Source organism: Pseudomonas sp. B2M1-30 (genome assembly GCF_025447575.1).
Taxonomy (GTDB): Bacteria; Pseudomonadota; Gammaproteobacteria; order Pseudomonadales; family Pseudomonadaceae; genus Aquipseudomonas; species Aquipseudomonas botevensis.
This window is the reverse complement of record NZ_JAOEJT010000010.1, coordinates 1-111,019: the sequence shown is the minus strand read 5'-3', so window position 1 is coordinate 111,019 and position 111,019 is coordinate 1. Positions and strand designations below refer to the sequence as shown.

Below are 111,019 nucleotides of genomic sequence, written 5' to 3'. Positions count from 1 at the left end.
GCATAGCTGATCTGGGTGTCGGACAGCGGACGCTGCAGCCAGTCGGAACGGGTCTCGCCCTTGGGCAGCTCGATGCCCAGCACTTCCTGCACCAGCCGCGAATAGCCCATGGAAAAACCGAGGTTCAGGTAAGCGGCGGCCAGTTGCGTGTCGAACAGCGGCGCCGGCAGGCTGCCGGTCAGGCGCAACAGGACTTCGAGGTCTTCGCTGCACGCGTGCAGGACTTTGAGCACCGCCGGGTTCTCCAGCAACGCGGCCAGCGGTTGCCAGGCGTCGATGGTCAGCGGATCAATCAGGTAGGCGCGTTTGCCGTCGCCAACCTGCAACAGGCCGGCAATCGGATAAAAGGTGTCGACCCGCATGAATTCGGTGTCGAGGGCAACGAAGGGCAACTGCTGCCACTCGGCGCAAAACCGCGCGAGGCTATCGTTGTCGCGAATCCAGTGAATATCGATGGCCACACGGCTCTCCCTTGAAGAATGGCGCGCAGTATATATCGCCGCCGGCGCTTTCCGCGCCTCTACAGGGCAGGAGCTTTGATGAAATCTCCTGCGTGAGAGCAAGAATAGTCTGACAGAACGTGTCCGCAGGCTCAGTCCTTGGCCAACACCCCGTCGATCACCGCACCACGACAACCGGCGAACATGTCCAGATCCTGGTGATACGCCGAACTATGTACCTCCAGCAGGCCGAGCATGGAGTGGAACAGGTTGTCCTGGCTCAGCGGCTTGTCGCGGCTCATTTGCAGGCAATGGGTGTCGACCGAGTAGGCCTTCTGATAGCTGTCGGAAAACCACGCCAGCATCGCCACATGCTTCTGCTGCTCCGGCGCCAGCATGTACGGCGTGCCGTGCAGGAACAGGTTGTACTCACCCAGCGACTCGCCGTGATCGGACAGGTAGAGCATGGCGGTGTCGACCTTGTGCTGATTGGCGCGCAACACGTCGATCAGGCTCGCCAGCACATGGTCGGTGTACACCAGCGTGTTGTCGTACCCGTTGACGATGCTTTCGCGGCTGCAATTGTTCAGCGCGTTGCTTTCACACACCGGGGTGAAATGCTCGTACGCCTTGGGATACCGCTTGAAGTATTCCGGGCCGTGGCTGCCCATCTGGTGCAGAACCAGCACGGTGTCCTTGTCCAGGTTGTCGATGAAACTCTGCAGCCCTTGCAGGAGAATTTCGTCGCGGCATTCGCTGTTGGCGCACAGCGCCGGGTCCTTCAGATTGCTGACATCCTGCAAGGTGACCCGGTCGCAGGTGCCCTTGCAGCCAGACTGGTTGTCGCGCCAGATCACGTCGATACCGGCGCGTTTGAGCACATCCAGCAAACCTTCTTCATGTTTTGCCTTGCTGGCGTCGTAATCCTTGCGGCCCATGTTGGAGAACATGCACGGCACCGAAACAGCGGTTTCAGTGCCGCAGGAATGCACATCGGTGAACGCGATCAGGCCTGCTTCCTTGTCCAGCTCGGGCGTGGTATCGCGGTTATAACCGAGAATGCCGAAGTTCTCGGCCCGGGCACTTTCGCCGACCACCAGCACCGTCAGGGATTTGCGCGGGTGATTTTGCAGTTCCGGGTTGCGCCGGGCATCTTCAGCGATCTTGATGAACGGCTGCCGCGCGGACACCACTTGCTCACGCAGGTAACCGGCCGATGCGCCAATGTAGTTGCTCGGCACCAGCATCAGGCGCAGCTCATGGTGATTGCGAAACAGCGAAGACAAGCCCTGATAGTTGATCAGTGCCACACCACCAATGACCGCCACCGACGCCACACTTACCAGCACTTTGCTGAACAGCTCCCGATGCCAGCGCCGATAATTGATAGGCAACTTCCACAATAACCAGGACGGCAGGACACCGAGAAACAATAAATAAGCGAATAACTTCAACGACAGCAGGTCACGAACTTCCGTGGCATTGGTTTCCGCAAAGTTGCGAAACATGCCCGCATCAATCAATACACCGTACTGGCTCATGAAATAAGCCACGCCAGCGCTGATTAAAAATATCAAGGTCAATAGCGGTTTCATTACCGGACGGAAGGCCAGCAATGTCAGCACCACGTTGAATGCAGCGAAGATCATCACGCCGAAAGCCGCCCGCATTACCAGGCCCTTGCCGTCCGTCGCAGTGATCTCGAACAGGTGTTGCCAGAGTACGGCATTGAATCCGAGCAAAAGAAAGGCACTGGCCAACAACGTCACCCATTCCGGGCGCACGGCTTTTAACTTCAACATAGTGTGGGGTTATTTCCTGAAAAGAAACGCTGCCGTCAATTGTGAAAATTTCATTGACTAAAGCGACACAAACTTTAGGCAGGCAACCATCAATATTTTGTGAAAAAGAAGCCAACGATTAGTTGGCTCGCGGTATTAACCCGAATCGGATGGAGTATTTGAGAATGGTTCTGGATTGATTCAATTGATTTACCCCTTACTTGTGGGGCCGGCAGGTTTGACTGACTCGCTTGACCCACCACCTTCGCGAGCGAGCCCGTTCCCACAGAGGGGAACTGCATCAGCCATTCCTGGCGGCCTGCACAGGAGCAGCAGAGTGTTATCGAGTTTTTAAATACTGCCCGGGACTTTCTGGTTTGCCGGCCCCGCCCCCGCACGCGCCTAATCGACAGCCTCTCGCACACAGGTCTGAAGATGGAAATCGCTCGCGCCACGTCCCGCCCCGCTGCCTGGTTGATGCTCGGCATTGTTCTGGTCGCCCTCAACCTGCGCCCGTCGATGGCGGCGGTCGGTCCGCTGCTCTCGGCGATTCGCGGCGATATCCCGCTGAGTTTCAGCCTCGCGTCGCTGCTGACCATGCTGCCGGTGATGGCCATGGGGCTGGCGATGTTTTTCGGCATCGGCATCAGCCAGCGCCTGGGCGAGCAGCGCACGGTGCTGTTGTCGTTGCTGATTATCGGGGTGGCGACGATGTCCCGACTGTTTCTCGACACGGCGGCGGAGTTGATCGCCAGTGCGATTCTCGCCGGGATCGGCATCGCATTGATTCAGGCCCTGATGCCGGCGCTGATCAAGTCGCGCTTCCCCGACAACGTTGCGTTGTGCATGGGCCTGTACGTCACGTCGATCATGGGTGGCGCGGCACTTGCTGCCGCGTTCGCACCGCAAGTGTTGCGGCATACCGGCAGTTGGCGTGTCGGCCTGGCGATCTGGGCGACCCTGGCGTTGCTGGCCCTGCTGTTTTGGTGGACGCAGCGCACAAACCCGCCAGTCGCTGCCAGCGCGCCGGTCAGAAAAGAATCCTTCCTGCGCAATTCCCGCGCCTGGCTGCTCGCCATCTTCTTCGGCCTGGGCACCGCGTCCTACACCTGCGTGCTCGCCTGGCTGGCGCCGTACTACGTGGAAAAGGGCTGGAGCGAACAAAACGCCGGACTGCTGTTGGGTTTTCTGACGGCCATGGAGGTGATTTCCGGCCTGGTGGTGCCAGCCATCGCCAATCGCAGCCGCGACCGACGTCGGGTGTTGATGGTTCTGCTGGGGCTGATCGTCGCCGGTTTCTGCGGGCTGACCCTCAGCCCGCAGTCTCTGAGCCTGCTCTGGCCGTGCCTGCTCGGTTTGGGGATCGGCGGGTTGTTCCCGATGAGCCTGATCGTGTCCCTCGATCACCTCGACCATCCGCAACGCGCCGGTGGCCTGACCGCGTTCGTGCAAGGCATCGGTTATTTGATCGCAGGGCTCTCGCCGCTGCTGGCCGGGGTAATCCGTGATCGGCTGGGCAGTTTCGAATGGGCCTGGTGGTCGCTGACCGGGGTGATGCTGGTGATGCTGCTAATCGCGCTGCGCTTCAATCCCCGGGATTACCCGAGCCACATTCGCTGAAAGGCGTTTCTGCCCGCTCTGGCTAAAGGCTTCTGGCCATCTTTCAGCGGATTGGTTTGCAGCGTCGTGTTGCTAAAACTTTCTGTCCCACAACTGAACGTGAAACGTCCTACAGGGGTTTCTCCTGGCACCATCGTTCCGTTACGATCATGCGCACACGTTTGCGCGGATTCAGCGCAAGGAGCCAAGCGAGACAGAACGGATGCTGAACAGTAACTTGCTTCGAAAGCTCGACATGCAGGACCTCATGGTGTTTGTCGCCGTGTATGAGCAAAGCAGCGTCACCGACGTGTCGGAGGCGCTGTTCGTCAGCCAGTCCACCGTCAGTTACTGCCTGAAAAAGCTGCGCACCAGCTTCGAGGACGACTTGTTCGTCAACACCCGCACCGGCATGCGCCCGACCTACAAGGCCAGCAGCATGTACGACCATGTGCGGAAAATCCTCGAAAGCATCAACCTGTGTCACGCCGGCGCGCCGACCTTTGACCCGACCGCCCAAGCAGTCACCTTCAACATTTGCGCCCCGGAATACTTCGAACAACTGATCCTGCCGCGACTGCTCAAGCGCTTCGACTTCGATGACCTGCCGGTGATGGTCAACATGCACAAGTTCGAAACCGACGTGCCCGCCGAGGAACTGCGCGATGGCAGTCTCGATCTGGTGATCTGTTTCGGCCCGCACTTCCACCGCAGCCATGCCGACCTGAAATCACGGATGCTGCTGGAAGATGATCTGGTCTGCGTCTTCGACAAACGCGCCACGCCGCTGGAGCCGCGCCTGAGCCTGCAAGCCTTCACCGAGCGCCGGCATGTGTTTCCGACGCCGTGGACGTCCACCACCAACATGGTCGATGGCTGGCTCGCGCGACAGGCACAGAAGCGTCAGATCGTCGCCCGCTCCAACAGCTACAGCGCGGCATTGAAGATGATCACCGGCACCGACTTCATCCTCACCCTGCCCCGGCGGATCCAGCGGCTGCTGACCAACGAGGCGGTGTTCAATCACTGTGAGGCGCCGAATGGCTTGCCGGGGTTCAGCCTCGACATGCAGTGGAGCCAGAGCGTCGAACAGGACAGCGCCAACGTCTGGCTGCGCGAGCAGATCGTCAAGACCTGCGAGGAATTGCAGGCCGCCTGAGTCCTACACGCCGATGGCAGTCTTGCTGTAGGACTCACGGTCGATGTCGAGCAGTTCCACGCACAACTGCACTTCGACCCCGGCCGGCCATTCGCACAGTTCCTGCAACACGGCCAGCAGGCTTTGCGACAGTTGCTTCTTGATCTCCGGCGAACGTCCGCTGAGCAGCGCGAGCTTCACATGCACGAAACCGCGCTCGCCGATGCCGGTGCCGACCTTGAAGGTTTCCACCTTGACTGCCCGGCTCTTGATATCGAACTCCGCCGCGAACTGACCGGACCCCACCAAAGTGTTATTGAGCCGGATCAACGCCACGTCGGCGTTCAACTGCGGCAGGTTGGCGGTGTATTCCATGTGCAGGTGTGGCATGTCGGTGCTCCATCGGATCGGCGAAAAGGGCGTAGGTATATCACAGCCTCTAAATGGCGTGCTGCAGCGGCCGCTCGCTCATGAACGCTTCCAGCCGCGAACGCAGCCAGCGCTCGGCCGGGTCGCTGTCGACGTGGCTGAGCCAGACCATCGACAGGTCCAGGGTCGGGGTCTTGAACGGGAACGGCTCCTTGAACAACAGCCCGGAGGCGGCCATGGCTTCGGCGGTGTAGTCCGGCAGGCTGGCAATCAGATCGGTGCCGGCCAGCAGCGCCGGCAACGAGCTGTACTGCGGCACCGACAATACCACCTGACGAGTGCGGCCAATGTCCGCCAGCCATTCATCGGCGTAACCGCTGACGTTGGCCGTGTGGGAAACCAGCACATGGGGACGTGCGCAATATTCATCGAGGGTCAGCGGCGTGTCAGAGGCATCGGCGCGCAGGATGCTCGGCAGGATATGCCGCAACAACTTGCGCTTGGCGTTGGCCGGTAGGCCACGGGTCTGGCTGATACCGACAGTGATCTCGCCGGACGCCAGCAGATCGGGAATCCGCCAATAATCGACATGCTGCACCACGAACACCACGCTTGGCGCTTCCTGACGCAGCGCGCGCAACAGCGGTGGCAGCAGCCCAAATTCGACGTCATCGGACAGACCGATGCGGAAAGTCATGGTACTGACGGCGGGGTCGAAATCGCGGGTCAGGCTCAGCGCCACCGACAGCGAATCCAGCGCCGGTTTCAGATGGCGAAAAATATCTTCGGCGCGGGCCGTCGGCTCCATGCGGTGACCGACGCGGATGAACAACGGATCGTTGAGCATCGTGCGCAAGCGGTTGAGCGCCGAACTGATGGTCGGCTGGCCGAGAAACAGTTTCTCGGCAGCCCGCGTCACGTTGCGTTCGAGCATCAATGTCTCGAACACCACCATCAGGTTGATATCGGCCTTGCGAAGTTCGTTGCGGTTCATCCATTGCCCCCCTGTCCCCAGATGTCAGGCAGTGTAGAAAGGCCTTGGGGGCGGCGTCCATCGCGACGATGGTCAATACACCGTCAAGGTCTTCAGGCCCAGGCCCATGAGACGCGCATCATCGTTGATGCCCAGCGCCTGAGGGCTGATGGCGTCCGGCAATTGCAACTCGATATTCAGCCGGTCATCGTCCTTGAGCCGCTGACGGATCGCGGGGCTGATCGGTAGCTCCAGCCGGTTGCCCTGAAGTTGCGTCAGTTGCGTGGACAGCACCGGCTCGCCGTTCAGGCTGGCGATCACCCGTTGCGCTGCGTGCTGCGGCTGGATGAATGCCAGGGCGTCGATCACCAGCCCTCGCGCCTGAGGGGGCACCCGCAATGCGATCTGCGCCTGCCGACCGTTGGACCAGGTGCCCCAGCTTTCCGGCGTCGCCCAGCCGTGGGTCAACTGGCGGCTGCTGTAATTGAACGTCAGCACCTGCCCCGGATGCGTGAGTGGAATCAGCGATATGCTACGCCCCTCATCCTGCATCGGCAGACACGCTGCGCAGCGCTTCCAGCCTGGCGCCAATACCGCCAGGCCGTCCACCCGCGTCAGCAGATCGGCGTCGCTGTTGATGGTCTTGGCGGCATCGGCCAGAGCGTCGTCATCGAGGATGTACAGCGAATCGCTGCCGTAGTGACCCGAGTCGAGCATCTGTCGCGCGCTCTGCTGTGCCCGCGCCAGCGCCGAGACGCTCATGCGTCCCAGGTAAACCGCATCGGTGTGCAGGCCGTGGGTTGCTGCGAACCCGGCAATCATCTGCCAGCGCTCGGCCTGATTCTGCGGCATCAGGCTGCGCACATTCGGGTAATGCGCGGCGGCGCTGGTCCAGAACGGGTCGCCCATCGGGCTGTTCCAGGTCGAGGAGGATGCGGTCATTTTCCCCTCGCGCAGACCCATCCAACCGTCGCGGGTGTCGACGATCTGGATCAGCAGCGCCAGCGCCAGCAACGAGATGGCGACGCGCGGTCGATACCCCCGCACCACGAGAAAAATCAGCGTGAGGATCAACCCGTAAAACACCGGCCAGAACATCCGCCCCGAGGCCCGAAAGATACTCGCCAGGCCGATGATTTTTTCCGGCAGCGGATAGTGAATCGTCCACCCGCCGATGCCGATCTGGTTCGACAGCGCGAACAGCCACAACCCGAGCAACGCCAGCACCAACCAGCGGCGAGCGCGCATTTGCTCCTTCAACGGTTGCCGGTTTCCAAGCCACGCGAGCAACGCCGGCGGCACGAGCAAAAGCACGCCCAGGCCCAGATAGTTGAAGCCTTCATAGTCCCCGCTGGCCTGCGGCAGATTTGGCAGGAGCAACGACCAGCCCGCCGGATCGACCGGCGCCAACAGATTCATCCGGTACAAGCCGAAACCGCCGGACGCCGCGCCGTCGGCAATGCTGAAATACCCGGCCTGCCAGCAACACAGGCTCACCAGCGCGAACAGCGCCACGCCTTCGGTCAGGCTGTGGCGCAGGGTCAGACGTCGGCTGAATGCCTGACCGAGAAGATCCGCCACCCAGATCAGCGCCACCATCGCCAGCAGATAGGCATGAATCAACGCCGTCGCCGCCAACAACGTCCCCCAGGCCAGATAGCGACGCTGCAAATTCGGCAGCAACGCCAGGTACAGCGCCGCCAGAATCAGGAAATGCCCCGCCAGCGAAGGGTGCCAGCCCATGCGCAGAAACAGTGGTGGCGAGAACACCAGCAGCCCGGTTCCCAGCAGGCGAATCCAGGGATTGGCCGTGATCAGCCCCAGCAGTTTCCAGCCAAACCAGGCTTGCAGGACAAAACACCCCAGCAACCACAGGCCGAAGTATTGGAAAGTCGGTGGCAACCACGCACTGAAGGGTTTGAACAGCAACGCCAACAGCGGATTGGAGTCAGAAAAAATGATCGCGCTGCCCAGCTCCAGTCCATAGGACGGGTTGAGCCCGAGGGGAAATGTCCATGGCGAGTGCCGGAAAAATGCCCAGCCCAGGTAGTGCGTCGCCGTATCGCCCTGCTCCAGCCAGGCGATGTTTTGCGGATTCAGCGCTTGCGGCCCGATGACCCAGAAAAACGTCAGCACACCGAACAGCAAAGGCAACAGACCCAACGCCGGATGCCTGGATGAATCTGTCATCGATACGTCCAGAAGTTGTGCAACACAAAGGTGAAGGCCGGGATCGTCAGCGCCACCGCAACGATCCCCGCCAGATAATGCAAACCGGCCAGTTGCGCCGCCCACGCGACCAACATCGCCAGTACAAAACCACCGGCCGACACCAACAGGAAACGCCGCAGGGTCTTGCCGTGCAATCGGGCAGAAAAACTCCAGGTCGTGTTGATCACATAAGACACCACCGTCGCCACGACGAACGCCACACCATTGGCCAACGGCGGATGAGGGCTGACGAAGTTGATGAATAGCACCGCCACCAGCGCATGCAGCGCGGTGACGAACACACCGGTCACGGCAAAGCGCAAACCACGCTGGATCAACGCCGCCCTTTCGGTTGCGGTCACGGTTTGCGCGCCAGCACGAACACGCTCAGCCCCGCCAGGCGATTGCCGGCCATCCATGGCAGCTCAAGCCTGCACAGGGTTTTGAGCAGCGCATTGACCCACGGGTGATGGCGCTTGAGTTGCGAGCGCGGCGGCGCCCCTTTCGCAGCACTGGGCAGCAGGCGCAGCGCCGCCGCAATCGGGAACACCGCGCCAAAGAAATACGCGCCCCGCTGCACCGTCAATCCGGCATCGCCGGCCAGGGTTTCGAACTGCGCCAGCGTGTAGCGGCGTTTGTGTTCGAGAAAGTCATCATGACCGCTCCACATGAACTGGAACGCCGGTACGGTCATCAGGAAACGGCTGCCGGACGGCACTTTGTCGACGTAGGACTTGAGCAGGCCGAGGTCGTCGTCGACGTGTTCCAGCACGTCCATCAGCAACACCAGATCGGCGTCCAGCGCATCGACCGAACGGCGGTAATGCACCGGTTTGCCGGCCGTGCTGGCGCTGGAGTCGGCCGGGTAGCTGATGTCCACGCACCAGGCTTCGCGCGCGGCACTGTGAGTCAGCAAATGGTGGGAGAAAAATCCGGAGCCGGCGCCCACGTCGAGAATGCGTTTGATCGATGCGTCGCCCAGCATCCGTGTGGTCGCCGCCGCTTTCGAGCAGTAGTACCAATGCTCCGCGATGCTGTCGCCGAGGATGTCGGTTTCCTTGAGATCCATGGTCAATCCTTGGGATCGTAAATACGCCGCACCAGGAAAACCGGTCGGCGTTTCGCTTCGATATACGTGCGGCCCAGGTATTCGCCGAGGACACCGATGCCGATCAACTGCAAACCGCCAAGGAAGGTCACTGCGACCATCAGCGAGGCATATCCGGGCAGATCGATACCGTAGATCAGCGTGCGCACCACGATGAACATGGCGAACGCAAAGGACACCAACGACACCAGCGCCCCCAGATACGTCCAGACCCGCAACGGTTCGGTGCTGAAACTGGTAATGCCTTCGAGGGCAAAATTCCACAGCCGCCAGCCGTTGAACTTGCTCTTGCCCGTCACCCGTTCGGGACGTTCGTATTCAACATGAGTGGTGCGGAAACCGACCCAGGCGAACAAGCCTTTCATAAAGCGTCGGGACTCGGGCAGCGTCAGCAAGGCATCCACCACACAACGATCCATCAGGCGAAAATCGCCGACGTCCTCGGGCAATGGCTGTTCGGCGATTCTGTTGTGCAAGCGATAGAACCAGTGGGCCGACGTCTGTTTGGCCCAGGTATCGCTGCGGCGGCTGATCCGGTGACCGAGGACCACTTCAAAGCCCTCACGCCAGCGTTCGATCATCTGCAGGATGACTTCCGGCGGGTCCTGCAGGTCGACATCGATCGGCACCACGATCTGGCCGCTGGCCGTGTGCAGTCCGGCGGACAGCGCCGCTTCCTTGCCGAAATTGCGGCTCAGATCGACGATGCGCAGGCGCGAATCGCTCTGTTGACGCTGCAACAGGCGCTCCAGCGTGGCGTCGGTGCTGCCGTCATTGACGAACACCAGTTCCAGGTCGATCAGCGCTTTGCGCTCGAAAACCTGCTGGATGCGCAGGAGGAAACCGTCAAGGCTGTCCTCTTCGTTGAATACGGGAACCACCAGCGACAACGTCACCTGCCCCGCGTTTGGCGTGCCGTGCGGATGAGTCAAGGGACTGCTCTTTTTTTATAGTGATAGTCGGTCGCCGAAACCGCTTCGACGCCATGAGCCGCCCCGTATTAAGCAGCACCCCCGAGTGTCATGCAAGGTCGAGACGAGGGCGTTCCGGCCAATCCGGAGGCCGTTCCGTGTGCTCTGGGCCGCGCTTCGCAGAAACATTCGCCAACGATTGGAAACAAATCCTCGATAGCCAAATGACGAGGCTCCGCTAGGCTTGCGACGGTGCGTCACACAGGTTGTCGCCATATCCCAATCGCATGGAGCGAACAGAATGTATTTCGAGATTTACAGGCAATCCAAAGGCACCCTGAGCACCGGCAAAGGCCAATGGCGCTGGAGGCTGAGGGCGGGCAATCACGAGACGATCGCCAGTGGCGAGTCGTATGTGAACAAGGCGGATTGCCTGCATGTGATCGAACTGATCAAGGGCGTGCAGGGGGAAACGCCGGTCAGGGAGATCTAGAAAACACGCCAGGCGCCGGGCTGCCCGCCGATTCGGGCAGCTGCGGCCAACCTGATTCAGAACCTTTCGGGGATGTTCTTGAACGGATAATCCGTTTCCTTGTAACCGCCCGGTTTCTGCCGCTTGGGCAATGTCACCTTTTCCCGTGGCACTTCCTTGTAGGGAATGCGGCTGAGCAGGTCGGAGATGATATTGAGGCGCGCACGTTTCTTGTCGTTCGAATTGGCCACCAGCCAAGGTGCGTAATCGGTGTCGGTCGCCTCGATCATCTCGTCCCGCGCCCTGGAGTAGTCATACCAGCGGCTGTAGGACTTGAGGTCCATGGGCGACAGTTTCCAGATCTTGCGGCCGTCGGCGATACGTTCTTGCAGTCGCCGGGTCTGCTCCTCGGCGCTGACGTTGAGCCAGTACTTGAGCAGGATCACCCCCGAGCCGACCACCGCTCGTTCCACCAGCGGTACGGTCTTGAGGAACTTGTCGACCTGTTTGTCCGTGCAAAACCCCATCACCCGCTCGACCCCGGCGCGGTTGTACCAGCTGCGATCGAAGATCACCACTTCACCGGCCGCCGGCAAGTAAGGCAGATAGCGCTGAATGTACATCTGGCTCTTTTCGCGATCGGTCGGCGCCGGCAGCGCCACCACGCGAAACACCCGTGGACTGACCCGATCAGTCAGGGCCTTGATTGTCCCGCCCTTCCCCGCCCCGTCCCGGCCTTCGAAGATGATGCAGATCTTGATCCCTTCGGCCTTTACCCATTCCTGCATTTTCACCAACTCGACATGCAGTCTGCGCAATTCGCTCAGGTAGTCCTTGTTCGACAGCTTCGTCTGCTCGGGAGGTGTGTCGCGGGTAGCGTCTTTCTTCTTGCCTTTTGCCATGACCGGACCTCTAGGGTTGAAGTGGCTGCCAGGGCCTCCTGGCATCGCATGACCTGGAACAGGAAAGTTTAGTCATTTATCGCAAAACGCAAGTGAACAAGCGGCGTTCGGTGGGCAACGTGCTTATTGCGAAAAAGCCTGTGCAGGATTTTGACGGAACGCCAATAGCGAACCATTCTCCATCAGCGGCATTCATTGCCGACGGCTCATGCCTCGCTCGTTTCAGCCTGCCAATCGACGTAGGGAAGCGGTCATGCACATTTCGTTCTTGTACGCCGTGTCAGTCGTGTTCGCTTTGAGCGCAGCGCCGGGATTGCTGCGAGCGGCGGATCCCCCGTCGAATGCTTCCGACTCCGCCCCCGCCACGGCGCCTGCCAAAGACGCGGTGTTTACCCAGGAACAGCTGGATCAGATGCTGGCGCCGATTGCGCTGTATCCGGATCCACTGCTGGCGCAGGTTCTGATGGCGGCAACGTATCCGGGAGAAGTGGCAGAAGCCGTGACCTGGTCCAAGGCCAACCCGAAGGCCAAGGGCGATGACGCGGTCAAGCAAGTGGCGACTCAGCCATGGGACCCCAGCGTGCAAGCGTTGGTGGCATTTCCGCAGGTGCTGGCAACGCTGGGACAGGACCCAGTCTGGGTGCAACGCCTGGGTGATGCGTTTCTGGCACAGCCCGACGACCTCATGGACGGCGTGCAGCGTTTGCGGCATCAGGCCCAGGCAGCGGGCAATCTGCAGAGCAATCAATATCAGAATGTGACGGTACAGAACGTTGCGGCACCGGCACCGGCACCTGCACCGACCGCTGCTCCGGCATCCGCGCCCGCCGCCAGCAGCTCCACCATCATCATTCAACCGGCCGACCCGCAGGTGGTGTACGTCCCGACCTACAACCCGACCACCACCTACGGCACCTGGCCGTACCCGGCATCGCCGCCGGTTTACTACCCGCCACCGCCCGCGTATTACCCAGGCCAGGCATTGATGGCCGGGCTGGCATTCGGCACCGGCGTGGCGATTGTCGCGTCGTTATGGGGTGACTGTGACTGGGGTAATAACGACATCGACATCGATGTGAACCGCTACAACAACATCAACGGCAACAACCGGATCACCAATAACCAGAACAAATGGCAACACAACGCCGTTCACCGCGACGGCGTCCCTTATCGGGACAATCGCAGCCGCAGCCAATACGGCCGCCAACTGGACGGCGCCGCTCAGCGGGAAGCCTATCGCGGGGACACTGCGCAGCGCGCCCAGGCTCGGGAAAAGGCGCGTAACTCCATGGACAGGGCTGGTATCGAGCGCCCGGCCACCAGCAATCTGGAAGCACGTGATCGGGCACGGGCAGCGCAATCCGCCAATGCGGGAAACCGTATGCAAGGAGGTACGGATCGGCCTCGGACGGCCGATCGGGCTCAAGACAATACGCGGGATGTCCGGCAGCCCGGCGCCAGTCAGCGTGAAAGTCGCACGCCTCAGGCACGTCAGACTGCACAAAACCGCCCGGCCGCCAGTGCAGGCAGCGCTCGCAACAACGCCTTCGCCGGCGCCCGCTCACCATCGCAGACCCGGCAACAGGCCGACCGTGGCCGGGCCAGCCAGATTTCCGCGCAACGCCCCAACACCTCCCGCGCCGCCGGCCATCAGATCAACCGGCCATCCGCACCGATGCGTCAGAGAGGAGGTGGCCGCCGATGAACACTCAATCTTTTATCAAGGGCTGCCTGGCGTTCGCCCTCGGCCTCGCATGGTCGAGCCTCGCTGCCGCCCAACAGGCCTTTCCAACCCCGGAAAAAGCTGTCGACGCCTTCGTCGAAGCCCTCGGCACCGAACACGCCGACCAGAAACGCCTGACCGAACTGCTCGGCGAGGAATGGCACAGCTTCATTCCCCGCGAAGGCGTGCAGCGCAGCGACGTCGATGCGTTTCTGGCTCAATACCACGCGCAGCACACCCTGGAAAAAACCGGCGACAGCAAAGCCGTGCTGTCCGTCGGGCCCGACCACTGGACGCTGCCCATCCCGCTGATCAAGGCCGGAAACGGCTGGCGCTTCGATATGAACGCCGCAAAGGCCGAAATCCGCGCCCGCCGCATCGGCCACAACGAACTGGCCGCCGTGCAATCGGCGCTGGCTTACCACGACGCCCAGATGGACTACGCCTCGGAAGACCGCGACGGCGACGGCGCCCTCGAATACGCACAGAAAATCATCAGCACACCCGGCAAACACGACGGCCTCTACTGGCCAGACGACGACAGCGGCCAGATCAGCCCCCTCGGCCCGGTCTTCGGCCAGGCCATCAACGACGAAGACTGGCACGGCTACCACTTCCGCATCCTCGAAGCCCAAGGCCCCTCGGCACCGGGCGGCGCTTACAGCTACCTGATTGGTGACAAGATGAGTCGCGGCTTCGCCCTGATCGCCTGGCCGGCGAAGTACGACGACACCGGCGTGATGAGCTTCATGATCAGCCATGAGGGCCAAGTGTTTCAGAAGGATCTGGGGCCGGGCGGGGAGAAAGTGGCGAAGGCGATGAAACGGTTTGATCCAGATGATAGTTGGGAGGTGGTGAGTTTGGAGAAGAAATAGCAGGTGTATCGAACTGCACAGGATCAGAAACGGAAAAGCCCCGTAGCTTCTCATCTACGGGGCTTTCTTTTTATTCGTCCGAGACGGGTGCAGGTTTCCAGATAGTCTGTGAGGGCTTCTTCGAATGCCTTACGGAGTTCGTTGACCGACTCGCCATGAAAACCGACGACATCCTTTATTCCCGCGAGATGACCAACAAATAGGCCGTCCTCGTCGCGGTACTCAATACGGGCGGCGTAGCCGTTGTAGTTCATCATGTTCATTGGGTATTTCCTGACTGTTGTCGAGCCTGAGACTCACATCGACAAGAATATTCAGGTGACTCAAAACAAGCTTGTAGGCAGAATCCGCGAGTTGCGTGCGAATGGGCTGTAGCTGTGCATACCGGCCAATGACTGCCTTGTTAGCTTTTTTTTCGACAGGATATTCTCAGGACGTCGCTGCGAACTCAGCGACCGGGCTTGGAAACCCGTAGAGTCATGCAACAGCCACCTCGCAAATGCTGGCGTTTTTTTCGCCCGCGATTTGTCTTATGGCGGTTGTGCGTGGGACGCCTTAGGGCGTGCCGGTCTCCTTGACTCCCGGTTTCCAACCTGCGTACAGCTACCACCCATTCGCTTGGAAACGAACGTCGCAGCTCCTCACAGTCAAGGAGTTGCACATGCACGATGCACCCGAAGAAAAAACCATCGGCTTCACCCCCTTCATCTACTGCTCCGACCAGCCGCTGTTCCACGTCAGCGCGGGCGTACCTGTCAGCCAGGCACTGGCTCAGGCTTCCGATCTGTTGGCGCTCGCCAAGGCACTTGCCGAAGATGCAGCGTTCATCAGAAATACCGACCGATACGTCTGGGCGGCGCATTTCCTGACGGCGATGGGGAAGGCGGTTATTGATGATGTGATGAAGGCGGTTTCACCGAGGCCCAACAGAATGCCGGACACAACGACATAAGCGGTCGCCCTCTACGCGCAGCGCAAACGAAAAAGCCCCGTAGCTTCTCAGCTACGGGGCTTTTCAAATAATGGCGGAGAGATAGGGATTCGAACCCTAGGTACCGGTGAAGGTACAACGGATTTCGAATCCGTCCCATTCGGCCACTCTGGCATCTCTCCAACGGCGCGCATCATAACAACACTTTCGCTGGTTGCGAACCCCCCAAGCGAAATTTTTTCCGTGCTATCAGATGCTTGCGTCGATTACAGCGGTACGCCCAGACGGTTGGCGACTTCTTCGTAGGCTTCGATGACGTCACCGAGGCCCTGGCGGAAGCGGTCCTTGTCCATCTTCTTCTTGGTGTCCTTGTCCCACAGACGGCAGCCGTCCGGGCTGAACTCGTCGCCCAGGACGATGGAGCCGTCGCTGAACACGCCGAATTCAAGCTTGAAGTCCACCAGCAGCAGGCCGGCGTCATCGAACAGTTTGCTCAGGACTTCGTTGACCTTGAGCGACAGTTCTTTCATGCGCGCCAGTTGCTCGGCGGTGCCCCAGCCGAATGCCACGACGTGGGATTCGTTGATGAACGGGTCGCCCTTGGCGTCGTCCTTCAGGAACAGTTCGAAGGTGTACGGGTTGAGCTTCATGCCCTCCTCGACGCCCAGGCGCTTGACCAGGCTGCCGGCAGCGTAGTTACGCACGACGCACTCGACCGGAATCATGTCGAGTTTTTTCACCAGCACTTCGTTGTCGGCCAGCAGCTTGTCGAATTGGGTCGGAATGCCGGCCGCTTCGAGTTTCTGCATGATGAAGGCGTTGAACTTGTTGTTCACCATGCCTTTGCGGTCGAGCTGCTCGATGCGCTTGCCGTCGAACGCCGACGTGTCGTTGCGAAACAGCAGGATCAGACGGTCGGCGTCGTCGGTCTTGTAAACCGATTTGGCTTTGCCGCGGTAGAGTTCTTCACGTTTTTCCATGATGGGCTCCGCTTGCTAAGTAGATGGGCTAGGCGATGTGGCGCCAGTCGAGCCCTGAATCTTGATCGGCCAGTTGCAGCCAGTCCGGGTCGCACCCGAGGGTGTCGACAAAACATTGCCGGGCCAGCTGCGGCAGGTTGTTCTTGCTGCTCAGATGGGCCAGGACCAGATGTTGCAGCCCCTGCCAGCCCAACTCGGCCACCAGGAATGCCGCCTGATGGTTGTTCAAATGCCCCAGCTCGCCGCCCACCCGCTGCTTGAGAAAGTACGGATAATGACCGCGCGCCAGCATGTCCCGGCAATGGTTGGACTCGATCATCAATGCATCGAGATCCCGATAACCTTCCAGCACCCGCTCGCAGTAGGAGCCCAGGTCGGTCAGCAGGCCGAAGCGCCGCTGCTCGCGATCACTGAACACGTACTGGGTCGGCTCCTGTGCATCGTGGGCCACGGCAATGACCTCGATGTCCAGTGCGCCGATTCGCAGTTGCTCGCCACCGGCCAGAAAACCTGTGGGTTCAATCGGTTTGCGCATCCCGCGCAGCGTGCCGCGACTGAGGTAGACCGGCAGATTGTAGCGCCGAGACAGCAAACCCACGCCATGCACGTGGTCGGCATGTTCGTGGGTCACAAGTATCGCGCTCAGTTGCGCCGGGTTCACACCCAGGCGCAACAGGCGTTTTTCGGTTTCCCGCAGGGAAAAACCACAATCCACCAGCACATACGTATCAGCACTGGCGATCAGCGTGCCGTTCCCTTGGCTACCGCTGTCGAGAACGGCAAAACGCATGGGATCAGCCCAGGTTGTCCTGAATCACGCTCAACACTTTGCGGGCCACTTCGGCCGGCGCGACGGTGTTGATGTTTTTCTCGACGGTAACCTGAACGTTCTCGCCCACCTTGCTCAGGCGAACCTGATAACGCTCGGCACGGGCTTCAACTTCTTCCTTGCTCGGCGCGCTGCCGAACAGGCTGCTGAAGAAACCTGGCTTCTCGTCTTTCTTCTCGGCCTTTTCGGACAAGTTGATGTAGTACAGGCCCAGGCTGCGGTTGATGTCTTCAACGCGCCACTCGCCTTGCTCCAGTGCGCGACCGACGCTCGACCAGGCACGATCCAGATCGGAACCGACGTTCAACACCGGGTTGCCGCTGCCGTCTTCGCTCAGGCTGACACGACTTGGCGCATCGAAGTCACGCGAAGCCAGCATCGACACCGAACCGCCCTTCTCGGCGTTACGGCTCATGCTCGCGAGCATGTCGTCGACCAGTGTCGCGTCCAGGCCGGTATTGACCGAACGGTTGGTGAAGGCCACATCGGCGGTGCTGCCGGCAGGACGCTCGGCGCTGACCACGTAGACTTCACTGGTGTTGCGCTGCACGCCTGGCTCGATGCGCACGCGCACGCGGGTTTCGCTGTCGCTGCTGACGCCGGCAGCGCTCAGGCGCTTGGCGACGGCGGCGGACAATTCGTCCGAACGCTGCCAGGTGGTGGTGAACTCGCCGGTTTGCGGACGCTGTTCATCCAGACGGAAACCGTTGTCCTGGAAGAACTGCAAAGCCACTGGCCAGACTTCGGCCGGCGGATGCTGGGCCATGACCCAACGCGAATCACCGCTCTTCTGCAGCGAGTAGTCGCTGGCATCGGCGATGGCCGACAACGGTTGCGGACGCGGAACCACGTACTCGCCGGTAGCGGTATCGTCGGCTACGTTGCGCGGGATCGGCAGCAGCGGATCCAGACGCTTGGAGGTGCTGACATCCGGCGGCAGTTGCATCGGTGCGGTCTGTTTCGCTTCCAGATAATCGCTGCCACGATCACGGAAATAGCCTTCCGGACCCCAGATCCATCCGCAGCCACTGGTGCTGGAGATAATCAAGGCAAGTGCGGAAAGTCCGGCCATTCGCTTCATGCGTTGTACTTCCTCAATTAAACCAGGACGCTGCACTGGCGCAGGGCCGAGCGCAGCGTTTCATGACAAGGAGCGCTCAGCCAGGTCAGCGGCAGGCGGATGCCTTGGTGCATCAGGCCCATTTCAACCAAAGCCCACTTCACCGGAATCGGGTTGGCTTCGATGAACAGGTCCTTGTGCAGCGGCATCAGTTTTTCGTTGATGGCCCGTGCGGTTTCGGCGTCGCCCTTGAGCGCGGCCTCGCACAGGTCGGCCATTTCGCGCGGAGCGACGTTGGCGGTGACGGAGATGTTGCCTTTGCCGCCCAGCAGGATCAGCTCGACTGCGGTCGGATCATCGCCGGACAGCACGATGAAGTCCTTGCTCACGCCGTCGATGATCGCCTTGGCGCGTTTCAGGTCGCCGGTGGCTTCCTTGATGCCGATGATGTTCGGCACGGTGGACAGGCGAATCACGGTCTCGGCCTGCATGTCGCAGGACGTGCGGCCAGGAACGTTGTAGAGAATCTGCGGGATGTCGACCGCTTCGGCGATGTGCTTGAAGTGCTGGTACAGGCCTTCCTGGGTCGGCTTGTTGTAGTACGGGACCACCAGCAGGCAGGCATCGGCGCCGGCTTCCTTGGCATTGCGGGTCAGCTCGACGGCTTCGCGGGTCGAGTTGGCGCCGGTGCCGGCGATGACCGGAATGCGGCCATTGACCTGTTTGACCACGGCTTTGATGACGGCAATGTGTTCTTCTACATCAAGCGTGGCCGACTCGCCGGTAGTACCGACCGCGACAATGGCATGGGTGCCGTTCTTGAGATGGAAGTCCACGAGTTTGCTGAGGCTGTCCCAGTCAAGACGCCCTTGTGCATCCATGGGTGTGACCAGTGCCACCATACTGCCCGCAATCATGAAACCGCTCCTGCCGGAAAAAGAGAGCGGTAATGGTACTGGCGCCAAGATGCTTGCACAAGCGAAGTACTGCGCCGTCGGCATTCCCCTTGGCGCCGCTTTTCGCTACCCTTCAGACTTTGATCGGTATCGATCAGCTTGTACGCCGGGTTCCAGCCTCCCCTTTCGGCCTTCCAGGCCCCGCTCCAGCGTTGCTTTCGCGCGCTCCCGCTATCATTGGAGCAGTTGCGAGCCGCGAGCCGGGGTTTTCTGAACGGGCACGCTCAGGCGCCTCCCGATGGCCAACGCTCGTCAACCTACCGACCGCTCATCGCTTTAGGAATGCTGCATGTCCACCCCCACAGTTCGCGAACAATTCCTTGTCATCAGTGCCCTCGGCGCCAACCCCATGGAGCTGACCAACGTCCTGTGCCGCGCCAGCCATGAAAACCGCTGCGCCGTGGTCACCTCTCGCCTGACCCGTCACGGCGAATGCAGCGCGCTGGTACTCGAAGTCTCCGGCAGCTGGGACGCCCTGGCGCGCCTCGAAGGCAGCCTGCCGACCCTGGCCAAACGTCACGCGTTCACGGTCAACGTGGTGCGCAGCGCCGCCCTGGAGAATCGCCCGCACGCGTTGCCGTACGTGGCTTACGTCAGCGCCGCGTACCGTCCGGACATCATCAATGAACTGTGCCAGTTCTTCATGGATCACAGCGTCGAGCTGGAAAACCTGACCTGCGACACCTATCAGGCACCGCAGACCGGCGGCACCATGCTCAACGCCACGTTTACCGTGACTCTGCCGGCCGGCACCCAGATCAGCTGGCTGCGCGATCAGTTCCTGGACTTCGCCGATGCAATGAACCTGGATGCCCTGATCGAACCGTGGCGCCCACAGAACCCAATGTAAGGAAGCCTTCATGGCCGTAGCTATCGATCAACCGGTTGCCGACTTCCAAGCACCTGCCACCAGCGGGCAGACCGTCAGCCTTTCCGCCCTCAAGGGCCAGCAAGTGGTGATCTACTTCTACCCGAAGGACAGCACCCCCGGCTGCACCACCGAAGGCCAGGGCTTTCGTGACCAGTACGCGGCGTTCAAGGCTGCCAACACGGAAATCTTCGGCATCTCCCGCGACAGCCTGAAGTCCCATGAGAACTTCAAGTGCAAGCAGGAGTTTCCGTTCGAGCTGATCAGCGACAAGGACGAAGCCGTCTGCCAGCTGTTCGACGTGATCAAGCTGAAAAAACTCTACGGCAAGGAATACCTGGGCGTGGATCGCAGCACGTTCCTGATCGACAAGAACGGCGTACTGCGCCAGGAATGGCGTGGCGTAAAAGTGCCGGGCCATGTGGACGCGGTTCTGGCGGCGGCTCAGGCGCTGAACAAGGCCTGACGCTATCGGCGCCCTTGCGGGGCGCCGCCTTCCCTCAAAGCAGCGGCGCCACCACCGGTTCCTTGCGCGGCCAGGCATCCAGTACAGCCTTGAACAGCGTCGCCAGGGGTATCGCAAAGAACACGCCCCAGAATCCCCACAACCCGCCAAACAACAGCACCGCGCAGATAATTGCCACCGGGTGCAGGTTGACCGCTTCGGAAAACAGCAACGGCACCAGCACGTTGCCGTCCAGGGTCTGGATGATCCCGTAGACCGCCATCAAGTAGATGAACTGATCGCTCCAGCCCCACTGGAACAGGGCAATCAGCGTCACCGGCACCGTCACCACAACCGCCCCGACGTACGGCACGACCACCGAAACCCCGACCAGCAACGCCAGCAAGGCCGCGTAGTTCAGCCCGAGGGCGACGAAGGCGATGTAGGTCACACCGCCGCAAATCACGATCTCGATGACTTTGCCGCGAATGTAGTTGGCGATCTGCCGGTTCATTTCCTCGGCGACCCGGGTAATCAGCGCCCGCTCACGCGGCAAATAGCCGCGCACCCACTCACCGATCATCACCCGATCCTTGAGGAAGAAGAACACCAGGATCGGCACCAGGACCAGATAGATCATGATGTTCACCAGCAGCGGCAGGCTCGATAACGAGAAGGTCAGCGCCCACTGGCCGAACTTGCCGATCTCGCCACGCGCCGCTTCGATGGCTTGCAGCACCTGCTCATCGGACACCAGATGTGGGTAGCGCTCCGGCAACAGCAACAGCAGCGATTGCCACTTGGCGAGCATGCCCGGCAACTCGTTGAACAGCGTGATCAACTGATGCCAGAGCAGCGGCAACACCACCACGATAAACAGCATCAGTACGCCCATGAACAGCGCGAACACCAGACCGACCGCCGCACCGCCGGGCATCCGCCAACGCTCGAGCGTCACCACCAGCCCCTGCATCAGGTAGGCCAGCACCATGCCCGCCAGTACCGGCGCGAGCATGCCGCCGAGCGTCAGCACGGCGGTGAACGCGAGGAACAACAGGACCGCCAGCACCACGGCTTCTTCGTCGGAGAAGTAGCGCTGAAACCAGTCGCGTAACACTTTGAACATTAATAATCCTTAGGGCTTTTCACGCAGTCGGGTTCAGGCTTTTTTCAACCAGTAACGGTAGACGCCCGCCTCGTCTTCCTCACGCAGCAGCGTATGACCGGCCAATCGGGCAAAGGTGCGGAAGTCCCGCTGCGACCCGGCATCAGTGGCGATCACCTTGAGCACGGCGCCGCTGGGCAGCTTGTTGAGCTCCATCTTGGCCTTGAGCAACGGCAACGGGCAATTCAAGCCACTGGCGTCCAGTTCACAGTCGTGGGCTACAGCGTCAGTCATTGCATCACTCCGGGGCAGGTGGTCGGGCTGCCTAGAATATCTGGTCGCAAGCCCGGTGTCCGGCTACAGTAAGGTCTTTGTCGACTAAGGCTTTGTGCATGACTTTTTTGCGCCCTACCCTGCTGACGCTCGCTTGCCTGCTCGCCTCACCGGGCTTCGCCGACGACCTGCCGTCACTCGGTGACGCCAGCTCTGCCATCGTCTCCCCGCAGCAGGAATACCAGCTGGGCCGCGCCTGGCTGGCCATGCTGCGCAGCCAGGTCTCGCAACTCAACGACCCGCAACTCAAGGACTACGTCGAGTCCAGTGTCTACAAGCTGGTGGAAACCAGCCAGGTCACCGACCGGCGTCTTGAGTTCATCCTGATCAACAGCCCGCAACTCAACGCCTTCGCCGCACCGGGCGGGATTGTCGGGGTCAACGGCGGACTGTTCCTCAACGCACAGACCGAAGGCGAGTACGCCTCGGTACTCGCTCACGAATTGGCGCACTTGTCGCAGCGACATTTCGCACGTGGAGTCGAGGCTTCGCAGCGGATGCAGGTGCCGATGATGGCGGCGCTGCTGGCCGGGATCGTCATCGCGGCAGCCGGTGGCGGCGATGCCGGGATCGCGACCATCGCCGGCACCCAGGCGGCGGCAATCCAGTCGCAACGAACCTTCTCGCGCCAGAACGAACAGGAAGCCGACCGCATCGGCATTCTCAACCTGGAAAAGGCCGGATACGACCCGCGCTCGATGCCGACCATGTTCGAACGCTTGATGCGTCAATATCGCTTCGACGCCAAACCGCCGGAATTCCTGTTGACTCACCCGGTCACCGAATCGCGGATCGCCGACACCCGCAACCGCGCCGAACAAGCGCCACCGGGCGGTATCGAAGACAGCATGCGCTATCAACTGATTCGCGCGCGGGTGCAATTGACCTATGAAGAAACCCCGGGTCTGGGCGCCAAGCGCTTCCGTGCGCAACTCGACGAAAACCCGAAAAACGATGTGGCCCGCTACGGCCTGGCGATCGCCCAGATCAAGGGTGGCCAGTTGAACGAAGCACGGGAGAACCTCAAGCCACTGCTGGCGAAGTCGCCGAACGAGATCATCTACAACCTCGCTCAGGTCGATCTGGACATCACCAACAATCGCCTGGCGGACGCCCAATCGCGGGTCGACCGGATGCTCACGCAGTATCCGGGAAATTATCCGCTGAACCAGGTACGGGTCGACCTGCTGCTGAAGCAGAACCGCACGGCGGACGCCGAAAAGGCGCTGGATGCCCTGCTCAAGTCGCGCCCGGACGACCCGGACGTGTGGTATCAGGTGGCGGAAACCCGTGGCCTGTCCGGCAACATCATCGGCCTACATCAGGCGCGAGCGGAATACTTTGCGCTGGTTGGTGATTACAAACAGGCCATCCAGCAACTGGACTTTGCCAAGCGCAAGGCCAGCGGCAACTTCCCGCTGTCGTCACGTATCGATGCCCGTCAGCGCGAGTTGATGGAGCAGGAGCGGATGATCAAGGACATGATGGGCTGAGCCAGAGCCAGAGCAAAAAGCTCCAGGCATAAAAAAACCGCCTCTTTCGAGGCGGTTTTCATTTACTCGACCGACAACCGGATCATTCAGCCAGTTTGAAGGTGATGAAGCTCGCACGGCCCTGGCGCAGAACACGCATCGACACCGAGCGGTTCTTCGGCAGTGCCTTGGCGATTTCCGCGAACTCTTTGGAAGAGCCGATCGCCTGGTTGTTCAGGTGAGTGATGATGTCACCCGGTTGCAGACCGATCAGGGCAGCCGGACCGTCCTGGACTTCCTTGATCACCACACCGCCCTTGAGGTCGTAGGTTTTCTTCTGCTCGGCGCTCAGCTCGCCGACCGAAACACCCAGACGATTGCTGCTGGTTTCGGCGCTGGACTTCGGCAGGGCATCCAGCTCTTTGTCCTCGTCCGGAATCGCGCCAACCGTCAGCTCGATGTTTTTGCGCTTGCCTTCACGAATGACTTCGAGATTGGCTTTGGCACCCGCCTTCAGCGCGCCGACCAGATGTGGCAGATCAGCGGACATGACGATCGGCTGGCCGTTCATGCTCAGAATCACGTCGCCCACTTGCAGGCCGCCCTTGGCCGCCGGACCGTCATCCTGAATCTGCGCCACCAGCGCACCGGCCGGTTTCTCCAGACCGAACGACTCGGCCAGATCCTTGTTCACTTCCTGAATGACAACGCCCAACCAGCCGCGGCTGACCTTGCCACCGCTTTTCAGCTGGTTGGAAACATCCATGGCCACATCGATCGGAATCGCGAACGACACGCCCATGAAGCCACCGGAGCGGGTGTAGATCTGCGAGTTGATGCCGACCACTTCACCGTTCAGGTTGAACAGCGGGCCACCGGAGTTGCCCGGGTTGATCGGCACGTCGGTCTGGATGAACGGCACATAGTTTTCGTTCGGCAGGCTGCGGCCGACGGCACTGACGATGCCTTGGGTGACCGTGTGGTCAAAGCCGAACGGCGAACCGATCGCCACGACCCATTGGCCGGCTTTCAGATCCTGGGATTTGCCCAGTTTCAGCACCGGCAGGTCCTTGCCTTCAATTTTCAGCAGAGCCACGTCGGAACGCGGATCGGTGCCGACCAGTTTGGCCTTCATTTCACTGCGATCAGCCAGACGAACGAGAATTTCGTCGGCATCGGCAATCACATGGTTGTTGGTCAGGATGTAGCCATCCGCCGAAATGATGAAGCCCGAACCCAGCGATTGCGCTTCACGCTGGCGATCGCCACGCGGAGAACGCGACTGCGGCGGCATGCCACGTTCGAAGAACTCGCGCAGCATCGGCGGCAAGCCTTCCAGATCCGGCATCTGCTGGTTCACTTTGCGGTCCGGCAGTTTCTGCGTGGTACTGATGTTCACCACCGCAGGCGAAGCCTGTTCGACCAGTTGGGTGAAATCGGGCAGTTCAGCCGCTTGAACGGCCGGCACCGCCTGACCGAGCACCAGCACGGTGGCGATAATGGAGAGATAAGACTTCAAGCTTGGTATCGACATACAGCTCCCGTTACGACGAGCAGGGTTAAGCGATATGGAGCAAGGAACACCGGAAACCGAAGGCCGGCATTTTTGTTCCGGGAACGACAAACAAGGCCAGAGCCGAGAGGCTCTGACCTATAAAAAATTTCCGGGTGATTTGCAAATGAAAATGCTCAGCAAACATTTCTACGTCTCGACGACGATTGGGACACAGCTGGAATCAGCTCACTGCTTGCTGGTTGCAGCACCATCATTGCGGATCGACAAGGCAATGCGTTCAGCGGTGCCGATCGGGATTTCACCGACCACTGTCACCATCATCTCGCCCTCTGGCGTTGTCAGGCGGCGGGATACGGCGACGGTAGGGCCGAGCTGTGTGCGCGTGTCGGTGACGGTCGCGCCGTTCAACGGCTCGAGAAATACGGAGAAGCGCGCAAGGCCATCGTCATACAGCAGGCTGTTGACCTGCGTCTTGGTTTCCGGATCCTTGTGCGACGAGCTGCTGGTCAGTTCGAACCCCGGCGGCAGCCAGTCCGAACGCCAGACCTGAGCGGTTTTCACGGCGGAAGCCTTGTCGCTGTCGAGGTTGACAGGCTTGCAGTCGGAATTGGCTTGCAGGTCTTTGTCGGACGGAACTTCGTCGGTTTCCAGACGAGTGAACTGGAAGCGCTCCAGCAGTTGCCCCTTGTCGTTCAACAACAGCGACTTCAGCGGCAGACCGGTTTGCTTGTCCAGGTGCAGTTCAAAACCGTAGCGATGTTGATCCCGGGGCGTCAGCGATACGATCACCGCTTCGCGCCCGGCCACGCGCGACTTGCCGACGACGGCAAGGTCATACCAGTTTTTCAGCTTTTGCGGATCGAGAGGACGAGCGGCAGAGTTGGGAGAATCCCCCAGCCCGGCAATCAGGGTGCCGCTGACGCATTGGGTATGCCCGTCAACGCGCACGACTTCCTGAGCCGAACCGTCAAGCTGGAGCAATCGCTCGCGAACCTGACCATTCTGGACACGATGCCAGATGTTATGGGTGGAAAAGCTGCCGTTACGCTCGTAGACGAAAGTACCGTTAAAGCTCTGCTGCTGTTCAGCCTGGCCCAGGCGGGTCAACCAGTCCTGGGCGTCATCGGCGTGGGCTGGAACAATGAACCAGCCGCTCAGCAGAAGCGAAAGTAAAGGTATGGAGCGCATGATCCTCCTTAACGGTTTTCCAAGCTTGCTGCACGCGCATAAGGCAAGGCGCTTTCAGTTCCTTTCAGCGCGGCCTGCTGAGCGTGCTGGCGCAGGTAGCCTGGCAGACGCTGATCGTGCCAGCCTGGCTGACCTTGCAATACGCCGTTGGCCATTGGGCCAGTAGCTTCCGAACCTTCACTATAGCCTGCCAGAACAGCCGGACCTTTGACCTGAGGAGTGGCCAGTGTTGGCTGATTGGATTGCTGGGCAAGTTCGACGCCGGCAATTTCATCCTGATTATAGAGACGAACACCCGCCAGAACCGCCAGGGTCACCGAAGCGGCCACGGCCAGACGACCGAGGTTACGCCATGGGCCACGGGACACTTTGACCGGAGTCGTTTCGTCTTCCAGCGCAGCAGACACTGCCGCAGCGAGATCCAGACGCGGAAGCAGCAGGTCCTTGTGCATGGCTGCCCGCGCGATCTGGTAACGAGCCCAGGTTTCACGGGTTTCAACATCGTCCAGTGCATTGAGCACTCGACGCAATTCCAGTTCGTCCGCTTCGTTATCCATCACTGCGGACAGCGATTCCTGCAGGGCTTCACGACTCATGGCGTTCCTCTCTTGGCTATCGCCGCTGTCTTTAGTTTTCCTGCAACAGCGGTTGCAGGGCTTTATCGATGGCCTCCCGGGCGCGGAAAATCCGGGAGCGCACGGTACCAACCGGACATTGCATGACACTCGCAATGTCTTCGTAACTCAGACCATCGAATTCACGTAAAGTTAAAGCGGTACGCAAATCCTCTGGCAGTTGCTGGATGGTTCGATGGACGGTGCCTTCGATCTCATCCCGCAGCAATGCGCGTTCAGGGGATTCGAGATCCTTGAGGCCATGATCGCCGTCGTAGAACTCTGCATCTTCGGAACTTACATCGCTATCCGGCGGCCGACGGCCGCGTGAAACCAGATAGTTTTTCGCCGTGTTGATGGCGATACGGTAAAGCCACGTATAAAACGCGCTGTCTCCGCGAAAATTACCTAGCGCTCGATACGCCTTGATAAAGGCCTCTTGCGCGACGTCCTGGGCTTCATGGGTGTCGTGCACGAAACGCACGATCAACCCGAGAATTTTGTGCTGATATTTCAGCACCAGCAGATCGAAAGCTCGCTTGTCACCGCGCTGAACGCGTTCGACCAGCTGCTGATCCTCTTCCTGGGTTAGCATGAACACTCCTCGATAAACTCGGAGGAAGCTTGCATGACCAATCGACCAGACTTGCAAACATAGACTCGGCCTTTTCGCAAAAGTTCTCCCCCTCCAAGCAAGTTTCCTGCGGGCTCTGATTTGGCACGCACGAAAAACGCAGCGCGATGTGAACCGGCTGCGCGAATAATCTTGTCATCGGCTCGCCGGCGTAACCCCAATCGCAGGTTCCGCGTTGAAGCCGACACTGTCCCGTGTTTCAGGCAACTGTCTATTGATCTTGAGCCTTTGGCAAAAGTTCCAAATATTTATAGCTGCACAAGTCCGACATTGGGCGACCGTGGACGGAAAAAGCCTGTTTCATCTTCGATACAGTCGCTTTTTCCAAAAACCTGGAAAAAATCCTTCCGACGAAGCGTGGGGCTTTTTCGGTCACCGTAGTTTCACAATGCCATATCTGCCCGGCTATTGTGCCGCCCCACCCCTCTATATACTAGTGGGCTGCGTGACTGCCTCGACGCAACAATCCAGCTGTCCTGCGCTACCCCCGACCCGGGTCGCTTTGAGCGGAATCCTGAAATGAGCCAACAGTTTCAACACGATGTTCTGGTGATTGGCAGCGGCGCTGCCGGTTTGAGTCTCGCGCTGACCCTGCCGGGCCACTTGCGCATTGCGGTCTTGAGCAAGGGCGATCTGGCCAACGGTTCCACTTATTGGGCTCAGGGCGGCGTCGCGGCCGTGCTGGACGATACCGATACCATCGAGTCCCACGTCGATGACACCCTCAACGCCGGCGGTGGCTTGTGCCATGCGGATGCCGTGCGGTTCACGGTCGAACACAGCCGCGAAGCCATCCAGTGGCTGATTGACCAGGGCGTGCCCTTCACCCGCGACGAGCATTCCGGCAATGAGGACGGCGGTTTCGAATTCCATCTGACCCGCGAGGGCGGGCACAGTCATCGGCGCATCATTCACGCCGCCGATGCCACCGGCGCAGCCATTTTCACAACCCTGCTGGCCCAGGCCAAACAGCGTTCGAACATCGAACTGCTGGAGCAGCGGGTCGCCGTCGACCTGATCACCGAACGCCGTCTGGGGCTGGACGGCGACCGCTGTCTCGGCGCCTATGTCCTCAATCGGAAAACCGGTGAAGTCGACACCTACGGCGCGCGCTTCGTGATTCTGGCCTCAGGCGGCGCCGCCAAGGTCTACCTCTATACCAGCAACCCCGACGGCGCCTGCGGTGACGGCATCGCCATGGCCTGGCGGTCGGGTTGCCGGGTGGCGAATCTGGAATTCAACCAGTTCCACCCTACTTGCCTCTATCACCCACAAGCCAAGAGTTTCCTGGTTACCGAGGCGCTGCGCGGCGAAGGCGCGCATCTGAAGCTGCCGAATGGCGAACGCTTCATGCCGCGCTTCGACTCCCGCGCCGAACTGGCCCCGAGGGACATTGTCGCCCGGGCCATCGACCATGAAATGAAGCGCCTGGGTGTCGATTGCGTCTATCTCGACATCAGCCACAAGCCCGAAGCCTTTATCAAGAGCCACTTCCCGACTGTCTATGAGCGCTGCCTCGGCTTCGGCATCGACATCACCAAACAGCCAATCCCGGTCGTACCGGCCGCGCACTACACCTGCGGCGGCGTGATGGTCGATCAGCACGGCCGCACCGACGTACCTGGCCTGTACGCCATCGGCGAAACCAGCTTCACCGGCCTGCACGGCGCTAACCGCATGGCCAGCAACTCGCTGCTGGAATGCTTCGTCTATGCCCGTTCGGCGGCGGCGGACATTCTCGGGCAGTTGTCCGACGTGGCAGTCCCCAGCGCCCTGCCCGCCTGGGATGCGAGCCAGGTGACCGACTCGGACGAAGACGTGATCATCGCCCACAACTGGGATGAACTGCGGCGTTTCATGTGGGACTACGTCGGCATCGTGCGCACCAACAAGCGCCTGCAACGAGCGCAGCACCGTGTCCGGTTGTTGCTGGACGAAATCGACGAGTTCTACAGCAACTATAAAGTCAGCCGCGACCTGATCGAGTTGCGCAACCTGGCCCAGGTTGCCGAACTGATGATTCGCTCGGCCATGGAACGCAAGGAAAGCCGGGGCCTGCATTACACGCTCGACTATCCCGGACTGCTGCCCGAAGCGCTCGACACTATTCTGGTGCCGCCCACCTACGCCGGCTGAACTTGAGGCGTACCCGCAGGCGTCGGTGCAGATCCGCCGCCTGCGCATCGCGCGGTACGCAGATCGACCTCACCCGCCGCTCGCCGCGCAAACGAAAACGCAGCACCACGATCAAGGGCAGCGCCAGGCTGTCCGGCCGCAGTTGCACCGCCTGCCAGCCGTCGGCCTGATTCCACAGTTGCCAGCCGTCCCCCTCACGACGCAAACCGCGAAATGCCTTGGGATGACTCAGCAGAATCTGCCGGGGCAGTGTCCAGGCGGCATGCAGCAGGCAGGCGAACGCCCCGAGCAGACTGGCCCAGAACGGAAGGGAAAGCAGGCTTAACGAACCCAGCGCGAACGCCTGGGCCAACAGATACGCCGCCAGCAGTTGCCGTGAGGCCTGCCAGCGGCATTCGAACGTGTTACTTGGGCTGGACACGATCCAGAATCATCCGGACCATGCGCTGCAGCTCGGGATCCTCGGACTCGCTGCGCTCCATGAACCAGCCGAACATGTCCTGATCCTCGCACTCCAGCAGACGGACGTACAACGCACGATCCACCTCGTTCAGGTTCGCGTAGACCTCTTTCACGAACGGCACCAGCAGCACGTCCAGCTCGAGCATGCCGCGACGGCTGTGCCAAAAGAGGCGATTCAGTTCAACTTGTTCGACCATGGAGCGCTCCTCAAATAGGCCGCAAGTATACAGACCCGAGGCGGGTCGAACAGTCGGCTTTGGTCGGGCGCCACCGATCCTTTATCAACTACCCATTTCAACACTGCCCCCTTATGATGTGCCCCAGTCTTTTTTACCCTGCGATGACCCATGGCCGATTCTGTTTTTTTCTGCACCCTGTCTCATGAAGGCGTTCTCGCGGTTCGCGGCGCGGATGCCGGAAAATTCCTGCAAGGCCAGTTGACCTGCAATATCAATTACTTGAGCGATACCCGCGCCAGCCTGGGTGCCCGTTGCACGCAGAAAGGCCGGATGCAGTCGAGCTTCCGCATCCTGCTCGAAGGTGACGGCGTGTTGCTGGCCATGGCCGGTGAACTGCTGGAGCCGCAACTGGCCGACCTGAAAAAGTATGCCGTTTTCTCCAAATCCAAACTGACGGACGAGAGTGCCGCGTGGGTGCGTTTCGGTGTGGATCATGGCGATGCCGCCCTGGCCGGCCTGGGCCTGGATCTGCCGGCCGAGACCGACAGCGTGGCACGCCATGACGGGCTGATCGCCATTCGTGTCTCGCCGCAGCGCGCCGAACTCTGGGCGCCCGCCGACCAGGCTGAAAGCCTCAAGACCCGACTGTCCGCGCAGTTGGCGGAAGCGGAACTGAACCAGTGGCTGCTCGGCCAGATCCGCGCCGGCATCGGTCAGGTCATGCCCGCCACCCGCGAGCTGTTCATCCCGCAGATGCTCAATCTGCAAGCCGTGGGCGGCGTGAGTTTCAAGAAAGGCTGCTACACCGGCCAGGAAATCGTCGCGCGCATGCAATACCTCGGCAAACTCAAGCGTCGCCTGTATCGCGTGCAACTGGACGCGAGCGAGCTGCCGGAACCCGGCACCCAATTGTTCGCCCCGAGCCACAACAGTTCCATCGGTGAAGTGGTGCTGGCCGCCCGCGCCGGGCAAAAAATTGAACTGCTGGCGGTGTTGCAGGCCGAAGCTGCCGAAGAAGGCGTTTTGCATCTGGGCGCCCTCGAAGGTCCGGCGCTGCATTTGCTCGACCTGCCTTACGAACTGGATCGCGACCGCGAAATCCAGCGCTGATCGCAGTATTTGTTGCAACACCCTAGAGAAACGACATGAGTGAGCTGGCGGATAAGGTCCAACAGGATTTGGTTGAGGCCATCGATAACGATGACCTGGTTCTGCCAACGTTACCGGAAGTGGCCCTGGACATTCGCAAGGCCGCCGAAGACCCGGAAATCAGCGTCAGCGACCTGAGCAAAGTGATCGGTCGGGACACGGCGCTCTCGGCGCGCCTGATCAAAGTGGTCAACAGCCCGCTGCTGCGCGCCACTCAGGAAGTCACTGACCTGCACACGGCCATCACCCGGCTGGGCGTCAATTACAGCAGCAACCTGGCCATCGGCCTGGTGATGGAGCAGATTTTCCACGCCCGCTCCGACGTGGTCGAACAGAAGATGCGTGAAGTCTGGCGCAAGAGTCTGGAGATCGCCGGGGTCAGTTATGCGCTGTGCCGTCGCTACACCCAGCTCAAACCCGATCAGGCGGCGCTGGGCGGACTGGTGCATCAGATCGGCGTGCTGCCGATCCTGACCTATGCCGAAGATCACTACGAACTGCTGTCCGACCCGGTCAGCCTCAACCATGTGATCGACCGCATCCATCCGCTGCTGGGCGACAAACTGCTGCGGGTCTGGGAGTTTCCGGAACGGCTGGTGCAATTGCCGGGGCTGTACCAGGACTTCAAGCGCGACTCGTCGGCAATCGACTACGTGGATCTGGTGCAAGTGGCGAGTCTGTATTGCCACAAGGACACCAGCCATCCGTTTTCACGCATCGACCCGTTCAGCGTTCCGGCCTTCCGCAAACTCGGGATCGACCCGGAAAACAAGGTCCTGTGCGCCGATCTGGAAGAGTCGCGGACGATGTTTTACTGATCCGCCCCTCGCAGGCTTGCCCGCGAGGGGTCAGCATCGACAACACTATCCGGCAATAAAGCTCACCCGCACCTTCAACCCCGCCTGTTCGCCGTCGTGCAGCGTGATCTGCGCCAGATGCGCGCGGCAGATTTCCCCGACAATCGCCAGTCCCAGGCCTGACCCCGCCACCTGCTGATTACGCCGGTAAAACCGCTCGAACACCCGATCCCGCTCCTCCAGCGGGATTCCCGGTCCGTCGTCTTCGACCTCCAGCACCGCTGGCGCGGCCACCCGCAGAATCACGTTGCCCCCCGGCGGTGTGTGCGCCAGGGCGTTGTCCACCAGATTGCTCAGCAATTCGTTGAGCAGTGTCGGCTCGCCACGCATCCACACCGGCTCGTCCGCCTCCAGCGCCAGCGCCACTCCGCGTGCGTGGGCCAGCGGGGCCATGGCCATGCCCAGTTCCCGGGCCAACTGACTCAGATCGAGCAACTGCGCCCCGCCCTCGGCAATCGCCCGGGCGCCGTTTTCGACCCGAGCCAGGGACAGCAACTGATTGGCGAGGTGGGTCAGGCGATCGGTGCTTTGCGCGGAAGACTCCAGGGTCTCGCGCCAGGTTGGCGGTTCGCTCGAACGCAAACCCAATTCCAGACGCGCCTTGAGTGCCGCCAGCGGCGTGCGCAGTTCATGGGCGGCGTCGGCGATAAATTGCGCCTGACGCTCGAACTGCCCGCGCAGGCGTTCGGTGAAATGGTTGAGCGCGCGCACCAGCGGCCACAATTCGTGCTGCACTTCCACCAGCGGCAACGGCCGCAAGTCGTCGGGCTGACGTTCCTCCACCGCCGTACGCAAGCGCTCGATCGGGCGCAACGCGGCACTGACCGCAAACCACACCAGCAACAACGCACCAATCGCCAGCATGCCCAGACGCAACAGCGTATCGGCCGCCAGGCTGCGGGCCATGCTGACCCGCGCCTCATCGGTTTCGGCGACGCGGATTTCCGCCATGCCGTTCATGTTCGGTTCGGTGACCGCTTTGAGCAGGCTGACCACCCGCACGTTCTGGCCCTTGTACGTGGCGTTGTAGAAGCGCGCCAACGCCGGATAGCTGTCGGTGCGTGGCGTACCGGGTGGCGGGCCAGGGAGGTTTTCGTAGCCGGAAATCAGCTTCTGGTGGATGTCGTTGACCTGGTAATAAATGCGTCCGGCGCTGTCGTAGGCAAAGGTGTCGAGGGCGACGTAAGGGACATCGGCACTCAGCGTGCCGTCACGCTGCGAGAGCCCGGCGGCGATGGTTCGCGCCGAGGCCAGCAATGTGCGGTCGTATGCGGTGTCGGCGGCTTCGCGACCGTTCCAGTAGGCACTCAAGCCGCTGGCGAGCATCAACACCACCAGCAGCAAGGCGAGGTTCCACAGCAACCGCCAGCGCAGGCTGCTGGGCTTATGCATCGCGGCTTTCCAGCAGATAACCGAGGCCCCGGAACGTCACGATCGCCACCGGCTGGCCGTCGAGTTTCTTGCGCAGACGATGGACGTAGATCTCGATCGCATCCGGGCTGGCCTCTTCGTCGAGGCCGAACACCTGGGAAGCCAGTTGCTCCTTGCTCATCACTCGCCCCGGTCGCGCAATCAGTGCTTCGAGCACGGCCTGTTCGCGAGAGGTCAGCGTGAGCAGCTCTTCGCCGAGGGTGAAGCGTCGGGTATCGAGGTCGTAGGCCAGCACGCCGCAACGCTGCTGGCGCTCGCCGCCGAGCACGCTGCGGCGCAACAGGGCTTTGACCCGGGCTTCGAGTTCAGTCAGTTCGAACGGTTTGGCCAGGTAGTCGTCGGCGCCAAGATTGAGGCCATGCACCCGATCCTTCACGTCGCTGCGCGCGGTCAGCATCAGCACCGGCAGGTTTTTGCCCCGGGCACGCAGGCGCGCCAGCACTTCGAAACCGTCCATGCGCGGCAGGCCGACATCGAGGATCGCCGCGGCGTACTCCTCACTGCCCAGCGCCAGGTCGGCGGCCACGCCGTCGTGCAACACATCCACGGTCAGACCGCTGCTCTTGAGCGCCTGGGCGACGCTTTCGGCCAGTTGCAAATGGTCTTCGACGAGCAGAACACGCATGGATCGTTACCTCATTCAGGGATGGCCGACGCCACTCTTTGCGGCGGAGTTTACAGCCGCAACCGCCGCTGTGAAGCCCCGAAAACCGTGAAAGTCAGCTGAAAGGTTAGCGAAAGGTTAGCCCGTTAGAGTCGGCCCACGGACAGTTCCGACTGCCGTCGCTGCTGCCACACAGCGATCCGAAAAACGCCTCGAAGCGTTTTCGACCAATAAGAACAATAAACGGAGTACCCCGCATGCCGTCTTTGCAGACCAAGGCTCTCACGCCTGCCCGTCCTTCCCGTTTCAGCCACACCGCCCTCGCCAGCGCCGCCGCCCTTGCCGGTTTTTCACCGCTGAGCTACGCCGACTTCATCGAAGACAGCTCCGCCACGTTCGAAACCCGCAACATGTATTTCAACCGCGACTTCCGCGATGGCACCAGTGCCCAGCAGTCCAAGCGCGATGAATGGGCGCAGGGCTTCATGCTCAATCTGCAGTCGGGTTACACCGATGGCACCGTGGGGTTCGGTGTCGATGCGTTGGGGATGATGGGGGTCAAGCTCGACTCGAGCCCGGATCGCACCGGCACCGGCCTGCTGCCGACCCACGATGACGGGCGCGCGGCGGACGAATACTCCAAACTCGGCCTGACCGGCAAAGTAAAGATTTCCGCCACCGAGCTGAAGATCGGCAGCCTGATTCCCGAGCTGCCCATCCTGAAACCGAACGACGGACGCATCCTGCCGCAGACCTTCGAAGGCGGCCTGCTGACCTCCAAGGAGATCAAGAACCTGACCTTCACCGGTGGCCGCCTGGAGAAAGCCAAGGATCGCGACAGCACCGATTTCGAGGACATTGCCCTCAACAACAAGAACAGCCGTTTCGCCGGCACCGCCGCCGGCAAGCACTTCGACTTCGGCGGCGTGGACTACAAGTTCACCGACAAAATCACCGGCAGCTACCACTTCGCCCAACTCGATGAAGTCTACAACCAGCATTTTTTCGGCCTGGTCGCCTCGCGGCCGATGGGTCCCGGCACGTTCGCCAGCGACCTGCGCTTCGCGGTCAGTGACGATCAGGGCGCGGCCCGTGGCGGCAAAATCGACAACCGCTCGCTCAACGGTCTGGTCAGCTATGCCCTGAGCGGCCACAAGTTCAGCGCCGGCTATCAACACATGTCCGGCGACAGCGCATTCCCGTATGTCGATGGCAGCGACCCGTACCTGGTCAACTTCGTGCAGATCAACGACTTCGCCGGCGCCGAAGAACGCTCCTGGCAGGCACGCTACGACTTCGACTTCGCCAAACTCGGCATTCCCGGCCTGAGCTTCATGACCCGTTACCTGAGCGGCGACAACATCAAGCTCAAGAACGGCGACGAAGGCAAAGAGTGGGAGCGCAACACCGAGATCAAATATGTAGTACAAAGCGGCGCCCTCAAGGATGTCGCCGTGCGCCTGCGTAATGCCACTTACCGTTCCAACTACTCCGCTCGCGATGCCGATGAAGTGCGTCTGCTGGTGAGCTATAGCGTTGCCCTTTGGTAATTCAGTACGTCCATAACAACAACTCCCAAGGAGACTTAGATGAACTTATCACTGCGTAAAGTTGCTCTAGCCGCTGGCGTCATGCTGTTCGCCGGCCAACTGATGGCCGAACCGAAACGTCCGGAATGCATCGCACCGGCCTCCCCCGGCGGCGGTTTCGACCTGACCTGCAAACTGGCGCAAAGCGCGCTGGTCAACGAAAAACTGCTGACCAAACCGATGCGCGTCACCTACATGCCCGGCGGTGTCGGCGCGGTGGCGTACAACGCGGTGGTCGCGCAACGTCCGGCGGACGCCGGCACGCTGGTGGCGTGGTCGAGCGGTTCGCTGCTGAACCTGGCACAGGGCAAGTTCGGCCGCTTCGATGAAACCAACGTGCGCTGGCTGGCGGCGGTCGGCACCAGTTACGGCGCCATCGCGGTGAAAAGCGATTCGCCCTACAAGAACCTCGATGATCTGGTACAGGCGCTGAAGAAAGATCCAAGCTCCGTGGTGATCGGTTCCGGCGGCACCGTCGGCAGCCAGGACTGGATGCAGACCGCGCTGATCGCCAAGGCCGCCGGGATCAACCCGCGCGACCTGCGTTACGTCGCCCTCGAAGGCGGCGGCGAAATCGCCACGGCGCTGCTCGGTGGTCACATCCAGGTCGGCTCCACTGACATCTCCGACTCCATGCCGCACATCCAGAGCGGCGACATGCGCCTGCTGGCGGTGTTCGCCGACAAGCGTCTCGACGAGCCGGAAATGAAAGACATCCCGACCGCCAAAGAGCAAGGCTATGACATCGTCTGGCCGGTGGTGCGCGGCTTCTACCTGGGGCCAAAAGTCAGCGATGAAGACTACGCCTGGTGGAAAGACTCCTTCGACAAACTGCTGGCTTCCGACGAGTTCGCCAAGCTGCGCGATCAGCGCGAACTGTTCCCGTTCGCCATGACCGGCCAGGAGCTGGACACCTACGTGAAGAAGCAAGTCGCGGATTACAAAGTGCTGGCCAAAGAGTTCGGCCTGATTCAGTGATCCTCTCTGTCTAGCGGCCGCTGCCCCCGTTTGCGGGGCGGCGGCACAGGAGTTTCCCATGCTCTTACAACGCATTTTCGCCTCGGTGCTGTTGCTGGCCTGCGCCGGCCTGGCCCTGATGGCATGGCCGTACCAAGCGGCTTTTTCCTACGAACCGGTCGGCCCGCGCGCCTTTCCGCTGCTGATGCTCGGCCTGATGAGCGCGGCGCTGCTGTACATGGTGTTCCGCCCGGCGCCGATCAAACACAGCGAAGACGAACCGCCGCTGGATCGCGAAACCCTGACCAAGATCAGCATCTGCGTGGTGCTGCTGTTGGTGTTCGCCGGCCTGTTCGAACCCCTGGGTTTCATTCTCAGCAGCATGCTGATCGGCATTCCGATGGCGCGCCTGTACGGCGGTCGCTGGTTGCCTAGCGTGGTGGTCACAACCTTGATGGCCATCGGTCTGTACTTGCTGTTCGACCGCTTGATGGACGTGCCACTGCCGCTCGGCCTGCTCGACGTTCTGGAGAACTGATATGGATACTCTCGGATATTTGGGTCAGGGCTTCGGCGTCGCGCTGAGCCCGTACAACCTGGTCACGGCCCTGACCGGCACCCTGATCGGCACCGTGGTCGGCCTGCTGCCGGGCCTTGGCCCGATCAACGGCGTGGCGCTGCTGATCCCGATTGCTTTCGCCCTCGGCCTGCCGCCGGAATCGGCGCTGATCCTGTTGGCGGCGGTGTACCTGGGTTGTGAATACGGCGGGCGGATCAGTTCGATCCTGCTGAACATTCCCGGCGAAGCCTCTACCGTGATGACCACCCTGGACGGCTACCCGATGGCCCGTCAGGGTCTGGCCGGTGTGGCATTGTCGCTGTCGGCGTGGAGTTCGTTCATCGGCGCCTTCATCGCGACCTGCGGCATGGTGCTGTTTGCCCCGCTGCTGGCGAAATGGGCGATCGCCTTCGGGCCGGCGGAATACTTCGTGCTGATGGTGTTCGCGATTGTCTGTCTCGGCGGCATGGCCGGCGACCGGCCGCTGAAGACCTTTATCGCGGCGCTGATCGGTCTGTTCCTGTCCAGTGTCGGCATCGACGCCAACAGCGGTGTGTACCGTTTCACCGGGGACAACATTCACCTCACCGACGGCATTCAATTCGTGGTGCTGGTGCTGGGCCTGTTCTCGATCAGCGAAATCCTTCTGCTGCTGGAGAAAACCCATCGCGGCCAGGAAGCGGTGAAAGCCACCGGGCGGATGATGTTCAACTTCAAGGAAGCGGCGTCGGTGTTCGTGGTGAACATCCGTTGCGGCCTGCTCGGCTTCATCATGGGCGTACTGCCGGGTGCCGGCGCGACCCTCGCGAGCGCCGTGGCCTACATGACCGAAAAACGCATCGCCGGTGCCGGCGGCAAGTTCGGCCAGGGCGACAAGCGCGGTCTCGCCGCACCGGAAACCGCCATCGGCGCTTCGGCCTGCGGCGCGCTGGTGCCGATGCTGACCCTCGGCGTTCCGGGTTCGGGCACCACGGCGGTGATGATCGGCGCCCTGTCGCTGTACAACATCACCCCTGGCCCGCTGCTGTTCCAGCAACAACCGGACATTGTCTGGGGGCTGATCGCGTCGCTGTTCATCGCCAACATCATGCTGGTGATCCTGAACATCCCGATGATCCGCATCTTCACCCGCATCCTCGCCGTGCCGAACTGGGCACTGGTGCCGGTGATCGCGATCATCACCGGGATCGGCGTCTACGCGGTGCACGCCACCACGTTCGACCTGTTCCTGATGGTCGGCATCGGCATCTTCGGCTACATCCTGCGCAAGCTCGATTTCCCACTGTCGCCGGTGCTGCTGGGCTTCATCCTCGGCGGTCTGATGGAGCAGAACCTGCGTCGTGCGCTGTCGATTTCCAACGGTGCGCTGGACATCCTCTGGTCGAGCCCGATCACCTTTGGTGTCTGGGTCCTGACCGCGCTGATGCTGGCCTTCCCGCTGTTGCGCATCTGGCGTCGCCGCTCCGCCGCCCGCCAAGCCATCGCCGATGTCTGATCGGCCCTTCAAAACCTGGTGGGGAACCCCGCTGGTCGGTCTGCTTGGCGGTTACCTCGCCAGCCAGATCGGCTGGCCACTGCCGTGGATGGTCGGCTCGTTGCTGGCGATCATCCTGGTGCGCTGCCTGACCCCGTGGCAACTAACGGAAATCCCTGGCGGGCGCAAGTGCGGCCAGTGGATCGTCGGGATCGGCATCGGCCTGCACTTCACTCCGCTGGTGATGGAGCAGGTGTTGAGTCACTTCGGCCTGATCTTCTTCGGAGCACTGGTCACCAGCCTGTCGGCGGTGGTCGGCGTGTGGCTGATGCGCCGCACCGGCGAGGATCGCGCCACCGCGTTTTTCTCCAGCATGCCCGGCGGCTCGGGCGAGATGGTCAACCTCGGCGCGCGCAATGGCGCGATGCTCAGCCACGTCGCGGCGGGCCAGAGCCTGCGGGTGTTGGTGGTGGTGTTGTGCGTACCGGCGGCGTTCAAGTACCTGCTGGGTGACGGCACGCCGATTTCCCATGCCGGCAGCGTCGATTGGCGCTGGCTGGCAATTCTGTTTCCGGCGGGCGCCCTGCTCGCCTGGATCTGGCAGCGTCTGCGCCAGCCCAACCCTTGGCTGTTCGGGCCGCTGTTGGTCAGCGCGACGGTGAGCATTGCCTGGGATCTGCACATCGGCCTGCCCAATGGCGGCAGTCAGATTGGCCAATGGTTGATCGGCAGCGGCCTGGGCTGTCACTTCAACCGCCAGTTCTTCCGCCGCGCCCCGTCGTTCATGGGCCGGACGCTGATCGGCACGGCGCTGACCATGTTGATCGCCACCCTGGCGGCACTGGGCCTGAGTGCGCTGACCCACCTGGATCTGCGCTCGCTGACTCTGGGCATGATGCCCGGCGGGATCGCCGAAATGAGCCTGACGGCGGAAACCCTGCAACTGTCGGTGCCGCTGGTGACGGCGATGCAGGTGATGCGGCTGTTGTTCGTGCTGTTTCTGGCAGAGCCGTTGTTCAAGTACTGGAATCGCAATCCCGAGCAAGGCTGAGAGACCGACTGGCCTTCTTCATGAACAAGCCCGCTCCCACATTGGGATGTATTTCCCTGTGGAAGCGGGCTTGTTCGCGAAGAGGTCTTTCAGGCCAGCGTCAGATCGGCGGCAACTGCCACTGAATCGGCGCTTCGCCATTCTGCTCGAGAAACTTGTTGGTGCGGCTGAAATGCCCGCAACCCAAAAACCCGCGATAAGCCGACAGCGGCGACGGATGCACCGACGTCAGCACCAGATGTTTGGTCGCGTCGATCAGCTTCTGCTTGCTCTGCGCATGGGAGCCCCAGAGCATGAACACCAGATGCGGCTGACGCTGGCTGACCACTTCAATGATCCGGTCGGTAAAGAACTGCCAGCCCTTGTCCTTGTGGGCATTGGCGTTGGCACGCTCGACGGTCATGGTGGTGTTGAGCATCAACACGCCCTGGTCGGCCCAGCTCTGCAAATAACCGTGGTTGGGGATGTCGATGTTCAGGTCGCGTTTCAACTCTTTATAGATGTTGACCAGCGACGGCGGCGCCGGCACGCCCGGTTGCACCGAAAAGCACAGGCCATGGGCCTGGCCCGGGCCGTGGTACGGGTCCTGGCCGAGGATGACCACTTTCACCTTGTCCAGTGGCGTCGAATTCAGCGCGTTGAAAATCAGCGGACCCGGCGGATAGATTTCCTTGCCGGCCGCCCGCTCCTGCTGCAGAAAAGTGCGCAACTCTGCCATGTAGGGCTGGTCGAACTCAGCACGCAGTGCCTCCTTCCAGCTCGGTTCGAGTTTGATACGGTCGTCAGTAGTCATGGTCATATCCGGCAAAAACAATGGGGCGAACCCTAGGAAAGCCGACCACGCTTGTCAATTGATCTGACACAGATCCGGCACTTTCCCACACAGCGATCATACTGATCGTTCAAATTCCCGATCGAGGTCACGATGAATCTGCACTTCGAAGAACTCACCGGCACCGACGGCGCCCGCATCGGCATCGCCAGCCTGGATGCCGAAAAGTCCCTGAACGCCCTGTCCCTGCCGATGATCCACGCCCTGAGCGACAAACTGAGCGCCTGGGCCAGGGACGCGCAAATCGTCTGCGTCCTGCTGCGCGGCAACGGCGCCAAAGCCTTCTGCGCCGGCGGCGAGGTGCGCAGCCTGGTGGAAGCCTGCCGCGCTCATCCGGGGGAAGTACCGCCGCTGGCCGCACAGTTTTTCAACGCGGAATACCGCTTGGATTACAGCCTGCACACCTACCCGAAACCCTTGATCTGCTGGGGCCATGGTTATGTGCTGGGCGGTGGCATGGGCCTGTTGCAAGGGGCGAATATACGTATCGTCACGCCGAGCAGCCGACTGGCGATGCCGGAAATCAGCATCGGCCTGTACCCGGATGTCGGCGCCAGTTGGTTTCTGTCCCGGTTACCGGGCAAGCTCGGCTTGTTTCTCGGCTTGACCGGCGCGCAGATGAACGGTCGTGATGCGATCGACCTGGACCTGGCCGACCGTTTCCTGCTCGACGAGCAACAGCAGGAGTTGATCGACGGCCTGCTGCAATTGAACTGGCAGGAACAGACCGCGATGCAACTCAACAGTCTGTTGAAGGCTCTGCAGCAAGAAGCCGTGGCGCAGATGCCGGACGCGCAGTGGTTGCCAAGGCGTCAGCAGATCGACGAATGGCTGGATGTCAGCAACGTGACCTGCGCCTGGAAAGCCATCAGCCTGCAACGCGACAGCAACGACCTGCTGATTGCCCGCGCCGCGAAGACAATGAGCGAAGGCTGTCCGCTGACGGCGCACCTGGTCTGGGAACAGATCATCCGTGCCCGTCACCTGTCCCTGGCCGAAGTCTTCCAGATGGAATACACCCTGAGCCTCAATTGCTGCCGTCATCCGGAGTTCAGCGAAGGGGTGCGGGCACGGTTGCTCGACAAGGATCAGAAGCCGCACTGGCATTGGCCGGACATCGCTCGCGTACCGGAAGCGGTGGTCGAGGCGCACTTTCACAAGGTCTGGGAGGGGCGGCATCCGTTGGCGGATTTGTCGCCCTACTGACCCACCGCTCCACATTTTGCAGGCACAAAAAAAGCGGCGCTCAATGCGCCGCTTTTTTGCGGGTGGTTACCAGCGGTTGCCACGACCGTTGTGGTCGCCCCTGCCGCTGTGTCGGTCGTAGTCGCCGCGACCGCGATGATCGTCCCAGCCACCCCGGCGGTGGCCGTCCCAGCGTCCGCGATCATTGCCGTGCCAGCGACGGCTTTCGTAGTAGCGTGGGGCCGGTTGGTAGTAACGGGGCGCCGAGTAATAACGTGGCGCGGGTTGGTAATAGCGCGGCGCTGGCTGGTAGTAACGCGGTGCCGAGTAGTAGGTGCCGCCGCTGTAATAAGTGCCGCCACCGCCGTAGTACGCCGGCGCGGGTGATGTGTAGACCTCTGAACTGTAATAGCTGTCTGCGTAGGAATACGGAGCACAGCCGCCAAGGGTAAAAAGCATCACAGTGAACAGTACGATTCGGCGATACATGGCGGCCTCCTGGACCGCGGGTGGGCCACACCAGCGACGCTGGCAGGCGTCAGTCATTTATTCGGTGACTGACGAATTATCTGACAGCGTTTTCAGAATCTGGTGCGTTCCTGTAACAAGTTGAAACAAGTGATTAATGAAACCTTGTTCATCCGCCGACGCCCTATTCAGCCGCTGATTAATGGTGCCCACCGTGGTATCCGCCGCCGTGATAACCGCGGCCGTACCCGCCGCGATATCCGTGTCCGCCGTAATAGTAATAACGGGCGCCGCCGTAGTAGCGCGGGCCGTAGTAGCCACCGTAGTAATAAGGCGAGTAATAGCCGGGATAGTAGTAAGGAGTGGAGTAGGTATCGTACGGCCCGGCGTAGTAATAACAGCCGGAAAGCCCCAGACCGAATACCGCAGCGAAAAGCGTTTGACGCAACAGTTTTGGAATACGCATGGCGGCCTCCTGAAAGACCAGCGGCCGCTACAGGACAGCGCAGCCGACACCTCTTTTGACTGATGCAACCCGATCAAGTGCCTGCTCCCGTCAGGCTTCGGATCGGCGGTGCCAGTGCGCTGCCACAGCCCTGGTGGAAGCGGGCTTGCCCGCCAAGAGGCCATATCAGACGAAACATCCATCAAAGTTGAACCACCGTCATCGCGAAGCAGTTATTTCTCGTCGCTCCCACTAGAATGCTTGCCATCGGGCCACCGCCAACGGAACTGCCAATGCCGCTCAGATCTGCGCTGTACTCCCAACGTTCATTGGTGTTGACCCTGATCGCCCTGCTCGGCGCCGGTTTCCTCGCCACGTCGTTGCTCAGTTACTACGCCTCGCGAGCGTCAATCCGCGACAGCATCGTCAACACCGAACTGCCGCTGACGTCCGATACGGTGTACTCGGAAATCCAGAAAGACCTCGTCAGACCGATCCTGATTTCCTCGATGATGTCCCGCGACACCTTCATGCGCGACTGGGTGGTCAACGGCGAACAGGACACCCAGCAGATGACCCGTTACCTCGACGAGGTCATGACCCATTACGGCGCCTACACAGCGTTCTTCGTCTCCAACGCCACCCTCACCTATTACCATGCCAAGGGCGTACTCAAGCGGGTGAAAATCGACGAGCCGCGCGATGCCTGGTACTTCCGCGTGCGTGACATGCAGGCCCCCTACGAGATCAACGTCGACCCGGATCTTGCCAACAAAGACAACATGACCTTCTTCATCAACTACAAGGTCTACGACTACCACAACCGGTTCATCGGCGCGGCCGGCGTGGGCCTGACGGTGGATGCGGTGATCAAGCTGATCGACAAGTATCAACAGCGCTATCAACGCAGCGTTTATTTCGTCGACACCTTCGGCCGACTGGTGCTGACCGGCGCCGAGGGCGGGCCGGAAGGGGCGCGGGTCGGCAAAAGCCTCAACGACCTCGACAGCATGAAAAGCCTGGTCAGCCAGTTGCCCAAACCCCATAGCGGCAGCTACGAATATTCCGCCCACGGCCAGGGACATTTCCTCAACGTCCGGTTCATTCCTGAGCTGAACTGGTATCTGTTCGTCGACAAGCGCGAGGACGGCGCCCTGAGTGAAATCCGTCAGTCGCTGTATCTCAACCTGCTGATTTGCCTGCTGGTGACGCTGATTGTCCTGGCCCTGCTCAACCGGGTGATCAAGCGCTTCCAGGAGAAGATCCAGGCTCAGGCGACCCTCGACAGCCTGACCGAACTGCCCAACCGTCGCGGCTTTGACCTGCTCGCCGTGCAAGCCCTGCATGAAGCGCAGCGCGAGCCGAAACCGCTGACCGCCCTGCTGCTGGATCTGGATCACTTCAAGGCGCTGAACGATACCTATGGGCACATGGCCGGCGATCAGGTGCTGATCGGGTTCGCCCGGGATCTGCAAAGCTGCCTGCGCCATTCCGACATCGTTTGCCGCTGGGGCGGTGAGGAATTCATCGTTTTGCTGAAGGACACTGACGGCGACACCGGTCAGAAAATTGCCGAGAAGATCCGGCAACACGTCGAACAACAGGACTATGCCTACAACGGTCACACCCTGAATCTGACTGTCAGTATCGGCGCCACCACCCTGCAACGGGACGACACCTTGCACAGCCTGCTGTCCCGGGCCGATCATGCGATGTACCGGGCCAAGCAAACCGGCCGCAACCGCACCTGCGTGGAAATGCCTCACTCGACCTATGCCTGACATGACCCGACCTGACCTCTGCCCGGCCTGTGGTGCCCGCAACGACTGCACCCTGGCCGATCCGCGCACCGCCGATCACGCGTGCTGGTGCTATGGCGTCAGCATCGATCCGGCGGTACTCGAAGCGTTGCCGCCAACACTGCGCGACCAATCCTGCCTGTGCCCGCGCTGCGCTCAGGTCGAGGCGCAACTGCAAGCGGCCAAACGGCCGATCCCGTAAGATGCGCGCCCCTTTGTCTGCCGATTCCTGAACATGCGCGTCGACCGTTTCCTCAGCAACTTGCCCCGCTACAACCGTCAGCAGGTTCGTCTGTTGCTGGTGGAAAAACGCGTGCGCATTGACGGAAAAGTCGTCAGCGATCCCCACAGCGAAGTGCTGGAATTCAGCCGCGTCGAAGTCGACGACGAAGTGCTGCAAAGCGGCAAACCCGCGCGCTACTTCATGCTGCACAAGCCCCAGGGCTGCGTCAGCGCCACCCGCGACCCGCAACATCGAACCGTGCTCGACCTGATCGACGAACCGGACAAGGACGACCTGCACATTGCCGGACGCCTGGACTTCAACACCACCGGGCTGATGCTGATCACCAACGACGGCAGTTGGTCGCGACGTCTGACCCAGCCGCAGACCAAATTGCCGAAGGTCTACTACGTCGAAACCGAGCAGGACATCGGCCCGGAATATGCGATCAAGTTCGCCGAGGGGATCTACTTCGCCTTCGAGAGCCTGACCACCCAACCGGCGCTGCTTGAAGTGCTTGGCCCGAAGGCGGCACGGCTGAGCATCGTCGAAGGTCGCTACCACCAGGTGAAGCGCATGTTCGGTTACTTCAACAACAAGGTGCTGCGCCTGCACCGTGAATCCATGGGCGAATTGCGGCTCGATGACGCGCTAAAACCGGGCGAGTATCGCGCTTTGCGCACCGAAGAGATTCATTTGTTCTAAGCCGGCGACCGCTCAGCAGAAGTTGTCGAACAATTTACCAACGGCACTTGCGCGATCCTGATCCCCCTGCTTGAATCAGGACGTCGGCCGAATTGTGACCGACGAGTCACAACATACTTCTAAGAAACTTTTTGTCGGTAGAGAGCCCCAAGGCTCCGCCTCAGCCGACAGATTGCCCGCCAATAACAATACCCGTCGACCAGCCGTTTCCGGATCGACATGGGCCTGCAAATTCCAGGCGTATGCCTACCTGTCACAAAGCTCGTGCAATCTGTTTGCGCGCCTACCCGCTTGCCAGGAGTCTTATGACATGAGGCCAGAAATCGCTGTGCTGGATATACAAGGTCAGTATCGGGTTTACACGGAGTTCTATCGCACAGACGCTGCGCAAAAGACCATTATTCTGGTCAACGGCTCAATGGCCACGACGGCGTCGTTTGCTCAAACCGTGAAAAATCTGCACCCGCAATTCAATGTGGTTTGCTATGACCAGCCCTACGCGGGCAAGTCAAAAATCCACAACCGCCACGAGAAAATGCTGACGAAGGAAATCGAAGGGCAGATCCTGCTGGAGCTCATCGATCACTTCGCCGCCGAGCACGTTCTGTCGTTCTCCTGGGGCGGCGCCGCGACCATGGTCGCCCTCGCGCACCAGCCACGGCGCATCGAAAAAGCAGTGATCAGCTCGTTCTCCCCGGTGATCAACGCGCACATGCTCGACTACCTCGAGCGCGGCGTCGAACACCTCGGCAACCTGGATCGCGACCGGGTCGGGCATCTGGTCAACAACACCATCGGCAAACACCTGCCCTCATTGTTCAAGCGTTTCAACTATCGCCACGTCAGCAGCCTGGCCGAGCACGAATACGGGCAGATGCACTTTCACATCAACAATGTGCTGCACAGCGATCGCCAGTGCTACTTGAACGCGGCGAAGAAAATCAACGTGCCGGTGCTGTTCATGAACGGCGAATGGGACGAGTACACCTCCGCCGAGGATGCCCGCCTGTTCGGCAACCATGTGGCGCAAAGCACGTTCACCACCCTGCAAGCCACAGGGCACTTTCTCGACATGGAACACAAATCCGCCTGCCGGGATAGCCAGAACGCACTGCTCGGCTTCCTTAAGCCGACCGAGCAGATGAGCCGGACGCGCTATCAGTTCACTCAGGATCACCATGCGCTGGCCATTTGAAAAAGTGTCATCGCGAGCAAGCCAGCGGACCTGATGCTTTTGGGTTTTTGAGGCCGCTGCGCTTGCCCGCGAATGACCGACTGCCGGTCTGCTTCAAGGCTTTCAGCAGATCGAGCGCAAAGAAAACTTCTAATCCGCGCCCGAGTCTGGTACAAAGTCAGCCGCTCTGAGCGGGTGTCGTATAATGGCATTACTCCAGCTTCCCAAGCTGATAACGAGGGTTCGATTCCCTTCACCCGCTCCAATCAAATTCATGTCTCGCGTTGTGTTTTGTAACGAGGGATGCAGAAATGAAAAAACCGGCCAATGAGCCGGTTTTTTTGTGTCTGGAGATTGGTTGGATCACGCAAAAACGTTGGTCACCCTTTGAAAAACAATTCGGGCCCTGTGGTTCTGTAGCCTTCCTATCATGAAAGCAGAGCGGCTAGGCGCTTTCCTATCGGAAACAGTGATTGCGGCCCTGCTACCGGACGACTAATATCTCCCAAAACGGGAGGAGGCATGGATGCGGTTGATTGCAAGAGCAACCCTACGGAAATTCTGGGAGAGCAGCCCGGCTCACGCGGACTCCCGGACACCACTGGTTGAATGGTATCGCCATATGGAAAAGGCTGTTTATCACACACCACAAGCGCTCAAGACAGAGCTTGGCACGGCCAGCATCCTGAAAGGATCGCGAGTAGTATTCAACGTCGGCGGCAATAAGTACCGAGTGATTCTGGCAATTGATTACCAGCGGCAGCTTGGCTTCATCCGATTTGTGGGAACCCATGCCCAGTACGACCAGATCAACGCGGAGACCGTGTAATGAACATTAAACCGATTCGCAGCCCGGAAGACCACGCCGCTGCGCTTTCCCGAATGGAACAGCTCTGGGGGGCTGACATTGGCTCACCGGAAGGTGATGAACTGGAGATTCTGGCGCTGCTGATCGAAAAATACGAAGACCAGCATTACCCGATTCCGTCATCCGACCCGATTGAGGCAATCAAATTTCGCATGGATCAACAAGGGCTTACCCCTCGGGATCTGGAGCCATTCATTGGCACCAGTGGGCGCGTTTCCGAAGTGTTGAACAGAAAACGAAAGTTGAGTCTGTCGATGATCAAACGGCTGCACGATGGGTTGCGTATTCCATACGAAAGTCTTCTTTCAGGCGTTTCCTGACAAGCGTAAGTCCCCTTGAAACGCCTCAGAAAAACCGGTCGTCATGACCGGCTTTTTTTTAGTTTCCGAAAGCTACTCGTTCAGCTCAACGTGATCCAGCGCCTGGTTCACTGCCAACTCCGCCACCATCACTACCTGGGCAATGCCCAGTGCAGTCTTTCGGCAGGAGCTGTCCAGCGTCGCGGCAAAGTTGTTGAGCATCTCGGTCGCTGAACCCAGGGTCTCGCTGGCGTTGGCCAACAGGGATTCGGCGTTGTACTTCGGGTTGGCGAGGTACATGGGTTCGGGTTCATGGGCGCAGTGCATGATGGACGCGGGCGAGACGAGGTAGTGATCGAGGGCGCGCTCAGCCGCGTCGTGGAGTTTTCTGGAGTCGATGGATTCGTAGGGCGAGGTTGGATCGGTTTCGACTTCGGGTGGGTTGGGTGTTGGTTTTTTCATAGTGTCATCCCGTTTATTTCGTGAGTGCTGACCATTCGGTTCCACGCGAAGGGTGGCAGCTGTACGCAGGTTGGAACCCGGGGAAACGGAAACCCGGCAGACCCGAAGGCCTCCCGCGCACAGCCACCATAACGGAGTGCTCACATAAAACGTGCGCAAGCATACGTCACGAAAGGTGCTTTTACTTCCGATTATCCTCAGGGTTCCAATCCCGATCACTGAATCAACAGCGACGACTAAAGGCTAGAGATCGGACTTCCGACGGACAACCTGAAAAGAGCGTGGGAAAGTTCGGCAAATTCGACACAACCTTTAAACATCACGAATTGAAATACGCACCGTAGGGGCCTGTTTTACGCTCACCCCGCACCACACAACCCCATCTCAACGCGTCGCCACAATGAATAACCGTGGAAACGGCAACAGCACCGAACCATCGGGCAACGCCGGATAGGCCCGCGCAACCGCCGCCAGATATTGTTTCAGATAATCCTCTCGCTCGGCCTCGGTCAAAGGGCTGAGAAACGGAATCAACCCACTGCCCTTGAACCACTCCACCACCCCTGCCGCGCCGCCCGACAACTGATGGTGATAAGTTGTGCGCCACACATCGACCCGCGAACAATGCGGCCGCAGCATCGAGAAGTAACCGCTGGCATCTGCCATCTCGGTGCGCTGCCCGGCAGCCCCGGCGAGTTTCCCTGCCCATGGGCCATTGGCGGCGATTTCACGCATCAGGCGATGAGACGGCTCATTGAGGTTATCCGGCATCTGGATCGCCAGACTGCCACCCGACGCCAATTTGCCCGCCAGCGCCGGCAGCAACGTCTCGTGCTCAGGCACCCACTGCAACACCGCGTTGGCGAAGATCACATCGAACGGACCTTCATCGCTCCATGCATCAATATCTGCGACATCAAACTGCAACTGCGGCAGACGCTTGCGTGCCGCGTCGATCATGTCCGGCGAACTGTCCAGCCCTTGCACCCTGGCCTGTGGAAAAGCCTCGACCAGCAGCTCCGTCGAGTTGCCGGGACCACAACCGATATCCACCACCGACTGCGCCAGGGCCGGGGGAATCGCCGCGAGCAGATCACGGGCCGGGCGGGTGCGTTCATCTTCGAAAGCGACGTATTGTTTGGCGGACCAACTCATTGCGTTCTCCTGACACGGTGCATTCCAGAGGTTCATTACGATACAGGCCGGGCAGCCCTCAGCTCCAGACCGACACATTTCGAACGATGTCCGCCCGGCCTTATTACCCATTCTTCGGTGCTTATCACCAGACTGACCGTTCGTCGAACCACATAAGCGCGGTTTTGACAGCATTAAAAACCTACCTATAGTCAATTTGCGGCAGGCGGAAGGAACCGCCCCATCAGCTGTCCTGCAGGGAGCAGATTCTGCTCATCTCTCGTGACCGGCGGGTTCCGTCAGTAGTGTGTTCGCAACGGCCAGTTTGGCAAGCAACGTTGTCGCACCTGAATTGCAATCAGGTGCCCACTTTGAAAAAGGAGCTTTACCATGTCTCGAGTCACGGATGTACTTGTCTCTATCGACACCGAAACCATTCTGAAAAACTATCCTGGCATCAGTAAAAATCCTGCTTCGCCAACGCTGATCGATTGGAAACATGTCTACATGGTGACCAATCAGGACAACGTGGTCAGCGGCCAGGCCGGTGGTGAACTGGATCTGAAGGCACAGGTCGGCGACCTGATTCGCTGGCGTGAAACCAGCCTGTCGCAGAGCTTCGAAAACGCGGTGATTTTCTACAAGTTCATCGGTAACCAGGGCAACGATCTGATCTCCCCGCCCTCACCGCGCAAGGCTACGGCATGCGTTGCAGTGCCAAACACCAGCAACCCTTCAGTGCCCAGCTGCCAGAAAGTCGATAACCATTACTGGTCCTCGGAAACCCTGTCCTGCGGTCGCGTGACTTACCACTTCCACTTTCTGATCGTCGATCGCAACTGCCAGATCGTCGGCTGCTGCTCGTGGGATCCGTTCATTTCGATTCACAACTGACGACGCTTCTGGCCCCTTGTCAGCGAGGGGCCGGACCGCTCCATTGCTGCCCGGTCGGAACAGGATGTCTTGCCTCGACCGAAGCGGTTGCCGTCTTGTGTCAACATCATGAAAGGAATCCATGATGACTTCCGAACCGATCCCGCCACCGTCCCCCGACGACACGAATGCCCACAATGTCCTGTTGGTCGTCGATGCCGAATCCCTGCTTTCGCGCTACCCAGAGCCCAGCCTCGATGCCGAAAACCCCACGAGCATCAGCGACGGATTCATCCTTTTTGTTGTGGGTGACATTCCGAAAGAAATTGTTACTAATGACAGCAAAATCAGACTACCCGGCACAATGGGCCGCGACATTCATTTTCGCGGCAGAACCGTCAGCCTCATCGCCGAACACAGCGTTGTGATCTACGACATGACAGTCGATACCGACACGGTACTTTCAGCCCCTCATCTGGAGGTCCACCCAGACCTCACGATCCCCGCCCCGCAACCCGACGTCCCGACCGAGCCGGGCAACCAAAAGGCCCATGACCATTACTGGGCGAGTACACCCAAGGCCCCAGGCAAGGTCGAATTCGAGTTGTGCCTGATGCTGGTCAATCAGCGATGTGAGGCTGCGGGGTATTTCAAGTGGGTGGTTGAAGTCGAGGTTGCGGTTTAGCGGAAATCCGGCCAATGAGCCGGTTTTCTCAGCAGATGCAGAGCCAGGAACTCGCGGAGCCAGCAAGCGTTTAATAAGTAGAATTTTCCCCACACCCCCGCTGTCAGAATTTCAGGCCCCTCCCATAAGGAACACGGCAATGAAATTCGCGAAACTTTCCCAGAAGCTCGCCCTGTGGGCGGGTAGTCCGAAGACGTTCATGGGCGCTTTGATTCTGATTGGGTTGTGGGGGTTGAGCGGGCCGATTTTCGATTACAACGACACCTGGCAACTGATCATCAACACCTCGACCACGATCATCACGTTCCTGATGGTGTTCCTGATCCAGAACACGCAGAACCGCGACACCGACATTCTGCATTTGAAGATCGACGAGCTGTTGCTGGTGACCAAGGAGGCGCAGAACGCGATGCTCGGGCTGGAAGCACTGGATCTCAAGCAATTGGAGGCGCTGCGCAAGCACTACCGGGCATTGGGCGAAGGCGAGGTGTTCAACCTTGACGGGCTGGGGGAAAAGAGCAAGCCAAAACAGGACCTGAATGAGTGCTGACGGCAAAACAGTGGCGAGGGTAGTTGCTCCCTCGCCACTGTTTTATGGTTTGTCCGGGGTCAGCGACTGGCCTGCAGTGCCCGGGCCATTTCCAGATGGTTTTGCAGTTTGGGCAGGGTTTCATCGGCGAACGCCTTGATCTCCGGCACGTCGGTGGTCTGGGCTTCCTGCTGGATCTGCTGGATCGCTTCTTCGGTCGCCTTGACCTGGCTCGCCGCGTACGCCTGATCGAAAGTCGCGCCGTCCTTGACCTCCGGAATCAGCGCCTTGGCCTTGTCCATGACCTCCTCACGCGGGGCGACGGGCAGGTCGAGTTTCCTCGCGATCTTCGCCAGGTGCTGATTGGCGGTGGTGCGGTCATTGATGACGACGATGGTGTAGTCCTTGATCTCTTTGGACTCGGACTTTTGATGCGCCAGGCGACTGGCTTCGATGTCGGCCATGCCTTTGGCCGAGGCATCGTTGATGAAGTCGGCGGGCGACTGGGCGAAAGCGCTGCTGGCGTACAGGCCCAGCAGGGTGACAAAACTGGCGTTGCGTAATCGGGTGGCCATCCGGCTCATGGTCGCGCCCTCCTTCTCGGCACATTCAAGCGGGAGCTTGCGCCCCCGCCTCTCAATCAAAACGACCTTCACCGACTATTTCGATTTCTGAGCAGGCTTGCGGCCTGTTTCTGCTTTTGCAGGCTCTTTGTCGACCGTCGTTGTGGTGGTTTTCCCACCTTTGCGACCGGCTTCAGACGCCTTGGTTCGATCGTTGGCGAAGTTTCCCGAGTTCGAGTTTCTTGAGTTAGGCATGATTCTCTACCTCTTGGTAATGATCGTAGCGAGCAAGATGCCCGCCTAGATTGAGAATTTCGCCGACGATAAAGGTTTAGAAAAGTTGCGGTCGCCGCGACGAACGGCGACCTCACATCAGCTATCCAGCGCCCGGTGATTCTGCCGTTTGGCGGTGTACATCGCCTGGTCGGCATGACGGAACAATTCCTGCTCATGGTTGCCATGTTCGGGATAGCGGGCAACGCCAATGCTCGGCTCGATGTGCAGGTTGTGACCGTCCAGGCGCATCGGCTGCATCAGCACCTGACGGATCTTCTCGGCCACGCTGTCGGCATCGTCGGCGACATGAACGCTGTGCAACAGAATCACGAATTCGTCGCCGCCGATCCGGGCCACGGTGTCGGTTTCGCGCACGCAGCCCTTGAGCCGATTGGCGACGGTCTGCAGCAACATGTCGCCCACCGCATGACCGAAAGTGTCGTTGACCTGTTTGAAGCGATCCAGATCGACATACAGCAGTGCCATGTGCCCCGATTGCTCCTGGGCATAAGCCAGCGCAGCCTTGAGCCGCTCGCGCAGCAGTTCGCGGTTGGGCAACTGGGTCAATTGGTCGTACTGGGCCATGCGTCGCAGGCGCGCGTGCAGTTGCTGGCGCTCGATGGCGGTGGCGACCTGGGCACAGACGTATTGCAGCAGTTCCTTGTCCTGTTCGGTGTAGCGCTCGCCGCCGGCCAGGCTTTTGACGATCAGCGCGCCGATGGTGCCGTTCTTTGAGTTAAGCGGTACACCGAGCCAGCAGGGCGAATGCTGCCCCGCCACCAACGCGGCGAAATCGGCGGGCGCGTTGGGGCTGTCCGGGGTCAGCAGGATCGGCTGGCCACTGCGGATCACTTCGGCACACAGCCGTCCGGTCACCGTTCCGGGCTGTTCGGGCTGCAACTCGTTATCGTCGACGTGATACGGGAAGTTCAGTTGTGCGCAATGCTCGTCGTACAGCGCCACGGAAAAATTCAGCGCCGGCAGCCACTCGCCAATGATCTGGTGGATGCGCTTGAACAGCGCCAGCAAATCTTCCGCCGCATGCGCCGCTTCGGAGATCGCATACAACGCCGCCTGGCGCGACTCAGCCAGTTTGCGCTCGGTGATGTCCCGGGCGACGGCAATGCGCAGTTGATCGACCTCGGACCAGCGCGCCGACCACAGGATGTGGACGACGCTACCATCCTTGCGCACGTAGCGGTTCTCGAAATTGTTTTTCGGCTCGCCGCCCATGATGTCGCGGGCGGCCGTCAGGGTGCGCTCGCGGTCGGCGGGGTGAACGAAATCGATCATTGCCTGACCGATCAACTCGTCAGGCGTGTACCCGAGAATGCGTTCACAGGCCGCGCTGACGAAAACGAAGCGGCCCTGTTTGTCCACCGCGCAGACGGCATCCAGCAACAGATCGATGTAGCTCGCCAACGGCGCGGAGTTTCGGCTTTCCATGGTTCAGCGTGAGAATCCGGACAATGCAGCACTGATCAACCATCCCTGACCTGGCAACTTCGCGTCCTGCGATCGACTTCAAGCCTTGTTCGGCATCAGCCCCGGCAACGCATGCACCAACGCATTGATGGCGAAACCGATAAACATCACCCCGCACAACCGGGTAATCGCCAGTTCATGGCGCTGGTACAGGGTACGCACCTGCCGGGCACCGACGATGCCAATGAGAATAGCGTAGGCCAGCAATCCGCCGAGGAAACTCAAGGCAATCAACATCGGCAGCATCGACCAGTTGAGCAACTCGGCACGGCTCGACAGCAACGCGGTGAAAGTCGCCACCGCCACCGGGTAGGCCTTGGGGTTGGTCAGGCCGAACAGAATCCCGTGCCAGAACGGCTGGCGCGCCGCGCCCTGAGGCTGATCGCCGTTGCTGCGCTTGGCCCGCACCGCACGCCAACCGAGCCAGAACAGGTACAGACCGCTGAGCACACCGAGGACGTCGAAGGCGGTGCTGCCGATTTCCCGGGCGCCGACAATCGCGATCAGCGCCGTGCTGCACCAGACCACGTCTCCCAGCAGATGACCGCAGAGAAACCCCGCGCCCGCCCGACGCCCACGCGCCGCGCCGATGCCGAATACCGCCAGCACACCCGGCCCCGGTGTGATGCCGTAGATGAATCCCGAGGCCAGCACGGCCATAAGCAACGATGGAGTCATGGAAAAACCTGCAAGCGCCATAAAACGTGGCCGTCAGTCTATCCCAGCGATGGCTGGATGTTCATGACTCGCTGAAAAATCGCATTCCGGCGTAAGGCTTGTGCCGACACGCGGCCAGCCGCGAGGCCAGGTCGCCGACATGGGCTTCGAGCTTGTGCCCGTCCGGGTCGAGGAAATAGAACGACGCCCCTTCGCTGCGATTTTCACGCCATTCGCCCACGTTCGCGGTTTTCAGCGTTTGCACAAAAACCGGGAAGTCCGATGCGCTCAGGCTGAAGGCGTAATGGGTGTAGTCGGCGGCGGGTTCTTCCCGGCGTTGCGGATCGAGCGACAGGCACAACCAGAGACCGGGTAATGACAGATAGGCACCGGCGTCCCAGGTTGCTTCAACGCGCAACCCAAGCAGCTCGCGATAGAACGCGAGACTGCGGTCCAGGTCAGTGACGGCGAGAGTCAGGTGGTTGAGACCGGTGAGCATCGGATCAGTAACCTCTGAGGTCTTCGGGGACGGTGTATTGCTTGCCGTCGTAGGTCAGGGTGAGCTGGGTTTTCTTCAAGTCGGTGGTTTTGGACAGGCATTCCTTGCCGGACGCATAGGTTTTAAGCGCCGAACCGCTCGAAGTGACGATGAGATCGGCGAAACCGTTGTGGCTCAACGGACCGATTTCGACGGTTCGGCGAATGGTCTGGCCTTCGCCTTCGCAGTCATCCATCCACTCGCCATTGTTTTTGTAGACCACCAGACCTTCGAGTACCGGGCGCAATTTATTGCCTTCACGAACATACAGCGCCAGATCGGTTTTCGAGTAGGGATTGACGCGGGAGCTGTGCTCGAACTTCGACCGCAGGCCGAACGCACGGACGTCCGGTGCGAGTCGGTAGCGCGCCGTATCGATCACCAGGTCATCAAAACTGATGGCGTCGGAGTTGTAGGCACCGGGCTTGAGGTAAGTCGCCATCGGCTTCCAGTTGGTGGAATTGAGAAGCGAAAGTTCCAGATCGAATACGCCGGCATCATCGCCACTGGAGTCAGGGACAAAGGTCGATTTGACGGAAATCGCCTGATCCTTGAACGCCGGCCATCCCTTGCAGCGTGAGAGGGAATGACCGTCAAAGGACTTCACCACACACGCAGACTGAGCTTGAGCAGTGAAGGCGAAAAGGCTGAGGGCGATGAAGAGTCGGGTTGGAGTAAGCATGGTTCTTCCTTGATAAAAATGATGTTCCCGGCGCGGCTACAGGCCCTTGAACTCGATGGGCACGGCGTAGGAGTCGCCGTCGTAGCGCAAGGTTGTCAACACGGGTTTGTCCACGATGGTTTTATCTTCACAGGCGTCGCCTTCGCCCACACTTGTCGTATGGGTTTGCTGGGTTTTGACAATCAAGTCCGCATAGGCGTGAGAATTGGTTTTGGCGATTTCAACGGTGCGCGTGATCTCGAATCGCTCACCTGCGCAATTGCCGTCCCACTCGCCGCCGTACTGATAGACCAGTAATTTACTCAGAACGGATCGCAGTTTGGCGCCCTCTCTCACATAGAGCGAGAGCTGGTTTTCTTCCACCGGGTTGAGGCGAGATGCGTTGTTAAGTCTGGCTCGAACCCCAAAGGCTCGTAGATCGGGAGCCAGTTTGTAGCGCGCGGTATCCAGCGCTAATTCTTGCAGCCCAACACCCTCAAGCGTGTAAGCAGCGGCTTGGTGGTAAGCCGCAATCGGAGCCGAATGGCCCTCACTCAAAACGGACACGTCCAAATCATAGGTGCCGAACGCGTCAGCAACTGCCGGATTGAGATGAGCGTAGGCACTGAGGGTCAAGCCCTCATACGCCGGCCATTCTTTGCAAACCGAATAATCCTGATCCCCTTTCACCGGCATTGGCGTGCAATCAGCCGATGCCTGCCCTGCGAGCAACACTGCGCAAAACACCAATCCAGACTTCACTGTCACGTCCCACTCCTTGATGAACTTCAGCCGCGCACTATCCCCTCCCCGATCCGCTGATTCAACCAATTCAACGCCTGATCGCCACCCCGCCGTTTGTGCCACGTCAGCACGAAGCTGAACGGCGGAATGACAAACGGTGGCGGTACGACGACCAGCGTCTGTGGGTCGATGTCGTCCAGTGCGCGGGAGGCGACGGTGAGGATCAGGTCGGTGCCGCTGATGATCTGCGGCGCGACGCTCCAGTGCGGCAGGCTGACGGCGACGCGGCGGCGTTCGCGCAGGGCGGTCAGGGTGCGCTCGATTTCCGGGGTGCCGCTGCCGCGCATTTCCAGCAAAACGTGAGGCCGCGACAGGTAGGTCGGCAGGTCGAGAATACCGTTGGCGGGCATGCTCTGGCGGTCGACGAGGCAGACGTAGTGTTCCTCGAACAGCGGCGTGCTGCGCAGTTCGTGGGGCAAATCGGGAAACACCCCGGCGGCCACGTCGATATCGCCGTTGAGCACACCGTCGAGCATGCCTTCACGGCTCGCGTGGCTGATTTGCAGGTCGATGCCCGGCGCTTCGCGACGCAGTGTGCGGATCAGGTCGGGCAGGATGATCGCCGCGCCATAGTCGGACATCGCGATGCGAAAAGTACGGCGGGCGCTGGCCGGATCGAAGGTGTTGGGCGCCAGCAGCGATTGCACCTGCGCCAGTGCTTCGGCCAGGGGCGCCACCAATTCCAGCGCCCGGGCCGTTGGCGCCAGACTTGAGCCGGCGCGAACCAACAACGGATCGCCGAGCAGATCGCGCAGTCGCGCCAGGGCATGGCTGACCGCCGGCTGACTCAGGTGCAGACGCTCCGCCGCGCGAGTGACGTGCTGTTCGCTGAGCAAGGCGTCGAGGATCACCAGCAGGTTGAGGTCGATGCGGCGCAGGTCATTCATCCAATGCATGTTCCTGATGAAAAAACGGAATTTAAATCTGCTCGACGAATGACCTAGAGTCCAGCAAAACCTTGCTGGAGAACGATCATGAGTACCTTGCATTGGGCTGGTCTGTTGTTGCTGGCGGCGTTGGCCGGCGCGGTGGTGCCGTTTCAGAGTGCGATCAACGCCAACCTGGCTCGCAGCGTGGGACATCCGCTGTGGGCGACGTTCGCCTCGCTGGTGATGAGTGTGCTGGTGTTGCTGCCGGTGATGGTCGCGTTACGTCTGCCATTGCCCTCCCTGGCGATAATGGCCAAGACACCCTTGTGGATGTGGACCGGTGGCGCGTTCGGCGTGTGTTTCGTGGCGCTGGCCGTGGTGCTGCTGCCGAAGCTGGGGGCTTCGGGTTTTGTGGCATTGGCGTTGGCCGGGCAAGTGCTGACGTCGATAGTGCTGGACCACTTCGGCTTGTTCGGGCTGGTTGAAAAACAACTGACGTTGCCTCGGGTGTTCGGGGCCGTGCTGCTGATTGCCGGGGTGATGTTGATTCAGTTTGGCAGTTCCGGGGCGAGAGCCTTGTCAGCGCAATGAAAGGCAAAAAGATCGCAGCCAGCGACAACTACACGGAGCTGTCGCCGGCTGCGATCTTTTCAATGGTTCACCCCTTGTCGAGCGTGCGCAGTTTCTGCGGCAATCCCCACAACAGCAACGCCGCCGCAATCAGCGCCGCCACGCCGATGACATACAGCGCTGGCGTGGTGCTGCCGGTCAGGTCCTTGATCCGGCCCACCATCACCGGGCTGACGATCCCGCCGAACTGGCCCAGGGTGTTGATGACCGCGATCCCGCCCGCCGCGCCGGCGCCCGCTCCGGCCAGCAATTTCGGTGGCAGGGTCCAGAAGCTCGGGATCGAGGCGATGATGCCGGCGCCGAGCAGGCCAAGGGCGACGATCAGGAACGTGGTGTGGCTGGCGAAGATCCCGGCGCTGAAGAAACCGATGGCGCCGACGATCACCAGCCCGGCGACAAACTTGCGCCGCTCACCGGTAGCGTCGGACAACCGACCGATCACCACCATGCTGATGGCGCCACAGATGTACGGGATCGAAGTCAGCAAACCGATCATCACCGGGCTCTCGGTGCCGGCGCTGCGGATCAGCTGCGGCGCCCAGAAGTTGAGGCCATAGGACGCCACCTGGATCAGGAAGTAGATCAGCCCCAGAGTCAGGAATCCCGGGATTTTCAGCGCCGCCAGCAACGAGCCGCCGCTCTTGTGGGGTTCGTGATGGGCAATGCGGCTGGACAGCAGTTCTTTCTCGTCCGGGGTCAGCCAGTGGGCGTCCTCAATCCGATCCTTGAGCAGGGTCAGCACCAGGAAACCAAGGCCTACGCACGGCACGCCACCCAGCAGGAACAACCAATGCCAGCCACGCATATGCAGCACGCCGTCGAGGTGTTCCAGCACCAGCCCGGAGAACGGCGCGCCGACCAGCCCGGCAAACGCCGAAGCGAGGAACAGCATCGAAGTGATGCGTCCACGGAAGTGCTGCGGAAACCACAGCGTCAGGTAATACAGCACGCCGGGGGCAAAACCGGCCTCCATCGCGCCGATAAGAAAACGCAGCGCGTAGAACTGCCATTCGGTGTTGACGAACACCATCAGCGCGGTCGCCACGCCCCAGGACATCATGATCCGGGCGATCCAGCGCCGGGCGCCGACCTTGTACAGCATCATGTTGCTCGGCACTTCGAACAACACGTAACCGACCACGAACAGCCCCGCGCCAAGGCCGTAGGCGGTGTCACTCAGGCTCAGATCGGCCTGCAACTGGAACTTGGCAAAGCTGATGTTGATGCGGTCGAAAAACGCGAACAGGTAGCAGACCATGATCAACGGCATCAGGCGCCAGGCGACTTTGCTGACCAGGGCTTTTTCGGCGTCGAGATCGACGGACGGGCTCACGCCCGCCTCCATTACATTGAGGCTCATAGCGTTTTCTCCAGGCGGACTGCCAGGGGCGTCCGATTGTTTTTGTTGTCTGGTGGTGGAGCATGTTTTCCGTGGCGGCCAGGCCTCAGCCAGGGATCGGGTGCAGATCGCAATTGCGCCCGGCCTTCGCCAGTTGTCCGGGGACTTCGTGCCCCAGCAGTGCCGGCAACCCTCGGGACAGTTTCAGCAGCAGCGGCAGATCGATGCCGGTGTGGATGCCGACTTCATCGCAGAGGTTCACCAGGTCTTCGGTGCAGATATTTCCCGATGCGCCCGGTGCAAACGGGCAACCGCCGAGGCCGCCGAGCGCCGCGTCGAAACGCCGGGCACCCGCCTCGTAGGCCGCCAGCACATTGCACAGCCCCAGGCCTCGAGTGTTGTGAAAATGCAGGGTCAGGTCAGTAGGCGAGACACGCTGCAACACCCGTCGTACCAGCCGATCGACCTGTCGCGGACTGGCCATGCCGGTGGTGTCGGCCAGGGTGATTCCCGGAATGCCAAGTTGCTGATAGGCGTCGACGATTTGCAGCACCCGGTCCTCGTCGATCCAGCCTTCGAACGGACAACCAAACGTCGTGGCGATGCTGCCGTTGAGCCGCACCCCGGTGCCGCGGGTGAACTCGACGATTTGCGCGAATGCCGAAAGCGAGGCTTCGCAGCTCATGCGCATGTTCGCCAGGTTGTGGCTCTGGCTGGCGGACATCACCAGGTTCAGCTCATCCGCCTCGGCCTCCAGCGCGCGCTGCGCGCCCTTGAGGTTGGGAATCAACGCCACGTAAATCAGCCCCGGTTGCCGCTGAATACCGGTGAACACCTGCTCCCCGTCGCGCAGCGCCGGAATGGCTTTGGGCGAGACGAACGAGCCAGCCTCGATGCGGCTGAATCCGGCCAGCGACAGTTGATCGATGAGGGCGATCTTGTCTTCGGTCTCGACCCAGGTCGGTTCGATTTGCAAGCCGTCCCGGGGGGAGACTTCCTGGACGATCAAGGCTTGCGAGTAATCGGTGATCATTGCACCACTCCCTGGGTTTTCAGACGTTGAATGTCCGACGCAGTCAGGCCGAGGTCAGCGAGGATGCCATCGGTGTGTTGGCCCAGTCCGGGTCCCGACCAGTTAACGCCGCCGGGGGTTTCTGAAAGTTTGGGCACGATGCCCGGCATTTTTACTGTCGCCCCGCCCGGCAGTGCGGCGTCGAGCAACATGCCGCGTGCCTGATAGTGCGGATCGGCGACGATGTCGGCCACCGAGTAGATCCGCCCGGCCGGCACTTCTGCGGCCTCCAGCGCGGCGAGTACATCATCGATCGGCAGGCGGCTGGTCCAGTGGGTGATGGCGGCATCGAGCAGACCACTCTTGGCCGCGCGGCCATCGTTGTGAGCGAACTCTTCGGCTTCGGCCAGATCGTTGCGGCCGATGACCTGCATCAGACGCTTGTAGATCGGGTCGCTGTTGCCGGCAATCACCACATAGGCGCCGTCCGCCGTGAGGTAGGTGTTGGAGGGGGCGATGCCCGGCAGTGCGCCGCCACTGCGTTCACGGACATGCCCGAGCATGTCGTATTCCGGCACCAGGCTTTCCATGACGTTGAACACGCTTTCGGCCAGCGATACATCGACGATCTGACCGCCGCCCTGCCCGGTCTTGACCCGCAACAGCGACATCAGCGCGCCGATCACCGCATGCAGCGAGGCCAGCGAATCACCGAGACTCACCCCGACCCGCGCCGGTGGCGAACCGGGAGTGCCGGTGGTGTAGCGAATGCCGCCCATGGCCTCGCCGATGGCGCCGAAACCGGGGCGGTCGCGGTAGGGGCCGGTCTGGCCGTAGCCGGAGATGCGCACGAGGGTCAGGTCGGGATTCAGCGCGTGCAACACCTCCCAGCCCAGGCCGAGTTTTTCCAGGGCGCCGGGGCGCAGGTTCTCGATGATCACGTCGGCATCGCGTGCCAGTTGCTTGACCAGTTCGATGCCTTCGGCGGACTTGAGATTCAGTGCCAGGGATTTCTTGTTGCGCGATTGCAGATACCACCACAGCGACGTTCCTTCGTGCAGCTTGCGCCATTTGCGCAACGGGTCGCCCTGACCCATGGCTTCGATCTTGATCACCTCGGCGCCGAATTCGGCGAGCATGCGCGCGGCAAACGGCGCGGCAATCAGGGTGCCGATCTCGATCACTTTGATCGCACTCAAGGGGGCAGTCATTGCAGCGTACCTCTTGTTCTTGGAATTGCCGCCAAGGCTAGAGGAGCGTCAGCGAAGCAATCCAACCTTCACTCGGCAACGGGCGTTCGCGAAATGCGAACGCCCGCCGGAGATGCGCAGAACAGACGGTCGCGTGCGTGGGCTGCCCCACTTCCACACAGTTCGCGGCACACACAGAACGGCCCTCAATCCTGCCCGCGCAAATGCTCGAACAGCACCCGGCTCACCGGCGATAACTTGGCCTCGTCGCGCACCACCATGATCAACGCACGATCCGACCAGTCATCGGTCAACGGCACCGCCGTCAGCCCCAGCGCACGGCCGAACAATTCATAGGCCCGTTGCGGCAGGATGCCGATGCCCATGTTGGCCTGGACCATCCGGCACACCGCGTCGAAACCCGGCACATGGATGCGGATGCGCAGGACTTTACCGGCCTGGCGCGCGGCGGCGTGGGTGCGCATGTTGATCGAACTGGCGGCGTGCAGGCCGACGTAATCGCTGTCGAGGGTTTCGCTGAAGGCCAGCGACTCGCGCGGGGCCAACGGGTGTTCCGGCAACATCACCACCACCAGTTTGTCCTGGCGATAGAGCACGCTGTGCAGGCCCTTGATATCGCTGTCGCTGGAGCAGATACCGAAGTCCGCGACGCCATCGAGCACACCCTTGATGACCCCGTCACTGGGCCGTTCTTCAAGGTCGGTCTTGACCTGCGGATGACGGGCGGAGAAGTCGCGCAGGTCTTCGGGGAGAAACTGAATGATCGCCGACAGGTTCGCCAGCATCCGCACGTAACCGCGCACGCCGTGGCTGTGTTCGCCCAGTTCCAGGCCCATTTTCTCGACGTTGAACAGCATCTGCCGGGCATGGTGCAACAGGGTTTCGCCGGCCGGCGTCAGAGTCATGCCCTTGGCCTGACGCATGAACAGGCTGATGCCCAGCGCCTCTTCCAGCTCCATCAGGCGCTTGCTGGCCGCCGATACCGCGATGGCTTCGCGGGCGGCCGCGCGGGTCAGCGTGCCCTCTTCGTGGACGGCGACGAACAGTTGCAGGGTAATCAGGTCGAGGCGGCGGATCAGGCTTCTTTGCAGCATGCAGGACTCGGCAATGGCAGCTCGGACGAACGCGCAGCATAAACCCGTTCATCCAAACCCTGCCCGCTTCAAAACGCGCTGCGGAAAATCTCTTCGATCTGGCGCTGATCCGCCGCCCGTGGATTGGTCAGCCCGCAGGCGTCTTTCAGGGCGTTGGTGGCGAGCACCGGGATGTCGGTGAGCTTGGCGCCGAGGTCGCGCAGGCCGCCGGGAATATCGACGTCCCTGGCCAGGCAACGAATCGCGCCGATGGCCGCTTGCGCGCCCTCCTCCGTGCTGAAACCACGGATGTCGGCGCCCATCGCATGCGCCACATCGGTGAGCCGATCCGCACACACCAGCGCGTTGAACGTCTGCACATGGGGCAGCAGCACCGCGTTGCAGACCCCGTGGGGCAAGTCGTAGAAACCGCCCAACTGGTGCGCCATCGCATGGACATACCCGAGGGACGCATTGTTGAACGCCATGCCGGCGAGGAACTGCGCGTAGGCCATGTTTTCCCGCGCGGCGAGGTCGTGACCGTCACGCACCGCCAGGCGCAGGTTGTTGCTGATCAGGGTCATCGCCTTCAATGCGCAGGCGTCGGTGATCGGATTGGCGGCGGTGGACACGTAGGCTTCGATGGCGTGGGTCAGTGCGTCCATGCCGGTCGCGGCTGTCAGACCTTTCGGCATCGCCACCATCAGCGCCGGGTCATTCACCGACAGCAGCGGCGTGACGTTGCGGTCGACGATGGCCATTTTCACGTGGCGGCTCTCGTCGGTGATGATGCAAAAGCGAGTCATCTCGCTGGCGGTGCCAGCGGTGGTGTTGATCGCGATCAGCGGCAATTGCGCCTTGGCCGATCGATCGACACCTTCGTAGTCGCGGATCTGCCCGCCGTTGGTCGCACACAGGGCAACGCCCTTGGCGCAGTCGTGGGGCGAACCGCCGCCCAGGGACACCACAAAATCGCAGCGATGCAGTCGCAGCATCTCCAGGCCGGCCTCGACATTGGCGATGCTCGGGTTCGGCTTGGCGCCGTCGAACACCACCGAGTCGATGTCCTGCATCGCCAGTTTCTCGGCGATCAGGGTCGCCACGCCGGCCTTGGCCAGACCGGCGTCAGTGACGATCAGCGCCTTGCGAAATCCGTAGTTGCGAATCGCATCCATGGCTTCGTCCAGGCAGCCGCTGCCCATGATGTTTACGGCGGGAATGAAAAAGGTGCTGCTCATGCGCGCGTCTCCTGACTGAGGCCGTTTCGACTACCGCGATCCGGCGGATGCACACAGCATCGACCGATCGGTCACGGCGGATGTTGATCTGGCTCAATGCCCGCTCGTGATAAAGTCGCCGCCCATCAGCCCCTTTGTTTTGAGACTTGCCGCGCATGACCGATTTTCTGGATGTCGACGCCACACTTGAAGACTGGAGCGCCCTGCGCGCGGCCATCGCCTTCAGCGGCTTGCTGGTGGGCAACGGCGCCAGCCGTGCGGTGTGGGACGATTTCGGCTACGACTCGCTGTTCGAAAACGCCCGCACGGTGGAAGAGAAACCGCTGAGCCCGTCGGAACTGAGCGTGTTCGACGCGATGCAGACGCGCAGTTTCGAGCAGGTGCTCGGCGCGCTGAAAGTCACCAGCCGGGTCAACAAGGCACTGGCCGTCAGCTCGGCGGCACCGCGCAACCGTTACTACGCGATCAAGGAAGCGCTGATCAACACAGTGCATGCGGTACACATTCCATGGCGGCTGATCGCAGCCTCGACCCTGGCGACGCTGAACGAAGAACTGGCGCGCTATCGCACGGTGTTCACCACCAATTACGACCTGCTCAATTACTGGGCCGTGCAACACAACGGCGACGCCATCGACGACCTGTTCAACGGCCCCGATGCGAGTTTCGACCTGTGCGAAAGCGCCAGCGAAAAAACCCGTCTGCTGTACCTGCACGGCGGCCTGCACCTGGTGCGCAATCAGGACGGCACCGCGCGCAAGCTGACCTCCACCGAGGGCACGCTGCTGGGCAATTTCGCGATCAACAACACCCTCAAGACCCTCGACGACGTACCGCTGTTCGTCAACGAAGGGCCGAGCGCGGACAAACTCAAGACCATTCGCAGCTCGGACTACTTGTCGTTCTGCCACGACCAGTTACTGAGCCATGGCGACAACCTGTGCATCTTCGGCCATGCCCTCGGCGAGCAGGACAGCCACCTCGTCCGTGCCTTGCGCCTGGCGAAGCCGAAGACCGTGGCGATCTCGATCTATCCACGCAGCGCGGCGTTCATTCAGCACCAGAAGCGCTACTACACCAAGCTGTTTGACGGGACCGGGGTTGAGCTGCGGTTCTTTGACTCCAAGAGCCATGCGTTGGGGAATCCGAAACTGGCGGTTCCGGTCGAGGTTTGAGGTCGACCGGGCGCAGTACCCTCATTCCTCGGCGCTATGCACCACCACCAGCAACTGCGCCTGAACCTCCCCCACCGAGCGGAGCCGATGCGGCTTCTGCGCATTGAAATGCAACGCATCGCCCCGCTCCAGCAGCACCCGCTCGTTCATGAAATCCACTTCGACCCGGCCTTCGTGGACGAACAGGAATTCCTCGCCCAGATGCTCCTTGAAGGTCTTGTCGGTGAACTCGCTCGGCGGGTAGATGATGAACGGCAACAGGCTGCGCTCGCTGACCTGATGCGCCAGCACCGCATAACCGGGGCTCTGATCGTTGGCCGCCAGTGACTGACGCTCGTGGCTGCGCACCAGGCTGTAGCTGTCGAGGCTGACGTTGTCTTCGGAGAACAGTTCCTCGACTTTCACGTTCAGCGCTTTCGCCAGTTTCAGCGCGGCGGCAATCGACGGAGTATTCAGACCGCGCTCGACTTTCGACAGATAACTCTTGGTCATGCCGGATTTTTCCGCCAGCGCCTCAAGGGTTACGCCAAGTTTTTTTCTCAATAATTTCAAACGGATAGACATGCGCAGCGGTTATTCCATCAAGGAAGCGACGATTCGTGCTTGCCAATGACACTTTGTGTCATATAGCCTCTTTAGTGTCATTTGCGTACACCGGGAACCTTGCGAGCAACGGTGCAACGGCAAATCCGACGTCCATTGAACGATCCAAAGGACAACCGATATGGCCAAGACATTAGCACTACCCAAAGAGCAACTGGTCAAGCAGGCGCTGACCCAGATGCAAAACACCCTGGCGGATAATACGTGGACAGACCGGCAAAAGCTGGCCCTGACCTGCCGGATCCTGTTCGAGAACGGTCACGACTCGGGCCTGGCCGGGCAGATCACCGCACGCGGCCCGCAGCCGGGCACCTACTACACCCAGCAACTGGGCCTGGGTTTCGATGAAATCACCGCGAGCAATCTGCTGCTGGTCAACGAAGACCTCGACGTGCTCGAAGGTCATGGCATGGCCAATCCGGCGAATCGTTTCCACAGTTGGGTATACCGCGCCCGACCGGACGTGAACTGCATCATCCACACCCACCCGACCCATGTTGCCGCCCTGTCGATGCTGGAAGTGCCGTTGCAGATTTCCCACATGGACCTGTGTCCGCTGTACGAAGACTGCGCGTTTCTCGAAGGCTGGCCGGGGGTGCCGGTGGGCAACGAAGAAGGTGAACTGATTGCCGGGGCGCTGGGCGACAAACGGGCGATCCTGCTCTCGCACCACGGCCAGTTGTCGACCGGGGCAACCATCGAGGAAGCCTGTGTCATCGCGCAACTGATCGAGCGCGCAGCCAAATTGCAATTGCTGGCGATGGCCGCCGGGACGATCAAGCCGATCATTCCCGAACTGGGACGCGAAGCCCATGACTGGGTGTCCAAACCCAAGCGCCACGCCGCCGCGTTCAACTACTACGCTCGGCAGAACCTGCGCCAACACGCCGATTGCCTGAACTGAAACCCTTTTTCACGGAGACACGTCCATGTCCAACCTTCACGGCATCATCGGCTACACCATCACCCCGTTCGGCGCCAACGGCGAGGGGCTCGACCTGCCCGCCCTCGGCCGCTCCATTGACCGCCTGATCGAAAGCGGCGTCCACGCCATCGCCCCGCTGGGCAGCACCGGCGAAGGCGCGTACCTGAGCGACGCCGAGTGGGATCAGGTCGCCGAATTCAGCATCAGGCATGTCGCCCGACGCGTACCGACCGTGGTCAGCGTATCCGACCTGACCACCGCCAAAGCCGTGCGTCGCGCGCGCTTCGCCGAAGCCCACGGCGCCGACGTGGTGATGGTGCTGCCGGCGTCCTACTGGAAACTCAGCGAAGCGGAAATCCTCGCCCATTACCGCGCCATCGGCGACAGCATCGGCGTGCCGATCATGCTCTACAACAACCCGGCCACCAGCGGCACCGACATGTCGGTCGAACTGATTCTGCGCATCGTCAACAGCGTGGAAAACGTGACCATGGTCAAGGAAAGCACCGGCGACATCCAGCGCATGCACAAGCTGCAATTGCTCGGTGATGGGCAGATTCCGTTCTACAACGGCTGCAATCCGCTGGCGCTGGAAGCCTTCGCTGCCGGGGCCAAAGGCTGGTGTACGGCGGCGCCGAACCTGATCCCGCAACTCAATCTGGATCTGTACGAAGCCACATTGGCCGGTGACCTGGGCAAGGCGCGGGAGCTGTTCTACCGCCAGTTGCCGCTGCTGGACTTCATCCTCAAGGGTGGATTGCCGGCGACGATCAAGGCCGGTTTGCGGGCAACCGGCCTGGAAGCGGGCGATCCGCGCCTGCCGGTGTTCCCGCTGAGCGAGGCCGGGCGCAGTCAACTGCAAGAATTGCTCAACGTCCTGCGCTGAAACCTGTGGGAGCGGGCGTGCTCGCGAAGAGGAAGTGTCCGGCGACGGCGACGTTGCCTGACACACCGTTTTCGCGAGCAAGCCCGCTCCCATATTGCACTGTGTTGCATGCCCGAGACTGTTGTTCCCACACAGGATCAGAGTACAGGCAAAGTCTTGTCCTTGATGGTCTTCGTCGGCCCGTTGGCCTTGACGCTGGCGATGCCTTTGTCACAGGCCGGGTCGGAAGAATAGGACTCGCTGCCGCCGATGATCTGGTGGTTGGCGGCCTTGAGGTTGAAGTACGGATGGCCGTCCTTCGTCAGTTTTTTCTCGTAGCGCTCATCCAGCGGACTGTTGGCCTGCACCGAGGCAATGCCGTTTTCGGCGGCGCTGCGGGTGGTGTACAACTCGCTGGTCAGAATGGTTTCGGCATTCGCCGCTTTCAGCACGAACCTGAACTGGCCGTTGCTGCTTTTGCTCAATTCATACCATCCGGACATGCTGCTGCTCCTTATCGACGGGTCAAAGGGTAATTTTAGTGCCCAGCAGGCCAAGGAACCCTGCCAGCCAGTTCGGGTGCGCCGGCCAGGCCGGAGCGGTGGCCAGGTTGCCCTGGACATGGCCGTCGGTCACCGGGATGTCGATGTACGTCCCGCCGGCCAGGCGTACTTCCGGGGCACAGGCTGGATAGGCGCTGCACTCACGACCTTCGAGAATCCCCGCCGCCGCCAGTAGTTGCGCACCGTGACAAACGGCGGCAATCGGTTTGCCGGCCTGGTCGAAGGCGCGCACCAGTTCCAGGACTTTTTCGTTCAGCCGCAAGTATTCCGGCGCACGACCGCCCGGCACCAGCAGCGCGTCGTAATCCGCCGCGTTGACCTTGGCGAAATCGAAATTCAGGGCGAACAGGTGACCGGGTTTTTCGCTGTAGGTCTGGTCGCCTTCAAAGTCGTGGATCGCCGTGCGCACTGTCTTGCCGGCGGCCTTGTCCGGGCACACGGCGTGGACGATGTGCCCGACCATCTGCAAGGCCTGGAACGGCACCATCACTTCGTAGTCTTCGACGTAATCGCCGACCAGCATCAGGATCTTCTTCGCGGCCATGGGGCGGACTCCTCTGGGAAATGCGTTGGAGTATTCAAAGTAGTCGTTATCTGGCACGGCGGCTTTGAAAACGACGTAATTCCTGTGGGAACAGGCTTGCCCGCGAAGGCCTGCGCAAACTGTACCGATCAGTCCGTGCCTAGCTGTAGCAGCGGCCCGGCTGCGGTTTGTGGCTAGATGAAGACACCTCCCTGCCACCTTCGATTTCTGGTTGCCATCATGTCTTCACGCGAGAACACCGGCATGGCCCTCGGCCTGCTCGGGGTTGTGATTTTCAGCCTCACCCTGCCCTTCACCCGCATCGTGGTGCAGGAACTGCACCCGCTGCTCAACGGCCTGGGCCGCGCGTTGTTCGCGGCGATTCCGGCGGCGTTGCTGTTGCTGTGGCGCCGCGAGAAATGGCCGACCTGGGCGCAAATCAAAGGCCTGAGCCTGGTGATCGCCGGGGTGATCCTCGGGTTTCCGGTGCTGTCAGCGTGGGCCATGCAGACGCTGCCGGCCTCTCACGGGGCGCTGGTCAACGGTTTGCAGCCGCTGTGCGTGGCGCTGTACGCCGCATGGCTGTCTCATGAACGGCCGTCGAAAGCCTTCTGGGCCTGCGCGGCGCTGGGCAGTGCGCTGGTGCTCGGGTATGCGCTGTACACCGGCGCCGGCAGCATTCAGGCCGGCGACTTGCTGATGCTCGGCGCGATCGCGGTGGGTGGCCTGGGTTACGCCGAGGGTGGCCGACTGGCCAAAGAGATGGGCGGCTGGCAGGTGATCTGCTGGGCGCTGGTGCTGTCGACGCCGCTGCTGATCGGCCCGGTGTGGTATCTGGCCGTGCAGCATCATGGCGCGGTGTCGGCCAAGACCTGGTGGGCCTTTGGCTACGTGGCGCTGTTCTCGCAGTTCATCGGATTCTTCGCCTGGTACGCCGGGCTGGCCATGGGTGGCATCGCCCGGGTCAGTCAGATCCAGTTGTTGCAGATCTTCTTCACCATCGCGTTTTCGGCGCTGTTCTTCGGTGAACATGTCGAGCCGATCACCTGGGTGTTTGCCTGCGGCGTGATTGCGACCGTCATGCTCGGTCGCAAGACCACTGTGCGCCCCGCCCGCACCGCCACGGCCTGATCAGGCCAGATAACCGTCCGCCCGCAGCAGGCTTTCCAGGCAGTGCTCGCTGATGTGGTAGAACTCCTTCAGCTCCTGGATTTTCACCAGCAACCGGGCCGGGTCCACCGGCTCGGCGCGTTTGACGGCGAGAATCATCTTGTTCTTGTTGGTGTGTTCCAGGGAGATGAACTCGAACACCTTCGTCTCGTAACCACAGGCCTCGAGGAACAACGCGCGCAGGCTGTCGGTGACCATTTCCGCCTGTTGGCCCAGATGCAGACCGTATTGCAGCATCGGCTTGAGCAGCGCCGGGCTCTGGATCTGCAGGCGGATCTGCTTGTGGCAGCACGGCGAGCACATGATGATCGACGCACCGGAGCGGATGCCGGTGTGGATCGCGTAGTCGGTGGCGATGTCGCAGGCATGCAGGGCGATCATCACTTCCAGTTCGCTCGGCGCCACGCTGCGCACATCACCGCACTTGAACACCAGCCCCGGGTGTTCCAGCTTCTGCGCGGCGACGTTGCACAGGTTGACCATTTCTTCGCGCAGCTCGACGCCGGTGACCTCGCCTTCGGCCTTCAGGGTGTTGCGCAGGTAGTCGTGGATGGCGAACGTCAGGTAACCCTTGCCCGAACCGAAATCCGCCACCCGCACCGGTTTGTCCAGGGCCAGCGGTGACGAGGTCAGGGCGTGGCTGAACACTTCGATGAACTTGTTGATCTGTTTCCACTTGCGCGACATCGCCGGAATCAATTCCTGCTGGGCGTTGGTCACGCCGAGGTCCTTGAGAAACGGCCGGCTCAGTTCGAGGAAGCGGTTTTTCTCGCGGTTATGCTCGGCGGATGGCGCTTCGCGCAATTGCTGGGGTTTGCTCTTGAACAGCGAACTCTTGCCCTTTTTGCTGTATTCGAGCTGGGCTTCGTCGCTCAGCGCCAGCAAATGGGCATTCTTGAACGCGGCCGGCAGCAGCGCGGCGATGCTTTCGACGCCTTCGGCCAGCGGCAGGTTCTTGGTGATGTCACGGGTCTTGTAGCGATAAACGAAGGACAGGCAGGGCTGCGCCTTGACCGTCACCGGCTTGATGATGATCCGCTGCAGATCGGCTTCTTCGCCGACGTACTTGGCCAGCACCAGTTTGATAAAGCCGTTCTGTTCGAGGCTGGTCTGCAGCAATTCGATGAACTGGGCGTAGTGATCTGGCGCGGGTTTAGCGGTGGGGGCGGTGACAGACATGAAAAAAACAGCCTCGGGCGGGGCGAAACGGGAATGGCGGGTATTTTAGGGGGGATGGAGGTTTGGGACACGCAGTTATTTACTCAGTGGTCCTGAAAGGCGCCCCCTCACCCTCCGGGTGAGGGCATTCAGAAACTACCCCAAAACCACCAACCGATTCGGCAACTCGTTCCTCACCTGCGTCACCGGCACATGCACCCTGAGCAATTCGCCGCACGCCTCGATACAGGTCACAAATCCCTGCAACGTCTGCCCCTGGCGCACCTGCTCGGTAAACGCCGCGACAATCGAATCCCAGCATTTGTTGTCCAGCCGTCCGGAAATCCCTTCGTCCACGAGGATTTCCACATAACGCTCGGCCTCGCAGACAAAAATCAGCATCCCGGTGCTGCCGACCGTGTGGTGCAGGTTCTGTTCGAGAAACTGCCGGCGCGCCAGGTTCGAGGCGCGCCAGTGCCGGACCCGGCGCGGCACCAGATGAGTGGTGATCTTCGGCAGGCGAAACACCAGGCACAGCACGATGAACAGCCCCCACTGCACCAGCAACAGGCTGCGCAGGGTCAGCCACCCGGTCAGGTAGTGGACGACGCCCGGCACCACCAGCGCCAGCAGGCTGGCCCACAGCAGCGGGATGTAGGCGTAGTCATCGGCGCGGGCCGCCAGCACCGTCACCAGCTCCGCGTCGGTATCGCGCTCGACCCGGGCGATGGCCTCGGCGACCTTGCGCTGTTCGTGTTCAGTCAGTAATGCCATGTCGTGAAATGCCTGTTCGCTATTGTTGTTATCTCACCAGCCGCCGGACGACCCGCCCCCGCCGAAACTGCCTCCGCCGCCGCTGAAGCCCCCGCCTCCACCGCCGCCTCCGAAACCTCCACCGCCGAATCCGCCTCCCGAACCACCGGAGCCGCCACGGCCGGCGGGAAGGATACCGAGCATCTGGCAGACAAAAACAGTCAGGATGAACAACATCACCAAAAACACGAACAACGCCGGATGACGCGAGACGAAATCGTCCGTCGGATCGCCGGCCGATTCATACACCGTCGAGGGCTCGTCCAGCGGATTACCGCCCAGCACCACCAGCATCGCCGCCACGCCGTCGCTGATGCCCTTGCTGAAATTGCCGCTCTTGAAGGCCGGCGTGATGACCTGATGGATGATCACCGAACTCTGCGCATCGGTGAGCCGATCCTCCAGCCCGTAACCGACTTCGATGCGCAGCTTGCGCTCGTCCCGGGCGACGATCAGCAGCGCGCCGTTGTTCTTGTCTTTCTGCCCGATGCCCCAGTGCCGACCGAGCTGGACGCCGTAATCCTCGATGCTGGTGCCTTGCAGGTCCGGCAACGTGACCACCACCAGTTGCTCGCCGGTCGCCTGCTCGTGGGCCTGCAACTGCTGGCTCAGTTGCGCGCGCACCGACGGATCGAGCATCTGCGCCTGATCCACCACCCGCCCGGTCAGCGCCGGAAACGTCAACTCGGCCCGGGCGCTGACGGCGAACAGCCACAGCATCAGCACCAGGCCCATCTTCAACACACGCATGGGCAACCTCGGATCAGAACTTCACTTCCGGAGCCTTGTCCGCGCCGGGGCTGGTGGCTTCGAAGGTCTCGCGAACCGGCAGATCGCTGTACATCACCTTGTGCCAGAGCAGGCCGGGAAAGGTACGGATCTCGGTGTTGTACTTCTGCACCGCGAGGATGAAATCGCGCCGGGCCACGGCGATACGATTCTCGGTGCCTTCAAGTTGCGATTGCAGGGCGAGGAAGTTCTGGTTGGCCTTCAGATCCGGATATTGCTCGGACACCACCATCAACCGGCTCAAGGCACCGGTCAACTGATCCTGGGCCTGTTGGAACTGCTTGAGCTTTTCCGGGTTGTCCAGGGTGCTGGCGTCGACCTGGATCGACGTTGCCTTGGCCCGCGCCTCGATCACGGCGGTCAGGGTCGCCTCTTCATGCTTGGCGTAGCCCTTGACCGTTTCCACCAGATTCGGGATCAGGTCGGCACGCCGCTGGTACTGGTTCTGCACCTGGCCCCAGGCAGCCTTGGCCTGTTCGTCGAGGGTCGGAATGTTGTTGATGCCACAGGCGGTCAGCAAAGTGGCCAGTACCAGCAAAGTGGCGACCTGCAGGCGCGAGCGATAGATTGGACTGACATTCATCGGACGGGTGCTCCCTTGCACATTTCATGAAAAATGAATCGCGAAACATTCTCAGCCGACTGTTGGGGCATAATCGGCCGCGCCACTGGATTGCAGCGGGCCAATGGGCTAAAAAGAGGCCCTGCGCGATCACGTCGCCGAATCTGGCGGGGTTAATTCGGCTTTACGTTTTTGCATCAGCACCCGAACAACAATAGTCGCTCCCTAAATTTTGGCTGGCCGGCGTTGCACTGCCGTTTGCGCCCTCGAGAAAAATATTCATGAAGAAGCTGTGTTTGCTGGGTCTGTTCGTCAGCCTGGCCAGTCATCAAGTATTGGCCGCCACATCCCCGGTGCCCCTGGAAAACAAGGACGCCTTCATCAGTAACCTGATGAAGCAAATGACCCTCGAAGAGAAGATCGGCCAGTTGCGTCTGATCAGCATCGGCCCGGAAATGCCCCGCGAGCTGATCCGCAAGGAAATCGCCGCCGGCAACATCGGTGGCACGTTCAACTCGATCACTCGCCCGGAAAACCGTCCGATGCAGGACGCGGCCATGCGCAGCCGGTTGAAGATTCCGATGTTTTTCGCGTACGACGTGATCCACGGCCACCGTACGATTTTCCCGATTCCACTGGCCCTGGCTTCGAGCTGGGACATGGACGCCATCGGCCATTCCGGGCGCATCGCCGCCAGAGAAGCCGCCGCCGACAGCCTTGACATCACCTTCGCGCCGATGGTCGACGTTTCCCGCGACCCGCGCTGGGGCCGCAGCTCCGAAGGTTTCGGTGAAGACACCTACCTGACCTCGCGTATCGCCAAGGTCATGGTCAAGGCCTACCAGGGCGACACTCCGAGCAACGCTGACAGCATCATGGCCAGCGTCAAGCACTTCGCCCTGTATGGCGCGGTCGAGGGCGGTCGCGACTACAACACCGTGGACATGAGCCCGGTGAAGATGTACCAGGATTACCTGCCGCCCTACCGCGCCGCGATCGATGCCGGCGCCGGTGGCGTGATGGTGGCGCTGAACTCGATCAACGGCATCCCGGCCACCGCCAACACCTGGCTGATGAACGATCTGCTGCGCAAGGACTGGGGCTTCAAGGGCCTGGCGGTCAGCGACCACGGCGCGATCTTCGAGCTGATCAAGCACGGCGTCGCCCGCGACGGTCGGGAAGCGGCGAAGCTGGCGATCAAGGCCGGCATCGACATGAGCATGAACGACACCCTGTACGGCAAAGAGCTGCCGGGGCTGCTCAAGTCCGGCGAGATCGAGCAGAAAGACATCGACAACGCCGTGCGCGAAGTCCTCGCGGCCAAATACGACATGGGCCTGTTCAAGGACCCGTACCTGCGTATCGGCAAGGCCGAGGACGATCCGGCCGACACTTACGCCGACAGCCGCCTGCACCGCGCCGACGCCCGTGACGTCGCCCGCCGCAGCCTGGTGTTGCTGAAAAACCAGAACGAAACCCTGCCACTGAAGAAAACCGCGAAAGTCGCCCTGGTCGGCCCGCTGGCCAAGGCGCCGATCGACATGATGGGTAGCTGGGCGGCCGCCGGCAAACCGGCGCAATCGGTCACCCTGTTCGACGGCATGAGCTCGGTGATCGGCGACAAGGCGAACCTGATCTACGCCCGTGGTGCCAACATCACCAGCGACAAGAAAGTGCTCGACTACCTGAACTTCCTCAACTTCGACGCCCCGGAAGTGGTCGATGACCCGCGCCCGGCCAACGTGCTGATCGACGAAGCGGTGAAAGCGGCCAAACAGGCTGACGTGGTGGTCGCCGCCGTGGGCGAGTCCCGTGGCATGTCCCACGAATCGTCGAGCCGTACCGACCTGAACATCCCGGAAAACCAGCGCGAGCTGATCCGTGCGCTGAAAGCCACCGGCAAACCGGTGGTGCTGGTGCTGATGAACGGCCGTCCGCTGACGCTTCTGGAAGAAAACGCTTCGGTCGATGCGATTCTGGAAACCTGGTTCAGCGGCACCGAGGGCGGCAACGCCATCGCCGACGTGCTGTTCGGCGACTACAACCCGTCGGGCAAACTGCCGGTGACCTTCCCGCGCTCCGTGGGCCAGATTCCGACCTACTACAACCACCTGAGCATCGGCCGGCCGTTCACGCCGGGCAAACCGGGCAACTACACCTCGCAGTATTTCGATGACACCACCGGGCCGCTGTTCCCGTTCGGCTACGGCCTGAGCTACACCGATTTCAGCCTGAACGACATGGCGCTGTCCTCGACCACCCTGAACGCCAGCGGCAAGCTCGACGCCAGCGTCACGGTCAAGAACACCGGCAAGCGTGACGGCGAAACCGTGGTGCAGTTGTACATTCAGGACGTCACCGGCTCGATCATCCGTCCGGTCAAGGAGTTGAAGAACTTCCAGAAGATCATGCTCAAGGCGGGCGAGCAGAAAGTCGTGCACTTCACCATCACCGAGGATGACCTGAAGTTCTACAACGCCCAGCTCAAGTACGCGGCCGAGCCTGGCAAGTTCAATGTGCAGATCGGCCTGGACTCCCAGGACGTGAAGCAGCAGAGCTTCGAGTTGCTCTAATCCATAAAACTGTGGGAGCGAGCCCGCTCCCACAGTCGGGTTTTGAATGGGGCTGCTAGCCCCGCCGATCCAGAAGGTTGACCACCAACCGGTCCACCCAGCCCCACACCCGCTGCTTGACCCGTCGCCACAACGGCCGGCGCCGCCACTCTTCCAGGCTCACCTGCTGACTCTGGGCAAAGTCCCGCTCGAAACTCGCCACCACGTCCGCCGTCAGTTGCGGATCCAGCGCTTCCAGGTTCGCCTCCAGATTGAAGCGCAGATTCCAGTGATCGAAATTGCACGAGCCGATGCTCACCCAATCGTCCACCAGGACCATTTTCAGGTGCAGGAAACACGGCTGGTATTCAAAGATCTTCACACCGGACTTGAGCAATCGCGGGTAGTAGCGATGCCCGGCGTAGCGCACCGACGGGTGATCGGTGCGCGGCCCGGTCAGCAGCAGGCGCACATCGATGCCTCGGGCGGCGGCCTTGCGCAGGGAGCGGCGGATTTTCCAGGTCGGCAGGAAGTACGGCGTCGCCAGCCAGATCCGCTGCTGGCCGCTGTTCAGCGCGCGGAACAGCGATTGCAGAATGTCGCGGTGCTGACGGGCGTCGGCGTAGGCCACGCGGCCCATGCCCTCACCCGTGTCCGGCACCCGGGGTAGCCGTGGCAGGCCGAAGTTCGCCGAAGGTTTCCACGCCCGGCGATGGCGGTTGGCGATCCATTGGCGGTCGAACAGCAACTGCCAGTCGAGCACCAGCGGGCCGGTGATATGCACCATGACTTCGTGCCACTCGCTGGTGTCGTGGCCCGGCGTCCAGAACTCATCGGTAACCCCGGTCCCTCCAACCACCGCCAGGCGCTGGTCGACCAGCAACAGCTTGCGGTGATCGCGATAAAAATTGCCGACCCAGCGGCGCCAGTTCAGCCGGTTGTAGAAACGCAGTTCGACCCCGGCACCGGTCAGGCGCTGACGCAGGTTCAGGGTAAACGCGAGGCTGCCGTAATCATCGAACAGACAACGCACCCGCACGCCGCGCTCGGCCGCCAGCACCAGCGCCTGAACGATGGTTTCGGCACAGGCGCCGGCCTCCACCAGATACAGCTCCAGTTCGATCTGCTCGCGGGCGTTGAGGATTTCATCGAGCATGCGCGGGAAGAATTGCGGGCCGTCGATCAGCAGCTCGAAACGGTTGCCGTCACGCCATGGAAACACCGCGCCGCGCATGTCAGCGCGCCGTGAAGATCAGCACCGCACCCACCGGCACCGACAGACTGATGGCCGACAGGCCGGCCATTTTGCGCAGGTTTTCCAGCCCCGGCGCCAGGTCGAAATCCTCGGCGTTGATGACCAGCGGCTCGAGAGTGACCACCTGGAAGCGCCGGTCATCGAGACGGGTGGCGAGCAGTTCGGCGGGGTATTCATGTTGTTTGCCGTGCAGGTTGACGGTCAGCGGCAGGCGCAGTTCCAGTTGCGCGCCGGGTGCCAGATCGTTGATCGGGCGCAGGTCGATCTGGGTGGTGATGGTCGCTTCGGGGAATTGCTCGATCTGGAACAGCTCCTTGCGCATGCGCTCGTCGCGCAGCGGGATGCCGCTGTTGATCGAGTCCAGCTCGACTTCGACTTCGGCCTGACCGTTCGGATCGACCTTGCCGTGCAGCACCAGAAAGCGTTGCACTTCGGAAATATTGGCGTTTTTCGTACTGACGAACGACAGCCGCGACGACTCGCCGTCCAGATACCAGTTGGCCTGGGCCGGCAGCGCAGCGGCACTCAACAGCAGGCCGGCGATGGCGGTGCAAAGGGAGCGGTTGAACATTCAAGACTCGTGGGGCGAATAAACCTGAGCCGAACATTAACTGCCAGCGATGGCTTCTGTACACCGCAAGCGCAACACAAAACCGTGGGAGATTTGTGCTGTCAGGGTTGCAGGCGGCAGCCTTGATGCTCGCCGGTCCATCCCGCGCTGTTGCTGCGCCCCATGCCGCTGACGGTGACGGTTTTGCTCACCGCATCATCGGTGAATCCGCTGGTCGGCAGCCATTGCTTCACGTACCCGCGACAGTATTCGGCATCGTTGTTCATGACATAACGACACGAACAATATTCCTTGGCGGTGTAGGCGCTGATGATGTCCGGGAACGCCCACAACGCCTCCCGTTCATGCCAGATCCAGCCGAGCAGCACGAGCAACAGCACCAGCAGAATGCGTTTGAACAGTTTCATGGCCGCACCGCCCCCAGCACGCGTTTGAGCAATTCGTTGTGCCGGTAGCCGCCGTCACGATCATCGCCGTAGCGCACGATCACCAGTTTTTCGCTGGGGATCACATACAACGCCTGGCCCCAGTGGCCGAGGGCGGCAAAGGTATCGGGCGGTGCATCGGGCCAGGGCGACGGTGCGCCATCCGCCGGGCGATTGAGCCACCACTGGCCGCCGGGCACCGCTTCGTCCTGATGGGCCTTGTAGCCGGCAAACGGCTGGAGGTTGAACGCCACCCAGTCCCTGGGCAGCAATTGCCGCTCGCCCCAGCGTCCGTCCCGTGCCATCAGCAGGCCGATTCGCGCCAGATCCCTTGCCCGTAAGTAGGCGTAGGACGAGGCGACAAACGTGCCCTTGGCATCGGTTTCCCAAACCGCGTTGTGGATGCCCAGCGGCTCGAACAGCGCTGTCCAGGGATAGTCCGGATAACGCGACGGGCCGACGATGGTTTTCAGCGTCGCCGCCAACAGATTGCTATCGCCGCTCGAATAACGGAACGCCTGCCCCGGCGCGGCGTAGCGGTCGTGATCGGCGGTGAACGCCGCCATGTCGCGATGGCCGCGCGTGTAGAGCATCGCCACCACCGAGGATTTCAGCGGGGCGTATTCGTAGTCTTCCTGCCAGTCCAGCCCTGACGCCCAGTGCAGCAGATCGGCCATGGTGATCGTCGGGTGCTTTTCCAGCGCCGGGTAAAATTTCACCGCCGGATCATCCAGTTTGAACAGGCCTTCGCCATACGCCACACCCAGCACCGTGGCCATCAGGCTTTTGCTGATCGACCAGGTCAGGTGCGGGGTGTCGACGCGGGTCGGGCCGGCGTAGCGTTCGTAGAGGATCTGACCGTCGCGGATCACCAGCAAGGCATCGGTGCGGATGCCCTGACGGGTGTTGTCGTCACGTGGAGGGAACGCGTAGGCCTCCAGCGCGTCGAGCGCAGTGCCTGAGGGTTTCGGGCCGACCGGCCACTGCTCTCCGGGCCATGATTGGGCCTGAACCGTGCAACTGATCAACAGCAGAAACAGGAACAAGCCTTTGAACATGACGAGGGCTCTTGGAGAAAAGCTGCTGAGACTAGCCGGGATTGATGACAGATTGGGGATCGCCGGGGGAGTCTGTGAGGCCGCCCTCACGGGCAAGCCCACGCCCACCAAAGCAACACATTCCAATGCGGGAGCGGGCTTGCCCGCGAAGACGCCCGTCAGTCCACCGCCAACGCCTTGGCCAACCGCTTCGCCCGCGCGCCCGAAGCCAGTTGCATCACCGACTGATCGCGCTGCCACATCACCGCCCACTCCGGACTGCCCTCGGCCAAGGCCTGATCGATCTCAGCCTTGAGCGAGTCGAACTGGGCAAACAACCCACCCAGAAGCACATGCCCCGCCGGATTGTTCGGAGCCTGGCGGCTCATCTCCGCACACCCGGCCAACAGCGCCAGCAGACGCAATTGCAGCGCCTGGGGCCAGTCGCTGTCCTGACCGACGCCGTACAACCAGGCCGTCATCGCGCTCAGCACATACACATCTTCCAGGGTACGAAACGGCCTCACATACGCATCCCAGCCATCCCCGGCGAGCAACTCGCACATCGCACCATCGAGATGCAGGCGACCGTGGCTGACGTCGGGCATCAACGGCAGCGCCGGGAGTTTTTCCACCTGCACGCCAGGCTCGCCGGGATACACCACCGCCAGGCTCAGGCGCGGTGTTTCGCCAGGCTCCTCGCTGCGCGCGGCGATCAGCAGCCAGTCCGCCGCATCGCCGGCAGTGACGAAATCCTTGCGGCCACTCAGACGCAGATCCGTCAGCCGGGTCTGCATGTCCGCCGGTCGCAGACTGCGCTGCTCGGTCGCACACAGCGCGCCAAGGCTCAACGGCGCACTCGGCCACAACATGCGCAATGCCGCCTGATAGCCCACCAGAAATGCCAGCCCCGGCGTCGCCATCCGCCGTCCGCCCGCCACCGCCAGTTCGAACGGCGAGACGTTGCCCAACTGATGCAACAACGTCGCAAAACCCTCCGCCAGATCAGCGACGGCGGGCAAACGTTCACGGCTTTGAAGCAAGTCTGGCCAGGGCATAAGAGGCTCCTTGGGGGCTGTCATATAAGCATCACCAAACATTCATGGCGATGACACCGGGGCTACATAGCCTGACTTTGCACAACACGGCTGCATAAAGAAAGTCGATCGGCTGCAACCCACGACGGGTTAAAGGCCCGTACGGAGATTCAAATGACTCAGATCGCCCGCATCAGCGACACCGGCAATGAACGCCGCCTGCAAGCCGAACGCCTGATCGGCGCCGAAGCCTTGCAGCAAGCCCAGGCCTTGCGCTTCAACGTGTTCAGCGGCGAGTTCAACGCCAAGCTGAAAGGCGCCGAGCTGGGTCTGGACATGGATGACTATGATGTTCACTGCACCCACATTGGTGTGCGTGATTTGAATACCGGGCGCCTGGTGGCGACCACCCGCTTGCTCGATCACGCCGCCGCCAGCAGCCTCGGCAAGTTCTACAGCGAAGAAGAGTTCAGCCTGCACGGCCTGGCTCATCTGCAAGGCCCGATCCTCGAAATCGGCCGCACCTGCGTCGACCCGGCGTACCGCAACGGCGGCACCATCGCCGTGCTCTGGGGCGAATTGGCCGAAGTGTTGAACCAGGGTGGCTACAGCTACCTGATGGGTTGCGCGAGCATCCCGATGCAGGACGGCGGGATTCAGGCCCACGCGATCATGCAGCGCCTGCGCGAACGTTATCTGTGCACCGAACACCTGCGCGCCGAACCGAAAAAGCCGCTGCCGAGCCTGGATATCCCGTCCAACGTGATCGCCGAAATGCCGCCGCTGCTCAAGGCCTACATGCGTCTGGGCGCGAAAATCTGCGGCGAGCCGTGCTGGGACGAAGACTTCCAGGTCGCCGACGTGTTCATCCTGCTCAAGCGCGATGAACTCTGCCCGCGTTACGCCAAGCACTTCAAGGCGGCGGTGTAATGAGCCGCCTGCGGGTGTACGCGCGGATCGCGCGAGTGCTGCTGGTGGTGACGCTGGGCTTGAGCATGGCCAGTGTCTTCGGTGTGTTCGAACGCCTGGGCCTGGCCCATTCGATGGAACGGCGCCAGCGCTGGTCGCGGTTCTTCATGGCCCGCCTGACCAACGCCCTGCCCTTTCGCGTGACCGTGCAGGGCGAGCTGCCGAAACAGCCGATGCTGTGGGTCAGCAACCATGTTTCGTGGACCGACATTCCGCTGCTGGGCATGCTCACGCCGCTGTCGTTTCTGTCCAAGGCCGAAGTGCGCACCTGGCCGGTGGCCGGCTGGCTGGCGGCGAAGGCCGGCAGCCTGTTCATCCGTCGCGGCTCGGGCGACAGCCAGTTGATCCGCAAACAGATGACGCGCCATCTGCAAACCGAACATGCTCTGCTGATGTTCCCCGAAGGCACCACCACCGACGGTCGTTCGCTGCGTACCTTTCACGGTCGCCTGCTGTCGGCGGCGATCGACTCCGAGGTGAAGCTGCAACCGGTGGCGATCCGTTATCTGCGCGAAGGTGAAATCGATACCCTGGCGCCGTTCATTGGCGATGACGATCTGCTGTCGCACCTGATGCGTTTGTTCAGCAATGATTGCGGCGACGTGGAGATTCATTTGCTCAAGCCGATTGCCTGCCAGGGCCGCGAGCGCGCTGCGCTGGCCTTCGAGGCACAGCAGGCGGTGCAGAAAGCATTGTTCGGTTCGATTCCGGAAACCCAACAGGCACCGATGCGCCCGGCTATCGCGGCCTGAAACAGGTATCGACTTGTGGGAGCGGCGTGCGACTCGCCCGCTCCCGCCTTCAGGCGCTTTGTGATTCGGTGTTTTGCGCAAAATCCTGAAGCTGCGGATAGAACAGCGCGAAGTCCTCACTCAACGGTTCATACAACCGCCGCAATTCCTGCATCGCTCCCGCCAGTTCCTCAGGTCGGCTCAGGCGTCGGGAGATCCCGCGCAGCACCTGCTCCAGCACTTCGAACTGCTGATACGAACCCAACCAGTCATTGGCCATCATGTGCGGCGCGATCTTCGCCAGGCGTTCGGGCAACTGCCGTTCACTGGACAGCGCGCGGTACACGTCGGACGTGAACTGCGCCAGTGGCCGGTCGGCGTAGAGCGTCCAGTCACGGGCCAGACAGTGATCGAAAAACACGTCGAGGACGATGCCGGCGTAACGCCGCCGGGTATGGGAGAAGCGCCCCAACGCCGTGTCGACCAACGGATGGCGGTCAGTAAACACGTCGATCTGGCGATGCAGTCTGATAGCCGCCTCGACCTCCGGGGCAAACTGTCCCTGCAGCTGCCCTTTGACGAAATCGCCATACAGGCTGCCGAGCAGTTGACCGGGGCGCTGGCCACCGAGGTGTAAATGTGCGAGATAGTTCATGGGCGCAGCTTAGCACCGCGCCGGAGTATCGATACACCTCACATATCGTTATAACTCGATATACCGATTTACTCGGTCATCAGATCGAAATCATATTGGTATATCGCGAAATACCGATTTAAAGTTCGCCCCATCGCGATATAGCGCTACACACATCACGAGCACTCAACCATGAACCTCAACCTCGACGAAATAATAAAAGCCCTGGCGCACCCGGTACGGCGAGACATCCTGCACTGGCTGAAAGACCCCACCGTCGAATTTCCCGACCAGTCCCACAGCAATGAGCACGGCGTCTGCGCCGGGCAGATCGACCAGCGTTGCGGCCTGTCGCAATCCACGGTCTCGGCCCACCTGGCAACCCTGCAACGCGCTGGCCTGGTCAGCAGCCGCAAAGTCGGCCAATGGCACTTTTTCAAACGTAACGAGGACGTGATCCAGGCGTTCCTCAGCACCCTCAGTGAAAAGCTCTGACCCTTAACGTCAGCCAGCCAAAAGGATTAAACGATGCCCCTCTCGCTTCTCATACTCGCCTTGAGCGCCTTCGCCATCGGCACCACCGAGTTCGTCATCATGGGCCTGCTGCCCGATGTGGCGGCCGATCTCGGGGTGTCGATTCCCGGTGCTGGCTGGCTGGTGACCGGTTACGCCCTGGGCGTGGCCATCGGTGCACCGTTCATGGCCATGGCGACCTCGAAGCTGCCGCGCAAGGCCGCCCTGGTCGCGCTGATGGGCATCTTCATTATCGGCAACCTGCTCTGCGCCATCGCCAGTGACTACAACGTGCTGATGCTGGCCCGGATCGTCACCGCCCTCTGCCACGGCGCCTTCTTCGGCATCGGTTCGGTGGTGGCGGCAAGTCTGGTGCCGGCCAACAAACGCGCGTCGGCCGTGGCGCTGATGTTCACCGGCCTGACCCTGGCCAACGTTCTCGGCGTGCCGTTGGGCACTGCGCTGGGGCAGCAGGAAGGCTGGCGTTCGACCTTCTGGGCAGTGACCGTGATCGGTGTGGTTGCGTTGATCGGCCTGATCCGTTTCCTGCCAGCGAAACATGATGAGGAAAAACTCGACATGCGCAGCGAGCTGGCGGCCCTCAAGGGCGCCGGGATCTGGCTGTCGCTGAGCATGACGGTGCTGTTCGCCGCGTCGGTCTTCACCCTGTTCACCTACGTCGCGCCGCTGCTCGGGGAAGTGACTGGCGTCTCGCCCCGTGGCGTGACCTGGACCCTGATGCTCATCGGCCTGGGCTTGACCGTCGGCAATATCATCGGCGGCAAAATGGCTGACAAAGGCCTGGCCGCAACGCTGATCGGCGTGTTCATCGCCATGGCCGTGACCTCCACCGTACTGAGCTGGACCAGCGTTGCGCTGATTCCCACCGAAATCACCCTGTTCCTCTGGGCCACCGCGTGTTTCGCCGCGGTGCCGGCCCTGCAGGTCAACGTCGTGACCTACGGCAAGGACGCACCGAACCTGGTTTCGACCCTGAACATCGGCGCATTCAACGTCGGCAACGCCCTGGGCGCCTGGGTCGGCGGCAGCGTCATCGCCCACGGCTATGGCCTGACCAGCGTGCCGCTCGCCGCCGCTGTTCTGGCGGTGCTGGCCCTGCTGGTGACCCTGATCACTTTCCGTCAGAACGGCAATGCCGCGCTGGCTTCTGCTACTCACTGATTCATTCAATAACTCACGAGGGTTGTATTTCATGGCAACTATTTTCGATCCGATCAAACTGGGCGACCTCGAGCTGTCCAACCGCATCATCATGGCACCGCTGACCCGCTGCCGCGCCGACGAAGGCCGCGTACCCAATGCGCTGATGGCCGAGTACTACGTACAGCGCGCCTCCGCCGGCCTGATCCTCAGCGAAGCCACTTCCGTGACCCCGATGGGCGTCGGCTACCCGGACACCCCCGGCATCTGGTCCAACGATCAGGTACGTGGCTGGACCAACGTGACCAAAGCCATCCACGCCGCCGGTGGCAAGATCTTCCTGCAACTGTGGCACGTCGGACGTATTTCCCACCCGTCGTACCTGAACGGTGAAGCGCCGGTCGCCCCAAGCGCCCTGCAACCCAAAGGTCACGTCAGCCTGGTGCGTCCACTGGCCGACTACCCGACTCCACGCGCTCTGGAAACCGCTGAAATCGCCGACATCGTCGACGCCTATCGCACCGGTGCCGAGAACGCCAAGGCCGCCGGTTTCGACGGCGTGGAAATCCACGGCGCCAACGGTTACCTGCTCGACCAGTTCCTGCAAAGCAGCACCAACCAGCGCACCGACAACTACGGCGGCTCCCTGGAAAACCGTGCCCGCCTGTTGCTGGAAGTGACCGACGCGGCCATCGACGTCTGGGGCGCCGGCCGTGTCGGCGTACACCTGGCGCCACGCGCCGACTCCCATGACATGGGCGACGACAACCTGGCCGAAACCTTCACCTACGTCGCTCGCGAACTGGGCAAGCGCGGCATCGCGTTCATTTGCTCCCGCGAAAAAGAAGGCGCCGACAGCCTCGGCCCACAATTGAAAGAAGCGTTCGGTGGCGTGTACATCGCCAACGAGCGCTTCACCAAGGACAGCGCCAATGAATGGCTGGCCAGCGGCAAGGCCGACGCCGTGGCATTCGGCGTACCGTTCATTGCCAACCCGGACCTGCCGGCGCGCCTGAAGGCCGATGCGCCGTTGAACCAGCCGCACCCGGATACGTTCTACGGCAAAGGCCCGGTCGGCTACCTCGACTACCCGACGCTGTAACCTTTAGTTAGTTGTAACAAAAGGCCCCGACTCGCAAGAGCCGGGGCCTTTTTTATTAGTTATAAAAAACACTCAACGACATAAACCATTACACACCTCGCATGCAAACAAACTTGAGCACTGTTACTTTTAAAAATTACCAACTCAGCACAGAGATTTTTTTCATGGATGATATAGAAAGCTTCATTTCCGGCATTTCGAGCACAGAAGATAAAAGTTACATAGACCGTGCAAGAGAATACTTGTCCGGCTTAAACAAAGATGAGCTCAAAGAGTTCCTGGAAAAGCACAGGCATGTGGAAAAATTCAATGCAAATGCCGAAAAAGCTGCAAAAGAGCAGCCGATCCAATGGAGCGCCGTCAGTAAGATGACCCATGAAACCGGCGTTCTGATCTATATCTACAACACCACCCGAGAAAACTTCTCCCTGACCAAAGCCAGTTGGGACAGCAGTCAGCTGCCGCTGAAGGAGTTTGATCTCGGCGCGGGCGACTATACGTCATTCATACTTCGCGATGATCGACTCAGACGTATCAGCAACGCAAAGTCTATATTTCGCAGTTCGAAAATAAAACATGAATTTACTTATAAAAGTGCTGAAAGAGCCTTCACCTTCTCAACAGAAGCACAACTCTATCTGCGTTACGAACCGTTGGCTTTTGGTAATACTACAACGGTGTCACGACAATACAACACGCGGTCGACCGGAAAGACCGAGCTTTTGTGCAGCACCGAATTGACACAACGCCAAAATGCTTCGCCTTATAGTTACGCCATGAAGATCGTAATCCGCGAAGCCAACTGAAGCGCACGCTTTTTTTCACCAGCAAGCGCCCTGACAAGGCGCTTGCTGTGCATGGAGAAATTGACTGCCGGATCAACCAAGGGAAGATATACAAAATCCCTACAAAATACGTAGCTCGCTATGTTTCAACTCGAACCGCAGCGGTATATAAAAGCATCCCATTGCAGCGGGGCGAGCGAACAGGGATCTTCATTCGCCTCCATCATCGACACAAACTGATCCAATTACGTATTTTGTTTCATTTGCGCAGGCTGGGGCTCAAGCGCAGCATATCCAGCCCGGTTTCAACCCAGCGCTCGGCTTCGGCGTGCAGTTCAAAGCTGTCAGGCACCAACAGCCAGCCGTACAACAGGCCATCGATGTACGCGTGAATGCTGATGGCCGCGCGGGCAGTGTCGAGATCCGCCGGCAACTGGCCGCGATTCACGGCGTTGCGCAAGGTCAGGCCGATACGCAGATTGCATTCGAGACTGGCTTCCCGACGCTGTTGGCGCAGATCGCACATTTCATCGGTGAACTCGCACTTATGAAACAGAATTTCGTTGATACGCCGGGTCTTCGGATCCAGAGCAACTTGATGAAACAAATGAATCAGCAGCTTGCGCATGCAGCCCAGTGGATCGAGTTCGTCCTCGCTCTCACTGGCTCTGGCCAGTTCATCCAGCGGCTCTTTCAGCGTATCGAGCATCGCCTGCAACAGATCGGCCTTATTGCTGAAATGCCAGTAGATGGCGCCGCGAGTCACGCCGGCCAGGCTGGCGATATCCGCCAGCGTCGTACGCGCCACGCCCCGTTCATAGAAGGCTTTCTGGGCGGCTTCGAGAATCTGGCTTCTGGTTTCTTGAGCTTCCTCTTTGGTACGACGGACCATGACAGTAAAACCTCAAACAGGATGTTTCAGGGATGGCTGAATATCCGCTGAATAAAAAGGGGGTGATCTCTCGTGGATCGACGCCCCGGCCTACAATTTCAGACCTTGCGACGACTTTTGTATCAGGCTGGGTACGCGGCCAAGGTGTTTACAAACAACCATGAACGTAAGTATATTCCTTAGCAAGCTACTTATCCACCCGGCACCTGATTTTTACCCTTCCACACTTCTTGTGCGCTTTTCGCGCGCCTGACCCGAGGATCTTCATGCAATTCAAGCCAGCTGTTACCGCTCTGGTCACTGCCGTCGCCCTGGCATCGCTGCTCAGCGGATGTAAAAAGGAAGAGGCGGCTCCCGCCGCACCACCTCCTCAGGTCGGCGTCGTCACCCTGCAACCACAAGCGTTCACCCTCACGTCCGAACTGCCGGGGCGCACCAGTGCGTTCCGCATCGCTGAAGTTCGACCGCAGGTCAACGGCATCATTCTCAAGCGTCTGTTCAAGGAAGGCGGCGATGTCAAAGCCGGCCAGCAGCTGTATCAGATCGATCCGTCGGTCTATGAAGCGACCCTGAAAAGCGCCGAAGCCAACCTGCGTTCGACCAAGTCGATCTCCGACCGCTACAAGCAACTGGTCGATGAGCAAGCGGTCAGCCGTCAGGAATACGACACCGCCGTGGCCAACCGCCTGCAATCGGAAGCGTCCTTGCAGACCGCACAGATCAACGTGCGCTACACCAAGGTCTACGCGCCGATTTCCGGGCGTATCGGCCGCTCTTCGGTGACAGAAGGCGCGCTCGTCAGCAGCGGCCAGACCGACGCCATGGCCGTGATCCAGCAGCTCGATCCGATCTACGTCGACGTCACCCAGTCCTCGGTGGAACTGCTGGAACTGCGCCGCGAACTGGAAAGCGGTCGTCTGCAAAAGGCCGGCGACAACGCCGCTGCGGTCAAGCTGACCCTGGAAGACGGCAGCCAGTACAAACTCGACGGTAAGCTGGAATTCTCCGAAGTGTCGGTCGACCAGACCACCGGTTCGGTGACCCTGCGCGCCGTGTTCCCGAACCCGGATCACACCCTGCTGCCAGGCATGTTCGTGCACGCCCAGTTGCAGGCCGGTGTGAACAGCGCAGCGATCCTAGCTCCGCAGCAAGGCGTGACCCGCGACCTCAAAGGCACGCCAACCGCTCTGGTGGTCGGCCCGGACAACAAGGTCGAACTGCGTCAGCTCAAGGCCAGCCGCACCGTCGGCAGCCAGTGGCTGATCGAAGACGGCCTGAAGGCCGGCGATCGCCTGATCACCGAAGGGCTGCAATTCGTCAAGCCAGGCATCGAAGTCAAGCCGAGCGAAGCGACCAACGTTGGCGCAAAGAACCCGGCCCCCGCTCAGGCAGCTGACAAAGCCGCCGGCGGCAAAGGGGAGTAACCCATGTCAAAATTTTTCATCGACCGTCCGATTTTCGCCTGGGTAATTGCCCTGGTGATCATGTTGGTCGGGGCACTCTCGATCCTGAAATTGCCGATCAACCAGTACCCGAGCATCGCGCCACCGGCCATTGCGATCCAGGTGACCTACCCGGGTGCGTCCGCACAGACCGTGCAGGACACCGTGGTTCAAGTGATCGAACAGCAGCTCAACGGTATCGACAACCTGCGTTATGTGTCGTCGGAAAGTAACTCCGACGGCAGCATGACCATCACCGCGACCTTCGAGCAAGGCACCAACTCCGACACCGCGCAGGTCCAGGTCCAGAACAAGCTGAACCTGGCCACCCCGCTGCTGCCGCAGGAAGTGCAGCAACAAGGGATCCGCGTAACCAAGGCGGTGAAGAACTTCCTCCTGGTGATCGGCGTGGTGTCGCGTGACGGCAGCATGACCAAGGACGACCTGTCCAACTACATCGTGTCGAACATGCAGGACCCGATTTCGCGGACCGCCGGTGTCGGTGACTTCCAGGTCTTCGGTGCCCAGTACGCGATGCGCATCTGGCTCGACCCGGCCAAGTTGAACAACTTCAACCTGACCCCGGTCGACGTGAAAACCGCCATCGCGGCGCAGAACGTCCAGGTGTCGTCCGGTCAGCTCGGCGGCTTGCCTGCCGTGCAGGGCCAGCAACTGAACGCCACGATCATCGGCAAGACCCGTCTGCAGACCGCCGAGCAGTTCAAGGAAATCCTGCTCAAGGTCAACAAGGACGGTTCGCAGGTTCGCCTCAAAGACGTCGCCGATGTCGGCCTCGGTGGCGAGAACTACGCGGTCAGCGCCCAGTTCAACGGCAGCCCGGCGTCCGGTCTGGCGGTGAAACTGGCCAACGGCGCCAACGCCCTCGACACTGCCAAGGCCCTGCGCAAGACGATTGACGACCTCAAGCCGTTCTTCCCGCAAGGCATGGAAGTGGTGTTCCCGTACGACACCACCCCGGTGGTGACCGAATCGATCAAGGGTGTGGTTGAAACCCTGGTCGAAGCGATCGTGCTGGTGTTCCTGGTGATGTTCCTGTTCCTGCAGAACTTCCGTGCCACCGTCATCACCACGATGACCGTGCCGGTGGTATTGCTCGGTACATTCGGCATCCTCGCCGCCGCCGGTTTCAGCATCAACACGCTGACCATGTTCGGCATGGTGCTGGCCATCGGCTTGCTGGTGGACGACGCCATCGTCGTGGTGGAAAACGTCGAGCGGGTGATGAGCGAAGAAGGCTTGTCACCGAAGGAAGCGACCAAGAAGTCCATGGGCCAGATCCAGGGCGCACTGGTCGGTATCGCGCTGGTTCTGTCGGCGGTACTGCTGCCGATGGCGTTCTTCAGCGGCTCGACCGGTGTGATCTACAAGCAGTTCTCGATCACCATCGTTTCGGCCATGGCCCTGTCGGTGATGGTTGCCCTGATCTTCACCCCGGCACTCTGCGCCACCATGCTCAAGGCGATTCCGCACGGTGAGCACGGCGCGCCGAAAAAAGGCTTCTTCGGCTGGTTCAACCGCAACTTCGACCGTGGTGTTCGTGGCTACGAGCGTGGCGTGGGAAATATCCTGCAGCGCAAGGCACCGTATCTGCTGGCTTATCTGCTGATCGTGGTCGGCATGGTCTGGCTGTTCACCCGCATCCCGACCGCGTTCCTTCCGGAAGAAGATCAGGGCGTACTGTTCGCCCAGGTGCAGACCCCGGCCGGCTCGACTGCCCAGCGCACTCAGGTGGTCGTGGATGAAATGCGTGAATACCTGCTGCGTCCAAGCAAGGACGGCGGTGAGGCCGACGCGGTAGCCTCGGTGTTCACCGTGACCGGCTTCAACTTCGCCGGCCGTGGCCAGAGCTCGGGGATGGCGTTCATCATGCTCAAGCCATGGCACGAGCGTAATGCCGACAACAGTGTGTTCAGCCTCGCCGCCCGCGCCCAGCAGCATTTCTTCGGCTTCCGTGACGCGATGGTGTTCGCCTTCGCCCCGCCAGCGGTACTGGAGCTGGGTAACGCCACCGGTTTCGACGTGTTCCTGCAAGACCGCGCCGGTATCGGTCACGACAAGCTGATGGCTGCCCGCAACCAGTTCCTGGGTATGGCCGCGCAGAGCAAGGTGCTCACCCAGGTGCGCCCGAACGGCCTGAACGACGAGCCGCAGTTCCAGCTGGAAATCGATGACGAGAAGGCCAGTGCCCTGGGCATTACCATCGCCGACATCAACAACACTCTGTCGATCGCGTTGGGCAGTAGCTACGTCAACGACTTCATCGACCGTGGTCGGGTGAAGAAAGTCTACGTACAGGGCCAGCCGGACTCGCGCATGAGCCCCGAAGACCTGAAGAAGTGGTACGTGCGCAACGCCGCCGGCACCATGGTTCCGTTCTCGGCCTTCGCCAAGGGCGAGTGGATCTACGGTTCGCCGAAACTGGCGCGTTACAACGGCGTGGAAGCACTGGAGATCCTGGGTGCCCCGGCGCCGGGTTACTCGACCGGTGAAGCGATGGCCGAAGTCGAAGCGATCGCCAAGAAGCTGCCGGCCGGTGTCGGTATTTCCTGGACCGGTCTGTCCTACGAGGAACGTCTGTCGGGCTCGCAAGCACCGGCGCTGTACGCCCTCTCGCTGCTGATGGTGTTCCTGTGTCTGGCGGCGCTGTATGAGAGCTGGTCGATTCCGATCGCGGTCATGCTGGTGGTGCCGCTGGGGATCATCGGTGCGCTGATGGCCACCAGCCTGCGCGGCCTGTCCAATGACGTGTACTTCCAGGTGGGGCTGTTGACGACCATCGGTCTGGCGGCTAAAAACGCCATTCTGATCGTCGAGTTCGCCAAGGAGCTGCACGAGCAGGGCCGCAGCCTGCGCGATGCCGCCATCGAAGCGTGCCGCATGCGTCTGCGACCGATCATCATGACGTCGCTGGCCTTCGTCCTCGGCGTGGTGCCGCTGGCGATTTCCACCGGCGCGGGTTCCGGCAGTCAACACGCGATCGGTACGGGCGTGATTGGCGGTATGCTCACGGCAACGATCCTGGCGATTTTCTGGGTTCCACTGTTCTTCGTCACTGTGTCGTCCATGGGCCAGCGCAAAAACGCCGGCAAGGATGACGCCATAGAAACTCCTAAAGAGGCTGGCCAATGAGCAAGTCGCTACTCTCCATCGCAGTCGCCGCCTTCGTGCTGAGCGGTTGCTCGCTGATCCCTGACTATCAGCAGCCTGAAGCACCGGTCGCGGCGCAATACCCGCAAGGCCCGGCGTACTCGTCGGCCCAGGCGCCGGCGCAGGCCGCCGCCGAGCAGGGCTGGAAGCAGTTTTTCCATGACCCGGCCCTGCAACAGCTGATCCAGGTGGCCCTGGAAAACAACCGCGACCTGCGCGTCGCGGCGCTGAACATCGACGCCTACGCGGCTCAATACCGCATCCAGCGTGCCGACCTGTTCCCGGCCGTTTCGGCCACCGGCAGCGGCAGCCGCCAGCGGGTTCCGGCCCGCGCGTCGCAGACCGGTGAAGCGAGCATCAGCAGCTCCTACTCCGCCACCGTCGGCATCAGCGCCTACGAGCTCGACCTGTTCGGTCGGGTTCGCAGCCTGAGCGAACAAGCGCTGCAACAATACTTCGCCACCGAAGAGGCGCGCCGCAGCACCCAGATCAGCCTGGTCGCCAGCGTGGCCAACGCCTACCTGACCTGGCAGGCCGACAAGGAACTGCTCAAGCTGACTCAGGACACCCTCGGTGCCTTCGAGGAAAGCTACAAGCTGACCAGCCGCAGCAACGAAGTCGGTGTGGCCTCGGCACTGGACCTGGCGCAGTCGCGCACTTCCGTGGAAAACGCCCGGGCGCAACTGGCGCGCTACACCCGCCAGGTCGCTCAGGACGAAAACAGTCTGACCCTGCTGCTCGGCACCGGCGTGCCGGCCAACCTGCAAGCGGCCAAGCCGCTGTCGGATGACCTGCTCGCCGACGTACCGGCCGGTCTGCCATCGGATCTGCTGCAGCGTCGTCCGGACATCCTCCAGGCCGAATACAACCTGAAGGCGGCCAACGCCAATATCGGCGCGGCCCGTGCGGCGTTCTTCCCGAGCATCAGCCTGACCGCCAACGCGGGCAGCCTGAGCCCGGACCTGTCCGGCCTGTTCAAGGGTGGCTCGGGTACGTGGCTGTTCCAGCCGCAGATCAACCTGCCGATCTTCAACGCCGGTAGCCTGCGCGCCAGCCTCGACTACGCCAAGATCCAGAAGGACATCGGTGTGGCTAACTACGAGAAGTCCATTCAAACGGCCTTCCAGGAAGTTGCCGACGGCCTGGCCGCACGCCAGACCTACACCGAACAGTTGCAGGCGCAGCGTGACTTCGTCACCGCCAACCAGGATTACTACCGCCTGGCCGAGCGTCGCTACCGCATCGGTGTCGACAGCAACCTGACCTTCCTCGATGCCCAGCGTCAGCTGTTCAGCGCGCAACAATCGCTGATCACCGACCGCCTCGCGCAGTTGACCAGCGCGGTCAACCTGTACAAGGCCCTGGGCGGTGGCTGGAATGCGCAGACCGCGCAGAACGAACCGCTGAAGGAAGAAGCGCCGAAGATGAAGCTGTTCTGATCATCAGCAGCTGAACACAAAACGCCCGCCATTTTGGCGGGCGTTTTGTTTGTAGCAGAAAGACGTGAACAGCCCTCACACCCACCGGACAATCCACCGCATCTAGCGTTCGATAATCGCCCAAAACCCGCTTTCGGCGATTGAATCGCCCCACTCGCGCCCCGCACCATTCGTCCCACAAAACCAATAACAACAGGTTCGACACCATGCTCCCGCGCCCTGCCCCATCCGGCTGATCGCCGCCGTTTCCCCCCCTGACTCACGACGCCATGTCTGCCCCGCTCGCCGCGGCAGCGCGCCCCGCTTCACCTAAAAATAATTAGAGAGACTCACCTCATGACGCCTTCCACCTATGCATTTCCCGGTCTGATCGCCCTGACACTGGCCGGCGCCGCCCTGCCCGTGGCGGCCGAGGAAGCCGGATTCGTCGAAGGAGCCAAGGTCAACCTGAACCTGCGCAACTTCTACATCAACCGCAACTTCACCAACCCGACCAAGGCTCAGGGCAAGGCTGAAGAGTGGACGCAGAACTTCATTCTCGACGCCAAATCCGGCTTCACCCAAGGCACCGTCGGTTTTGGCATGGACGTGCTGGGGTTGTACTCGGTGAAGCTCGATGGCGGCAAAGGCACCGGCGGCACGCAGGCGTTGCCGCTGGACCATGACGGCCGCCCGGCGGACACCTTCGGCCGCACCAACGTGGCGTTCAAGGCCAGGCTGTCGCAGACCGAAATCAAGGTCGGCGAGTGGATGCCGGTGCTGCCGATCCTGCGGTCGGACGACGGTCGCTCCCTGCCACAAACCTTCCGTGGCGGGCAGATCACCTCGAAGGAAATCGACGGCCTGACGCTCTACGGCGGCCAGTTCCGCGCCAACAGCCCGCGCGACGACAGCAGCATGAGCGACATGTCGATGACCGGCAAAGCGGCGTTCACCTCCGACCGTTTCAACTTCCAGGGCGGCGAGTACGTGTTCAATGAAAAACGCACGCAGATCGGCCTGTGGAACGCCGAACTCAAGGACATCTACAGCCAGCAATACGTCAACCTGATCCACAGCCAGCCGCTGGGCGACTGGACCCTCGGCGCCAACCTCGGCTTCTTCTACGGCAAGGACGATGGCAGCGCACGGGCCGGCGAGCTGGACAACAAGACCTGGTCGGGGATGTTTTCCGCGCGCTACGGCGGCAACACCTTCTATCTCGGCCTGCAAAAACTCACCGGCGACAGCGCCTGGATGCGGGTCAACGGCACCAGCGGCGGCACCCTGGCCAACGACAGCTACAACGCCAGCTACGACAACGCCCGGGAACGTTCCTGGCAGGTGCGCCACGACTACAACTTCGTCGCCCTCGGCATTCCCGGCCTGACCCTGATGAACCGCTACATCAGCGGCGACAACGTCCACACCGGCAGCATCACCGACGGCAAGGAATGGGGGCGTGAATCGGAACTGGGCTACACGGTACAGAGCGGCACGCTCAAGGACCTGAACGTCAGATGGCGCAATTCGACCATGCGCCGCGACTTCAGCAACAACGAATTCGACGAGAACCGTCTGATCGTCAGCTACCCGATCAGTCTGCTCTGAGCTGCAATCCCGACGCACCACAGAATGTGGCGTGTCGCGATTTACCGCCGGTCGTATCGAACTGGCGGTTTGCGCAAACGCGGATAGAGTCAAAAAGTTACTGAATTCTCCATCTCGGCTGTAGGAGCCCTTTTTCTTCCGTTATCTCCGGATGCTGTACGCGAAGCTGCCTTGGCCACGGAGGTCAGGTATGAGCAAGCGAATAGTTATCGTCGGTGGCGGCGTAGGAGGAACCATGCTGGCCAATCAACTGGCCCGCAAGCTGTATCCGGAAATCCTGCGCGGCGAAGTCTCGATCCTGTTGTTGTCCGATTGCCCCGATCACTACTACAAACCTGCGTTCATGTACGTAGCGTTCAATCTGTATTTCAAAGAAGAACTCAAACGCCCGGAACGCTCATTGCTGCGCCCGGAAATCGGCTTTCAGGTCGAAAAGGTCACGCGCTTCGATTTCGCCGGCCAACGCCTGAAGACCAGCAGCGGCAAGCCCTTTAGCTACGACTTCCTGGTGATTGCCACCGGATGTTTGCCGGCACCGGAACGCATCGAAGGTCTGCAAGAGGCCGGCGACCATTTCTATCAATACGATCCGGCCCGTCAGTTGGCCCAGCGCCTGAGCACGATTGAAAAGGGTCGGATCTTCATCTCCGTGTCGTTCCCCCAGACGCCCAACGTTCCACATCAGTGCGGTATCGCTCCGGTGGAAACGACGCTGATGCTGGACGACTACCTGCGGCGGCGTGGGGTTCGGGACAAGGTGGAAATCATCTACACCTACCCGACCACCGCCCAACTGCTGCGAAACTGCCTGTTCCTGCAACGTCCGACCGGGGAAATTCTGCCTGCCATTTTCGAGCAGAAGGACATCCACTATCAGCGCGGCTTCACCCTGAGCCGGGTTGATCCGGATGCGAAAATCGCCTACTCCGCAGAGGGTGAGGCGCAGCCTTTCGACATCCTGATGGCAACACCGCCGATCCGCGCGGTGGATGCGGTGCTGGAGTGTGGTGTCTCGCAGGCGCAAAACGATGAAGGCTGGCTGCCGACCAACCACGAAACACTGCAGGTCTATGGTCTGGAGAATGTCTATGTGATCGGCGACACCGTGGATCTGCCAATCAGCAAGGCCGGGGGGGCCTGCCATAACCAGGCGCCAGTGATCGCCAACAACATTGCCGCCGAAATTCGTCTCGGCAAACCGGTCAGCATCTATGACGGGCGGGTCCAGGCCGTCGCGCAAATGGGCCTCAATGCCGGCATGCCCCTTTGGTACGACTACTCCAGAGACGTGCAGCCCACCCCACCCACCAAAATCGGCGGCCTGCTGCGCAACGGCTTCAATCGCGGCCTGTACTGGGCCGTCGCCCGGGGAATGCTTTGACCCTGCACAGGGAGGAGTGATTGCTGATGAACATGCCTGAAGACGTGTCGGCCACACCCGGGTACAGCGCCCTGATGGCCAGATTGCAACCTTTGATCGATGGCGGGCGACTGGACAACATCGTCGACCTGCTTTCCCTGGTGTCGGACCTGATCGACCTGCTGGATGCCGCCACGGTGGAAAAACTGGCCAATGTGTTCGAAGAGGTTACGGCTTCCGGTTGGGCAGCGGCCAATACCCTGCGAATGACCAAGGCCGAAATCATGACACAAGGCAAACCGCCGAGCCTCTACGCCCTGCTCAAACTGCTGAACGAAGAAGATACGCGCAAAGGTGTGGCCGTTGTCCTGAAAACGCTCAACGTCATCGGAAGACAGCTGTAAATCGCCAGAGAGGACCACCTCATGAGCGTAAACCTCGAAACGCCGGGCAAGCCCTGCACCGACTGGGACGCCAAGGCGTACCAGCAGTTTTCCCGACTCAGGCAACAGCCTGTCAATGAATTGCTCGACCGTGTCCGCGTGGAAAATCCCCGGCACATTTATGACCTGGGCTGCGGCACCGGGATTGCCACACGATTGCTCGCCGAACGCTGGCCGCGTGCACAATTGCAGGGCATCGACAGCTCCGAAGAGATGTTGAGAGAAGCACGCTGCCTGCCGATCAAGGCATCGTGGCAGCAGTGCGACCTGCTCGACTGGAAGCCCGAAAGTCAGGCGGATCTATTGTTCGCCGCCGCTGTGCTGCATTTCATCGACGACCACGAACAATTATTGCCGCGCCTGCTCGGCTACCTCAGTCCGGGCGGTTGCCTGGCCGCCCACATGCCGAACTGGCGTGATGCGTTGTGGTATCGGCTGATGCTCGACACCCTCGAAGATGGCGGCCCCGGCGGTACACCGCTGGGCACGACGCAGTTGCGCCAACGTATGGCTGCTCGCCCATTGTTGCGACTCAAGGATTACTACCGACTGCTCGCGCCAGTCACCCGGTCCCTGGAAATCTGGGAGAGCCGGCAACTGCAAGTGGTCGATGGTAAATCGCCGGTGTATGACTGGGTGAGAGTATCGGCGTTGCGCCAGGTGATGCTGGGGCTCGATAAAGAGGAGCAGGCGCGGTTCATCTATCACTTTGTGATGCGGGTGCATAAGCACTATCCGCAAGAGAGCGACGGGCACACGCTGTTTCCGTTCAAGCGGATTTTTATCGTGGCCCGAGTTTGAGTAGAAGGAGCGGATTGAGGCGTCGCAGCGTCCGGCGCCTTCGCGGGCTTACCCGCGAAAGCGCCGGCGCGGGGCTCCATCACTCCCTGGATTCGACGCCCAGTTCATCCCAGACCGACTCGGCCAGATGAAACGTCGCATTGGCCGCCGGAATCCCGCAGTAAATCGCGCTCTGCATGATCACTTCCTTGATCTCCCCACGGCTCACGCCGTTATTGGCCGCTGCGCGCAGGTGCAGTTTGAGTTCGGCCTCGCGGTTCATGCCGATCAGCATGGCGATGGTGATCAGGCTGCGGGTGTGGCGCGGCAAGCCTGGACGGGTCCAGATGTCGCCCCAGGCGTGGCGGGTGATCATCTCCTGGAACTCCGAGTTGAACTCGGTCAGGGCGTTCAGGCTGCGGTCGACATGGGCATCGCCCAGCACCGCGCGACGCACTTGCAGGCCTTCGTCGTAACGTTGTTTCTCGTCCACGGATACGTCCTCAATCGGCCTGCAAAAACGTCAGTACCCGCTCGCTGAACCCAGCGCCGGCCTGAACGTTGGAAAGGTGTGCGGCATAAAATTCGGCATACTGCGCCCCTCGCACATGCGCCTGAATGAAATGCCCGCCGGACGGCGGCGTCACCGCGTCTTCAGTGCCGGAAATCACCAGCAGCGGCGCGCTGATCGACGCCAGTTGATCGCGAAAATCCGCATCACGCACCGCCGCGCAATTGGCGGCGTAGCCTTCTGGCGAAGTGGCGGCGAGCATGTCAGTGATCTGCTTGGCCGTCTCTGGGTTGGCGGTAGAAAAGTCCGGGGTAAACCAGCGGGCAATCGACGCATCGCGCAACGCGACCATCGCCGCCGCACCATCGCGCAGCACGGTTTCGATGCGTGGATTCCACACCGACGGATCGCCGATTTTCGCGGCCGTGTTACACACGATCAGCTTGTGCAGGCGCTGACCGGCATTGATCCCCAGCCACTGACCGATCAGACCGCCCATCGACAGTCCGCAGAAATGCGCCCGCTCGATGTGCAACGCATCCAGCAGCGCCAGCACGTCGTGGCCCAGTTGCTCGATGCTGTACGGCCCCGGCGTGACCAGCGACTGGCCGTGACCACGGGTGTCGAAACGCAACACGCGAAAGTGCTCGGTGAACGCCGGCATCTGCGCGTCCCACATGTGCAGGTTAGTGCCCAGCGAGTTGGACAGCACCAGTACCGGCGCGCCCTCCGGCCCTTCAATTTGGTAGTGCAGTTCGCCATCGGCGAGTTGAACGAAAGCCACAGCCCTCTCCTTTCAGACAGTCAAAGCGTTGTGTTCGGCCACCGCGCGCTCGACCCAGACTTGTGCCTGGCCAAGGTAATGGGCGGGATTGAGCAGGTGATCCAGTTCAGCGGCGCTCAGTTCGGCGGTCACCTGCGGTTCATCGCCCAGCACCGCGCGCAAATGACGCTGCTCGGCCACCGCGCGTTTGCAACATTGTTCGAGCAGATGATGGGCCTTGTCGCGCCCGACCCGTTGCGCCAGGACGATGCTCACCGCTTCGGCCAGCACCAGGCCCTGGGTCAGTTCCAGGTTGCGCGCCATGCGTGCGGCATCGACCTCAAGCCCGTCGGCCAGCTGCCGCGCCTGTTGCAATGCGCCCGAAACCAAACCGCAAATCTCCGGCAGGGTTTCCCATTCGGCATGCCACAGCCCGAGGCTGCGCTCGTGTTCCTGGGGCATGGCGCTGAACAGCGTCGACACCAGTCCCGGCACCCGCGTGGCCGCACCGATCAGCACCGCCGCGCCCACCGGGTTGCGTTTGTGCGGCATGGTCGAGGAACCGCCCTTGCCCGGCGCTGAAGGTTCGAACACCTCGGCCGCTTCGGTTTGCATCAACAGACTGATGTCGCGCCCGAGCTTGCCGAGGCTGCCCGCAATCAGGCCGAGCACGGCGCCGAACTCGACGATGCGATCACGCTGGGTGTGCCACGGTTGCTCCGGCAGGCTCAGTTGCAGCTCTTCGGCCAGTGCCCGGGCAATCGGCAAAGCCTGCTCGCCCAGCGCCGCGAGGGTGCCGGACGCGCCGCCGAATTGCAGCACCAACAGACGCGGTTTGAGTTCGCGCAGACGCTGGCGGCTGCGGGTCACGGCGCCGAGCCAACCGGCGATCTTCATGCCGAGGGTGACCGGGGTGGCGTGTTGCAGCCAGGTGCGCCCGGCCAACGGGGTTGCCGCATGACGCTGCGCTTGCATCGCCAGCGAATCGGCCAACTGCGCCAGATCGTTTTCAATCAACCCCAGCGCCTGACGCAATTGCAGCACCAGCCCGGAGTCCATCACGTCCTGGCTGGTCGCGCCCAGATGCACGTAGCGTTCGGCTTCGGCATCTGCCGCCGCGATTTGCCTGCCCAACGCCTTGACCAGCGGAATCGCCGAATTGCCCGCCGTGGCGATGGCCTCGCCCAGTGCCGCGAAGTCGTACAGACCGGCATCGCAGGCGTTTTCGATCGGCCCGACGGCCGTCGCCGGAATCAACCCGACCCGCGCCTCGGCCCGTGCCAGCGCCGCTTCGACATCGAGCATCGCCTGCACCCGGCCGTGATCGCAGAACACCTCACGCATATCGCGGGCAGTGAAATAGGCATCGAACAATTGATTGCCCGGTCGCTGAGTCATAAGAATCCTTGCCGGCGCGGGCCGTGCATGACGGCCCGCGCACATCGGTTTAGAGGTCGTGATGTAAATACGCCGCCTGTCTGGGCAGACGCAAGCTGAACAGGAACGCCACCGCCATCATCACCGTGACGTACCAGTAGAAGGAGTTTTCCATGCCCGCCGATTTAAGGCTCAGGGCCACGTATTCCGCCGAGCCCCCGAAGATCGCATTCGCCACCGCGTAAGCCAGGCCGACACCAAGGGCGCGGACTTCCGGCGGGAACATCTCGGCTTTCACCAGACCGCTGATCGAGGTGTAGAAGCTGACGATCGCCAGCGCCACGGTAATCAGCACGAAGGCCAGGAACGGACTGCTAACGCTTTTCAGGCTCAACAGGATCGGCACGGTGAACAGTGTGCCGAGCGCGCCGAACCAGAGCATCGAGTTACGGCGGCCGATCTTGTCGGCGAGCATGCCGAACAGCGGCTGCATGCACATATAAAGGAACAGTGCGCCGGTCATGATGTAACTGGCGGTCTTGGCGTGCATGCCGGCGGTGTTCACCAGGTATTTCTGCATGTACGTGGTGAAGGTGTAGAAAATCAGCGAACCACCGGCGGTGTAACCAAGGACGGTGATGAACGCAGCCTTGTGGTCGCGGAACAACGCACGAATGCTGCCGGCGTCCTTGTTCTCGCGCATTTCCTTGCTGGTGGTTTCTTTCAGGGTGCGACGCAGGAACAGCGAAATCAGCGCCGCCACCGCTCCGACCACAAATGGAATCCGCCAGCCGTAGGCACGCAGTTCATCTTCGCTGAGGAACTGTTGCAGGATCACCACCAGCAGCACCGCCAGCAGTTGTCCGCCGATCAGGGTCACGTACTGGAACGAGGCGAAGAAACCGCGCTGGCCCTTGAGCGCCACTTCACTCATGTAAGTGGCGGTGGTGCCATACTCGCCGCCCACCGACAGACCTTGCAGCAGACGCGCGAACAACAGCAGCACCGGCGCCCAGACCCCGATGCTGGCGTAGGTCGGCAGACAGGCGATGAGCAACGAGCCGAAGCACATCATCAGCACCGAAATCATCATCGAATTCTTGCGCCCGTGCTTGTCCGCCACCCGGCCGAAAATCCAGCCGCCGATCGGTCGCATCAGGAACCCGGCGGCGAACACCCCGGCCGTGTTGACCAGTTGCACCGTGGGGTTGTCGGAGGGGAAAAACGCCGGGGCGAAATAGATCGCGCAAAAGGCGTAGACGTAGAAGTCGAACCATTCGACCAGGTTGCCGGACGAGGCGCCGACAATGGCGAAGATGCGCTTGCTGCGCTCTTCGCCGGTGTAGTGGGAGGTCAGGGTTGTCATTGTTATTTACTCTTTGGGGACACGTGAGAGTCTAGACACACTTTGCAACAGTCCCGTTCCACAGATACATCAACCGCTGCGATCCCCGTGGGAGCCGGCTTGCCCGTTCCCACGGGGATCGCGGCGAACTCAATAATCGAAGAACACCGTCTCCGCCTCAGTGCCCTGCAGAATCACATTCCATTGATAAACCCCAGCGGCATCCGGCTTGGCCAGCAGCGTCGCGCGGCGCTCGGCCGGCACACATTCGAGCAACGGATCATCGACGTTGGCCGGGTCGCCTTCGAAATAGATCCGGGTCAGCAGGTGCTTGACCAGACCCCGGGCAAACACCAGTACCACCAGATGCGGCGCCTGGGTCGAGCCTTTCAGTCCCTCGACCGTGCCCGGTTTGATCGTGGTGAAACGGAAACGCCCCTCGGCATCCACCGGCACCCGGCCGAAGCCTTCGAAGTTCGGGTCCAGCGGTTTGTCCTGCTCGTCTTCCGGGTGGTCGTACTTGCCGGCAGCGTTGGCCTGCCAGACTTCCAGCATGGCGTCGTTGACGACATCGCCATTGCCGTCGATGACTTGCCCGGTGATCGCCACGCGTTCGCCGAGAGTCAGTTCAGTGGCGAGGTTCTCGCGGTTCAGCCAGGTCAGGCCGATGTGGTAATACGGCCCGACAGTGTGGGAAGTGGTCGCGGTCAGGGTCATCTCATTTCTCCATCGGCGTGGCTTCGCGGCCGCGCAGCACGATGTCCCAGCGATAAGCGAGGGCGTAGGACGGAATGGTTTTTTCCAGATCGAAAGCGGCGATCAGGCGCTCCTTGGCGCGGGTGTCCGGCACGCAGTTGTAGATCGGGTCATACGCCAGCAGCGGATCGCCCGGAAAGTACATCTGGGTGACCAGGCGCGTCAGGATGCTTGGCCCGAACAACGAAAAATGCACGTGCGCCGGGCGCCAGGCGTTGTGGTGATTGCCCCACGGGTAAGCGCCGGGCTTGATGGTCTGGAACTGATACCAGCCGTCGGCGTCGGTCACGGTGCGGCCGGTGCCGGTGAAATTCGGGTCCAGCGGCGCGTCGTGCAGGTCGCGGGCATGGTTGTAGCGACCGGCGGCGTTGGCCTGCCAGATCTCTACCAGAATCCCCGGCACCGGCAGACCGTCCTCATCAAGCACACGGCCATGGATGATGATCCGCTCGCCCAACGGCTCGCCAGCGTGCTGGGCGGTCAGGTCGTTATCGGTGTCGGCAACCCGCTCGGCACCGATAGTCGGGCCAGTGATTTCCGACAGCGAATGGGGCAGAAACACCAACGGCTTGGACGGCGAGCGCAGATTGGTGGATTGATACGTCGGATGCAGGTACGGCGGCTGGGTGCCTTCCTGTGGGCGACGGTAACCAGGCTTGTCAGTCATTTCGCTTTCCTCTGTTCTTATTCGTCACGCCAAGGCGTCAGACGCGTTCGATTGCCAGAGCCAGACCCTGGCCGACGCCGACGCACATGGTCGCCAGACCTTTCTTGCCACCGGTCTTTTCCAGTTGATGCAGGGCGGTCAACACCAGACGCGCGCCGCTCATGCCCAACGGGTGGCCCAAGGCAATCGCGCCACCGTTCGGGTTGACCTGGGCCGCGTCGTCCGCCAGCCCCAGTTCGCGCAATACCGCCAGGCCCTGGCTGGCAAAGGCTTCGTTGAGTTCGATCACATCGAAATCGCTGACCGCCACGCCCAGACGCTCGGTGAGTTTGCGCACCGCCGGCACCGGGCCGATGCCCATCACCCGTGGTGCAACCCCGGCACTGGCCATGCCCAGCACTTTGGCGCGAGCGGTCAGGCCGTGTTTTTTCACCGCGTCAGCTGAGGCCAGAATCAGGGCCGCCGCCCCGTCATTCACACCGGAAGCGTTGCCGGCGGTGACAGTTTTGTCCGGACCGTTGACTGGTTTCAGTTTGGTCAGGGCTTCGAGGGTGGTGTCGGCGCGGGGATGTTCGTCCTGGCTGACCACGGTTTCACCCTTCTTGTGGGCGATCCGTACTTCGACGATTTCCTCGGCAAAGTAGCCGGAAGCTTGTGCAGCGGCAGTCCGTTGCTGACTGCGCAGCGCGAAAGCGTCCTGATCCTCGCGGGAAATTTCGTAGTCGTCGGCGACGTTGTCGGCGGTCTGCGGCATTGCATCAACGCCGTACCGGGCCTTCATCAACGGATTGATGAAGCGCCAGCCGATGGTGGTGTCTTCCAGTTTCATGTTGCGCGAGAACGCCGCGTCGGCCTTGCCCATCACGAACGGCGCGCGGGACATCGACTCGACGCCGCCAGCAATCGCCAGCTCCATTTCGCCACTGGCGATGGCGCGGAACGCGGTGCCGATGGCGTCCATGCCCGAAGCGCAGAGACGGTTGAGGGTCACGCCGGGCACGGTTTCCGGCAGGCCCGCCAGCAGCAGCGCCATCCGCGCCACGTTGCGGTTGTCTTCACCGGCCTGGTTGGCGCAGCCGAGGAACACCTCGTCGATGGCGTTCCAGTCCACGCTCGGGTTGCGCTCGATCAACGCCTTGATCGGCACAGCAGCCAGATCGTCGGCGCGCACCGCCGCCAGGCCACCGCCAAAACGGCCGATGGGGGTACGAATCGCATCACAGATATAAACGTCGCGCATCATGCTTCTCCCGGTGCCTGACCGTGGGCGGCTGCGGTGCGGGCTTCGAGATCGCGCAGCGCGGTCAGTTCGACCTCGGTCGGTTCAGCGGTGATTGCAACGCTGTCGGCAAACCGGATCGGCCACCCGGTGGCAGCGATCACCTGCTCGCGGGTCACCCCCGGATGCAGCGCGGTGACCACGAACTCATGGGTGCCGGCTTCCGGCTCCATGATGCACAGGTCAGTGATGATGCCGACCGGCCCGGCGCCCGGCAGGCCCAGGCGTTTGCGCGAATCGCCACCCTCGCCGTGACCGACCGAGGTGATGAAGTCGAGTTTGTCGACAAACGAACGTGCCGACTGTCTAAGGATGATCAGCACACTTTTCGCCGAACCGGCGATTTCCGGCGCACCACCGGCACCCGGCAGACGCACTTTCGGCTGGTGATAACTGCCGACGACGGTGGTGTTGATGTTGCCGAAGCGGTCGACCTGAGCCGCGCCGAGAAAACCGACGTCGATGCGTCCGCCCTGCAGCCAGTAGCGAAAAATCTCACCGGTAGGAACGACGGTGTCGGCGGTTTCCGCCAACTCACCGTCACCGATGGACAGCGGCAGCACGCTCGGTTTGGCACCGATCGGGCCGGATTCGTAGATCAGCACCACGTCCGGCGACGAGGTCAGACGCGCCAGGTTGGCCGCTTTCGACGGCAGGCCGATGCCGACGAAGCACACCGAACCGTTCTTCAGGCGACGGGCCGCCGCGACGGTCATCATTTCATTGGTGGTGTAAGTCATTACTTGGCCTCCGAAGCAGCGGCCAACTTGGCCTGGAACGCGCTGAAGTCAGCGCAGCCATGGATGTATTCGTTGATCCACGCGGTAAACGTCTCACGGTCGCGGGCGATCGGGTCCCACGCCTGATAGAAACGATTGTCCCGCTCGGTGTAACCGTGGGCGTAGGACGGATGCGCGCCACCGGGCACATGGCACACCGCGCTCAAGGCCCAGGTCGGCAGGACGCAGGCGTTCATTGGCGCCTTGAGGTCATCGACGATTTCTTCGACGGTGACGATGCAACGCTTGGCGGCCAGCGCGGCTTCTTTCTGCACGCCGAGGATGCCCCACAACAGCACGTTGCCCTTGCGGTCGGCCTTCTGCGCATGGATCACCGTCACGTCCGGACGCACCGACGGCACCGCCGCCAGCACTTCACCGGTAAACGGGCACGTGACCGACTTGATCAACGGATTGACCTTCGGCAGATCGGAACCGGCGTAGGCACGCAGCACCGCGAACGGCAGGCCGGAAGCGCCGGCGACGTAGGCATTCGCCAGGTCGGCGTGGCTGTGTTCTTCAATTTCCAGAGCATGTGGCCATTGTTTCTCGACCGCGTCGCGCAGACGGTGCAGCGAACCCACGCCCGGATTGCCGCCCCAGGAAAAAATCAGCTTGCGCGCACAGCCGGCGCCGATCAGTTGGTCGTAGATCAGGTCAGGCGTCATCCGCACCAGGGTCAGATCTTTCTTGCCCTGACGAATGATTTCGTGACCCGCCGCCGTAGGGATCAGATGAGTGAAGCCTTCGAGCGCGACGGTGTCACCGTCGTTGACGAATTGCTTCACCGCGTCGTGCAGCGAAAGGATCTCAGCCATGGAGCGGCTCCCGATTTTGTAGTGGATCGCCAGTGATAAAAAGGCGCGAGGTTCTGCGCCGGAGTCACTGCAGATTAAGCCGCTGAAAATCGCCAAACAATCCGATAATCGACTGAGTGTTCGTTTATCGAACAGATTGTTATCCAGCTAACAATCAGCCTCAAATGCTTCGCGGGCAAGCCCTCTGCCACAGAAACGACGGAGATTCCGTGGCAGAGAGCTTGCCCGCGAAAAGGCCAGAACCTTCAGCGAAGATTCAGAAGACTGAACTCAAGTCGCATCCGCATGGCTGACCAGCCCCTTGATCACCACGGCGGTGGTGGCCAGTGCCGCCGGAATCACCAATGCCGTCAGCACTTGCTCGAAGTTCCAGCCCAGCCCCAGCAAGGTCGCACCCATCCACGCCCCGAGAATCGCGCCGAAGCGGCCAATCCCCAGCATCCACGAAACACCGGTCGCCCGGCCCTGGGTCGGGTAGAACCGCGCCGCCAGCGAAGGCATTGCCGATTGCGCGCCGTTGACGCACATGCCGGCCAGCAGCACCAGCGTCGCCAGTAATGTCATGCTGCCCAGGCTCTGCCCCACCGCGTAGGCAAACACCCCGGCCAACAGGTAGAAAGTGCCGATGACCTTGTGCGGATTGAACCGGTCCATCGCCCAGCCTACGCCGACCGCACTCAACACCCCGCCGAACTGGAACAGCGCGCCGATAAACGCCGACTGTTCCATGCTCGCGCCACTGTCACGCATCAGTGTCGGCAGCCAACTGGTCAGCAGGTACACGATCACCAGGCCCATGAAGTAAGTCAGCCACAGCAACAGGGTGCCGGCGCTGTAGGTGCCGGAGAAAATCACCGCGAACACGTTGCGCGCCTTGACGGTTTTCTGTTCCGGCACGCTGAAGCTCGAGGCTTGGGCGACGATGGCCGGGTCGATCGGCGCGAGGGTCTGGCGAACCTTGTCGGTGCCACGGTTGCGCACCACCAGATAACGCGCCGACTCCGGCAGCCAGAGCAGCAACACCACGGCGAGGATCAACGGCAGGATTCCGCCGATCAGCAGCAGGCTGTGCCAGCCGAACGCCGGGATCAGTTTGGCCGAGATGAACCCGCCGCCGGCCATGCCCAGATTGAAACCACAGAACATGCTGGTCACCAGCAGCGATTTCTTGCGCTCCGGGGTGTATTCCGACAGCAGCGTGGTGGCGTTCGGCATGCCGGCGCCCAAGCCAAGGCCCGTGAGGAAACGCAGCACCAGCAATTGCTCGACATTGCTGCTGTAGGCCGACGCCAGGCTGAAGGCACCGAACAGCAGCACCGCACCGACCAATACGACTTTTCGCCCGAAGCGGTCAGCCAATGGCCCGGAACCCAGTGCGCCGAAGACCATGCCGATCAGCGCGGCGCTCATCACCGGGCCGAGGCTGGCGCGGTCGATGCCCCAGTCCTGGGACAGCGCCGGCGCAATAAACCCCATGGCCGCCGTATCGAGGCCATCGAGGAACACAATCAGGAAACACAGGATCACCACCCGCCACTGATAGCGCGAGATCGGTTGGGCGTTGATGAAGGACTGCACGTCCAGGCAGTTACCTACGGCGGACTGAGGCTGGTTCATTATTTTTATTCCACGCAAAAAAACGCAGTCGAACGGCGGCCGGCCGGGAAGCGGCACGGTCACAAGAATAGAAGGCTTGAGTCAGGCGTTGCCCGTTAGCGACAACACGGGCGGGAGTGGCGACAGTCGGGGGACATGCGCATGAGAAGTTGCCTCTTGTCATTATTATGGAAGTCGCCGAACCGGCCTGACCTTGCTTGGCCAGCGCCGGATGACGCTGCCGCGACATTAATGATCCGGGGGTTTTAGCGTCAATTCGATAAACGCAACTCTGTGCGTTTATCGAACAGCTTCCTTACGCAAACAACTGCGCGCTGAGGTCGCGACTGGCGCTCAGCATGCCCGGCAAAAAGCGTTGTTCCAGCTCGCTGCGGCTGACCCGACCGGCATGGGTGCTGACGTTGAGCGCCGCCACCACCTGACCGGAAGCGTCATACACCGGCACCGCAATCGAACGCAGGCCCTGCTCCAGTTCCTGGTCGACGATGCACCAGCCCTGCTGTCGCACTTGCTGCAGACATTCAAGCAAGGCCTCGGGGGTGTGGATCGTGCGGCTGGTCTTGGCGACCAGTTCCGCGTGGTCGAGGTATTCGCCCAGTGATGTGTCATCCAGCGCCGCCAAGAGAATTCGGCCCATGGACGTGCAATACGCCGGCAGGCGACCGCCGACCGAGAGGTCCACCGAGATCAGCCGTTGCGTGGTGGCCGAACGGGCGATGTAGAGAATGTCGTCGCCTTCGAGCGTGGCCATGTTGCAGGCTTCGTGCAATTGCTCGCTCATGCGATCGAGATACGGCTGGGCCGACACCGCCAACGGCGTCGAGGACAGATAGGCGTGACCGAGGGTCAGCACTTTCGGCAACAGCGAATAAGTACGGCCGTCGGTGGTGGCGTAGCCGAGTTTGATCAGCGTGTGCAGGCAACGGCGCACCGCCGCGCGAGGGATTTCGGTGCGGTGGCTGATCTGGGCGATGGTCAGGTGACGCTTGCGCTCCTGAAAGGCTTGCACCACCGCCAGGCCACGGGCCAGGGAGGTCATGAAGTCCGGATCGCCGGTCAGCGCCTGGATCCGCTTGGCGGGCGAGGCGACGATCGGCGGCGCCACAGAGGTGAAAGAGTTGCGCATTTGATCGTTCATGGCGGGTCCTTTTTTCCGGCGCGAATCAGCGAGCTATACAAGCGGCTCGCGAGCACTTGCACAAGCGCCGGACCGCCAACATTGGGCGATTATCGAACCGCCGACCGATAATCGCAATCGCCCGCAACGCGCCGCAAGCTTGTATCCGCCAACTTGGTGAACGCTCGAAAGCCTGTCTAAGTTGATCGACTAAATGACGTCAGAAACACAGCACTCTTCAACAAAAGGATCACTCGGACTGCAACTACGGGTAAAACATGCGAGTAACAAAACAATCACACATTCAGAACTGCTTTTGAATTTTCAAAGATAGTCATTCTCGATTCGATGGCTATAATGCACCTCAGTGGCGCCGCATTTTCTTACTTGCCGACGGTGCCACCCGCCGACGCGATATTCATCGCCGCCGGCCCCGGCAAGCGCCTGATGCTCATTACCCATGCACCGCCAGCGCGCTCGCTGAAACAGGAAACTGATGCTGCGTCAGTTTTAATCTGGTGCCGTAGCCGCCTGCAACATGGAAGTCTTGATCGCTCTGCCGATAACCCGGTGCCAATTCAGGCATCCGTGGTCGACAGATGCGCTCGTTGATTCGTTGCCGTGCGTTTCACCAGACATTTATCTCAACTCAAACAGGTATCACTGTGACGAAAGACGAACTGCGCGCGGAACTTGAGCGCCAGGAACAACGTTACAAGGAAGTTTACGGCGGAGAAGTCACCACCTACGCCGCCCAACCCGAACCGGAACGCAAGCCATGGCGTAAACGCGCCACCGTTCAGGATCAGGTCTTCCAGCAAGAACTGCAAAAAATGGAAAAGGAACTCAAAGCCGAAGAGCCATGAGCTTGAAGCCTTGAGTTTTTCGAGGGTTGACGTCCACACCGGTTAAAAGCACGGTGCGGTGACGATGCCTTGCGCGCCCGCTACCCGCGGGCAGCGGCCAGCTCTACCTTCCTACGTGGAATTGGTACTGGTCTGACACGTTTCAGAGATATTTCACACAGCCGTTTGAGCAACCCGCACGGCTGGAAAAACCCTGACCGCTTGTCTATTTTTTCAGACAAATCAACAGCTTGTAAAACCCAGCAAAACACTCGGGGGTTACGGCTTGCCACAAATTATTTCGTTGAAGAGTGTTACCGATGAGCAGGTAGGGCATCGATTTCCACTCTTTTCTGGCATAATCGCGCCCCCTTATGACCGGGCCAGAAAACCTTCATGATCGATTTATTCAGCGGACTGGATGCTTGGGTGCTTGTGAGCCTCTTGCTCGCCCTGACGTTTGTCCTCGCTTTCGAGTTCATCAATGGATTTCATGACACCGCTAACGCGGTAGCCACTGTTATCTACACCAAAGCCATGCCGCCTCACCTGGCGGTGTTCTTTTCCGGTGTGTTCAACTTCCTCGGCGTACTGCTGGGCGGCGTTGGCGTGGCGTATGCCATCGTTCACTTGCTGCCGGTGGAACTGCTGATCAATGTGAACACCGGCCATGGTCTGGCGATGGTGTTCTCGTTGCTCGCAGCGGCAATCGCCTGGAACCTGGGCACCTGGTACTTCGGTATCCCGGCCTCCAGTTCCCACACGCTGATCGGTTCGATCCTCGGTGTCGGCCTGGCCAACGCCCTGATCAACGACATTCCGTTGGCCGACGGGGTCAACTGGCAGAAAGCGATCGATATCGGTGCCTCGCTGGTGTTCTCGCCCATGGCCGGTTTCCTGATCGCCGCGCTGATCCTGATCGGCCTGAAATGGTGGCGCCCGCTGTCGAAGATGCACAAGACGCCGGAGCAGCGCCGCAAGATCGACGACAAGAAGCACCCACCTTTCTGGAACCGTCTGGTGCTGGTGATCTCGGCCATGGCCGTGAGCTTCGTACACGGCTCCAACGACGGCCAGAAAGGCATCGGCCTGATCATGCTGGTGCTGATCGGTATCGTCCCTGCACAGTTCGTACTCGACCTGAACAGCACGACTTACCAGATCGAACGCACCCGCGACGCGACCCTGCACCTGAGCCAGTTCTACAAGCGCAACGCCGATACCCTGGGCGAGTTCCTGGCACTGGGCAAAAGCGTGGAAGGTGATCTGCCGGAGAAATTCCGTTGCAACCCGCAACAGACCGAACCGACCATCACCGCCCTGCTCGACACCCTCAAAGGCGTTGCGGACTACCATTCGCTGTCGTCGGAAAGCCGTATCGAAGTGCGTCGCTACCTGCTCTGCCTGGACGACACCGCGAAGAAAGTCAGCAAGCTGCCAGGCCTCGCGACCCGTGAAAAGGCTGACCTGGACAAATTGCGCAAAGACCTGACCACCACCACCGAATACGCCCCGTTCTGGGTGATTCTGGCGGTCGCCCTGGCCCTGGGCCTGGGCACCATGGTCGGCTGGAAACGCGTGGTACTGACCATCGGCGAGAAAATCGGCAAGCAAGGCATGACCTACTCCCAGGGCATGTCGGCGCAGATCACCACGGCGAGCCTGATCGGCATGGCCAACATCTTCAGCCTGCCAGTCTCCACCACCCACGTCCTCTCCTCGGGCGTGGCCGGCACCATGGTCGCCAACAAAAGCGGCCTGCAAGGCGGCACCGTGCGCACCATCCTGCTGGCCTGGGTCCTGACCCTGCCGGCGACCGTGGCATTGTCTGCCGGGCTGTTCTGGCTGGCGTCCAAGGCATTGAGCAGCTGATAGACCCCCGCAATGAAAAAGGCGCGATCCGTGGGGATCGCGCCTTTTTTATTGCGGTTTGAAAAGCCTCAATACCTGAAAAACCAAAACCAAAAGCCCCTCATCGGAACGCCGCCCGCCTAGCCCTCCCGAAACGTCGTACCGCCCGGAGGCAGAGGGGGCTGACCACAGCGGCAGCAAAGAATATGTACACCCACCAAAACCCGGTCGGCCCGAAGGCCGCCTCCACGGGCAAGCCCACTCCCACAAAAGCAAAAGCAAAAGCCGTCCACCTCCGCCCTTCACCACTCAACACAATGAGCGTTAGCTCGAGTACCGCTTTT

At 61.1% G+C, this 111,019-nt stretch carries 114 protein-coding genes, 2 tRNA genes and 1 pseudogene (1 of these 117 cut by a window edge); 49 read left to right on the top strand and 68 right to left on the bottom strand.

The features are described from left to right. Both rnd and N8H74_RS19600 read right to left on the bottom strand, forming a co-directional pair. Window positions 1-461, bottom strand: the beginning of a protein-coding gene (rnd, locus tag N8H74_RS19605; protein ID WP_217831393.1) for a ribonuclease D. 673 nt of this gene lie to the left of the window's left edge; 461 of the gene's 1,134 nt are visible here — the first part of the coding sequence; the start codon lies at window positions 459-461; the stop codon falls past the left edge of the window. A gap of 131 nt (window positions 462-592) precedes the next feature. Further along, window positions 593-2,242: a phosphoethanolamine--lipid A transferase gene (locus N8H74_RS19600; RefSeq protein ID WP_262149596.1), complete on the bottom strand. Its 1,650-nt coding sequence runs from the start codon at window positions 2,240-2,242 to the stop codon at window positions 593-595. Between the two features lie 414 nt (window positions 2,243-2,656). On the opposite strand from N8H74_RS19600, the gene N8H74_RS19595 reads away from it, so the two are divergent. Next, window positions 2,657-3,841: a cyanate transporter gene (locus N8H74_RS19595; RefSeq protein WP_262149594.1), complete on the top strand. Its 1,185-nt coding sequence runs from the start codon at window positions 2,657-2,659 to the stop codon at window positions 3,839-3,841. A gap of 202 nt (window positions 3,842-4,043) precedes the next feature. Beyond that, a complete protein-coding gene (locus N8H74_RS19590; protein ID WP_262149592.1) occupies window positions 4,044-4,979 on the top strand; it encodes a LysR family transcriptional regulator in 936 nt (311 codons plus the stop codon). A gap of 3 nt (window positions 4,980-4,982) precedes the next feature. Here the strand turns inward: N8H74_RS19590 and N8H74_RS19585 are convergent, their stop codons facing one another. The 6 genes from N8H74_RS19585 to N8H74_RS19560 all read right to left on the bottom strand — a co-directional run bounded on the left by N8H74_RS19585 (window position 4,983) and on the right by N8H74_RS19560 (window position 10,551). Further along, a complete protein-coding gene (locus tag N8H74_RS19585) occupies window positions 4,983-5,348 on the bottom strand; it encodes a 5-carboxymethyl-2-hydroxymuconate Delta-isomerase (protein WP_262149590.1) in 366 nt (121 codons plus the stop codon). Between the two features lie 49 nt (window positions 5,349-5,397). Beyond that, entirely contained in the window at window positions 5,398-6,321 is a 924-nt protein-coding gene (locus N8H74_RS19580) for a LysR family transcriptional regulator (RefSeq protein ID WP_217831398.1), read from the bottom strand. 72 nt (window positions 6,322-6,393) lie between these two features. After that, window positions 6,394-8,490 carry a DUF6311 domain-containing protein gene (locus N8H74_RS19575; RefSeq protein WP_262149588.1) on the bottom strand — a complete coding sequence of 699 codons (2,097 nt, stop codon included), beginning with the start codon at window positions 8,488-8,490 and terminating at the stop codon, window positions 6,394-6,396. Beyond that, window positions 8,487-8,873, bottom strand: a complete 387-nt coding sequence (locus N8H74_RS19570; RefSeq protein ID WP_217831400.1) for a GtrA family protein — start codon at window positions 8,871-8,873, stop codon at window positions 8,487-8,489. Before N8H74_RS19570 ends, N8H74_RS19575 begins: the two co-directional genes overlap by 4 nt. Then, on the bottom strand, window positions 8,870-9,580 hold the full coding sequence (locus N8H74_RS19565; RefSeq protein ID WP_262149586.1) for a class I SAM-dependent methyltransferase: 711 nt from the start codon (window positions 9,578-9,580) through the stop codon (window positions 8,870-8,872). The genes N8H74_RS19570 and N8H74_RS19565 overlap by 4 nt, the downstream gene beginning before the upstream one ends. A gap of 2 nt (window positions 9,581-9,582) precedes the next feature. Beyond that, window positions 9,583-10,551 carry a glycosyltransferase family 2 protein gene (locus N8H74_RS19560; protein ID WP_262149583.1) on the bottom strand — a complete coding sequence of 323 codons (969 nt, stop codon included), beginning with the start codon at window positions 10,549-10,551 and terminating at the stop codon, window positions 9,583-9,585. A gap of 280 nt (window positions 10,552-10,831) precedes the next feature. Here N8H74_RS19560 and N8H74_RS19555 point away from each other — a divergent pair, with 280 nt between their 5' ends. Then, window positions 10,832-11,023, top strand: coding sequence for a DUF1508 domain-containing protein (locus tag N8H74_RS19555; RefSeq protein WP_217831403.1), 192 nt, complete (start codon window positions 10,832-10,834; stop codon window positions 11,021-11,023). Between the two features lie 56 nt (window positions 11,024-11,079). Here the strand turns inward: N8H74_RS19555 and ppk2 are convergent, their stop codons facing one another. Beyond that, window positions 11,080-11,904, bottom strand: coding sequence for a polyphosphate kinase 2 (gene ppk2 / locus N8H74_RS19550; RefSeq protein ID WP_217831404.1), 825 nt, complete (start codon window positions 11,902-11,904; stop codon window positions 11,080-11,082). A 253-nt stretch (window positions 11,905-12,157) separates the two neighbouring features. Here ppk2 and N8H74_RS19545 point away from each other — a divergent pair, with 253 nt between their 5' ends. Next, a complete protein-coding gene (locus tag N8H74_RS19545; protein ID WP_262149579.1) occupies window positions 12,158-13,609 on the top strand; it encodes a DUF3300 domain-containing protein in 1,452 nt (483 codons plus the stop codon). Further along, entirely contained in the window at window positions 13,606-14,502 is an 897-nt protein-coding gene (locus N8H74_RS19540; RefSeq protein WP_262149577.1) for a DUF2950 domain-containing protein, read from the top strand. Before N8H74_RS19545 ends, N8H74_RS19540 begins: the two co-directional genes overlap by 4 nt. Before the next feature lie 53 nt (window positions 14,503-14,555). Here the strand turns inward: N8H74_RS19540 and N8H74_RS19535 are convergent. Beyond that, a pseudogene (locus N8H74_RS19535) lies at window positions 14,556-14,765 on the bottom strand (type II toxin-antitoxin system HicB family antitoxin); the annotation flags it as partial. 398 nt (window positions 14,766-15,163) lie between these two features. Between N8H74_RS19535 and N8H74_RS19530 the strand changes: the two are divergent. Further along, on the top strand, window positions 15,164-15,454 hold the full coding sequence (locus tag N8H74_RS19530; protein ID WP_262149575.1) for a DUF3077 domain-containing protein: 291 nt from the start codon (window positions 15,164-15,166) through the stop codon (window positions 15,452-15,454). Between the two features lie 71 nt (window positions 15,455-15,525). Here N8H74_RS19530 and N8H74_RS19525 read toward each other — a convergent pair. The 5 genes from N8H74_RS19525 to dapA form a co-directional block, all read right to left on the bottom strand. Then, a tRNA-Ser gene (locus N8H74_RS19525) sits at window positions 15,526-15,615 on the bottom strand. Between the two features lie 84 nt (window positions 15,616-15,699). Beyond that, window positions 15,700-16,413 (bottom strand): phosphoribosylaminoimidazolesuccinocarboxamide synthase, encoded by a 714-nt coding sequence (purC, locus tag N8H74_RS19520; protein WP_007958019.1) that lies wholly within the window; start codon window positions 16,411-16,413, stop codon window positions 15,700-15,702. A 28-nt stretch (window positions 16,414-16,441) separates the two neighbouring features. Then, window positions 16,442-17,203 (bottom strand): MBL fold metallo-hydrolase, encoded by a 762-nt coding sequence (locus N8H74_RS19515; protein ID WP_262149572.1) that lies wholly within the window; start codon window positions 17,201-17,203, stop codon window positions 16,442-16,444. A gap of 4 nt (window positions 17,204-17,207) precedes the next feature. Next, window positions 17,208-18,323, bottom strand: coding sequence for an outer membrane protein assembly factor BamC (gene bamC, locus N8H74_RS19510; protein WP_217831411.1), 1,116 nt, complete (start codon window positions 18,321-18,323; stop codon window positions 17,208-17,210). A gap of 17 nt (window positions 18,324-18,340) precedes the next feature. After that, complete coding sequence (gene dapA / locus N8H74_RS19505) at window positions 18,341-19,219, bottom strand: 4-hydroxy-tetrahydrodipicolinate synthase (protein ID WP_217831412.1); 879 nt, start codon at window positions 19,217-19,219, stop codon at window positions 18,341-18,343. A 328-nt stretch (window positions 19,220-19,547) separates the two neighbouring features. Here dapA and N8H74_RS19500 point away from each other — a divergent pair, with 328 nt between their 5' ends. Next, a complete protein-coding gene (locus N8H74_RS19500) occupies window positions 19,548-20,108 on the top strand; it encodes a glycine cleavage system protein R (RefSeq protein ID WP_217831413.1) in 561 nt (186 codons plus the stop codon). A gap of 10 nt (window positions 20,109-20,118) precedes the next feature. Next, window positions 20,119-20,592 (top strand): peroxiredoxin, encoded by a 474-nt coding sequence (locus N8H74_RS19495; protein ID WP_217831414.1) that lies wholly within the window; start codon window positions 20,119-20,121, stop codon window positions 20,590-20,592. 34 nt (window positions 20,593-20,626) lie between these two features. Here N8H74_RS19495 and N8H74_RS19490 read toward each other — a convergent pair whose 3' ends face one another. Together N8H74_RS19490 and N8H74_RS19485 are read right to left on the bottom strand one after the other, a co-directional pair. After that, on the bottom strand, window positions 20,627-21,697 hold the full coding sequence (locus N8H74_RS19490; RefSeq protein ID WP_262149569.1) for an AI-2E family transporter: 1,071 nt from the start codon (window positions 21,695-21,697) through the stop codon (window positions 20,627-20,629). 33 nt (window positions 21,698-21,730) lie between these two features. Beyond that, on the bottom strand, window positions 21,731-21,970 hold the full coding sequence (locus tag N8H74_RS19485; RefSeq protein ID WP_007963279.1) for a sulfurtransferase TusA family protein: 240 nt from the start codon (window positions 21,968-21,970) through the stop codon (window positions 21,731-21,733). Window positions 21,971-22,068: 98 nt separating this feature from the next. On the opposite strand from N8H74_RS19485, the gene N8H74_RS19480 reads away from it, so the two are divergent. Next, window positions 22,069-23,502: a M48 family metalloprotease gene (locus N8H74_RS19480; protein ID WP_217831416.1), complete on the top strand. Its 1,434-nt coding sequence runs from the start codon at window positions 22,069-22,071 to the stop codon at window positions 23,500-23,502. An 82-nt stretch (window positions 23,503-23,584) separates the two neighbouring features. On the opposite strand, the gene N8H74_RS19475 is transcribed toward N8H74_RS19480, so the two are convergent. The 4 genes from N8H74_RS19475 to rpoE all read right to left on the bottom strand — a co-directional run bounded on the left by N8H74_RS19475 (window position 23,585) and on the right by rpoE (window position 27,394). After that, window positions 23,585-25,015: a DegQ family serine endoprotease gene (locus N8H74_RS19475; RefSeq protein WP_217831417.1), complete on the bottom strand. Its 1,431-nt coding sequence runs from the start codon at window positions 25,013-25,015 to the stop codon at window positions 23,585-23,587. 207 nt (window positions 25,016-25,222) lie between these two features. Further along, entirely contained in the window at window positions 25,223-26,185 is a 963-nt protein-coding gene (locus N8H74_RS19470; RefSeq protein ID WP_217831418.1) for a MucB/RseB C-terminal domain-containing protein, read from the bottom strand. 8 nt (window positions 26,186-26,193) lie between these two features. Continuing rightward, window positions 26,194-26,781, bottom strand: coding sequence for an RseA family anti-sigma factor (locus tag N8H74_RS19465; protein ID WP_262149564.1), 588 nt, complete (start codon window positions 26,779-26,781; stop codon window positions 26,194-26,196). A 31-nt stretch (window positions 26,782-26,812) separates the two neighbouring features. Next, on the bottom strand, window positions 26,813-27,394 hold the full coding sequence (gene rpoE / locus N8H74_RS19460) for an RNA polymerase sigma factor RpoE (RefSeq protein ID WP_003172477.1): 582 nt from the start codon (window positions 27,392-27,394) through the stop codon (window positions 26,813-26,815). A 558-nt stretch (window positions 27,395-27,952) separates the two neighbouring features. Between rpoE and nadB the strand changes: the two genes are divergently transcribed. Then, the gene (nadB, locus tag N8H74_RS19455; RefSeq protein ID WP_217831420.1) at window positions 27,953-29,569 is read left to right on the top strand and encodes an L-aspartate oxidase; all 1,617 of its coding nucleotides are present in this window, start codon (window positions 27,953-27,955) and stop codon (window positions 29,567-29,569) included. Here the strand turns inward: nadB and N8H74_RS19450 are convergent. Both N8H74_RS19450 and N8H74_RS19445 read right to left on the bottom strand, forming a co-directional pair. Further along, the gene (locus N8H74_RS19450; protein WP_262149561.1) at window positions 29,538-29,990 is read right to left on the bottom strand and encodes a protein YgfX; all 453 of its coding nucleotides are present in this window, start codon (window positions 29,988-29,990) and stop codon (window positions 29,538-29,540) included. The genes nadB and N8H74_RS19450 overlap by 32 nt on opposite strands. Continuing rightward, window positions 29,974-30,228, bottom strand: a complete 255-nt coding sequence (locus N8H74_RS19445) for a succinate dehydrogenase assembly factor 2 (RefSeq protein ID WP_007957989.1) — start codon at window positions 30,226-30,228, stop codon at window positions 29,974-29,976. Before N8H74_RS19445 ends, N8H74_RS19450 begins: the two co-directional genes overlap by 17 nt. A 150-nt stretch (window positions 30,229-30,378) precedes the next feature. Here N8H74_RS19445 and N8H74_RS19440 point away from each other — a divergent pair, with 150 nt between their 5' ends. Both N8H74_RS19440 and N8H74_RS19435 read left to right on the top strand, forming a co-directional pair. Continuing rightward, window positions 30,379-31,320: a folate-binding protein YgfZ gene (locus N8H74_RS19440; RefSeq protein ID WP_262149558.1), complete on the top strand. Its 942-nt coding sequence runs from the start codon at window positions 30,379-30,381 to the stop codon at window positions 31,318-31,320. 35 nt (window positions 31,321-31,355) lie between these two features. Next, window positions 31,356-32,177 carry an HDOD domain-containing protein gene (locus N8H74_RS19435; protein ID WP_217831424.1) on the top strand — a complete coding sequence of 274 codons (822 nt, stop codon included), beginning with the start codon at window positions 31,356-31,358 and terminating at the stop codon, window positions 32,175-32,177. A 45-nt stretch (window positions 32,178-32,222) separates the two neighbouring features. On the opposite strand, the gene N8H74_RS19430 is transcribed toward N8H74_RS19435, so the two are convergent. Together N8H74_RS19430 and N8H74_RS19425 are read right to left on the bottom strand one after the other, a co-directional pair. Beyond that, on the bottom strand, window positions 32,223-33,608 hold the full coding sequence (locus N8H74_RS19430; RefSeq protein ID WP_262149556.1) for a sensor histidine kinase: 1,386 nt from the start codon (window positions 33,606-33,608) through the stop codon (window positions 32,223-32,225). Further along, on the bottom strand, window positions 33,601-34,272 hold the full coding sequence (locus N8H74_RS19425) for a response regulator (protein ID WP_217831426.1): 672 nt from the start codon (window positions 34,270-34,272) through the stop codon (window positions 33,601-33,603). Before N8H74_RS19425 ends, N8H74_RS19430 begins: the two co-directional genes overlap by 8 nt. A 236-nt stretch (window positions 34,273-34,508) precedes the next feature. Between N8H74_RS19425 and N8H74_RS19420 the strand changes: the two genes are divergently transcribed. Genes N8H74_RS19420 through N8H74_RS19400 form a run of 5 tightly spaced genes read left to right on the top strand, consistent with a single transcriptional unit; the run spans window position 34,509 to window position 39,881 of the window. After that, window positions 34,509-35,801 carry an OprD family porin gene (locus N8H74_RS19420; protein ID WP_217831427.1) on the top strand — a complete coding sequence of 431 codons (1,293 nt, stop codon included), beginning with the start codon at window positions 34,509-34,511 and terminating at the stop codon, window positions 35,799-35,801. A 39-nt stretch (window positions 35,802-35,840) separates the two neighbouring features. Beyond that, window positions 35,841-36,818: a tripartite tricarboxylate transporter substrate binding protein gene (locus N8H74_RS19415; RefSeq protein WP_217831428.1), complete on the top strand. Its 978-nt coding sequence runs from the start codon at window positions 35,841-35,843 to the stop codon at window positions 36,816-36,818. Between the two features lie 58 nt (window positions 36,819-36,876). Then, window positions 36,877-37,335, top strand: a complete 459-nt coding sequence (locus tag N8H74_RS19410) for a tripartite tricarboxylate transporter TctB family protein (RefSeq protein ID WP_217831429.1) — start codon at window positions 36,877-36,879, stop codon at window positions 37,333-37,335. Between the two features lies 1 nt (window position 37,336). After that, complete coding sequence (locus N8H74_RS19405) at window positions 37,337-38,851, top strand: tripartite tricarboxylate transporter permease (RefSeq protein WP_217831430.1); 1,515 nt, start codon at window positions 37,337-37,339, stop codon at window positions 38,849-38,851. Then, window positions 38,844-39,881 (top strand): AbrB family transcriptional regulator, encoded by a 1,038-nt coding sequence (locus tag N8H74_RS19400; RefSeq protein ID WP_262149552.1) that lies wholly within the window; start codon window positions 38,844-38,846, stop codon window positions 39,879-39,881. Before N8H74_RS19405 ends, N8H74_RS19400 begins: the two co-directional genes overlap by 8 nt. Before the next feature lie 100 nt (window positions 39,882-39,981). Here N8H74_RS19400 and ung read toward each other — a convergent pair whose 3' ends face one another. Next, window positions 39,982-40,674 carry a uracil-DNA glycosylase gene (gene ung, locus N8H74_RS19395; protein WP_262149550.1) on the bottom strand — a complete coding sequence of 231 codons (693 nt, stop codon included), beginning with the start codon at window positions 40,672-40,674 and terminating at the stop codon, window positions 39,982-39,984. A 132-nt stretch (window positions 40,675-40,806) separates the two neighbouring features. Here ung and N8H74_RS19390 point away from each other — a divergent pair, with 132 nt between their 5' ends. Next, window positions 40,807-41,919 (top strand): enoyl-CoA hydratase/isomerase family protein, encoded by a 1,113-nt coding sequence (locus tag N8H74_RS19390; protein WP_262149548.1) that lies wholly within the window; start codon window positions 40,807-40,809, stop codon window positions 41,917-41,919. 66 nt (window positions 41,920-41,985) lie between these two features. Here the strand turns inward: N8H74_RS19390 and N8H74_RS19385 are convergent, their stop codons facing one another. Both N8H74_RS19385 and N8H74_RS19380 read right to left on the bottom strand, forming a co-directional pair. Then, window positions 41,986-42,387 (bottom strand): hypothetical protein, encoded by a 402-nt coding sequence (locus N8H74_RS19385; protein ID WP_217831434.1) that lies wholly within the window; start codon window positions 42,385-42,387, stop codon window positions 41,986-41,988. Window positions 42,388-42,565: 178 nt separating this feature from the next. Continuing rightward, complete coding sequence (locus tag N8H74_RS19380; protein ID WP_217831435.1) at window positions 42,566-42,832, bottom strand: hypothetical protein; 267 nt, start codon at window positions 42,830-42,832, stop codon at window positions 42,566-42,568. Window positions 42,833-43,104: 272 nt separating this feature from the next. Here N8H74_RS19380 and N8H74_RS19375 point away from each other — a divergent pair, with 272 nt between their 5' ends. From N8H74_RS19375 to N8H74_RS19345, 7 genes are all read left to right on the top strand, one after another. Next, window positions 43,105-44,592, top strand: coding sequence for a sensor domain-containing diguanylate cyclase (locus N8H74_RS19375; RefSeq protein WP_262149546.1), 1,488 nt, complete (start codon window positions 43,105-43,107; stop codon window positions 44,590-44,592). A 1-nt stretch (window position 44,593) separates the two neighbouring features. Further along, complete coding sequence (locus tag N8H74_RS19370) at window positions 44,594-44,812, top strand: cysteine-rich CWC family protein (RefSeq protein WP_262149545.1); 219 nt, start codon at window positions 44,594-44,596, stop codon at window positions 44,810-44,812. A gap of 33 nt (window positions 44,813-44,845) precedes the next feature. Further along, entirely contained in the window at window positions 44,846-45,538 is a 693-nt protein-coding gene (locus N8H74_RS19365) for a pseudouridine synthase (RefSeq protein ID WP_217831438.1), read from the top strand. Window positions 45,539-45,848: 310 nt separating this feature from the next. Then, window positions 45,849-46,733 carry an alpha/beta hydrolase gene (locus N8H74_RS19360; protein ID WP_217831439.1) on the top strand — a complete coding sequence of 295 codons (885 nt, stop codon included), beginning with the start codon at window positions 45,849-45,851 and terminating at the stop codon, window positions 46,731-46,733. A gap of 170 nt (window positions 46,734-46,903) precedes the next feature. After that, window positions 46,904-46,977 (top strand) — tRNA-Gly (locus tag N8H74_RS19355). A 261-nt stretch (window positions 46,978-47,238) separates the two neighbouring features. Beyond that, the gene (locus N8H74_RS19350; protein ID WP_262149542.1) at window positions 47,239-47,541 is read left to right on the top strand and encodes a type II toxin-antitoxin system HigB family toxin; all 303 of its coding nucleotides are present in this window, start codon (window positions 47,239-47,241) and stop codon (window positions 47,539-47,541) included. Then, the gene (locus tag N8H74_RS19345; RefSeq protein WP_262149540.1) at window positions 47,541-47,900 is read left to right on the top strand and encodes a transcriptional regulator; all 360 of its coding nucleotides are present in this window, start codon (window positions 47,541-47,543) and stop codon (window positions 47,898-47,900) included. The genes N8H74_RS19350 and N8H74_RS19345 overlap by 1 nt, the downstream gene beginning before the upstream one ends. 72 nt (window positions 47,901-47,972) lie before the next feature. On the opposite strand, the gene N8H74_RS19340 is transcribed toward N8H74_RS19345, so the two are convergent. After that, a complete protein-coding gene (locus tag N8H74_RS19340; RefSeq protein WP_262149539.1) occupies window positions 47,973-48,341 on the bottom strand; it encodes a hypothetical protein in 369 nt (122 codons plus the stop codon). A 384-nt stretch (window positions 48,342-48,725) separates the two neighbouring features. Next, on the bottom strand, window positions 48,726-49,496 hold the full coding sequence (gene tam / locus N8H74_RS19335) for a trans-aconitate 2-methyltransferase (RefSeq protein WP_262149538.1): 771 nt from the start codon (window positions 49,494-49,496) through the stop codon (window positions 48,726-48,728). Between the two features lie 369 nt (window positions 49,497-49,865). On the opposite strand from tam, the gene N8H74_RS19330 reads away from it, so the two are divergent. The 3 genes from N8H74_RS19330 to N8H74_RS19320 all read left to right on the top strand — a co-directional run bounded on the left by N8H74_RS19330 (window position 49,866) and on the right by N8H74_RS19320 (window position 51,583). Beyond that, window positions 49,866-50,369 (top strand): inclusion body family protein, encoded by a 504-nt coding sequence (locus N8H74_RS19330; RefSeq protein WP_217831443.1) that lies wholly within the window; start codon window positions 49,866-49,868, stop codon window positions 50,367-50,369. 124 nt (window positions 50,370-50,493) lie between these two features. Further along, window positions 50,494-51,033 carry an inclusion body family protein gene (locus tag N8H74_RS19325; RefSeq protein ID WP_262149536.1) on the top strand — a complete coding sequence of 180 codons (540 nt, stop codon included), beginning with the start codon at window positions 50,494-50,496 and terminating at the stop codon, window positions 51,031-51,033. Between the two features lie 139 nt (window positions 51,034-51,172). Continuing rightward, window positions 51,173-51,583, top strand: a complete 411-nt coding sequence (locus tag N8H74_RS19320) for a low affinity iron permease family protein (RefSeq protein WP_217831445.1) — start codon at window positions 51,173-51,175, stop codon at window positions 51,581-51,583. Between the two features lie 59 nt (window positions 51,584-51,642). On the opposite strand, the gene N8H74_RS19315 is transcribed toward N8H74_RS19320, so the two are convergent. The 8 genes from N8H74_RS19315 to N8H74_RS19280 form a co-directional block, all read right to left on the bottom strand. Further along, entirely contained in the window at window positions 51,643-52,146 is a 504-nt protein-coding gene (locus N8H74_RS19315) for a DUF4142 domain-containing protein (protein ID WP_262149535.1), read from the bottom strand. A 75-nt stretch (window positions 52,147-52,221) separates the two neighbouring features. Then, a complete protein-coding gene (locus N8H74_RS19310) occupies window positions 52,222-52,380 on the bottom strand; it encodes a KGG domain-containing protein (RefSeq protein WP_108590648.1) in 159 nt (52 codons plus the stop codon). Window positions 52,381-52,497: 117 nt separating this feature from the next. After that, the gene (locus N8H74_RS19305; protein WP_262149534.1) at window positions 52,498-53,847 is read right to left on the bottom strand and encodes a GGDEF domain-containing protein; all 1,350 of its coding nucleotides are present in this window, start codon (window positions 53,845-53,847) and stop codon (window positions 52,498-52,500) included. A 78-nt stretch (window positions 53,848-53,925) separates the two neighbouring features. Continuing rightward, window positions 53,926-54,564 (bottom strand): LysE family translocator, encoded by a 639-nt coding sequence (locus N8H74_RS19300; protein ID WP_262149533.1) that lies wholly within the window; start codon window positions 54,562-54,564, stop codon window positions 53,926-53,928. Window positions 54,565-54,625: 61 nt separating this feature from the next. After that, a complete protein-coding gene (gene fos / locus N8H74_RS19295; protein WP_262149532.1) occupies window positions 54,626-55,042 on the bottom strand; it encodes a fosfomycin resistance glutathione transferase in 417 nt (138 codons plus the stop codon). A 4-nt stretch (window positions 55,043-55,046) separates the two neighbouring features. Next, window positions 55,047-55,763 carry a hypothetical protein gene (locus N8H74_RS19290; RefSeq protein ID WP_262149530.1) on the bottom strand — a complete coding sequence of 239 codons (717 nt, stop codon included), beginning with the start codon at window positions 55,761-55,763 and terminating at the stop codon, window positions 55,047-55,049. Between the two features lie 36 nt (window positions 55,764-55,799). Beyond that, window positions 55,800-56,510, bottom strand: a complete 711-nt coding sequence (locus N8H74_RS19285) for a hypothetical protein (RefSeq protein WP_262149529.1) — start codon at window positions 56,508-56,510, stop codon at window positions 55,800-55,802. Between the two features lie 20 nt (window positions 56,511-56,530). Next, the gene (locus tag N8H74_RS19280) at window positions 56,531-57,442 is read right to left on the bottom strand and encodes a LysR substrate-binding domain-containing protein (protein WP_262149528.1); all 912 of its coding nucleotides are present in this window, start codon (window positions 57,440-57,442) and stop codon (window positions 56,531-56,533) included. Window positions 57,443-57,520: 78 nt separating this feature from the next. Here N8H74_RS19280 and N8H74_RS19275 point away from each other — a divergent pair, with 78 nt between their 5' ends. Further along, window positions 57,521-58,006, top strand: a complete 486-nt coding sequence (locus tag N8H74_RS19275) for a DMT family transporter (protein WP_262149527.1) — start codon at window positions 57,521-57,523, stop codon at window positions 58,004-58,006. 67 nt (window positions 58,007-58,073) lie between these two features. Here the strand turns inward: N8H74_RS19275 and N8H74_RS19270 are convergent, their stop codons facing one another. From N8H74_RS19270 to yiaY, 5 genes are all read right to left on the bottom strand, one after another. Continuing rightward, entirely contained in the window at window positions 58,074-59,405 is a 1,332-nt protein-coding gene (locus N8H74_RS19270; RefSeq protein ID WP_262149526.1) for an MFS transporter, read from the bottom strand. An 85-nt stretch (window positions 59,406-59,490) separates the two neighbouring features. Further along, a complete protein-coding gene (locus N8H74_RS19265) occupies window positions 59,491-60,417 on the bottom strand; it encodes a hydroxymethylglutaryl-CoA lyase (RefSeq protein WP_262149525.1) in 927 nt (308 codons plus the stop codon). Beyond that, window positions 60,414-61,607 carry a CaiB/BaiF CoA-transferase family protein gene (locus N8H74_RS19260; RefSeq protein ID WP_262149524.1) on the bottom strand — a complete coding sequence of 398 codons (1,194 nt, stop codon included), beginning with the start codon at window positions 61,605-61,607 and terminating at the stop codon, window positions 60,414-60,416. The genes N8H74_RS19265 and N8H74_RS19260 overlap by 4 nt, the downstream gene beginning before the upstream one ends. Window positions 61,608-61,792: 185 nt before the next feature. Then, entirely contained in the window at window positions 61,793-62,701 is a 909-nt protein-coding gene (locus N8H74_RS19255; RefSeq protein WP_262149523.1) for a LysR family transcriptional regulator, read from the bottom strand. Window positions 62,702-62,769: 68 nt separating this feature from the next. Continuing rightward, complete coding sequence (gene yiaY, locus N8H74_RS19250) at window positions 62,770-63,918, bottom strand: L-threonine dehydrogenase (RefSeq protein WP_262149522.1); 1,149 nt, start codon at window positions 63,916-63,918, stop codon at window positions 62,770-62,772. A gap of 155 nt (window positions 63,919-64,073) precedes the next feature. Between yiaY and N8H74_RS19245 the strand changes: the two genes are divergently transcribed. Continuing rightward, window positions 64,074-65,093, top strand: a complete 1,020-nt coding sequence (locus tag N8H74_RS19245; RefSeq protein ID WP_262149521.1) for a DUF4917 family protein — start codon at window positions 64,074-64,076, stop codon at window positions 65,091-65,093. A gap of 21 nt (window positions 65,094-65,114) precedes the next feature. Here N8H74_RS19245 and N8H74_RS19240 read toward each other — a convergent pair whose 3' ends face one another. Then, window positions 65,115-65,657 (bottom strand): XRE family transcriptional regulator, encoded by a 543-nt coding sequence (locus N8H74_RS19240; RefSeq protein WP_217831461.1) that lies wholly within the window; start codon window positions 65,655-65,657, stop codon window positions 65,115-65,117. Between the two features lie 160 nt (window positions 65,658-65,817). Here N8H74_RS19240 and N8H74_RS19235 point away from each other — a divergent pair, with 160 nt between their 5' ends. Both N8H74_RS19235 and N8H74_RS19230 read left to right on the top strand, forming a co-directional pair. Beyond that, window positions 65,818-66,600 carry an aldolase gene (locus N8H74_RS19235; protein ID WP_262149520.1) on the top strand — a complete coding sequence of 261 codons (783 nt, stop codon included), beginning with the start codon at window positions 65,818-65,820 and terminating at the stop codon, window positions 66,598-66,600. 25 nt (window positions 66,601-66,625) lie between these two features. After that, window positions 66,626-67,507, top strand: coding sequence for a dihydrodipicolinate synthase family protein (locus N8H74_RS19230; RefSeq protein WP_262149519.1), 882 nt, complete (start codon window positions 66,626-66,628; stop codon window positions 67,505-67,507). A gap of 137 nt (window positions 67,508-67,644) precedes the next feature. Here the strand turns inward: N8H74_RS19230 and N8H74_RS19225 are convergent, their stop codons facing one another. Next, complete coding sequence (locus N8H74_RS19225; RefSeq protein ID WP_262149518.1) at window positions 67,645-67,989, bottom strand: YegP family protein; 345 nt, start codon at window positions 67,987-67,989, stop codon at window positions 67,645-67,647. Between the two features lie 22 nt (window positions 67,990-68,011). Beyond that, entirely contained in the window at window positions 68,012-68,593 is a 582-nt protein-coding gene (locus N8H74_RS19220; RefSeq protein ID WP_217831465.1) for a DJ-1/PfpI family protein, read from the bottom strand. 219 nt (window positions 68,594-68,812) lie between these two features. Here N8H74_RS19220 and N8H74_RS19215 point away from each other — a divergent pair, with 219 nt between their 5' ends. Next, on the top strand, window positions 68,813-69,703 hold the full coding sequence (locus N8H74_RS19215) for a DMT family transporter (protein ID WP_262149517.1): 891 nt from the start codon (window positions 68,813-68,815) through the stop codon (window positions 69,701-69,703). Here N8H74_RS19215 and N8H74_RS19210 read toward each other — a convergent pair whose 3' ends face one another. The 4 genes from N8H74_RS19210 to N8H74_RS19195 all read right to left on the bottom strand — a co-directional run bounded on the left by N8H74_RS19210 (window position 69,704) and on the right by N8H74_RS19195 (window position 73,085). After that, entirely contained in the window at window positions 69,704-70,921 is a 1,218-nt protein-coding gene (locus N8H74_RS19210) for an SAM-dependent methyltransferase (protein ID WP_262149515.1), read from the bottom strand. Between the two features lie 135 nt (window positions 70,922-71,056). Next, window positions 71,057-71,674: a TPM domain-containing protein gene (locus N8H74_RS19205; RefSeq protein ID WP_262149513.1), complete on the bottom strand. Its 618-nt coding sequence runs from the start codon at window positions 71,672-71,674 to the stop codon at window positions 71,057-71,059. A 33-nt stretch (window positions 71,675-71,707) separates the two neighbouring features. Further along, window positions 71,708-72,463: a YgcG family protein gene (locus N8H74_RS19200; RefSeq protein WP_262149511.1), complete on the bottom strand. Its 756-nt coding sequence runs from the start codon at window positions 72,461-72,463 to the stop codon at window positions 71,708-71,710. Between the two features lie 13 nt (window positions 72,464-72,476). Further along, a complete protein-coding gene (locus N8H74_RS19195; protein ID WP_262149510.1) occupies window positions 72,477-73,085 on the bottom strand; it encodes a LemA family protein in 609 nt (202 codons plus the stop codon). Between the two features lie 260 nt (window positions 73,086-73,345). Here N8H74_RS19195 and bglX point away from each other — a divergent pair, with 260 nt between their 5' ends. Next, entirely contained in the window at window positions 73,346-75,637 is a 2,292-nt protein-coding gene (bglX, locus tag N8H74_RS19190) for a beta-glucosidase BglX (protein ID WP_262149508.1), read from the top strand. Between the two features lie 55 nt (window positions 75,638-75,692). Here bglX and N8H74_RS19185 read toward each other — a convergent pair whose 3' ends face one another. The 5 genes from N8H74_RS19185 to N8H74_RS19165 form a co-directional block, all read right to left on the bottom strand. Next, complete coding sequence (locus N8H74_RS19185) at window positions 75,693-76,850, bottom strand: phosphatidylserine/phosphatidylglycerophosphate/cardiolipin synthase family protein (RefSeq protein WP_262149506.1); 1,158 nt, start codon at window positions 76,848-76,850, stop codon at window positions 75,693-75,695. Window position 76,851: 1 nt separating this feature from the next. Continuing rightward, window positions 76,852-77,442: a YceI family protein gene (locus tag N8H74_RS19180; protein ID WP_262149504.1), complete on the bottom strand. Its 591-nt coding sequence runs from the start codon at window positions 77,440-77,442 to the stop codon at window positions 76,852-76,854. A 101-nt stretch (window positions 77,443-77,543) separates the two neighbouring features. Continuing rightward, entirely contained in the window at window positions 77,544-77,849 is a 306-nt protein-coding gene (locus N8H74_RS19175) for an amidase (RefSeq protein WP_262149502.1), read from the bottom strand. Further along, on the bottom strand, window positions 77,846-78,925 hold the full coding sequence (locus tag N8H74_RS19170; protein WP_262149500.1) for a serine hydrolase: 1,080 nt from the start codon (window positions 78,923-78,925) through the stop codon (window positions 77,846-77,848). The genes N8H74_RS19175 and N8H74_RS19170 overlap by 4 nt, the downstream gene beginning before the upstream one ends. Window positions 78,926-79,083: 158 nt before the next feature. Further along, on the bottom strand, window positions 79,084-79,962 hold the full coding sequence (locus N8H74_RS19165) for an acyl-CoA dehydrogenase family protein (protein WP_262149498.1): 879 nt from the start codon (window positions 79,960-79,962) through the stop codon (window positions 79,084-79,086). Between the two features lie 153 nt (window positions 79,963-80,115). Between N8H74_RS19165 and olsB the strand changes: the two genes are divergently transcribed. Together olsB and N8H74_RS19155 are read left to right on the top strand one after the other, a co-directional pair. Then, window positions 80,116-80,871: an L-ornithine N(alpha)-acyltransferase gene (gene olsB, locus N8H74_RS19160; protein WP_217831478.1), complete on the top strand. Its 756-nt coding sequence runs from the start codon at window positions 80,116-80,118 to the stop codon at window positions 80,869-80,871. After that, window positions 80,871-81,662, top strand: a complete 792-nt coding sequence (locus N8H74_RS19155; protein ID WP_217831479.1) for a lysophospholipid acyltransferase family protein — start codon at window positions 80,871-80,873, stop codon at window positions 81,660-81,662. Before olsB ends, N8H74_RS19155 begins: the two co-directional genes overlap by 1 nt. A 49-nt stretch (window positions 81,663-81,711) precedes the next feature. Here N8H74_RS19155 and N8H74_RS19150 read toward each other — a convergent pair whose 3' ends face one another. Beyond that, entirely contained in the window at window positions 81,712-82,296 is a 585-nt protein-coding gene (locus N8H74_RS19150; RefSeq protein WP_217831481.1) for an ACP phosphodiesterase, read from the bottom strand. A 171-nt stretch (window positions 82,297-82,467) separates the two neighbouring features. Here N8H74_RS19150 and N8H74_RS19145 point away from each other — a divergent pair, with 171 nt between their 5' ends. The 4 genes from N8H74_RS19145 (at window position 82,468) to N8H74_RS19130 (ending at window position 85,857) form a co-directional block, all read left to right on the top strand. Next, entirely contained in the window at window positions 82,468-82,770 is a 303-nt protein-coding gene (locus N8H74_RS19145; protein ID WP_262149494.1) for a helix-turn-helix transcriptional regulator, read from the top strand. Between the two features lie 33 nt (window positions 82,771-82,803). After that, on the top strand, window positions 82,804-83,970 hold the full coding sequence (locus N8H74_RS19140) for an MFS transporter (RefSeq protein ID WP_217831483.1): 1,167 nt from the start codon (window positions 82,804-82,806) through the stop codon (window positions 83,968-83,970). 31 nt (window positions 83,971-84,001) lie between these two features. After that, the gene (locus N8H74_RS19135; protein ID WP_262149491.1) at window positions 84,002-85,051 is read left to right on the top strand and encodes an alkene reductase; all 1,050 of its coding nucleotides are present in this window, start codon (window positions 84,002-84,004) and stop codon (window positions 85,049-85,051) included. A 164-nt stretch (window positions 85,052-85,215) separates the two neighbouring features. Beyond that, window positions 85,216-85,857, top strand: coding sequence for a hypothetical protein (locus N8H74_RS19130; protein WP_262149489.1), 642 nt, complete (start codon window positions 85,216-85,218; stop codon window positions 85,855-85,857). 238 nt (window positions 85,858-86,095) lie between these two features. On the opposite strand, the gene N8H74_RS19125 is transcribed toward N8H74_RS19130, so the two are convergent. Then, complete coding sequence (locus tag N8H74_RS19125; RefSeq protein ID WP_217831486.1) at window positions 86,096-86,728, bottom strand: TetR family transcriptional regulator; 633 nt, start codon at window positions 86,726-86,728, stop codon at window positions 86,096-86,098. 266 nt (window positions 86,729-86,994) lie between these two features. Here N8H74_RS19125 and emhA point away from each other — a divergent pair, with 266 nt between their 5' ends. The 7 genes from emhA (at window position 86,995) to N8H74_RS19090 (ending at window position 96,971) form a co-directional block, all read left to right on the top strand. Further along, window positions 86,995-88,152, top strand: a complete 1,158-nt coding sequence (gene emhA, locus N8H74_RS19120) for an efflux RND transporter periplasmic adaptor subunit EmhA (protein ID WP_217831487.1) — start codon at window positions 86,995-86,997, stop codon at window positions 88,150-88,152. A gap of 3 nt (window positions 88,153-88,155) precedes the next feature. Beyond that, window positions 88,156-91,320, top strand: a complete 3,165-nt coding sequence (gene emhB / locus N8H74_RS19115) for an efflux RND transporter permease subunit EmhB (protein ID WP_262149487.1) — start codon at window positions 88,156-88,158, stop codon at window positions 91,318-91,320. Next, window positions 91,317-92,777, top strand: coding sequence for an efflux RND transporter outer membrane subunit EmhC (gene emhC / locus N8H74_RS19110; RefSeq protein WP_217831490.1), 1,461 nt, complete (start codon window positions 91,317-91,319; stop codon window positions 92,775-92,777). The genes emhB and emhC overlap by 4 nt, the downstream gene beginning before the upstream one ends. Before the next feature lie 336 nt (window positions 92,778-93,113). Further along, complete coding sequence (locus tag N8H74_RS19105; RefSeq protein WP_262149485.1) at window positions 93,114-94,367, top strand: OprD family porin; 1,254 nt, start codon at window positions 93,114-93,116, stop codon at window positions 94,365-94,367. Between the two features lie 190 nt (window positions 94,368-94,557). After that, entirely contained in the window at window positions 94,558-95,748 is a 1,191-nt protein-coding gene (locus tag N8H74_RS19100) for an FAD/NAD(P)-binding oxidoreductase (protein WP_262149483.1), read from the top strand. A 26-nt stretch (window positions 95,749-95,774) separates the two neighbouring features. Next, a complete protein-coding gene (locus tag N8H74_RS19095; protein WP_262149480.1) occupies window positions 95,775-96,131 on the top strand; it encodes a DUF1641 domain-containing protein in 357 nt (118 codons plus the stop codon). Between the two features lie 21 nt (window positions 96,132-96,152). After that, the gene (locus N8H74_RS19090) at window positions 96,153-96,971 is read left to right on the top strand and encodes a methyltransferase domain-containing protein (protein ID WP_262149478.1); all 819 of its coding nucleotides are present in this window, start codon (window positions 96,153-96,155) and stop codon (window positions 96,969-96,971) included. 79 nt (window positions 96,972-97,050) lie between these two features. Here the strand turns inward: N8H74_RS19090 and pcaC are convergent, their stop codons facing one another. The 11 genes from pcaC to pcaR form a co-directional block, all read right to left on the bottom strand. After that, entirely contained in the window at window positions 97,051-97,443 is a 393-nt protein-coding gene (pcaC, locus tag N8H74_RS19085) for a 4-carboxymuconolactone decarboxylase (protein WP_003222417.1), read from the bottom strand. Window positions 97,444-97,453: 10 nt separating this feature from the next. After that, window positions 97,454-98,245: a 3-oxoadipate enol-lactonase gene (gene pcaD, locus N8H74_RS19080; RefSeq protein ID WP_262149476.1), complete on the bottom strand. Its 792-nt coding sequence runs from the start codon at window positions 98,243-98,245 to the stop codon at window positions 97,454-97,456. Between the two features lie 12 nt (window positions 98,246-98,257). Then, complete coding sequence (locus tag N8H74_RS19075; RefSeq protein WP_262149474.1) at window positions 98,258-99,622, bottom strand: 3-carboxy-cis,cis-muconate cycloisomerase; 1,365 nt, start codon at window positions 99,620-99,622, stop codon at window positions 98,258-98,260. A 49-nt stretch (window positions 99,623-99,671) separates the two neighbouring features. Further along, on the bottom strand, window positions 99,672-100,967 hold the full coding sequence (locus N8H74_RS19070) for an MFS family transporter (protein ID WP_217831501.1): 1,296 nt from the start codon (window positions 100,965-100,967) through the stop codon (window positions 99,672-99,674). Window positions 100,968-101,096: 129 nt separating this feature from the next. Next, a complete protein-coding gene (pcaG, locus tag N8H74_RS19065) occupies window positions 101,097-101,663 on the bottom strand; it encodes a protocatechuate 3,4-dioxygenase subunit alpha (protein ID WP_262149470.1) in 567 nt (188 codons plus the stop codon). A gap of 1 nt (window position 101,664) precedes the next feature. Continuing rightward, window positions 101,665-102,369, bottom strand: coding sequence for a protocatechuate 3,4-dioxygenase subunit beta (pcaH, locus tag N8H74_RS19060; RefSeq protein WP_217831504.1), 705 nt, complete (start codon window positions 102,367-102,369; stop codon window positions 101,665-101,667). Window positions 102,370-102,406: 37 nt separating this feature from the next. After that, entirely contained in the window at window positions 102,407-103,612 is a 1,206-nt protein-coding gene (gene pcaF, locus N8H74_RS19055) for a 3-oxoadipyl-CoA thiolase (protein ID WP_262149467.1), read from the bottom strand. Then, on the bottom strand, window positions 103,609-104,388 hold the full coding sequence (locus N8H74_RS19050) for a CoA-transferase subunit beta (RefSeq protein ID WP_262149465.1): 780 nt from the start codon (window positions 104,386-104,388) through the stop codon (window positions 103,609-103,611). Before N8H74_RS19050 ends, pcaF begins: the two co-directional genes overlap by 4 nt. Continuing rightward, window positions 104,388-105,245, bottom strand: a complete 858-nt coding sequence (locus N8H74_RS19045) for a CoA transferase subunit A (protein ID WP_217831507.1) — start codon at window positions 105,243-105,245, stop codon at window positions 104,388-104,390. Before N8H74_RS19045 ends, N8H74_RS19050 begins: the two co-directional genes overlap by 1 nt. A 270-nt stretch (window positions 105,246-105,515) precedes the next feature. Beyond that, a complete protein-coding gene (locus N8H74_RS19040) occupies window positions 105,516-106,862 on the bottom strand; it encodes an MFS transporter (RefSeq protein ID WP_217831509.1) in 1,347 nt (448 codons plus the stop codon). Window positions 106,863-107,157: 295 nt separating this feature from the next. After that, a complete protein-coding gene (gene pcaR, locus N8H74_RS19035) occupies window positions 107,158-108,000 on the bottom strand; it encodes a pca regulon transcriptional regulator PcaR (protein WP_217831511.1) in 843 nt (280 codons plus the stop codon). A 644-nt stretch (window positions 108,001-108,644) separates the two neighbouring features. Between pcaR and N8H74_RS19030 the strand changes: the two genes are divergently transcribed. Together N8H74_RS19030 and N8H74_RS19025 are read left to right on the top strand one after the other, a co-directional pair. Beyond that, on the top strand, window positions 108,645-108,845 hold the full coding sequence (locus N8H74_RS19030) for a hypothetical protein (RefSeq protein WP_007986337.1): 201 nt from the start codon (window positions 108,645-108,647) through the stop codon (window positions 108,843-108,845). A gap of 375 nt (window positions 108,846-109,220) precedes the next feature. Further along, complete coding sequence (locus N8H74_RS19025; protein WP_262149460.1) at window positions 109,221-110,696, top strand: inorganic phosphate transporter; 1,476 nt, start codon at window positions 109,221-109,223, stop codon at window positions 110,694-110,696. Window positions 110,697-111,019 lie beyond the last annotated feature (323 nt).

What these genes read in the sequence shown, in the direction of transcription:
- N8H74_RS19600 (WP_262149596.1), bottom strand. Translation starts at nt 2,242, where the DNA reads ATGTTGAAGTTAAAAGCCGTGCGCCCGGAATGGGTGACGTTGTTGGCC.
- N8H74_RS19595 (WP_262149594.1), top strand. Translation starts at nt 2,657, where the DNA reads ATGGAAATCGCTCGCGCCACGTCCCGCCCCGCTGCCTGGTTGATGCTC.
- N8H74_RS19590 (WP_262149592.1), top strand. Translation starts at nt 4,044, where the DNA reads ATGCTGAACAGTAACTTGCTTCGAAAGCTCGACATGCAGGACCTCATG.
- N8H74_RS19585 (WP_262149590.1), bottom strand. Translation starts at nt 5,348, where the DNA reads ATGCCACACCTGCACATGGAATACACCGCCAACCTGCCGCAGTTGAAC.
- N8H74_RS19580 (WP_217831398.1), bottom strand. Translation starts at nt 6,321, where the DNA reads ATGAACCGCAACGAACTTCGCAAGGCCGATATCAACCTGATGGTGGTG.
- N8H74_RS19575 (WP_262149588.1), bottom strand. Translation starts at nt 8,490, where the DNA reads ATGACAGATTCATCCAGGCATCCGGCGTTGGGTCTGTTGCCTTTGCTG.
- N8H74_RS19565 (WP_262149586.1), bottom strand. Translation starts at nt 9,580, where the DNA reads ATGGATCTCAAGGAAACCGACATCCTCGGCGACAGCATCGCGGAGCAT.
- N8H74_RS19555 (WP_217831403.1), top strand. Translation starts at nt 10,832, where the DNA reads ATGTATTTCGAGATTTACAGGCAATCCAAAGGCACCCTGAGCACCGGC.
- ppk2 (WP_217831404.1), bottom strand. Translation starts at nt 11,904, where the DNA reads ATGGCAAAAGGCAAGAAGAAAGACGCTACCCGCGACACACCTCCCGAG.
- N8H74_RS19545 (WP_262149579.1), top strand. Translation starts at nt 12,158, where the DNA reads ATGCACATTTCGTTCTTGTACGCCGTGTCAGTCGTGTTCGCTTTGAGC.
- N8H74_RS19540 (WP_262149577.1), top strand. Translation starts at nt 13,606, where the DNA reads ATGAACACTCAATCTTTTATCAAGGGCTGCCTGGCGTTCGCCCTCGGC.
- N8H74_RS19530 (WP_262149575.1), top strand. Translation starts at nt 15,164, where the DNA reads ATGCACGATGCACCCGAAGAAAAAACCATCGGCTTCACCCCCTTCATC.
- purC (WP_007958019.1), bottom strand. Translation starts at nt 16,413, where the DNA reads ATGGAAAAACGTGAAGAACTCTACCGCGGCAAAGCCAAATCGGTTTAC.
- N8H74_RS19515 (WP_262149572.1), bottom strand. Translation starts at nt 17,203, where the DNA reads ATGCGTTTTGCCGTTCTCGACAGCGGTAGCCAAGGGAACGGCACGCTG.
- bamC (WP_217831411.1), bottom strand. Translation starts at nt 18,323, where the DNA reads ATGAAGCGAATGGCCGGACTTTCCGCACTTGCCTTGATTATCTCCAGC.
- dapA (WP_217831412.1), bottom strand. Translation starts at nt 19,219, where the DNA reads ATGATTGCGGGCAGTATGGTGGCACTGGTCACACCCATGGATGCACAA.
- N8H74_RS19500 (WP_217831413.1), top strand. Translation starts at nt 19,548, where the DNA reads ATGTCCACCCCCACAGTTCGCGAACAATTCCTTGTCATCAGTGCCCTC.
- N8H74_RS19495 (WP_217831414.1), top strand. Translation starts at nt 20,119, where the DNA reads ATGGCCGTAGCTATCGATCAACCGGTTGCCGACTTCCAAGCACCTGCC.
- N8H74_RS19490 (WP_262149569.1), bottom strand. Translation starts at nt 21,697, where the DNA reads ATGTTCAAAGTGTTACGCGACTGGTTTCAGCGCTACTTCTCCGACGAA.
- N8H74_RS19485 (WP_007963279.1), bottom strand. Translation starts at nt 21,970, where the DNA reads ATGACTGACGCTGTAGCCCACGACTGTGAACTGGACGCCAGTGGCTTG.
- N8H74_RS19480 (WP_217831416.1), top strand. Translation starts at nt 22,069, where the DNA reads ATGACTTTTTTGCGCCCTACCCTGCTGACGCTCGCTTGCCTGCTCGCC.
- N8H74_RS19475 (WP_217831417.1), bottom strand. Translation starts at nt 25,015, where the DNA reads ATGTCGATACCAAGCTTGAAGTCTTATCTCTCCATTATCGCCACCGTG.
- N8H74_RS19470 (WP_217831418.1), bottom strand. Translation starts at nt 26,185, where the DNA reads ATGCGCTCCATACCTTTACTTTCGCTTCTGCTGAGCGGCTGGTTCATT.
- N8H74_RS19465 (WP_262149564.1), bottom strand. Translation starts at nt 26,781, where the DNA reads ATGAGTCGTGAAGCCCTGCAGGAATCGCTGTCCGCAGTGATGGATAAC.
- rpoE (WP_003172477.1), bottom strand. Translation starts at nt 27,394, where the DNA reads ATGCTAACCCAGGAAGAGGATCAGCAGCTGGTCGAACGCGTTCAGCGC.
- nadB (WP_217831420.1), top strand. Translation starts at nt 27,953, where the DNA reads ATGAGCCAACAGTTTCAACACGATGTTCTGGTGATTGGCAGCGGCGCT.
- N8H74_RS19445 (WP_007957989.1), bottom strand. Translation starts at nt 30,228, where the DNA reads ATGGTCGAACAAGTTGAACTGAATCGCCTCTTTTGGCACAGCCGTCGC.
- N8H74_RS19440 (WP_262149558.1), top strand. Translation starts at nt 30,379, where the DNA reads ATGGCCGATTCTGTTTTTTTCTGCACCCTGTCTCATGAAGGCGTTCTC.
- N8H74_RS19435 (WP_217831424.1), top strand. Translation starts at nt 31,356, where the DNA reads ATGAGTGAGCTGGCGGATAAGGTCCAACAGGATTTGGTTGAGGCCATC.
- N8H74_RS19430 (WP_262149556.1), bottom strand. Translation starts at nt 33,608, where the DNA reads ATGCATAAGCCCAGCAGCCTGCGCTGGCGGTTGCTGTGGAACCTCGCC.
- N8H74_RS19425 (WP_217831426.1), bottom strand. Translation starts at nt 34,272, where the DNA reads ATGCGTGTTCTGCTCGTCGAAGACCATTTGCAACTGGCCGAAAGCGTC.
- N8H74_RS19420 (WP_217831427.1), top strand. Translation starts at nt 34,509, where the DNA reads ATGCCGTCTTTGCAGACCAAGGCTCTCACGCCTGCCCGTCCTTCCCGT.
- N8H74_RS19415 (WP_217831428.1), top strand. Translation starts at nt 35,841, where the DNA reads ATGAACTTATCACTGCGTAAAGTTGCTCTAGCCGCTGGCGTCATGCTG.
- N8H74_RS19410 (WP_217831429.1), top strand. Translation starts at nt 36,877, where the DNA reads ATGCTCTTACAACGCATTTTCGCCTCGGTGCTGTTGCTGGCCTGCGCC.
- N8H74_RS19405 (WP_217831430.1), top strand. Translation starts at nt 37,337, where the DNA reads ATGGATACTCTCGGATATTTGGGTCAGGGCTTCGGCGTCGCGCTGAGC.
- N8H74_RS19400 (WP_262149552.1), top strand. Translation starts at nt 38,844, where the DNA reads ATGTCTGATCGGCCCTTCAAAACCTGGTGGGGAACCCCGCTGGTCGGT.
- ung (WP_262149550.1), bottom strand. Translation starts at nt 40,674, where the DNA reads ATGACTACTGACGACCGTATCAAACTCGAACCGAGCTGGAAGGAGGCA.
- N8H74_RS19390 (WP_262149548.1), top strand. Translation starts at nt 40,807, where the DNA reads ATGAATCTGCACTTCGAAGAACTCACCGGCACCGACGGCGCCCGCATC.
- N8H74_RS19385 (WP_217831434.1), bottom strand. Translation starts at nt 42,387, where the DNA reads ATGTATCGCCGAATCGTACTGTTCACTGTGATGCTTTTTACCCTTGGC.
- N8H74_RS19380 (WP_217831435.1), bottom strand. Translation starts at nt 42,832, where the DNA reads ATGCGTATTCCAAAACTGTTGCGTCAAACGCTTTTCGCTGCGGTATTC.
- N8H74_RS19375 (WP_262149546.1), top strand. Translation starts at nt 43,105, where the DNA reads ATGCCGCTCAGATCTGCGCTGTACTCCCAACGTTCATTGGTGTTGACC.
- N8H74_RS19370 (WP_262149545.1), top strand. Translation starts at nt 44,594, where the DNA reads ATGACCCGACCTGACCTCTGCCCGGCCTGTGGTGCCCGCAACGACTGC.
- N8H74_RS19365 (WP_217831438.1), top strand. Translation starts at nt 44,846, where the DNA reads ATGCGCGTCGACCGTTTCCTCAGCAACTTGCCCCGCTACAACCGTCAG.
- N8H74_RS19360 (WP_217831439.1), top strand. Translation starts at nt 45,849, where the DNA reads ATGAGGCCAGAAATCGCTGTGCTGGATATACAAGGTCAGTATCGGGTT.
- N8H74_RS19350 (WP_262149542.1), top strand. Translation starts at nt 47,239, where the DNA reads ATGCGGTTGATTGCAAGAGCAACCCTACGGAAATTCTGGGAGAGCAGC.
- N8H74_RS19345 (WP_262149540.1), top strand. Translation starts at nt 47,541, where the DNA reads ATGAACATTAAACCGATTCGCAGCCCGGAAGACCACGCCGCTGCGCTT.
- N8H74_RS19340 (WP_262149539.1), bottom strand. Translation starts at nt 48,341, where the DNA reads ATGAAAAAACCAACACCCAACCCACCCGAAGTCGAAACCGATCCAACC.
- tam (WP_262149538.1), bottom strand. Translation starts at nt 49,496, where the DNA reads ATGAGTTGGTCCGCCAAACAATACGTCGCTTTCGAAGATGAACGCACC.
- N8H74_RS19330 (WP_217831443.1), top strand. Translation starts at nt 49,866, where the DNA reads ATGTCTCGAGTCACGGATGTACTTGTCTCTATCGACACCGAAACCATT.
- N8H74_RS19325 (WP_262149536.1), top strand. Translation starts at nt 50,494, where the DNA reads ATGACTTCCGAACCGATCCCGCCACCGTCCCCCGACGACACGAATGCC.
- N8H74_RS19320 (WP_217831445.1), top strand. Translation starts at nt 51,173, where the DNA reads ATGAAATTCGCGAAACTTTCCCAGAAGCTCGCCCTGTGGGCGGGTAGT.
- N8H74_RS19315 (WP_262149535.1), bottom strand. Translation starts at nt 52,146, where the DNA reads ATGAGCCGGATGGCCACCCGATTACGCAACGCCAGTTTTGTCACCCTG.
- N8H74_RS19310 (WP_108590648.1), bottom strand. Translation starts at nt 52,380, where the DNA reads ATGCCTAACTCAAGAAACTCGAACTCGGGAAACTTCGCCAACGATCGA.
- N8H74_RS19305 (WP_262149534.1), bottom strand. Translation starts at nt 53,847, where the DNA reads ATGGAAAGCCGAAACTCCGCGCCGTTGGCGAGCTACATCGATCTGTTG.
- N8H74_RS19300 (WP_262149533.1), bottom strand. Translation starts at nt 54,564, where the DNA reads ATGACTCCATCGTTGCTTATGGCCGTGCTGGCCTCGGGATTCATCTAC.
- fos (WP_262149532.1), bottom strand. Translation starts at nt 55,042, where the DNA reads ATGCTCACCGGTCTCAACCACCTGACTCTCGCCGTCACTGACCTGGAC.
- N8H74_RS19290 (WP_262149530.1), bottom strand. Translation starts at nt 55,763, where the DNA reads ATGCTTACTCCAACCCGACTCTTCATCGCCCTCAGCCTTTTCGCCTTC.
- N8H74_RS19280 (WP_262149528.1), bottom strand. Translation starts at nt 57,442, where the DNA reads ATGCATTGGATGAATGACCTGCGCCGCATCGACCTCAACCTGCTGGTG.
- N8H74_RS19275 (WP_262149527.1), top strand. Translation starts at nt 57,521, where the DNA reads ATGAGTACCTTGCATTGGGCTGGTCTGTTGTTGCTGGCGGCGTTGGCC.
- N8H74_RS19270 (WP_262149526.1), bottom strand. Translation starts at nt 59,405, where the DNA reads ATGAGCCTCAATGTAATGGAGGCGGGCGTGAGCCCGTCCGTCGATCTC.
- N8H74_RS19265 (WP_262149525.1), bottom strand. Translation starts at nt 60,417, where the DNA reads ATGATCACCGATTACTCGCAAGCCTTGATCGTCCAGGAAGTCTCCCCC.
- N8H74_RS19260 (WP_262149524.1), bottom strand. Translation starts at nt 61,607, where the DNA reads ATGACTGCCCCCTTGAGTGCGATCAAAGTGATCGAGATCGGCACCCTG.
- N8H74_RS19255 (WP_262149523.1), bottom strand. Translation starts at nt 62,701, where the DNA reads ATGCTGCAAAGAAGCCTGATCCGCCGCCTCGACCTGATTACCCTGCAA.
- yiaY (WP_262149522.1), bottom strand. Translation starts at nt 63,918, where the DNA reads ATGAGCAGCACCTTTTTCATTCCCGCCGTAAACATCATGGGCAGCGGC.
- N8H74_RS19245 (WP_262149521.1), top strand. Translation starts at nt 64,074, where the DNA reads ATGACCGATTTTCTGGATGTCGACGCCACACTTGAAGACTGGAGCGCC.
- N8H74_RS19240 (WP_217831461.1), bottom strand. Translation starts at nt 65,657, where the DNA reads ATGTCTATCCGTTTGAAATTATTGAGAAAAAAACTTGGCGTAACCCTT.
- N8H74_RS19235 (WP_262149520.1), top strand. Translation starts at nt 65,818, where the DNA reads ATGGCCAAGACATTAGCACTACCCAAAGAGCAACTGGTCAAGCAGGCG.
- N8H74_RS19230 (WP_262149519.1), top strand. Translation starts at nt 66,626, where the DNA reads ATGTCCAACCTTCACGGCATCATCGGCTACACCATCACCCCGTTCGGC.
- N8H74_RS19225 (WP_262149518.1), bottom strand. Translation starts at nt 67,989, where the DNA reads ATGTCCGGATGGTATGAATTGAGCAAAAGCAGCAACGGCCAGTTCAGG.
- N8H74_RS19220 (WP_217831465.1), bottom strand. Translation starts at nt 68,593, where the DNA reads ATGGCCGCGAAGAAGATCCTGATGCTGGTCGGCGATTACGTCGAAGAC.
- N8H74_RS19215 (WP_262149517.1), top strand. Translation starts at nt 68,813, where the DNA reads ATGTCTTCACGCGAGAACACCGGCATGGCCCTCGGCCTGCTCGGGGTT.
- N8H74_RS19210 (WP_262149515.1), bottom strand. Translation starts at nt 70,921, where the DNA reads ATGTCTGTCACCGCCCCCACCGCTAAACCCGCGCCAGATCACTACGCC.
- N8H74_RS19205 (WP_262149513.1), bottom strand. Translation starts at nt 71,674, where the DNA reads ATGGCATTACTGACTGAACACGAACAGCGCAAGGTCGCCGAGGCCATC.
- N8H74_RS19200 (WP_262149511.1), bottom strand. Translation starts at nt 72,463, where the DNA reads ATGCGTGTGTTGAAGATGGGCCTGGTGCTGATGCTGTGGCTGTTCGCC.
- N8H74_RS19195 (WP_262149510.1), bottom strand. Translation starts at nt 73,085, where the DNA reads ATGAATGTCAGTCCAATCTATCGCTCGCGCCTGCAGGTCGCCACTTTG.
- bglX (WP_262149508.1), top strand. Translation starts at nt 73,346, where the DNA reads ATGAAGAAGCTGTGTTTGCTGGGTCTGTTCGTCAGCCTGGCCAGTCAT.
- N8H74_RS19185 (WP_262149506.1), bottom strand. Translation starts at nt 76,850, where the DNA reads ATGCGCGGCGCGGTGTTTCCATGGCGTGACGGCAACCGTTTCGAGCTG.
- N8H74_RS19180 (WP_262149504.1), bottom strand. Translation starts at nt 77,442, where the DNA reads ATGTTCAACCGCTCCCTTTGCACCGCCATCGCCGGCCTGCTGTTGAGT.
- N8H74_RS19175 (WP_262149502.1), bottom strand. Translation starts at nt 77,849, where the DNA reads ATGAAACTGTTCAAACGCATTCTGCTGGTGCTGTTGCTCGTGCTGCTC.
- N8H74_RS19170 (WP_262149500.1), bottom strand. Translation starts at nt 78,925, where the DNA reads ATGTTCAAAGGCTTGTTCCTGTTTCTGCTGTTGATCAGTTGCACGGTT.
- N8H74_RS19165 (WP_262149498.1), bottom strand. Translation starts at nt 79,962, where the DNA reads ATGCCCTGGCCAGACTTGCTTCAAAGCCGTGAACGTTTGCCCGCCGTC.
- olsB (WP_217831478.1), top strand. Translation starts at nt 80,116, where the DNA reads ATGACTCAGATCGCCCGCATCAGCGACACCGGCAATGAACGCCGCCTG.
- N8H74_RS19155 (WP_217831479.1), top strand. Translation starts at nt 80,871, where the DNA reads ATGAGCCGCCTGCGGGTGTACGCGCGGATCGCGCGAGTGCTGCTGGTG.
- N8H74_RS19150 (WP_217831481.1), bottom strand. Translation starts at nt 82,296, where the DNA reads ATGAACTATCTCGCACATTTACACCTCGGTGGCCAGCGCCCCGGTCAA.
- N8H74_RS19145 (WP_262149494.1), top strand. Translation starts at nt 82,468, where the DNA reads ATGAACCTCAACCTCGACGAAATAATAAAAGCCCTGGCGCACCCGGTA.
- N8H74_RS19140 (WP_217831483.1), top strand. Translation starts at nt 82,804, where the DNA reads ATGCCCCTCTCGCTTCTCATACTCGCCTTGAGCGCCTTCGCCATCGGC.
- N8H74_RS19135 (WP_262149491.1), top strand. Translation starts at nt 84,002, where the DNA reads ATGGCAACTATTTTCGATCCGATCAAACTGGGCGACCTCGAGCTGTCC.
- N8H74_RS19130 (WP_262149489.1), top strand. Translation starts at nt 85,216, where the DNA reads ATGGATGATATAGAAAGCTTCATTTCCGGCATTTCGAGCACAGAAGAT.
- N8H74_RS19125 (WP_217831486.1), bottom strand. Translation starts at nt 86,728, where the DNA reads ATGGTCCGTCGTACCAAAGAGGAAGCTCAAGAAACCAGAAGCCAGATT.
- emhA (WP_217831487.1), top strand. Translation starts at nt 86,995, where the DNA reads ATGCAATTCAAGCCAGCTGTTACCGCTCTGGTCACTGCCGTCGCCCTG.
- emhB (WP_262149487.1), top strand. Translation starts at nt 88,156, where the DNA reads ATGTCAAAATTTTTCATCGACCGTCCGATTTTCGCCTGGGTAATTGCC.
- emhC (WP_217831490.1), top strand. Translation starts at nt 91,317, where the DNA reads ATGAGCAAGTCGCTACTCTCCATCGCAGTCGCCGCCTTCGTGCTGAGC.
- N8H74_RS19105 (WP_262149485.1), top strand. Translation starts at nt 93,114, where the DNA reads ATGACGCCTTCCACCTATGCATTTCCCGGTCTGATCGCCCTGACACTG.
- N8H74_RS19100 (WP_262149483.1), top strand. Translation starts at nt 94,558, where the DNA reads ATGAGCAAGCGAATAGTTATCGTCGGTGGCGGCGTAGGAGGAACCATG.
- N8H74_RS19095 (WP_262149480.1), top strand. Translation starts at nt 95,775, where the DNA reads ATGAACATGCCTGAAGACGTGTCGGCCACACCCGGGTACAGCGCCCTG.
- N8H74_RS19090 (WP_262149478.1), top strand. Translation starts at nt 96,153, where the DNA reads ATGAGCGTAAACCTCGAAACGCCGGGCAAGCCCTGCACCGACTGGGAC.
- N8H74_RS19075 (WP_262149474.1), bottom strand. Translation starts at nt 99,622, where the DNA reads ATGACTCAGCGACCGGGCAATCAATTGTTCGATGCCTATTTCACTGCC.
- N8H74_RS19070 (WP_217831501.1), bottom strand. Translation starts at nt 100,967, where the DNA reads ATGACAACCCTGACCTCCCACTACACCGGCGAAGAGCGCAGCAAGCGC.
- pcaG (WP_262149470.1), bottom strand. Translation starts at nt 101,663, where the DNA reads ATGACCCTGACCGCGACCACTTCCCACACTGTCGGGCCGTATTACCAC.
- pcaH (WP_217831504.1), bottom strand. Translation starts at nt 102,369, where the DNA reads ATGACTGACAAGCCTGGTTACCGTCGCCCACAGGAAGGCACCCAGCCG.
- pcaF (WP_262149467.1), bottom strand. Translation starts at nt 103,612, where the DNA reads ATGATGCGCGACGTTTATATCTGTGATGCGATTCGTACCCCCATCGGC.
- N8H74_RS19050 (WP_262149465.1), bottom strand. Translation starts at nt 104,388, where the DNA reads ATGACTTACACCACCAATGAAATGATGACCGTCGCGGCGGCCCGTCGC.
- N8H74_RS19045 (WP_217831507.1), bottom strand. Translation starts at nt 105,245, where the DNA reads ATGGCTGAGATCCTTTCGCTGCACGACGCGGTGAAGCAATTCGTCAAC.
- N8H74_RS19040 (WP_217831509.1), bottom strand. Translation starts at nt 106,862, where the DNA reads ATGAACCAGCCTCAGTCCGCCGTAGGTAACTGCCTGGACGTGCAGTCC.
- pcaR (WP_217831511.1), bottom strand. Translation starts at nt 108,000, where the DNA reads ATGAACGATCAAATGCGCAACTCTTTCACCTCTGTGGCGCCGCCGATC.
- N8H74_RS19025 (WP_262149460.1), top strand. Translation starts at nt 109,221, where the DNA reads ATGATCGATTTATTCAGCGGACTGGATGCTTGGGTGCTTGTGAGCCTC.